The organism is Bradyrhizobium sp. SZCCHNS2022, from assembly GCF_032377575.1.
In the GTDB taxonomy this organism is placed as follows: Bacteria; Pseudomonadota; Alphaproteobacteria; order Rhizobiales; family Xanthobacteraceae; genus Bradyrhizobium; species Bradyrhizobium aeschynomenes.
Map to the genome: position 1 here is coordinate 5,308,968 of NZ_JAUHHZ010000001.1, position 113,130 is coordinate 5,422,097.

At 66.1% G+C, this 113,130-nt stretch carries 105 protein-coding genes, 1 tRNA gene and 2 riboswitches (2 of these 108 running past the window's edge); of the genes, 37 read left to right on the top strand and 69 right to left on the bottom strand.

Going from position 1 to position 113,130, the window contains the following annotated elements:
• From QXZ94_RS23710 to QXZ94_RS23735, 6 genes are all read right to left on the bottom strand, one after another.
• Nucleotides 1-426, bottom strand: a protein-coding gene (locus tag QXZ94_RS23710; RefSeq protein WP_315719298.1) for an IS5 family transposase whose coding sequence is annotated in 2 segments (ribosomal slippage) — nt 1-88 and nt 91-426 — 762 coding nt in all (it extends 338 nt beyond the left edge of the window). Because the reading frame shifts where the segments join, the coding sequence is not laid out codon by codon here.
• Nucleotides 427-500: 74 nt separating this feature from the next.
• Nucleotides 501-1,217 (bottom strand): cytochrome c biogenesis CcdA family protein, encoded by a 717-nt coding sequence (locus QXZ94_RS23715; RefSeq protein WP_315722432.1) that lies wholly within the window; start codon nt 1,215-1,217, stop codon nt 501-503.
• 6 nt (nt 1,218-1,223) lie between these two features.
• Complete coding sequence (locus tag QXZ94_RS23720; RefSeq protein WP_315722433.1) at nt 1,224-1,625, bottom strand: thioredoxin family protein; 402 nt, start codon at nt 1,623-1,625, stop codon at nt 1,224-1,226.
• A gap of 137 nt (nt 1,626-1,762) precedes the next feature.
• Nucleotides 1,763-2,425, bottom strand: coding sequence for a PAN domain-containing protein (locus QXZ94_RS23725; RefSeq protein WP_315726478.1), 663 nt, complete (start codon nt 2,423-2,425; stop codon nt 1,763-1,765).
• A gap of 240 nt (nt 2,426-2,665) precedes the next feature.
• A complete protein-coding gene (locus tag QXZ94_RS23730) occupies nt 2,666-4,036 on the bottom strand; it encodes a glutamate--cysteine ligase (protein ID WP_315722434.1) in 1,371 nt (456 codons plus the stop codon).
• A 96-nt stretch (nt 4,037-4,132) separates the two neighbouring features.
• The gene (locus QXZ94_RS23735; protein ID WP_315722435.1) at nt 4,133-4,621 is read right to left on the bottom strand and encodes a MarR family transcriptional regulator; all 489 of its coding nucleotides are present in this window, start codon (nt 4,619-4,621) and stop codon (nt 4,133-4,135) included.
• A gap of 147 nt (nt 4,622-4,768) precedes the next feature.
• Between QXZ94_RS23735 and gstA the strand changes: the two genes are divergently transcribed.
• Nucleotides 4,769-5,383, top strand: a complete 615-nt coding sequence (gene gstA / locus QXZ94_RS23740) for a glutathione transferase GstA (protein ID WP_315722436.1) — start codon at nt 4,769-4,771, stop codon at nt 5,381-5,383.
• Between the two features lie 216 nt (nt 5,384-5,599).
• On the opposite strand, the gene QXZ94_RS23745 is transcribed toward gstA, so the two are convergent.
• The 4 genes from QXZ94_RS23745 to QXZ94_RS23760 all read right to left on the bottom strand — a co-directional run bounded on the left by QXZ94_RS23745 (nt 5,600) and on the right by QXZ94_RS23760 (nt 11,607).
• The gene (locus tag QXZ94_RS23745; RefSeq protein WP_315722437.1) at nt 5,600-7,813 is read right to left on the bottom strand and encodes an FAD-dependent oxidoreductase; all 2,214 of its coding nucleotides are present in this window, start codon (nt 7,811-7,813) and stop codon (nt 5,600-5,602) included.
• A 183-nt stretch (nt 7,814-7,996) separates the two neighbouring features.
• On the bottom strand, nt 7,997-9,205 hold the full coding sequence (locus tag QXZ94_RS23750; RefSeq protein WP_315722438.1) for an acetyl-CoA C-acetyltransferase: 1,209 nt from the start codon (nt 9,203-9,205) through the stop codon (nt 7,997-7,999).
• An 83-nt stretch (nt 9,206-9,288) separates the two neighbouring features.
• Nucleotides 9,289-11,079: an acyl-CoA dehydrogenase C-terminal domain-containing protein gene (locus QXZ94_RS23755; RefSeq protein WP_315722439.1), complete on the bottom strand. Its 1,791-nt coding sequence runs from the start codon at nt 11,077-11,079 to the stop codon at nt 9,289-9,291.
• Between the two features lie 129 nt (nt 11,080-11,208).
• Complete coding sequence (locus QXZ94_RS23760; RefSeq protein WP_172110263.1) at nt 11,209-11,607, bottom strand: nuclear transport factor 2 family protein; 399 nt, start codon at nt 11,605-11,607, stop codon at nt 11,209-11,211.
• Between the two features lie 137 nt (nt 11,608-11,744).
• On the opposite strand from QXZ94_RS23760, the gene QXZ94_RS23765 reads away from it, so the two are divergent.
• The 5 genes from QXZ94_RS23765 (at nt 11,745) to QXZ94_RS23785 (ending at nt 18,950) form a co-directional block, all read left to right on the top strand.
• A complete protein-coding gene (locus QXZ94_RS23765; protein ID WP_315722440.1) occupies nt 11,745-12,332 on the top strand; it encodes a PadR family transcriptional regulator in 588 nt (195 codons plus the stop codon).
• A gap of 189 nt (nt 12,333-12,521) precedes the next feature.
• Complete coding sequence (locus QXZ94_RS23770) at nt 12,522-16,058, top strand: hypothetical protein (RefSeq protein WP_315722441.1); 3,537 nt, start codon at nt 12,522-12,524, stop codon at nt 16,056-16,058.
• Between the two features lie 193 nt (nt 16,059-16,251).
• Nucleotides 16,252-17,085, top strand: coding sequence for a hypothetical protein (locus tag QXZ94_RS23775; RefSeq protein WP_315722442.1), 834 nt, complete (start codon nt 16,252-16,254; stop codon nt 17,083-17,085).
• Nucleotides 17,086-17,241: 156 nt separating this feature from the next.
• The gene (locus QXZ94_RS23780) at nt 17,242-18,168 is read left to right on the top strand and encodes a sulfite exporter TauE/SafE family protein (RefSeq protein ID WP_315726480.1); all 927 of its coding nucleotides are present in this window, start codon (nt 17,242-17,244) and stop codon (nt 18,166-18,168) included.
• Nucleotides 18,165-18,950 (top strand): TIGR02186 family protein, encoded by a 786-nt coding sequence (locus QXZ94_RS23785; RefSeq protein WP_315722443.1) that lies wholly within the window; start codon nt 18,165-18,167, stop codon nt 18,948-18,950. The genes QXZ94_RS23780 and QXZ94_RS23785 overlap by 4 nt, the downstream gene beginning before the upstream one ends.
• Here the strand turns inward: QXZ94_RS23785 and QXZ94_RS23790 are convergent.
• Nucleotides 18,947-19,867, bottom strand: a complete 921-nt coding sequence (locus tag QXZ94_RS23790) for a DMT family transporter (RefSeq protein WP_315722444.1) — start codon at nt 19,865-19,867, stop codon at nt 18,947-18,949. The genes QXZ94_RS23785 and QXZ94_RS23790 overlap by 4 nt on opposite strands.
• Nucleotides 19,868-19,963: 96 nt before the next feature.
• On the opposite strand from QXZ94_RS23790, the gene QXZ94_RS23795 reads away from it, so the two are divergent.
• Nucleotides 19,964-20,830, top strand: a complete 867-nt coding sequence (locus tag QXZ94_RS23795) for a LysR family transcriptional regulator (protein ID WP_315726482.1) — start codon at nt 19,964-19,966, stop codon at nt 20,828-20,830.
• Between the two features lie 3 nt (nt 20,831-20,833).
• Here the strand turns inward: QXZ94_RS23795 and QXZ94_RS23800 are convergent, their stop codons facing one another.
• The 5 genes from QXZ94_RS23800 to QXZ94_RS23820 all read right to left on the bottom strand — a co-directional run bounded on the left by QXZ94_RS23800 (nt 20,834) and on the right by QXZ94_RS23820 (nt 27,088).
• The gene (locus QXZ94_RS23800; RefSeq protein WP_315722445.1) at nt 20,834-21,223 is read right to left on the bottom strand and encodes a hypothetical protein; all 390 of its coding nucleotides are present in this window, start codon (nt 21,221-21,223) and stop codon (nt 20,834-20,836) included.
• 18 nt (nt 21,224-21,241) lie between these two features.
• On the bottom strand, nt 21,242-21,895 hold the full coding sequence (gene pdeM, locus QXZ94_RS23805) for a ligase-associated DNA damage response endonuclease PdeM (protein ID WP_315726484.1): 654 nt from the start codon (nt 21,893-21,895) through the stop codon (nt 21,242-21,244).
• 48 nt (nt 21,896-21,943) lie between these two features.
• Nucleotides 21,944-24,481, bottom strand: a complete 2,538-nt coding sequence (locus QXZ94_RS23810) for a ligase-associated DNA damage response DEXH box helicase (protein ID WP_315722446.1) — start codon at nt 24,479-24,481, stop codon at nt 21,944-21,946.
• A 333-nt stretch (nt 24,482-24,814) separates the two neighbouring features.
• Nucleotides 24,815-26,044 carry an ABC transporter substrate-binding protein gene (locus tag QXZ94_RS23815; RefSeq protein ID WP_315722447.1) on the bottom strand — a complete coding sequence of 410 codons (1,230 nt, stop codon included), beginning with the start codon at nt 26,042-26,044 and terminating at the stop codon, nt 24,815-24,817.
• A 117-nt stretch (nt 26,045-26,161) separates the two neighbouring features.
• Nucleotides 26,162-27,088 (bottom strand): class I SAM-dependent DNA methyltransferase, encoded by a 927-nt coding sequence (locus QXZ94_RS23820; RefSeq protein WP_315722448.1) that lies wholly within the window; start codon nt 27,086-27,088, stop codon nt 26,162-26,164.
• Between the two features lie 113 nt (nt 27,089-27,201).
• Here QXZ94_RS23820 and QXZ94_RS23825 point away from each other — a divergent pair, with 113 nt between their 5' ends.
• The 5 genes from QXZ94_RS23825 (at nt 27,202) to QXZ94_RS23845 (ending at nt 32,901) form a co-directional block, all read left to right on the top strand.
• Nucleotides 27,202-28,248: a ligase-associated DNA damage response exonuclease gene (locus QXZ94_RS23825; RefSeq protein ID WP_315722449.1), complete on the top strand. Its 1,047-nt coding sequence runs from the start codon at nt 27,202-27,204 to the stop codon at nt 28,246-28,248.
• Nucleotides 28,245-30,119: an ATP-dependent DNA ligase gene (locus tag QXZ94_RS23830; protein ID WP_315722450.1), complete on the top strand. Its 1,875-nt coding sequence runs from the start codon at nt 28,245-28,247 to the stop codon at nt 30,117-30,119. The genes QXZ94_RS23825 and QXZ94_RS23830 overlap by 4 nt, the downstream gene beginning before the upstream one ends.
• A 277-nt stretch (nt 30,120-30,396) precedes the next feature.
• A complete protein-coding gene (locus QXZ94_RS23835) occupies nt 30,397-30,705 on the top strand; it encodes a DUF6460 domain-containing protein (RefSeq protein WP_172110273.1) in 309 nt (102 codons plus the stop codon).
• 13 nt (nt 30,706-30,718) lie between these two features.
• Nucleotides 30,719-31,453: an MBL fold metallo-hydrolase gene (locus QXZ94_RS23840; protein WP_315722451.1), complete on the top strand. Its 735-nt coding sequence runs from the start codon at nt 30,719-30,721 to the stop codon at nt 31,451-31,453.
• 143 nt (nt 31,454-31,596) lie between these two features.
• The gene (locus QXZ94_RS23845) at nt 31,597-32,901 is read left to right on the top strand and encodes an MATE family efflux transporter (protein WP_315726487.1); all 1,305 of its coding nucleotides are present in this window, start codon (nt 31,597-31,599) and stop codon (nt 32,899-32,901) included.
• A gap of 126 nt (nt 32,902-33,027) precedes the next feature.
• Here the strand turns inward: QXZ94_RS23845 and QXZ94_RS23850 are convergent, their stop codons facing one another.
• Together QXZ94_RS23850 and QXZ94_RS23855 are read right to left on the bottom strand one after the other, a co-directional pair.
• Nucleotides 33,028-34,122, bottom strand: coding sequence for a quinone-dependent dihydroorotate dehydrogenase (locus QXZ94_RS23850; RefSeq protein WP_315722452.1), 1,095 nt, complete (start codon nt 34,120-34,122; stop codon nt 33,028-33,030).
• Nucleotides 34,119-34,463, bottom strand: coding sequence for a DUF952 domain-containing protein (locus QXZ94_RS23855; RefSeq protein ID WP_315722453.1), 345 nt, complete (start codon nt 34,461-34,463; stop codon nt 34,119-34,121). Before QXZ94_RS23855 ends, QXZ94_RS23850 begins: the two co-directional genes overlap by 4 nt.
• A gap of 282 nt (nt 34,464-34,745) precedes the next feature.
• Here QXZ94_RS23855 and QXZ94_RS23860 point away from each other — a divergent pair, with 282 nt between their 5' ends.
• Nucleotides 34,746-35,507, top strand: coding sequence for a carbonic anhydrase family protein (locus QXZ94_RS23860; RefSeq protein WP_315722454.1), 762 nt, complete (start codon nt 34,746-34,748; stop codon nt 35,505-35,507).
• Nucleotides 35,508-35,706: 199 nt separating this feature from the next.
• Here the strand turns inward: QXZ94_RS23860 and QXZ94_RS23865 are convergent, their stop codons facing one another.
• The 6 genes from QXZ94_RS23865 to QXZ94_RS23890 form a co-directional block, all read right to left on the bottom strand.
• Nucleotides 35,707-37,353 carry a lysine--tRNA ligase gene (locus tag QXZ94_RS23865; protein ID WP_315722455.1) on the bottom strand — a complete coding sequence of 549 codons (1,647 nt, stop codon included), beginning with the start codon at nt 37,351-37,353 and terminating at the stop codon, nt 35,707-35,709.
• A gap of 137 nt (nt 37,354-37,490) precedes the next feature.
• On the bottom strand, nt 37,491-38,399 hold the full coding sequence (locus tag QXZ94_RS23870; RefSeq protein WP_315722456.1) for a transporter substrate-binding domain-containing protein: 909 nt from the start codon (nt 38,397-38,399) through the stop codon (nt 37,491-37,493).
• A 102-nt stretch (nt 38,400-38,501) separates the two neighbouring features.
• Nucleotides 38,502-39,098 (bottom strand): SCO family protein, encoded by a 597-nt coding sequence (locus QXZ94_RS23875; RefSeq protein WP_315722457.1) that lies wholly within the window; start codon nt 39,096-39,098, stop codon nt 38,502-38,504.
• A gap of 22 nt (nt 39,099-39,120) precedes the next feature.
• Nucleotides 39,121-39,309, bottom strand: a complete 189-nt coding sequence (locus QXZ94_RS23880; RefSeq protein WP_315722458.1) for a hypothetical protein — start codon at nt 39,307-39,309, stop codon at nt 39,121-39,123.
• A gap of 145 nt (nt 39,310-39,454) precedes the next feature.
• Nucleotides 39,455-39,979 (bottom strand): hypothetical protein, encoded by a 525-nt coding sequence (locus tag QXZ94_RS23885; RefSeq protein WP_172110282.1) that lies wholly within the window; start codon nt 39,977-39,979, stop codon nt 39,455-39,457.
• 619 nt (nt 39,980-40,598) lie between these two features.
• Nucleotides 40,599-40,958, bottom strand: coding sequence for a hypothetical protein (locus QXZ94_RS23890; protein WP_172110284.1), 360 nt, complete (start codon nt 40,956-40,958; stop codon nt 40,599-40,601).
• A gap of 167 nt (nt 40,959-41,125) precedes the next feature.
• Here QXZ94_RS23890 and QXZ94_RS23895 point away from each other — a divergent pair, with 167 nt between their 5' ends.
• The 5 genes from QXZ94_RS23895 to QXZ94_RS23915 all read left to right on the top strand — a co-directional run bounded on the left by QXZ94_RS23895 (nt 41,126) and on the right by QXZ94_RS23915 (nt 47,054).
• Nucleotides 41,126-41,491 (top strand): nuclear transport factor 2 family protein, encoded by a 366-nt coding sequence (locus tag QXZ94_RS23895; protein WP_315722459.1) that lies wholly within the window; start codon nt 41,126-41,128, stop codon nt 41,489-41,491.
• A gap of 174 nt (nt 41,492-41,665) precedes the next feature.
• A complete protein-coding gene (locus QXZ94_RS23900; protein WP_409998807.1) occupies nt 41,666-43,480 on the top strand; it encodes an AMP-dependent synthetase/ligase in 1,815 nt (604 codons plus the stop codon).
• A gap of 1,073 nt (nt 43,481-44,553) precedes the next feature.
• Nucleotides 44,554-45,552 (top strand): LacI family DNA-binding transcriptional regulator, encoded by a 999-nt coding sequence (locus QXZ94_RS23905; protein WP_315726489.1) that lies wholly within the window; start codon nt 44,554-44,556, stop codon nt 45,550-45,552.
• A 227-nt stretch (nt 45,553-45,779) separates the two neighbouring features.
• Nucleotides 45,780-46,118, top strand: coding sequence for a hypothetical protein (locus QXZ94_RS23910; RefSeq protein WP_315722461.1), 339 nt, complete (start codon nt 45,780-45,782; stop codon nt 46,116-46,118).
• Nucleotides 46,119-46,148: 30 nt separating this feature from the next.
• A complete protein-coding gene (locus QXZ94_RS23915) occupies nt 46,149-47,054 on the top strand; it encodes an SMP-30/gluconolactonase/LRE family protein (RefSeq protein ID WP_315722462.1) in 906 nt (301 codons plus the stop codon).
• Here QXZ94_RS23915 and QXZ94_RS23920 read toward each other — a convergent pair.
• From QXZ94_RS23920 to QXZ94_RS23930, 3 genes are all read right to left on the bottom strand, one after another.
• Nucleotides 47,047-47,337, bottom strand: a complete 291-nt coding sequence (locus tag QXZ94_RS23920; RefSeq protein ID WP_315722463.1) for a hypothetical protein — start codon at nt 47,335-47,337, stop codon at nt 47,047-47,049. The two genes, QXZ94_RS23915 and QXZ94_RS23920, sit on opposite strands and share 8 nt — an antisense overlap.
• Nucleotides 47,338-47,367: 30 nt before the next feature.
• Nucleotides 47,368-48,123: an SDR family oxidoreductase gene (locus QXZ94_RS23925; protein ID WP_315722464.1), complete on the bottom strand. Its 756-nt coding sequence runs from the start codon at nt 48,121-48,123 to the stop codon at nt 47,368-47,370.
• A gap of 190 nt (nt 48,124-48,313) precedes the next feature.
• A tRNA-Gly gene (locus tag QXZ94_RS23930) sits at nt 48,314-48,387 on the bottom strand.
• A 261-nt stretch (nt 48,388-48,648) separates the two neighbouring features.
• Here QXZ94_RS23930 and QXZ94_RS23935 point away from each other — a divergent pair.
• The 4 genes from QXZ94_RS23935 (at nt 48,649) to QXZ94_RS23950 (ending at nt 50,953) form a co-directional block, all read left to right on the top strand.
• Nucleotides 48,649-49,221 (top strand): methylated-DNA--[protein]-cysteine S-methyltransferase, encoded by a 573-nt coding sequence (locus QXZ94_RS23935; protein ID WP_315726491.1) that lies wholly within the window; start codon nt 48,649-48,651, stop codon nt 49,219-49,221.
• Nucleotides 49,222-49,289: 68 nt separating this feature from the next.
• Nucleotides 49,290-50,129, top strand: a complete 840-nt coding sequence (locus tag QXZ94_RS23940) for an AraC family transcriptional regulator (RefSeq protein ID WP_315722466.1) — start codon at nt 49,290-49,292, stop codon at nt 50,127-50,129.
• 52 nt (nt 50,130-50,181) lie between these two features.
• Nucleotides 50,182-50,541, top strand: a complete 360-nt coding sequence (locus tag QXZ94_RS23945) for a VOC family protein (RefSeq protein WP_315722468.1) — start codon at nt 50,182-50,184, stop codon at nt 50,539-50,541.
• Nucleotides 50,542-50,551: 10 nt separating this feature from the next.
• Nucleotides 50,552-50,953 carry an SRPBCC family protein gene (locus QXZ94_RS23950; protein ID WP_315722470.1) on the top strand — a complete coding sequence of 134 codons (402 nt, stop codon included), beginning with the start codon at nt 50,552-50,554 and terminating at the stop codon, nt 50,951-50,953.
• A gap of 4 nt (nt 50,954-50,957) precedes the next feature.
• On the opposite strand, the gene QXZ94_RS23955 is transcribed toward QXZ94_RS23950, so the two are convergent.
• Together QXZ94_RS23955 and QXZ94_RS23960 are read right to left on the bottom strand one after the other, a co-directional pair.
• On the bottom strand, nt 50,958-52,427 hold the full coding sequence (locus QXZ94_RS23955; RefSeq protein ID WP_315722472.1) for an MATE family efflux transporter: 1,470 nt from the start codon (nt 52,425-52,427) through the stop codon (nt 50,958-50,960).
• A gap of 124 nt (nt 52,428-52,551) precedes the next feature.
• Nucleotides 52,552-53,658: a 2'-deoxycytidine 5'-triphosphate deaminase gene (locus tag QXZ94_RS23960; protein ID WP_315722474.1), complete on the bottom strand. Its 1,107-nt coding sequence runs from the start codon at nt 53,656-53,658 to the stop codon at nt 52,552-52,554.
• A 112-nt stretch (nt 53,659-53,770) separates the two neighbouring features.
• A riboswitch (SAM riboswitch) is annotated at nt 53,771-53,850 on the top strand.
• Between the two features lie 76 nt (nt 53,851-53,926).
• Here QXZ94_RS23960 and QXZ94_RS23965 point away from each other — a divergent pair.
• Nucleotides 53,927-55,150: an O-succinylhomoserine sulfhydrylase gene (locus QXZ94_RS23965; RefSeq protein WP_315722476.1), complete on the top strand. Its 1,224-nt coding sequence runs from the start codon at nt 53,927-53,929 to the stop codon at nt 55,148-55,150.
• A gap of 92 nt (nt 55,151-55,242) precedes the next feature.
• Here the strand turns inward: QXZ94_RS23965 and QXZ94_RS23970 are convergent, their stop codons facing one another.
• Genes QXZ94_RS23970 through QXZ94_RS23980 form a run of 3 tightly spaced genes read right to left on the bottom strand, consistent with a single transcriptional unit; the run spans nt 55,243 to nt 58,546 of the window.
• Nucleotides 55,243-56,421, bottom strand: a complete 1,179-nt coding sequence (locus QXZ94_RS23970) for a GDSL-type esterase/lipase family protein (RefSeq protein ID WP_315722478.1) — start codon at nt 56,419-56,421, stop codon at nt 55,243-55,245.
• Nucleotides 56,422-56,435: 14 nt separating this feature from the next.
• Nucleotides 56,436-57,194 (bottom strand): SGNH/GDSL hydrolase family protein, encoded by a 759-nt coding sequence (locus QXZ94_RS23975; RefSeq protein ID WP_315722480.1) that lies wholly within the window; start codon nt 57,192-57,194, stop codon nt 56,436-56,438.
• Complete coding sequence (locus QXZ94_RS23980; protein ID WP_315722482.1) at nt 57,194-58,546, bottom strand: OpgC domain-containing protein; 1,353 nt, start codon at nt 58,544-58,546, stop codon at nt 57,194-57,196. Before QXZ94_RS23980 ends, QXZ94_RS23975 begins: the two co-directional genes overlap by 1 nt.
• Nucleotides 58,547-58,873: 327 nt before the next feature.
• Between QXZ94_RS23980 and apaG the strand changes: the two genes are divergently transcribed.
• Entirely contained in the window at nt 58,874-59,269 is a 396-nt protein-coding gene (gene apaG / locus QXZ94_RS23985) for a Co2+/Mg2+ efflux protein ApaG (protein ID WP_172110299.1), read from the top strand.
• A gap of 1,015 nt (nt 59,270-60,284) precedes the next feature.
• Here apaG and QXZ94_RS23990 read toward each other — a convergent pair.
• The 3 genes from QXZ94_RS23990 to QXZ94_RS24000 form a co-directional block, all read right to left on the bottom strand.
• Nucleotides 60,285-61,292, bottom strand: coding sequence for an Hsp33 family molecular chaperone (locus tag QXZ94_RS23990; RefSeq protein WP_315722485.1), 1,008 nt, complete (start codon nt 61,290-61,292; stop codon nt 60,285-60,287).
• Nucleotides 61,293-61,568: 276 nt separating this feature from the next.
• Nucleotides 61,569-62,495, bottom strand: coding sequence for an ornithine carbamoyltransferase (gene argF / locus QXZ94_RS23995; protein WP_315726493.1), 927 nt, complete (start codon nt 62,493-62,495; stop codon nt 61,569-61,571).
• Between the two features lie 8 nt (nt 62,496-62,503).
• Nucleotides 62,504-63,715: an aspartate aminotransferase family protein gene (locus QXZ94_RS24000; protein ID WP_315722487.1), complete on the bottom strand. Its 1,212-nt coding sequence runs from the start codon at nt 63,713-63,715 to the stop codon at nt 62,504-62,506.
• A gap of 472 nt (nt 63,716-64,187) precedes the next feature.
• Here QXZ94_RS24000 and QXZ94_RS24005 point away from each other — a divergent pair, with 472 nt between their 5' ends.
• Complete coding sequence (locus QXZ94_RS24005; protein WP_315722489.1) at nt 64,188-64,703, top strand: GcrA family cell cycle regulator; 516 nt, start codon at nt 64,188-64,190, stop codon at nt 64,701-64,703.
• 73 nt (nt 64,704-64,776) lie between these two features.
• Here the strand turns inward: QXZ94_RS24005 and QXZ94_RS24010 are convergent, their stop codons facing one another.
• From QXZ94_RS24010 to QXZ94_RS24025, 4 genes are all read right to left on the bottom strand, one after another.
• Nucleotides 64,777-66,084 (bottom strand): ATP-binding protein, encoded by a 1,308-nt coding sequence (locus QXZ94_RS24010; protein WP_315722491.1) that lies wholly within the window; start codon nt 66,082-66,084, stop codon nt 64,777-64,779.
• A 28-nt stretch (nt 66,085-66,112) separates the two neighbouring features.
• Nucleotides 66,113-67,168, bottom strand: a complete 1,056-nt coding sequence (locus QXZ94_RS24015; RefSeq protein WP_172110303.1) for a lysylphosphatidylglycerol synthase domain-containing protein — start codon at nt 67,166-67,168, stop codon at nt 66,113-66,115.
• Between the two features lie 453 nt (nt 67,169-67,621).
• Entirely contained in the window at nt 67,622-67,927 is a 306-nt protein-coding gene (locus QXZ94_RS24020; RefSeq protein ID WP_315722493.1) for a hypothetical protein, read from the bottom strand.
• A 4-nt stretch (nt 67,928-67,931) separates the two neighbouring features.
• Complete coding sequence (locus tag QXZ94_RS24025; protein ID WP_315722495.1) at nt 67,932-69,326, bottom strand: OmpA family protein; 1,395 nt, start codon at nt 69,324-69,326, stop codon at nt 67,932-67,934.
• A gap of 164 nt (nt 69,327-69,490) precedes the next feature.
• Here QXZ94_RS24025 and QXZ94_RS24030 point away from each other — a divergent pair, with 164 nt between their 5' ends.
• Nucleotides 69,491-70,549 carry a polysaccharide deacetylase family protein gene (locus QXZ94_RS24030; protein ID WP_315722496.1) on the top strand — a complete coding sequence of 353 codons (1,059 nt, stop codon included), beginning with the start codon at nt 69,491-69,493 and terminating at the stop codon, nt 70,547-70,549.
• Between the two features lie 119 nt (nt 70,550-70,668).
• Nucleotides 70,669-71,478, top strand: a complete 810-nt coding sequence (locus QXZ94_RS24035) for an SDR family oxidoreductase (protein ID WP_315722498.1) — start codon at nt 70,669-70,671, stop codon at nt 71,476-71,478.
• Nucleotides 71,479-71,561: 83 nt separating this feature from the next.
• Here QXZ94_RS24035 and boxB read toward each other — a convergent pair whose 3' ends face one another.
• From boxB to QXZ94_RS24055, 4 genes are all read right to left on the bottom strand, one after another.
• On the bottom strand, nt 71,562-73,013 hold the full coding sequence (boxB, locus tag QXZ94_RS24040; RefSeq protein WP_315722500.1) for a benzoyl-CoA 2,3-epoxidase subunit BoxB: 1,452 nt from the start codon (nt 73,011-73,013) through the stop codon (nt 71,562-71,564).
• Between the two features lie 112 nt (nt 73,014-73,125).
• Nucleotides 73,126-74,814: a 2,3-epoxybenzoyl-CoA dihydrolase gene (gene boxC, locus QXZ94_RS24045; protein WP_315722502.1), complete on the bottom strand. Its 1,689-nt coding sequence runs from the start codon at nt 74,812-74,814 to the stop codon at nt 73,126-73,128.
• A gap of 97 nt (nt 74,815-74,911) precedes the next feature.
• Nucleotides 74,912-75,715, bottom strand: a complete 804-nt coding sequence (locus QXZ94_RS24050; RefSeq protein WP_315722504.1) for an alpha/beta hydrolase — start codon at nt 75,713-75,715, stop codon at nt 74,912-74,914.
• Between the two features lie 178 nt (nt 75,716-75,893).
• Nucleotides 75,894-77,414 carry a benzoate-CoA ligase family protein gene (locus tag QXZ94_RS24055; protein ID WP_315726495.1) on the bottom strand — a complete coding sequence of 507 codons (1,521 nt, stop codon included), beginning with the start codon at nt 77,412-77,414 and terminating at the stop codon, nt 75,894-75,896.
• 128 nt (nt 77,415-77,542) lie between these two features.
• On the opposite strand from QXZ94_RS24055, the gene QXZ94_RS24060 reads away from it, so the two are divergent.
• Nucleotides 77,543-78,460, top strand: coding sequence for a helix-turn-helix transcriptional regulator (locus tag QXZ94_RS24060; RefSeq protein ID WP_315722506.1), 918 nt, complete (start codon nt 77,543-77,545; stop codon nt 78,458-78,460).
• 1 nt (nt 78,461) lies between these two features.
• Here QXZ94_RS24060 and QXZ94_RS24065 read toward each other — a convergent pair whose 3' ends face one another.
• From QXZ94_RS24065 to QXZ94_RS24090, 6 genes are all read right to left on the bottom strand, one after another.
• Nucleotides 78,462-78,878, bottom strand: coding sequence for a DUF4231 domain-containing protein (locus QXZ94_RS24065; RefSeq protein WP_315722508.1), 417 nt, complete (start codon nt 78,876-78,878; stop codon nt 78,462-78,464).
• Between the two features lie 106 nt (nt 78,879-78,984).
• A complete protein-coding gene (locus tag QXZ94_RS24070; protein ID WP_315726497.1) occupies nt 78,985-79,362 on the bottom strand; it encodes a hypothetical protein in 378 nt (125 codons plus the stop codon).
• Between the two features lie 134 nt (nt 79,363-79,496).
• On the bottom strand, nt 79,497-80,702 hold the full coding sequence (locus QXZ94_RS24075) for an agmatinase family protein (RefSeq protein ID WP_315722510.1): 1,206 nt from the start codon (nt 80,700-80,702) through the stop codon (nt 79,497-79,499).
• Between the two features lie 27 nt (nt 80,703-80,729).
• The gene (locus QXZ94_RS24080; RefSeq protein WP_315722512.1) at nt 80,730-81,503 is read right to left on the bottom strand and encodes an ABC transporter ATP-binding protein; all 774 of its coding nucleotides are present in this window, start codon (nt 81,501-81,503) and stop codon (nt 80,730-80,732) included.
• Complete coding sequence (locus tag QXZ94_RS24085; RefSeq protein WP_315722514.1) at nt 81,503-82,324, bottom strand: ABC transporter permease; 822 nt, start codon at nt 82,322-82,324, stop codon at nt 81,503-81,505. Before QXZ94_RS24085 ends, QXZ94_RS24080 begins: the two co-directional genes overlap by 1 nt.
• Before the next feature lie 148 nt (nt 82,325-82,472).
• Nucleotides 82,473-83,543 (bottom strand): putative urea ABC transporter substrate-binding protein, encoded by a 1,071-nt coding sequence (locus QXZ94_RS24090; RefSeq protein WP_315722516.1) that lies wholly within the window; start codon nt 83,541-83,543, stop codon nt 82,473-82,475.
• 75 nt (nt 83,544-83,618) lie between these two features.
• A riboswitch (guanidine-I (ykkC/yxkD leader) is annotated at nt 83,619-83,720 on the bottom strand.
• Nucleotides 83,721-83,937: 217 nt separating this feature from the next.
• Here QXZ94_RS24090 and QXZ94_RS24095 point away from each other — a divergent pair.
• The gene (locus QXZ94_RS24095) at nt 83,938-84,300 is read left to right on the top strand and encodes a hypothetical protein (RefSeq protein WP_315722517.1); all 363 of its coding nucleotides are present in this window, start codon (nt 83,938-83,940) and stop codon (nt 84,298-84,300) included.
• A gap of 25 nt (nt 84,301-84,325) precedes the next feature.
• Here QXZ94_RS24095 and QXZ94_RS24100 read toward each other — a convergent pair whose 3' ends face one another.
• The 9 genes from QXZ94_RS24100 to QXZ94_RS24140 form a co-directional block, all read right to left on the bottom strand.
• Nucleotides 84,326-84,436, bottom strand: coding sequence for a transporter (locus QXZ94_RS24100; RefSeq protein WP_315722519.1), 111 nt, complete (start codon nt 84,434-84,436; stop codon nt 84,326-84,328).
• Between the two features lie 229 nt (nt 84,437-84,665).
• Entirely contained in the window at nt 84,666-85,370 is a 705-nt protein-coding gene (locus tag QXZ94_RS24105) for an ABC transporter ATP-binding protein (protein ID WP_315726499.1), read from the bottom strand.
• A 16-nt stretch (nt 85,371-85,386) separates the two neighbouring features.
• On the bottom strand, nt 85,387-86,157 hold the full coding sequence (locus QXZ94_RS24110; RefSeq protein WP_315722521.1) for an ABC transporter ATP-binding protein: 771 nt from the start codon (nt 86,155-86,157) through the stop codon (nt 85,387-85,389).
• On the bottom strand, nt 86,150-87,097 hold the full coding sequence (locus QXZ94_RS24115) for a branched-chain amino acid ABC transporter permease (protein WP_315722523.1): 948 nt from the start codon (nt 87,095-87,097) through the stop codon (nt 86,150-86,152). The genes QXZ94_RS24110 and QXZ94_RS24115 overlap by 8 nt, the downstream gene beginning before the upstream one ends.
• Nucleotides 87,094-88,011, bottom strand: a complete 918-nt coding sequence (locus QXZ94_RS24120) for a branched-chain amino acid ABC transporter permease (protein ID WP_315722525.1) — start codon at nt 88,009-88,011, stop codon at nt 87,094-87,096. Before QXZ94_RS24120 ends, QXZ94_RS24115 begins: the two co-directional genes overlap by 4 nt.
• Nucleotides 88,012-88,153: 142 nt before the next feature.
• Nucleotides 88,154-89,323, bottom strand: coding sequence for an ABC transporter substrate-binding protein (locus tag QXZ94_RS24125; protein WP_315722527.1), 1,170 nt, complete (start codon nt 89,321-89,323; stop codon nt 88,154-88,156).
• Between the two features lie 458 nt (nt 89,324-89,781).
• On the bottom strand, nt 89,782-91,002 hold the full coding sequence (locus QXZ94_RS24130; RefSeq protein ID WP_315722529.1) for an ABC transporter substrate-binding protein: 1,221 nt from the start codon (nt 91,000-91,002) through the stop codon (nt 89,782-89,784).
• A 53-nt stretch (nt 91,003-91,055) separates the two neighbouring features.
• Complete coding sequence (locus tag QXZ94_RS24135; protein WP_172110590.1) at nt 91,056-91,379, bottom strand: 2Fe-2S iron-sulfur cluster-binding protein; 324 nt, start codon at nt 91,377-91,379, stop codon at nt 91,056-91,058.
• Nucleotides 91,380-91,401: 22 nt separating this feature from the next.
• Nucleotides 91,402-92,625 (bottom strand): cytochrome P450, encoded by a 1,224-nt coding sequence (locus QXZ94_RS24140; protein ID WP_315722531.1) that lies wholly within the window; start codon nt 92,623-92,625, stop codon nt 91,402-91,404.
• A gap of 77 nt (nt 92,626-92,702) precedes the next feature.
• Here QXZ94_RS24140 and QXZ94_RS24145 point away from each other — a divergent pair, with 77 nt between their 5' ends.
• From QXZ94_RS24145 to atzF, 3 genes are all read left to right on the top strand, one after another.
• A complete protein-coding gene (locus QXZ94_RS24145) occupies nt 92,703-93,209 on the top strand; it encodes a MarR family winged helix-turn-helix transcriptional regulator (protein ID WP_315722533.1) in 507 nt (168 codons plus the stop codon).
• Nucleotides 93,210-93,561: 352 nt separating this feature from the next.
• On the top strand, nt 93,562-94,104 hold the full coding sequence (locus QXZ94_RS24150) for a DUF805 domain-containing protein (protein WP_315722536.1): 543 nt from the start codon (nt 93,562-93,564) through the stop codon (nt 94,102-94,104).
• A 250-nt stretch (nt 94,105-94,354) separates the two neighbouring features.
• On the top strand, nt 94,355-96,160 hold the full coding sequence (gene atzF, locus QXZ94_RS24155) for an allophanate hydrolase (protein WP_315722538.1): 1,806 nt from the start codon (nt 94,355-94,357) through the stop codon (nt 96,158-96,160).
• Between the two features lie 69 nt (nt 96,161-96,229).
• On the opposite strand, the gene QXZ94_RS24160 is transcribed toward atzF, so the two are convergent.
• The 9 genes from QXZ94_RS24160 to QXZ94_RS24200 all read right to left on the bottom strand — a co-directional run bounded on the left by QXZ94_RS24160 (nt 96,230) and on the right by QXZ94_RS24200 (nt 106,306).
• The gene (locus QXZ94_RS24160; protein WP_315722540.1) at nt 96,230-96,961 is read right to left on the bottom strand and encodes a GntR family transcriptional regulator; all 732 of its coding nucleotides are present in this window, start codon (nt 96,959-96,961) and stop codon (nt 96,230-96,232) included.
• 3 nt (nt 96,962-96,964) lie between these two features.
• On the bottom strand, nt 96,965-97,357 hold the full coding sequence (gene hpxZ, locus QXZ94_RS24165) for an oxalurate catabolism protein HpxZ (protein WP_315722542.1): 393 nt from the start codon (nt 97,355-97,357) through the stop codon (nt 96,965-96,967).
• Complete coding sequence (locus QXZ94_RS24170) at nt 97,338-98,738, bottom strand: AtzE family amidohydrolase (RefSeq protein WP_315722544.1); 1,401 nt, start codon at nt 98,736-98,738, stop codon at nt 97,338-97,340. The genes hpxZ and QXZ94_RS24170 overlap by 20 nt, the downstream gene beginning before the upstream one ends.
• 7 nt (nt 98,739-98,745) lie before the next feature.
• Nucleotides 98,746-98,937: a DUF4089 domain-containing protein gene (locus QXZ94_RS24175; protein ID WP_315722546.1), complete on the bottom strand. Its 192-nt coding sequence runs from the start codon at nt 98,935-98,937 to the stop codon at nt 98,746-98,748.
• A 13-nt stretch (nt 98,938-98,950) separates the two neighbouring features.
• The gene (locus QXZ94_RS24180) at nt 98,951-100,759 is read right to left on the bottom strand and encodes an ABC transporter ATP-binding protein (protein ID WP_315722548.1); all 1,809 of its coding nucleotides are present in this window, start codon (nt 100,757-100,759) and stop codon (nt 98,951-98,953) included.
• Nucleotides 100,760-100,960: 201 nt separating this feature from the next.
• The gene (locus QXZ94_RS24185) at nt 100,961-101,860 is read right to left on the bottom strand and encodes an ABC transporter permease (RefSeq protein ID WP_315722550.1); all 900 of its coding nucleotides are present in this window, start codon (nt 101,858-101,860) and stop codon (nt 100,961-100,963) included.
• The gene (locus tag QXZ94_RS24190) at nt 101,857-102,870 is read right to left on the bottom strand and encodes an ABC transporter permease (RefSeq protein ID WP_315722552.1); all 1,014 of its coding nucleotides are present in this window, start codon (nt 102,868-102,870) and stop codon (nt 101,857-101,859) included. Before QXZ94_RS24190 ends, QXZ94_RS24185 begins: the two co-directional genes overlap by 4 nt.
• Before the next feature lie 196 nt (nt 102,871-103,066).
• A complete protein-coding gene (locus QXZ94_RS24195; RefSeq protein ID WP_315722554.1) occupies nt 103,067-104,689 on the bottom strand; it encodes an ABC transporter substrate-binding protein in 1,623 nt (540 codons plus the stop codon).
• 195 nt (nt 104,690-104,884) lie between these two features.
• Nucleotides 104,885-106,306 carry a caspase family protein gene (locus QXZ94_RS24200; protein ID WP_315722556.1) on the bottom strand — a complete coding sequence of 474 codons (1,422 nt, stop codon included), beginning with the start codon at nt 106,304-106,306 and terminating at the stop codon, nt 104,885-104,887.
• A 100-nt stretch (nt 106,307-106,406) separates the two neighbouring features.
• On the opposite strand from QXZ94_RS24200, the gene QXZ94_RS24205 reads away from it, so the two are divergent.
• From QXZ94_RS24205 to QXZ94_RS24215, 3 genes are read left to right on the top strand one after another with little or no spacing between them, the layout of a single operon-like run.
• Nucleotides 106,407-106,973, top strand: a complete 567-nt coding sequence (locus QXZ94_RS24205) for a hypothetical protein (protein WP_315722558.1) — start codon at nt 106,407-106,409, stop codon at nt 106,971-106,973.
• 19 nt (nt 106,974-106,992) lie between these two features.
• Entirely contained in the window at nt 106,993-107,478 is a 486-nt protein-coding gene (locus QXZ94_RS24210) for a hypothetical protein (RefSeq protein WP_315722559.1), read from the top strand.
• 54 nt (nt 107,479-107,532) lie between these two features.
• Nucleotides 107,533-107,973 (top strand): hypothetical protein, encoded by a 441-nt coding sequence (locus tag QXZ94_RS24215; RefSeq protein ID WP_315722561.1) that lies wholly within the window; start codon nt 107,533-107,535, stop codon nt 107,971-107,973.
• 10 nt (nt 107,974-107,983) lie between these two features.
• Here the strand turns inward: QXZ94_RS24215 and QXZ94_RS24220 are convergent, their stop codons facing one another.
• Nucleotides 107,984-108,937 (bottom strand): phosphotransferase family protein, encoded by a 954-nt coding sequence (locus tag QXZ94_RS24220; protein WP_315722563.1) that lies wholly within the window; start codon nt 108,935-108,937, stop codon nt 107,984-107,986.
• Nucleotides 108,937-110,262 carry a sn-glycerol-3-phosphate ABC transporter substrate-binding protein UgpB gene (gene ugpB / locus QXZ94_RS24225; RefSeq protein WP_315722565.1) on the bottom strand — a complete coding sequence of 442 codons (1,326 nt, stop codon included), beginning with the start codon at nt 110,260-110,262 and terminating at the stop codon, nt 108,937-108,939. Before ugpB ends, QXZ94_RS24220 begins: the two co-directional genes overlap by 1 nt.
• 581 nt (nt 110,263-110,843) lie before the next feature.
• Here ugpB and QXZ94_RS24230 point away from each other — a divergent pair.
• A complete protein-coding gene (locus QXZ94_RS24230) occupies nt 110,844-112,778 on the top strand; it encodes an ATP-binding protein (RefSeq protein WP_409998808.1) in 1,935 nt (644 codons plus the stop codon).
• Nucleotides 112,748-113,130, top strand: the 5' end (the start) of a protein-coding gene (locus QXZ94_RS24235; RefSeq protein WP_315722567.1) for a DUF3369 domain-containing protein. Its footprint extends 1,363 nt past the window's final position; the window shows 383 of its 1,746 coding nt (coding positions 1-383); it begins with the start codon at nt 112,748-112,750; the stop codon falls past the right edge of the window. Before QXZ94_RS24230 ends, QXZ94_RS24235 begins: the two co-directional genes overlap by 31 nt.

Sequence of the window (113,130 nt, forward strand, 5' to 3'; positions counted from 1 at the left end):
CCGGGGTTAGCATCAGCCGGACCGGCAGTCCGTTCTCGTCGACGACCGCATTGATCTTGGTGCTCAGTCCTCCACGAGAACGGCCAATGGCGTGATCCTCGCCCCCTTTTTACCCCCAGCGGCGTGCTGATGGGCGCGGACGATAGAACTGTCGATCAGCGCCATCGACTGCGGCGAGCGAGCTGCCAACACCTCGAAGATCTGGACCCAAACGCCTGCCTTGGCCCAGCGGTTAAAGCGGTTATAGACCGTCGTGTAAGGGCCATAGCGTTCCGGAAGATCTCGCCAGGGCGAGCCTGTCCGCAGCACATAGAAGATGCCGTTGAGAACCCGCCGGTCGTCGACCCGACCGACACCGCGCGGCTTATTCGGCAGCAAGGGCTTGATCAAAGCCCATTCTCGATCGCTCAGGTCAAACCGCGCCATTTCACCCCCCAAATCACCTAAGGGGAGTGAATCACCGTCCGTCAGCTAACGGAATCCATTTATGAGTACAGAACCTAGATCGACGTCGTCAGCTCAGTCAGCCACGCCGGGGAGTGCTCGACCAGCCAAGCTTCCAGCTGCTTGTCCGCGCCGCTGAGGATCGCCACCGCGACGACAACGAAGGCCGCTCCCATCAGCATCTTGCCGAGCTTGCCGGCGGACAGCAGCCGCGCCCGCAGGCGCGTCATGGTGGTCCGCGACACCAGCCCGAGCACGACCAGCGGCAGCCCCGCACCGAGCCCGAACGCCAGCATCGTCAGTGTCACGCGGACGAGGTCATGTCCCTGCGAGGCCAGCAGCGAGGCGGCTCCCAGAGTCGGCCCGACGCAGGGCGACCAGACCGCGCCGAGCAGCAGCCCGATGATGAACTGACCGCCCGCCCCGGAAGCCTCCAAGCCTTGCGAGTGCCGGTCGGCCCAGCGCTGCACCGGGCCGCCGGCGACGGCGAGCTGCGCCTGCCAGGACGGCACCAGCAGGACGATGCCGATCGCCAGCATCAGGACCGCCGCGACGAGGCGAAACACGCCGGCATCGAGCCCAAGGCTGCTACCGGCGAGCGCGATGAACAGGCCTATGCCGGTAAACGACAGCGCCAGTCCGCCCGCGAGCGCCAGCGCGCCACGCGAATGCGCTGAGGCCGCAGCGCCAAGCACGATCGGCACCAGCGGCAGCACGCAAGGCGACAGGATCGAGAGCAGGCCGGCCACGAAGGCCAGCGCCAGCGCGATCATGGCGCGTTACAGGCTCTTGTCGAGCAGCGCCGCGATCGAGGCTTCCTTGGTGTCGCCGACGGAGCGGCCGGTCTCGCTCGCGCCCTTGAAGACGATCAGGGTCGACTGCATCTGCGCGCCGAAGCCTTTCACGACCGGCTTCTGGTCGTCGAAATCGACACGGAAAATCTTGAGATCCTTGAATTTCGGCTCGGCCGCGAGCTTGTCGATGATCGGCTTCTGCGCCTTGCAGGTCGGACACCAGCCGGCATGAATCTCGATCAGGATCGGCTGGCCGGCGGTCTGCGCCGCCTTGAACGCCGCATCCGAATAGGGCGTGGCATCGACGGCGAATGCCGTCCCGAGCCCTGCGACGGCGAAAGTGGCCGCAACGGCTGCGGTGGCGAAGAACCTGCGCGAAAACGTCATGGCAAACCCCGATCTCTGCGTTGCGACAGGCAGCCGGCGGCGAGAGCCGCGGTGCCGTCGATCAGTTCGAGCTGGAGGAATGAAATGTTACGCGACCGCGATCAGAAATTTTCCGGCGCCTCGGAAGGCGAGTCGCGTCAGCGAACGACGCCTGACGTGAAGCCCGCCCGCCGGCGCGGCGGCTTGATTTCCTTCTTCAGGAAGCAGTGCGCTTCCTTGCCGGCGTAGCCGGGCCGCGCAAACGTCCAGGCGCGGCATTTGTTGTCACCGGTGCAAGCGGCCTTGCAGATGTCCTCGGCGTCGGCGGCCTTCTCTTCCTTCTTGTCGGCCGCCTTGTCGCCGCTGCTCTTGTCGCCCTTGTCGGCAGCCTTCTCGGCCTTGTCGCCACCCTTCAGATCCGTGGTCTTGATGTCGAAGCTGCGATAGTCGCCGCCGGGACGATCGATCGAGGTCTCGACGGCGTCGTTGCGGATCTCGACGACGCCAGCGCCGCGCACGCCGGACACACAGCAATTGTCGGGCACCCGCGCCGGCACGCTGTTCTTCAGCCAGCACACCGCGCCCGCCTCCATCACGGTCGGATAGTTGAAGCTCCAGGCGCGGCAGCGGCGGTCGTGCTCGCACAGCAGCGCGCAATCGGCCGGGTCGCCCGAGGCGATCGGCGCGCTCATGTAGTCGCCACCCGGGCGGTCGGAATAGGTCTGGGCCTCGGCGGGCGACAGGCGCAGAGCCGCGAGCAGGCACGCCAATGCCCACAGCCAAGCCCCGATCAAGCGCCCCGCGCGCCGCCGCTGAAACATCAGACCCATTGTAAACGTTCGAGTTTTCTTCAGTGTTCTTGAGCGGTCATTTGATCGCCACGAACCTGTATGGCGGATGAACGGTTCGGACCAGCCGACATGACTGGAGGCAAAGCGGCGGCACGCAGGCGCCAAACCGGCCCCGCAGACATAAATCGCAACAAAAAACAGCAGCCACCGGCCCCTTCATATGGAACAGGCGACGCGCCGAACCTGCGACGGGCGCAGGCTCAGCCCCGGTCAGAATGCATACTCGTCATAGGCCGGCTCGACCGAGCCGTGCCATGCGCCATTGAACTTCTCCAGCATCTCCTCGGCGGGCGAGCGGCCGCAATCGACGATGTGGTCGAGCGGTTCGAGATAGCGGCTCTCGTCCCGGCCGCTCTGGTCGACGCGATTGCGCCGGCGCAGGCCATGATGGGCGAGGGTCAGGCATTCCTTGGCGACCTCGAACACGTAGCGATTGCGGATGCGCGCCTTGAAGCCGAGCCGCGGAACATCATCGCGCAGGTTCTGCCGCTCGACCGCGGTCCAGTTCTTGACCAGGTCCCAGGCGGCGTCGAGGCTGACATCGTCATAGAGCAGGCCGACCCAGAACGCCGGCAGTGCCGGCAGCCGGCCCCACGGCACGCCGTCGGCGCCGCGCATTTCGAGATAGCGCTTCAGCCGCACCTCCGGGAAGATCGTCGAGAGATGATTGGCCCAGTCCGACAGGGTCGGCCGCTCGCCCGGCATCGCCGGATTCCTGCCTTCGAAGAAGGCGCGGAACGAGGTGCCGGAGACGTCGATATAGCTCTCCTCGCGCTTGACGAAATACATGGGAACGTCGAGCGCGTAGTCGACCCAGCGCTCGAAACCCATGCCGTCCTCGAACGCCCAGGGGATCATGCCCGCGCGCTGATTGTCGGTGTCGCGCCAGATCTCGGAGCGGAACGACAGGAAGCCGTTCGGCTTGCCTTCGGTGAACGGCGAATTGGCGAACAAGGCGGTCGCGATCGGCTGCAGCGCCACCGACACCCTGAGCTTCTTGACCATGTCGGCTTCGGAGGAGAAGTCGAGATTGGTCTGCACCGTGCAGGTCCGGTACATCATGTCCAACCCGTAGCGGCCGACCTTCGGCATGTAGTTGGTCATGATCTTGTAGCGGCCCTTGGGCATCACCGGGATGTCGGCGCGCGTCCAGGACGGCGTCATGCCGAGGCCAAGGAAGCCGATGCCGAGCGGGGTCGCAATCTCCCGGACCTGCGCCAGGTGCGCCATCAGCTCGGAATGCGTCTGGTGCACGGTCTCGACCGGCGCGCCGGACAATTCGAACTGGCCGCCGGGCTCGAGCGAGATCGCGCCGCCGCCGGTCACGTCATAGAGCCCGATGATGTTGCCGCGCTCCATGATCGGCTCCCAGCCGAGCAGGAGCTTCATGCCCTCGAGCAGCGCCCCGATGCCGCGCGCGCCCTCGTAAGGCACGGGGCGATGGCCCTCCAGCGTGAACGGCGTCTTCTCGTGCTCGGTCCCGATCCGGAAAGCGGATGCCGGCTTCACGCCGTCCGCCAGCCACGCCACGAGCTCGTCGCGCGACTGCAGCGGGGTCATATCGATCTGGTCACGCGCCATGGGAGTCTCGGTTCAGAAGCGCTTCGAGGGTCGCGCGTGGTGACAGGAAGGGCCGCGGACCCCTGGGGACCGCGGATGTGAATGGGAGCGGATGGGTCATCGCGGCGACGCGCCCTCTCCGGCAGACAATGGGGCGGACTGACCGCAGGAACAGCCAAGACGATCGAGCAGCGTGCAGAGCTTGGCGGCATCGGTATCCGACAGCTTGGAGCCGACATGTTTCTCGATCGCGGCCGAATAGGCCGACCACATCCGCTTCTGCAGATCGCGGCCCGCCTCGGTGATCTCCACGAACTGGCCGCGCTTGTCCATCTTGCATTCACGCCTGACGACCAGACCTTCGTCCACCAGACGGTCGATCAGGCGCGAGGTCGAATATTGCGGAATCAGCATCTGCCGCTCCAGCTCGACCGGGCGCAACTCGCCCGCCGGCGCCCGGGACAGTTCCAGCAGCGCGTCATACCAGGCGAGCGGCGGGAAGCCGGCCTTCTTCAGCTCCTGCTCGACACAGTCCAGCACCCGGCTCTGGACCCGCATCAGGCGAATCCAGGCGGCGGTCGCCTCGGTCGATGGTTTGCGTTTCATGGGCCGGCTCGTATCCTCGTCGGGGTGCTTTTAGCGCATTCGATGCAGCTGCATCAATCTTGACTATTCCATGCAAGTGCATTTAAGGGCGGTGCGTGATGCCCGCTCGGTTCCACGAAAGAAACGGTCTCACGGAGGGAATACAAGATGAAGCTTTATTATTCACCCGGCGCCTGCTCGCTCTCGCCCCATATCGCCCTGCTCGAGGCCGGCCTGCCCTACGACCTCGTGAGGGTCGATCTGCGCGCCAAGACCCTGGAGAATGGCGACGATTATCTCAAGGTCAATCCGAAGGGCCAGGTGCCGGCCTTGGGGCTGCCGAGCGGCGAAATCGTGACCGAAGGGCCGGTCATCGTCCAGATGATCGCCGACCAGGCGAAAGACAAGGGCCTGGCGCCGGCCCGCGACAGCGGCGAGCGCTACAAGCTCCTGGAGTGGCTGAACTTCATCACCTCGGAGCTGCACAAGAATTTCGGTCCGATGTTCTCACCGGTGCTGGCCGACGACGCCAAGGCGTTCTTCAAGGACCGCGTGATGAGCAAGTTCAAGTACCTCGACGGCCAGCTCGCCGGACGCGACTACCTGATGGGCAAGGATTTCACGGTCGCCGACGGCTACCTGTTCACGATCCTGACCTGGGCCGACCGGATGAAGTTCGATCTGTCGGCGATGCCGAACCTCGTCGCCTACAAGAACCGCGTCGCCGCGCGGCCGAAGGTACAGGAGGCGCTGACCAAGGAAGGGCTGATGAAGACGGGGTGAGGGACTGCCCGCTGATCTTCGGAATGTGAGGTTCGCAGCCTCAACACAACAGGCGTCATCCCGGCGAACGCCGGGATCCATAACCACAGGATCAAATGTGGCGCGAGATGGTCGTGACGTCTTTCGTGCCGCCAAACATCTGCTGCGGCGTGGATCCCGGATCGGCGCCCGGCAACGCTGACGCGTTGCCGAGCTTGTCCGGGACGACAGTCGGGCTTAAGCCGCCGCCTTCTTTGGCGGGAAGCGGCCGTAGAAGGTTTCGCCCTTGGCGGCCATCTCCTCCAGGAGCTTCGGCGGCGCGAAGCGCGAGCCGTATTTCGCCGTGAATTTGTGGCACAGCTCGACGAAGGTCTTCGTGCCCATGAAGTCGATGTAGGACAGCGTGCCGCCGGTGAACGGGGCGAAGCCGAAGCCGAGGATGGAGCCCACGTCCGCCTCGCGCACGTCGGTGATGACGTGATCCTCGACGGTGCGCGCGGCTTCCACCGCTTGCACCACCAGGAAGCGCTGTTTCAGCTCCTCGACATCGAGCGTATCGGGATCGAGATGCTTCGGCTGCAGCTTGGCGAGATCGGGCCACAAGCTCTTCTGACCCTTGCCCTTCTCGGGGTAGTCATAGAAGCCCTTGGCGTTCTTGCGACCAAAGCGGCCCTGCTTCTCGACCAGCTCGACCATCAACTTCTTGTGGTCCTGGTTGATCGCGTTGGGGCCGAGATCGTGCTCGGTCGCCTTCATGATCTTGAGGCCGAGATCGAGCGCGACCTCGTCGGACAGCGACAGCGGGCCGACCGGCATGCCGGCCATCTTGGCGGCGTTCTCGATCATCGCCGGCGGCACGCCTTCGAGGAACATCTCGTTGCCCTCGGCGATGTAGCGCATCACGCAACGATTGGCGAAGAAGCCGCGGGAGTCGTTCACGACGATCGGCGTCTTGCCGATGGTGCGGACATAGTCCAGCGCGGTTGCCAGCGCGACGTCGCCGGTATTCTTGCCCATGATGATCTCGACCAGCATCATCTTCTCGACCGGCGAGAAGAAGTGGATGCCGATGAAGCGGCCCTGATCCTTGAACTCCTCGGCCAGCGAGGTGATCGGCAGGGTCGAGGTGTTCGACGCGAAGATCGCGCCGTCCTTCAGATAGGCTTGCGCCTTGGCGTAGGTCTCGGCCTTGACCTTGCGGTCCTCGAACACGGCCTCGATGACGAGGTCGCAATCCTTCAACGCGGCGTAGTCGGCGGTCGCGGTGATGCGGCCCATGATCGCCTCGGCCTCGCCGGGCTTGGTGCGGCCCTTCTTGACCAGGCCGTCGACCACACCCTGCGCATGAGCCTTGCCCTTGTCGGCGCTCTCCTGGTCGCGGTCGATCAGCACGACCTCGAGGCCGCCACGCGCCGAGACGTAGCCGACGGATGCGCCCATGAAGCCGGCGCCGATCACGGCGATCTTCTTCAGCTTGGTGGCCGGCACGTCGGCCGGGCGGCGTGCGCCCTTGTTCAGCTCCTGCATCGACAGGAACAGGCTGCGGATCATCGCCGCGGCTTCCTTGGAACGCAGGATGTAGCTGAAATAGCGCGACTCGACGCGCAGCGCGGCATCGATCGGCAGCTGCAGGCCTTCATACACGCAGCTCATGATGGCCCGCGCGGCCGGGTAGTTGTCGTAGGTCTCGCGGCGATAGATGGCGTTGCCGGCCGGGAACATCATCATGCCGTTCTTGGAGAACACCGGGCCGCCGGGCAGCTTGAAGCCCTTTTCATCCCACGGCTGAACCGCTTTGCCGCCGGCCTTGATCCAGTCCTTGGCGGCCTTGATCAGGTCCGCGGCCGGCACGATCGCATCGACCAGCTTCATCGCCTTGGCCTTGTCGAGCGTCAGAGCCTCACCCTTCAAGAGCAGGTTCATCGCGTCCTGCGGCTGCACGATGCGCGGCACGCGCTGGGTGCCGCCGGCGCCGGGGAACAGGCCGACCTTGATCTCGGGCAGGCCGAGGCGGGTCTTGGGGTTTTCGGCCGCGACGCGATGATGGCAGGCGAGCGTCAGCTCGAAGCCGCCGCCGAGCGCGAGGCCGTTGATGGCGGCGACCCACGGCTTGCCGGAGGTTTCCATCGCCCGGTAGATCTGCGAAAAGCGCCGGCTGTTGTCGAACAGCATCTGGTTGGCGGCTTCCTCGCCCTTGCTCTTCAGGGTCTCGAGATAGATGCGGTTCATGCCCTCGAGCATCGACAGGTCGGCACCGGCGCAGAACGCCTCCTTGGCCGACGTGATGACGACACCCTTGATGGCGGCGTCGGCAGTCGTCTCCTTGACGAGCGTTTCGAGCTCGATCGCCGAGGTCTCGTCGAGCACGTTCATCGAACGGCCCGGGATGTCCCAGGTGATCAGCGCAATGCCGTCGGCATCGGTTTCGAGTTTGAAGTTCTTGAAGGCCATGTGGTGCTCCCTCGTGCCTGCAGCCGGTCGGCGCGGCGAAATTCTGCGATCTGTGGTTCTGCCGTCATTCCGGGGCAAGGCCGAAGGCCTTGAACCCGGAATCTCGACATTGGCTTGCTCTTTCCCTCACCTCGAGATTCCGGGTTCGATGCTGCGCATCGCCCCGGAATGACGGAGTGCCGATCACACCCGCTCGATGATGGTCGCGGTGCCCATGCCGCCGCCGATGCACAGCGTGACCAGAGCGGTGGCCTTGCCGGTGCGCTCGAGCTCGTCGAGCACGGTGCCCAGGATCATCGCGCCGGTGGCGCCCAAGGGATGGCCGAGCGCGATGGCGCCGCCATTGACGTTGATCTTGTCCTTGTCGATCTCGAACGCCTGCATGTAGCGCAGCACGACCGAGGCGAACGCCTCGTTGAGCTCGAACAGGTCGATGTCCGACTTCTTCATGCCGGAGCGCTCGAACAGCTTCTCGGTGACGTCGACCGGACCGGTCAGCATCATCGCCGGCTCCGAGCCGATATTGGCGAAGGCGCGGATTTTCGCGCGCGGCTTCATGCCGTACTTCGCGCCCGCCTCCTTGCTGCCGAGCAGCACCGCACCGGCGCCGTCGACGATGCCCGAGGAGTTGCCGGCGTGATGCACGTAGTTGACGCGCTCGATCTCCGGATGCGACTGGATCGCCACCGCGTCGAATCCGCCCATCTGCGCCATCTGCACGAAGGACGGCTGCAATTGCGCCAGCGACTGCATCGTCGTCGACGGGCGCATGTGCTCGTCCTTGGCGAGAATGGTCAGGCCGTTGATGTCCTTCACCGGCACGACCGATTTATTGAAGCGGCCCTCCTCCCAGGACTTGGCGGCGCGCTGCTGGCTCTGCACGGCATAGGCGTCGACGTCGTCGCGCGAGAAGCCGTATTTGGTCGCGATCAGATCGGCCGAGACACCCTGCGGCATGAAGTAGGACGGCACCGCCATCGACGGGTCCATCGGCCAGGCCCCGCCGGAGGCGCCGATGCCGACGCGGCTCATCGACTCCGCACCGCCGCCGATGACCAGCTCATGCTGGCCGCTCATGATCTGCGCGGCGGCGAAGTTCACGGCGTCCAGGCCCGAGGCGCAGAAGCGGCTGATCTGGATGCCGGGGACGGCCTCGCCGAGGCCGGCATTCAGCGCAGCGAAACGCGCGATGTCCGAGCCGGCCTCGCCGACGGGATCGACGACGCCGAGCACGACGTCATCCACGGCATCCTCGGGAATGTTGTTGCGGTCCTTGAGCGCCTTCAAGGGCACGGTGGCGAGCGCGAGCGCGGTCACCTCATGCAGGGCGCCATCGGACTTGCCGCGGCCGCGGGGAGTACGCACGTGGTCGTAGATAAAGGCCTCAGGCATCACGCCCTCCTCATCTGGTCCAATTTGTTGTTGTCAGCATGGGACGAAGGCCGGCACGTGGTGCGTACCGGCCTTCTCCGAATTCAGAACGCTTCCGCCGGCAGCTCCATCACGGTCGCGCAGCCGGCCTGCAGGCGGGCGAGATGCGCCGCCGTCTCCGGCAGCACGCGCTCCATGAAGAAGCGGCCGGTCACCAGCTTGGTGGTGAGATAGGTCGAGCTGTCGCCGGCCGCGATCTTGTCCTGCGCCACCTTGGCCATCTTCGCCCACATGTAGCCGAAGGTGACCAGCGCGAAGAGATGCATGTAGTCGGTCGCGGCCGCACCGGCATTGTCCGGCTTGGTCATCGCGTTCTGCATCAGCCAGGTCGTGGCCTGCTGCAGATGGCCGAGCGCCATCGACAGCGGCGTGATGAACGGCTTCATCGCGTCGTTGCCGCCGTGCTCCTTGGCGAACGAGCCGACCTCGCCGAAGAATGCCATCACAGCGCGGCCGCCGTCGCGCGGCAGCTTGCGGCCGACGAGATCCAGCGCCTGGATGCCGTTGGCGCCTTCATAGATCATGGCGATACGCGCATCGCGCACGAACTGCTCCATGCCCCACTCGGCGATGTAGCCGTGGCCGCCATACATCTGCTGCGCCTGCACCGCATTGGCGAAGCCCATGTCGGTCATGTAGCCCTTCATGACCGGGGTCATCAGGCCCATGTGGTCGTCGGCGGCCTGGCGGTCCTTCGGATCCTGCGAGCGGTGCGCGACGTCGCTCTTCAGCGAGGTCCACACCACCATCGCGCGCGCCGCCTCATTGAAGGCGCGGATCGACAGCAGCGTACGGCGCACGTCGGGATGCACGATGATCGGATCGGCGGCCTTGTCCGGCGCCTTCGGGCCCGTCAGCGAGCGGCCCTGGATGCGCTCGCGCGCATAGGCGACCGCGTTCTGATAGGCGACCTCGGACTGCGCGAGACCCTGCACGGCGACGCCGAGCCGGGCCTCGTTCATCATCACGAACATGCCCTGCATGCCCTTGTTCTCTTCGCCGATCAGCCATCCCGTGGCGTTGTCGTAGTTCATCACACAGGTCGAATTGCCGTGGATGCCCATCTTGTGCTCGATCGAGCCGCACATGACGCCGTTACGCGCGCCCACCGTGCCGTCCGGATTGACCATGAATTTCGGCACCACGAACAGCGACACGCCCTTGATGCCGGCCGGCGCGCCCTCGATGCGGGCGAGCACCAGATGGATGATGTTGTCGGCGAGGTCGTGCTCGCCGGCGGAGATGAAGATCTTGGTGCCCGAGATCTTGAAGCTGCCGTCGTCCTGGCGCACCGCCTTGGTGCGCAGCAGGCCGAGATCGGTGCCGCAATGCGGCTCGGTCAGGTTCATGGTGCCGGTCCATTCGCCGGCGACCATCTTCGGCACGTAGGTCTTCTTCTGCTCCTCATTGCCGTGCACGATCAGCGCGGCGGTCGCGCCCATGGTGAGGCCGCCATACATCGAGAACGCCATGTTGGCGGAGCACTGGAATTCGTTGACGGTCTGGCTGAGCGTCACCGGCAGGCCCTGGCCGCCATATTCGGTCGGCGCCGACAGGCCGAGCCAGCCACCTTCCTTGATCTGCTTGTAAGCTTCCTTGAAACCCTTCGGGGTGGTCACGCTGCCGTCGTCATGGCGCTTGCAGCCTTCGAGGTCGCCCACGCGATTCAGCGGGTGCAGCACCTCCTCGGCGAGCTTGGCGGCTTCGCCGAGGATCGCCTCGCGGACATCGGCCGAGGCATCGGAGAAGCCCGGCAGATTGTCGTAGCGGTCGATCTGGAACACGTCGTTGAGCAGGAAGGTGACATCTTCCACGGGGGCTTTGTAGATCGGCATCGGCGTCTCCGGCAGGAAGGCTGAAGTTTCAGACGGGGAATTCCACGGACGCGGCAGGCAATGCAGGCCGCGGACTTTAGCGATTTCTCGCAACTTGCGGCAGCCGTTTCATTGCGGCTGTCGGTCACGTCACGACGGCTTGGTCATGGCCGCCAGTTGCTCGCCCATCAGGCGGTGCAGCAAATTGATCGCCTTGAGCGGGCGCACCATGACCTTGAAATGCGTGATCAGGCCGGCGTCATCGAAGGTGATGATGTCGACGCCGTTGAGCTTGATGCCTTCGATCTCGTTCTCGAATTCGAGCACGGCGCCCGTGGCGTTACGCCACTCCCCGACATACTTGAATCCGGGACCGCCCAACACTTTCTCAGCACTCGCGAGATATTTGAAGGTGATGTCGCGGCCGCGCTGCGGCGTATGCACGACGGGACTTTCGAACACGGCGTCGGGATGCAGCAGCTCCCGCAAAGCGCCGAGATCGTGAGACCTCATATAGCCGTACCATCCATCGAGGCCGGTCATTGTCATTGGGCGTCTCCTCGGGGCGGAACAGGCCAGCACCACAACCACCCCATATGCACATTGACGCATATGCGCCGATGTGCATAATGTCAAGCGTGGAGCGGGGCAAGCAACGATCAGAAAAACGGGAGCAGTTTCCGGCCATGGCCCTCGGCGACGCCATCCTCGCCTGCCTCACTGAACATCCGATGACGGGCTACGAGCTCGCCAAGACGTTCGACTCCTCGATCGGCTTCTTCTGGAAGACGGACCATCAGCAGATCTACCGGGAGCTGTCGCGGCTGCGCGACCGCGGCTACATCCAGGGCCGCGAGGTGGTGCAGACCGGCAAGCCGAACAAGCTCGTCTACACGCTCACGCCAGAGGGCCGCGCTGCATTCCGGAGCTGGGCGGCACGTCCGAGCACGCCGGCTTCAACGAAGGACGATCTTCTCGTTCGGCTCTATGCGCTGGGCGCCGCCGACATCGCGCCGATCCGGGCCGACCTGATGGCGCGGCTCGAGCATCATCGCGATCGCGCCGAGCGCTATGACCGCATCCTCAAGAAGCACTATGCCGAAGGCAGCGTCGCGCCGGCCGACATGGGCAAGCTGCTCAATCTGCGCCTCGGGCTGCGCCACGAGCGGATGGTCGCGGAATGGTGCGAGGAGGCGATCACGGCCTTGTCGGCCATCTCCGGCAGCGGCAGCGTGCGGCCGCTCGATGCCTCGTCGCGGGAAAATGCCGGCTGATGCACGCCGTTCGCCAGGCGCAAAACTTCTGACCGCGCCGGCGGTAAACTTAACCCGTTATTTACCGTAAAAGTCAAAAGTCGGGATCAGTAGCAGGCGAACTGCGCGGATTCCGATCATGCTCGCTTCGGGACGCGTGGGGAGGCTGGAGGCGCTTGGTGGAGCGCTGGAAGCGGAACCGGACGAGACATGAATTCGCGCGTACCGTGGAGTAATGAAGGCATCGACCCGTCCGTCCGCGAGAGGGCCGAGGCCGCGGCGCAACGCGCCGGAATGACGCTGAACGACTGGATCAATTCCACGCTCGGCGCGTCCGCCCCGCCGGATTTCCGCGGCACTCCCGCGCCGCGCACGGCGCCGCCGGTCAACCGCGATGCGCGCGAAGTCGCCGACATTCATCAGCGGCTCGATTCCATCGCCCGCCAGATCGAGCACATGTCGCGGCCCGGAGCGCGCAAGGACGCGCCGCGCGACGAGCAGGGCGTCGCCCGCCAGCTCAATGACGCCATCTCCCGGCTCGACGCCCGCCTGTCGCAGATCTCGACGCCGCTGCCCAAGTCGGCTCCCGAGGAGCGCTATCGCGGTCCCGAAGGCATCGAGCGCGCCGCCGCCCAGCTCTACCGTCCCGCCGCGCCGCTCAGCGCCGGCTCCTTCGACGTCGCCGTCGCAGAGATCAGCGCCCGGCAGAGCGAGCTCGACAATGCCCGCGCGCTGCCGCCGCATCAGGCGCCGCCGACGGCGCCCACGATGGCGCCGGCCGCAGCGCCGTTGATGACACCATCCGGCGCGCCGCAGACCCCGCCGCCGGCTCCCGGCCCGGATTTCTCGCAGCTCGAGCGGCAGCTCCTCAAGATCACCAGCCAGATCGAGTCGCTGCATCGTCCCGACGACGGAATCGAGCAGTCGATCGCGGGCTTCCGCACCGAGCTTGCCGAGATCCGCCTCACCATCACGGAGGCGATGCCACGGCGCGCGATCGAATCGATCGAGAACGAGATCCGCTCGCTGTCCCGGCGCATCGACGAGAACCGCCAGAGCGGCGTCGACGGCCAGGTGCTGGCCGGCATCGAACGGGCGCTGACCGACATCCGCGAGGTGGTCGGCTCGCTGAAGCCTGCCGAGCAGCTCGCCGTCTATGACGAAGCCATTCGCAATCTCGGCGCCAAGCTGGATCTGATCCTGCGAACCAATGACGACCCCGGCACGGTTCAGCAGCTCGAAAATGCCATCACGGCGTTGCGGGCGATCGTGGCCAATGTCGCCTCCAACGATGCCCTGGAACGGCTATCGGACGATCTCAGGCAATTGTCGTCCAAGGTCGACCAGATCACGCAGGCGCGTGACACCCACGACTCGTTCCAGGATTCCTTCGCAGCCCTCGAACAGCGCATCGCCGCGCTGACCTCGACGCTAGAAAACCGCGAGCCGCCGGCGCCGGTGCCCGACAACACCGCCCAGATCGAGGACGCGCTGCGCGGCCTGTCCGACCGGATCGACCGCCTCCAGGTCGGCAATGACGGTTCGTCTGCCATCACCCATCTCGAGCAGCGGATCAGCTATCTGCTCGAGCGGCTGGAAGCCGCCAACGATCCGCGCGGCGGCAACATGTCCCGCGTCGAGGACGGGCTGCAAGATATCCTGCGCTATCTCGAGCGGCAGCAGGCGACGTTCGCCGCGCTGTCCGAGAGCCGGTCGCAGCGCGAGGCGACGCACGACACCGGCCTCGTCGACATGGTCAAGCGCGAGCTGTCCGACATCCGCTTCAGCCAGACCGAGACCGACCGCAACACCCAGGATTCGCTCGAGGCGGTCCACAACACGCTCGGCCACGTCGTCGACCGCCTCGCCATGATCGAGGGCGATCTGCGCAACGTGCGCGCGACGACGAGCCAGCCGGCCGTGCTGCCGCCTCTCGCCCCGCCGATCGAGCCGCCGATGCCGGCTGCCGCACGTGCGCCGGCACCGCAGCCTCCGCACGCCTATGCCGAACCGGTCAGGACGGAGCCTTCGTATCGGCCCGAGCTGCCGAACCCGGCAGCGGCGTCGATGGCGCCGCCGATCGCCCCTCAGGCGTCGGCTCAGCCCCTTGTCCAGCCGGCCTATGCGGCTGCCCCGCGCGACTTCCACGCCGCGGCTGCGCCCGCCGCCACGATCCCGCCGCCGATCCCGCCCAAGGCCATCGCCGACATTCTGGAGCCGCATGCCGCGCAGGCGGCGGCGCGCCCGGCCGCGATCGTCCCCGAGCTGCCGCCGGATCATCCGCTGGAGCCCGGCACGCGCCCGCCCGGCCGGACTGCATCGCCCGCAGAACGGATCGCAGCCTCGGAGGATGCGCTGAGCGAGCTGCCGGCCGGCAAGCGCGAGCCCGTCTCGACATCGAGCTTCATCGCGGCCGCCCGGCGCGCCGCACAGGCCGCCGCCGCCGCACAACCCGTCGACGCCAAGAAGGCGAAGAAGGAGAAGCCCAAGGAAAAGGCCAAGGAGCCGCCGAAGGAGATCGTCAAGGACGCTCCCAAGGAGCCGGCAAAGGCCAAGACCAAGGAGAAGCCGACCATCGCCCTGACCGCCGAAGGCGATGAGGAGGTCTCGACCATCGGCTCGAAGATCCGTTCGCTGCTGGTCGGCGCCAGCGTCGTCGTGATCGTGCTCGGCACCTTCAAATTCGCGATGTCGCTGCTCGACACCGGCAGCACGCCGCCGCCCGTCTCATCGATGGAAACCCAGGGCGATACGCCGCGTGCGCAGATGCCGTCGGCGGCGCCCAGCATGTCGCCGCGACCGACGACGCCGGACCAGAGCGTGCCGTCGCTGACCTCGCCCACCCCGATCGATCGCCAGTCCTACAACAGGGCGATGCCGACGGAGGCGGAGACGATCGCGATGCTCGCGATCCCGCAGGACATCGAGAAGCCGGCGACCGTTCCGGCAGCGACCACGACCGACATCACGGGTACGATTCCGACCGCCGCCAACGGCCAGCGGCTCGGCCTCGTCCAGGTGCCGGCCTCCGAGAAGCTGCCCGACGCGGTCGGCGGACTCACCCTGCGCAGTGCCGCCTTGAGGGGCGATCCGACCGCGGCCTATGAGGTCGGCGTCCGCTTCGCCGAAGGCAAGGGCATCGCGCCGAACTACGAGGAAGCCGCGAAATGGTATGACCGCGCGGCGCAGGCCGGGCTCATTCCGGCCGTGTTCCGTCTCGGCACCTTCTACGAGAAGGGCCTCGGCGTGAAGAAGGACGCCGATATCGCGCGCCGCTACTACGTGGTGGCCGCCGAGCGCGGCAACGCCAAGGCGATGCACAATCTGGCCGTGCTCGACGCCGATGGCGGCGGCAAGGGCGCGAACTACAAGAGCGCCTCGCAATGGTTCCGCAAGGCGGCCGAGCGCGGCGTCGCCGACAGCCAGTTCAATCTGGGCATCCTCTATGCACGGGGCATCGGCGTCGAGCAGAACCTCGCCGAGTCCTACAAATGGTTCACGCTGGCCGCGGCGCAGGGCGATGTCGACGCCGGACGCAAGCGCGACGACGTCGCCAAGCGGCTCGACGCGCAGTCGCTCGCCGCAGCCAGGCTCGCGATCCAGACCTTCACGGTCGAGCCGCAGCCGGACGACGCCGTGAACGTGCCGGCTCCGGCGGGCGGCTGGGACGGCAATCAGGCGATCGCCAAGGCCGCCGCGGCCAAGGCGGCACTGGCCAAGCGGGCGGCCTCGGCGGCACCCCGCTGATCCGACACTTCCGTTCAGGCCCGACCCGAGTGGATGGAGAGGGCGTCACGATCGTGGCGCCCTCTTTGCTGCGAGCCGCAACCGTCGGCGCAAAATCCCGGACGACGCGCGCCCTCACGCCATAGTGTGGCACCGCTGAACGTTATAGGTATCTCACCGGCGTCATTCGGATGCCGCGGAGGAGTGCAGTCGGGTGTCGGGCGCGAACGAGCAGCATGAGGGCATGGGCTTCCGGCACTCGCCGACCGGACCACGCGTGGCGCCCCGGCCGCAGCCAGGCTTCACCCCTGCCCCGCCGCCTCCGCAAGTGCATCGAGGAACTGGCGCGCCGCGGCCGGGATTTCGATGGGGCCGGCTGGGATCGGCCGTCTTCTTCACGATTCTGATGCTGAGCGCGGGCATCCGCGCCTATCGCGACCTGTCGGCACCCGACGCCTGGTCGTTCTGGAAGGACCAGTACGTCTCGCCGAGCCTGTCCTCCACGCTGGTGGCAAATGCGGCTGTTGGGGGTGACCGGGCCGTGCTCGCGGTCAGCGGCCGCATCGGGCCGGCCGCCGCGATCTGGCTGCGCGAGCGGATCAAGGAGTCGCAGCTGAAACCCGGCGACGTGGTTCTGTTGTCCTCCCCCGGCGGCAATCTCGAGCAGGGCTTGCTGATGGGCGAGATCATCCGGGCGCATGGCCTGTCCACCGCCGTCGGCGTGACCGACAAGGGCGGCCGGGTTCGGGCCGGCTTCTGCGCCAGCGCCTGCGTGTTCGCATTCGCGGGAGGCCAGACCCGCTACGGCCTCGACGGATCGGCGCTCGGCGTGCACCGGTTCACCTCGGAGGCGCAAGGCCAAGCTCTGGGGCAAGATGCCGTTGCCGACACCCAGCGCGTGACCGGCGCCATCCTCGGCTACATGACCCGCATGGGCGTATCGTCGCAGGTGATCGAAGCCATGTCGCAGACCCGCGACATCCGCTGGCTCGATCCGGGCGAGGCCGAGACGATGAAGCTGGTCACGACCTCCGTCAAAGCCCTCTGATTGGGCACTACAGGCTGCATGTCACGCCCGGCACGGCCGATGTGAGTTCGCGCGGGAATCGTTGGTCCCTTCGCCGCCGTTTTCGGTTATGCAGGACGAAGCAACCTGCTTCGCATGCGCGGGATGCTCCGGTTGAACGCTCGCAGGGCCGCGCGGATGCAGATCTACCTTCCCATCGCCGACATCCCGGTCAACATCTTCCTGCTGCTGGCGATGGGCGCAGCCGTCGGCTTCGTCTCCGGCATGTTCGGCATCGGCGGCGGCTTCCTGATGACGCCGCTCCTGATCTTCGTCGGCATCACGCCGGCGGTCGCCGTCGCCTCGGTCTCCAGCCACATCGCCGCGTCCTCGTTCTCCGGCGCGCTGTCCTATTGGCGGCGGCGGGCGATCGATCCCTCGCTGGCGCTGGTGCTGATGATCGGCGGCACGCTCGGCACCGCGCTCGGCGTCGCCACCTTCACGCTGCTGCGCTCGCTCGGCCAGCTCGACCTGATGATCGCACTGTCCTATGTCATCCTGCTGACGAGCGTCGGCGGCGTGATGTTCTGGGAAGGCCTGCGCGCGATCATGCGCGCACGGCAGGGCTCTCCACCCACGGTGCGCCGCCCCGGCAGCCATGTCTGGATCCATGGCCTGCCGCTGAAGATGCGCTTCAAGCGCTCCAAGATCTACGTCTCGGTCATCCCGGTGATCGGCATCGGCATCCTCATCGGCTTTCTCGGCGCCGTGATGGGCATCGGCGGCGGCTTCATCCTGGTGCCGCTGCTGATCTATCTGCTGCGGGTGCCGACCTCGACCGTGATCGGTACCTCGATGGTGCTGACGCTCGCCACCATGATGATCGCGACCATGCTGCACGCCATGAGCAACCATCTGGTCGACGCCGTGCTGGCGCTGATCCTGATGGTCGGCGGCGTCACCGGCGCGCAGTTCGGCGCCCGCGCCGGGCAGATGATCCGCGGCGAGCAGTTGCGGCTGCTGCTCGGCTTGCTGATCCTCGCGGTCGGCATCCGCTTCGCGATCGAGCTCGTGATTCGGCCCGAGGACCTGTTCACGATCCGCGAGACGGGAGGCAGTCAATGACCCCTTGCCGCCTCGCTGCCCTCACCCTGACGCTGCTGCTCACCGGCGCGGCCTCGGCGCATGCGGAGCGTCTGATCGTCTCGGTGTCCAATCACCGCGTCACGGTGACGCCGAATTATTCCGGCGAGGAGCTGGTGCTGTTCGGCTCGGTCGAGAAGGACGCACAGACGCCGGCGAGCCGGACCGCCGCCGCCTATGATCTCGTCGTCACCGTGCGCGGGCCGCGCGCCGATATGGTGACACGGCGCAAGGAGCGCAAATTCGGGATCTGGATCAACACCGACTCGCGCCAGTTCCTGAAAGTGCCGGGCTATCTCGCATTGTTCGCCAACCGGCCGTTCGACGCCATGGCCGCGTCCGAGGTGCAGCGCCGCCAGCAGCTCGGGCTCAACAACGTGCTGCTGACTCAGCGCGTCGGCCCTGACTATGCCGACGTGGTGCCGAACGACGCGTTCCGCAGCGCCTTCGTGCGACTGCAGTCGCAGCATGGCCTGTATCGCGAGGACACGTCCGCGGTGACGTTCCTGACGCCCACGCTGTTCCGCACCGGCATTCCCCTGCCCGCGGCGGTGCCGATCGGCACCTATGAGGTCGAGATCAAGCTGCTCGCGGATGGTACGCTCGTCACCAAGACGGAGACCGCGTTCGAAATCGTCAAGGTCGGCTTCGAGCAGTTCGTCGCCACGTCGGCGCGACAGAACGGCTTCGTCTACGGCCTCGTCACGGCCGCGATGGCGCTGATGACCGGATGGATGGCCTCGATCGTGTTCCGAAGGGACTAGGCCGCCGGTGTCCGTGCGGGCGCCCGCGTGACCAGATAGATGCCGATCGCGACCGGGATGACGCCGAGCAGATCCTGCAGCGCGACGTGCTCGCCGAGCACCAGGAAGGCGAAGATCATCGCCAGCGGCGGCATCACGAAATGATAGGCGCTGGCCGCGGTCGCGCCACACACCTTCAGCAGATGGAACCAGAGCACATAGGCCAGGATCGAGCCGCCGAGCACCAGGTAGGCAAAGGCGCCGATGAGCTGCGCATTCAGCACGATCTCGTCGTGAATGCTCAAGCTGCCGAGCGCGACCGGCCACAGCACGAGGCCGGCCGAGAGGTTCTGGATGCCGTTGCCGACCCACAGGCTGCCCTTCGGCGCAAGCTGCTTGAACAGGATGGTGCCGGTGACGATCGAGGCCAGCGCCGCCAGCGTGTAGAGGATGCCTTCGAGCTGGTCGGTGCCGACCGACATGCGGTGCCACACGATCATCGCGACGCCGAGGGTGCCGAGCGCGAGCCCTGCGACCTTGCGAAAGGTGAGCGGTTCGCCCAGCAGCAGCGCGGCGAACACCGCCGTGAACACCGGATTGGCCGAGACGATCAGGCCGCCGAGCCCGGCCGACACCGTCTGCAGCCCGGTGTAGCCGAGGCCGAGATAGAGCGCGTTATTGGCGATGCCGATGATCGCGAACACCGCGGCGTCGCGCCAGCTCATCCGCAGCTCGCCGCGGATCATCGGAATCACAAGGATCAGCACGCCGGCCAGCGAGAACCGCGCCGCGAGCAGCAGCAGCGGCGGACAATAAGTCACGCCGATCTTGCCGGCGACGAAGGCGAAGCTCCACAGCAGGCAGAACAGGCCGATTTCGAGCGGCAGCAGGCTGGACTTCATCGGACTCACGGCAGCCGGAGATGAAACGGACGACATCGGCGGTCTCCTTCACCGCCGATGTAGGGCTGTTCTTCCCCATCTGGAAATTAAATGATAGACTGATACTCAGTGGAATTTCGAATGGCGGCTCCGATGCTCGATCTGGACCTCTTGCGCAGCTTCGTCTCGGTGGTCGAGGCCGGCGGCTTCACCCGCGCCGGCGAGCGCGTCCACCGCACGCAATCGACCGTGAGCCAGCAGATCCGGCGGCTCGAGGAGGATCTCGGCCAGACGCTGCTCAACCGCGACGGCCGCGAGGTCCTCCCGACGGAGGCCGGCGAGCGGCTGTTGTCCTATGCCCGCCGCCTGCTGGCGCTTGCGGAAGAAGCCCGCGACGTGGTGGCCCGGCCGGGTCCGGCCGGCGCGGTGAAGCTCGGGATCCCCGAGGATTTTGCCGCCTACAGGCTCGCCAAGCTGCTCGCCGCGTTCTCGCGCGCTCATCCCGATCTGCGGCTCGACGTCCGTGCCGACCAGAGTCTCAACCTCAAGCGCGACATCGAGCGCGGCGATCTCGATCTCGCGCTGCTCAAGCGCGGGGTCGACGATGCACCCGCGGCGATCGCGGCCTGGCCGGAGCAGGTCCATTGGGTGACCAGCAGGAGCCATCCGGTCGACCTCGACGCCCGCTCGCTGCCGCTGATCGGCTTTCCGCTCGGCTGCCTCTATCGCACCCGCGCGATCCACGCGCTGGAGAGCAAGGGCCGCGCCTGGCACATGGCGTACACGTCGTCGAGCCTCGCCGCGGTCCAGGCTGCCATTGCGGCCGGGATGGGCCTGAGCATTCTCTCCGAGATGTCGGTGCAGTCGGAGCATCGCGTGCTGACGGCGCGCGAGGGCTTTGCGCCGATCGACCGCACCGAGGTCGCGCTGGTGGCATCGCCCGATGCGAGCCCGGCGACGTTGCGGCTGGCCGATCGGCTGGCGGAGTTCTGCGAGAAGGTGCAGGCGAAGGCGGCGTAGTTCTCATCCAGGCGTGACCTCGACGCCGCGTGCAAGGATCCAGCCGGAAAGGCCCAATGACGCGGAGAGCTCGAAGCCGCGGACGCCCTGCGCGGCAAGCACCTGAGCCGCAGTCGTCAAGTCTTCGGCCCACGCTCCCGGGGCGCCGGACAATCGATAGGCCTCGGCGATCTGCGCGCCATAGTCGCTCAGGACGACGTCGACAGCGACCTCTTGCAACGCGTAGATGATGTTGCCGAGAGCATCATGCTCGAAGTGATACCCCTCGACACCGGTGAAGACGACGGAATGCCACGCTTGTTCGGCCTCAGGACGAATGACCAGCTTGATCCGCCGCTCCTCGCAATTTACTTCGTAGGCAACCAGATGACCGTCGTGAAACGAACGCACCATGACGGGTTCACACCTTAACTAATAACACCTCGCCGCAGCGATGCTGTGCAGCCTCGTGTCGCCCAGCACATGCGCGATGAAGGCGCGCTTCGGAAACAGCTTGGCGAACGCCGCGTCGCGCACGCTGAGGCCACCGGCGTAGGCGCCGAACGCCGGCATCACCGCGCACGCGCCGTCGGAGACGAAGCAGCGGCGCTCCAGCGTGCGTGCGCGTGTCGCCACGCGGGCCTTGGGATGCAGATGGCCGGCGATCTCGCCGGGCGCGCCGGTCGGCTCATGGCGGAAGGTGACGGCGCCGAGCGTGATTTCATCGGCGAGCTCGCCGCCGACGCCGCGCGGCGCCGGATCGTGGTTGCCGGTGATCCAAATCCAGTCGCGGCCGACCTGCAGGTTAGCGATGCAGGCGCGGTCGTCGCCGGTCAGGCGGGTATGCGCGTCACGGTCATGAAAGCTGTCACCGAGCGCGATCACGGTGCGGGGATCGTAGTGCGCGATCACGGCTTCGAGCCGGCGCAGGGTCGCGACCGTGTCGAACGGCGGCAGCAGGGTGCCGCGCGACGCGTAACTCGAACCTTTTTCCAGATGCAGATCGGAGACGACGAGCAGACGCTGCTCGTCCCAGACGAGCGCACCGGAGAGATCGACGCGCAGCGCAGTGCCGGCGACGTCCATCATGCCCGATACGCAGACAGTCCCCCGCAAATCCGCCTCGCTTCTCGCCTACCCCATCGCTTCCTTGACGAGTTCCTCGGCGGCCTCCGCCAGGAGCTCGTCGGCGGCCTCGCCATAGACGGATTCGCGGCCGATTTCCAGCATCACCGGCACCGCCAGAGGCGAGACGCGATCGAGCGGGCGATGGGTGATTCGGCCCTCGATCCGCGCCAGCATATCACCGAGACGGCGCAGATCGAGCAGGCCGGTGGCGGCATCGGCGCGCGCGGCGCGCAACAGCATGTGATCGGGCTGATGCCGGCGCAGCACGTCGTAGACGAGATCGGTCGAGAACAGCACCTGCCTGCGGGTCTTCTCCTCTGTCGTCGAGCGCCGCGCGATCAGCCCGGAGATGATCGCGCAGGAGCGGAACGTGCGCTTCATCAGCGCGGATTCATCGAGCCAGGCCTCGAGATCGTCGCCCAGCATGTCCGGATCGAACAGCGCCGCGAGGTCGAGCCGGCCCTGCGAGGTCATCAGCGACATGTCGCCGAGCCCCCACACCGCCAGCGCATATTCGTTGGCGACGAAGCCGAGCGGACGGGCACGCGCCCGCTCCAGCCGCCGCGTCAGCAGCATGCCGAGCGTCTGGTGCGCGAGCCGGCCCTCGAACGGATAGCAGACGAGATAGTGCTTGTTGGAGCGCGGGAAGGTTTCCACCAGCAGCTCACGCTGCGCCGGAATGCGCGAGACGTCCTGCTGCAAGGCCAGCCAATCGCGCACCTGGTCGGGGAGTTGCGACCAGGCGCTGTTGTCGTCGAGCAGGCCGCGCACGCGCTCGGCGAGATAGGTCGAGAGTGGAAACTTGCCGCCCATGTAGGATGGGACTTTGGGATCGGCGTCATTGGCGCGCGACACATAGACCTGATCCTCGGCCAGCGCCTCGTAACGCACGATCTCGCCGCCGAACACGAACGTGTCGCCCTGCGTCAGGCCCTCGATGAAGTACTCCTCGATCTCACCCAGCAGCCGGCCGCCGCGCGCGATCGCGCCGGTGGTGCCCTTAGCCCCGCCCCGCGAGCGCACCAGCCGCACCTTCAGCATCGCCTCCTCGACGATGGTGCCGACGTTCAAGCGGTAGCTCTGCCGCACCTTGGGATTGGCGACGCGCCAGCGCCCTTTCGCATCCTGCTTGATGCGCGCGAAGCGCTCATAGGTCTTCAGCGCGTAGCCGCCCGACGCGACGAAATCGACGACATCGTCGAAATCGGCACGCGACAGCTGCGCATAGGGTGCAGCCGTGATCACCTCGGTGTAGAGCTCGTCGCTTGCGAACGGCTCGCCGCAGGCGCAGCCGAGCACGTGCTGCGCCAGCACGTCCAGCGCGCCGGTGCGCAACGGCGGCGTGTCCTGCGCATTGTCGGCGACGGCGTCGATCGCGACCGAGCATTCCAGCACCTCGAAGCGGTTGGCCGGCACCAGCACCGCGCGCGAGGCCTCGTCGAGCCGGTGATTGGCGCGGCCGATGCGCTGCATCAGCCGCGAGCAGCCTTTGGGCGCGCCGACATTGATGACGAGATCGACATCGCCCCAGTCGACGCCGAGATCGAGCGAAGAGGTGCAGACCACGCCGCGCAGCCTGCCCGCGGCCATCGCGTCCTCGACCTTGCGGCGCTGCGCGACGTCGAGCGAGCCGTGATGCAGGGCGATAGCGAGATTGTCGTCATTGATGCGCCAGAACTCCTGGAACAGCATCTCGGCCTGGCTGCGGGTGTTGACGAACACCAGCGTGGTCTTGTTGGCCTTGATCAGCTCGTACATCTCGGCCAGCGCATGACGCGCGGTGTGGCCGGCCCAGGGAAGGCGCTCGCGCGTGTCGAGCATCTCGACGACAGGCTGCGCGGCACCGCCGGCGATGACGACATCCGCGGCCGCCTCGGCATCAACTGGCTGCGGCACCAGGAAGCGCGCGAGCTGATCTGGCTCGGCCACCGTCGCCGACAGCCCGATCATGCGCATCTCCGGCGCGAGCCGCCACAGCCGCGCCAGCCCGAGCGACAGCAGGTCGCCGCGCTTCGAAGTGACCAGCGCATGCAGCTCGTCGAGCACGACGCGCTTCAGCGAGGAGAACAGAAACGGCGCATCGTCGGAGGCCAGCAGCAGCGCGAGCTGCTCGGGCGTCGTCAGCAGGATGTCCGGCGGGTAGCGGCGCTGGCGCTGCTTGCGCGATGCCGGCGTGTCGCCGGTGCGGGTCTCGACCTTGATCGGCAACCCCATCTCGGAGATCGGCGCGTCGAGGTTGCGGGCAATGTCGACGGCGAGCGCCTTCAGCGGCGAGATGTAGAGCGTGTGCAGGCCGGCGGGACGGGCGACGGATCGCGTCGCTGGCTTTCCGCCCAGTTCGACCAAGGTGGGCAGGAACCCGGCCAGCGTCTTGCCGGCGCCGGTCGGGGCAATCAGCAGCGCCGAGCGTTGCGCGCGCGCCTTGTCCAGCAGCGCCAGCTGATGGGTACGCGGCGCCCAGCCGCGCGCGGCGAACCATCGGGTGACATGGTCCGGCAGCGCGGTGCGGTCGTCGGGTGGGGCTGGTTGGATGCGGGGCGACACCGAGCGAAGGTAGGCAGTCGCTTGCGGTTCGTCGAGGGGCCCGGCCTTGCCATGGAGCGGGCCAGCATGGCGCGCACAAGCAGCGGCGCGCTGCCGATCAAGCCTGCCAAGCCGTCGCCCAACTTGCGGAGTGACGATGCAGCTCTCTCCGCCGGCATTCCGGGGCGTGCGAAGCACGAGCCCGGAATCCATGTCACGACAGAATGCGCGGCTCGATGGATTCCAGGCTCGCCCTGCGGGCGCCCCGGAATGACACCGATTTCGACGCGCCCGGCGCGAACCTCTCGACGGCAGACGCGCGAGCCTTCCACCGTCGCGGGAGGCGTCCGCCGATTACTCCGTCACCGGCTTGTCCGAGATATCCCAGTCCTTGCCGTTGAAGATCGAGATGTAGAGCGTCTTCATCGGCGTGTAGTCGTCCGGCGTGTAGCTGAAATTCACGCCGTCGAGGAAATAGGGGGAGTGGAAGCCGGCGAGCGTGGTGGCATGCTTGAGCACGTTCTCGCGCGTCAGCGTGTCGCCGCAGCGGCGCAGGATCTCCGCCATCGACGCCGCCTGGCCATAGCCGGCATAGGCGATGCTGTTGTCCGGATCGACATTCGGCAGGTACTTGGCGCGCAGGGCCTCGAACGCCTTGACGTCCGGATCGTCCTTCCAGCGCGGCACGCCGGCGTCCTTGGAGTAGCGGATGGCCACGATGTCCTTGGCGTTGTCGAAACCGGCAGCCGACAGGATCGAGCGGCCGGTCGAGCCCGCCGACAGCAATTGCAGCGGCTTCCAGCCGAGTTCGGCGGCCTTGCGGATCGACTGCGAGCTCGCCTTGCCGGTGGAGATGTTATAGAAGACGTCGGCGCCCGACTTCGACAGATTGATCAGCTGCGAGTCCACCGTCGGCTCGGTGAGATCATAGGTCTGCTCCATGATCACCTGCGCCTTGCCGCCGGCGTCGGCCAGCGTCTTCTTGAAGGGACCGAGGAAGTCGCGGCCGAAATCGTCGTTCTGATAGAGGATGCCGATCTTGGCCTCCGGCTTCACGCTCAGCACGTGCTTGGCGAGAATGCGCGCTTCGGTCGGATACAGCGGCAGGCCCGCCATGGTCCATTTGTAGTTCTTCGGGTCGTTCCATTTCGAGGCGCCGGTGTTGAGCATCAGCTGCGGCACGCCCTTGGAATTGAGGTATTTGTGCACGGCCGTCTGCGGCGCGGTGCCGAGCGAGCCGTACAGCGCCAGCACCTCGTCCTGCTCGACGAGGCGTCGCGTCGCCTCGACGCATTTCGGCGCGCTGTAGGCGTCGTCCATCGTCATGAACTTGATCTTGCGCCCGTTGATGCCGCCCTGCTCGTTCAGCATCTGGAAATAGGCCTCGCCGACGCGGCCGAGCACGCCGTACAGCGAGCCGGGGCCGGAATGCGGAATGGTCTGGCCGAGCTTGATCTCGGTGTCGCTGGCGCCGGCGTCGTACTTCTTCTCGGCCGCCCAGACGTAAGGCGAGGCGATGGTCGACGCCCCCAAGGTCGCAAGCGCGGTGGCGCAGAAATCGCGCCGGGTCAGATTCTTCTTCATTTGTTGTCTCTCCCTAGACTGTCCTATCTTTCTGGGATCGGGAGAGCCACGCAAGAGCCAAGTTGCGACCAACCGGCGCAGTGCAATGCGATGCGCGGCCGGTCCTAGCGTGTAGACTCAAGATTTGCCGGCAACGACGGCCAGCCCACGCACGGGCACCTGATCTTCGGTGCGCGGCGATGCCGGATCGAGATGCATCGGCTTCAAACGCGCGCCCGCGATGATACCGCGCAGATATTCCGCGGAATGGGCATAGCGCAGGCCCTTGCCCATGATCACGCCAGCGCCATCATGCGTCTCGACGGTAAAGGCCAGCAGTCCGCCGGGTCTGAGCACACGTTCGATCTCGCGCAGCACCGGCGCGAGATCGCCGACATAGACCATCGCATCGGCGGCGAGGACGAGATCCGCGGACGCGTCCGGCTGCCGCTGCAGGCCCGCCGTCATGTCGTCGACCTCGAGCTCGGCATAGAGACCGGTCGCGCGCGCCTCGGCGATCATGCCGGCGGACAGGTCGATGCCGACGAAGCCGTCGACGTTCTTGGCAAAGGCGGCGGCGCCGAGGCCCGTGCCGCAGCCGAGATCGATGGCGCGCTTGAAATAGGCCGGCTTGCTTTCGGCGGCGCGCACCGCGAGCACGGCCTTGAACAGGATGCTCGGCGCCCGGTAGTTGAGGCGCTCGATCAGCTCGGCTTCGAAGCGCGGCGCGTACTGATCGAACAGCGACTGCACATAGGCCTTCGGCATGTCGGCGAGTGGCGAGGCGCCGAGTTGCATCAGCCGCACGCCGGCACCGTGGCGGTCATCCGGATCGGCGGCAACGGCGTTCTGCAGGGCCGAGATCGCCTTGTCGGTTTCACCGAGTGCCATCCGCATCTTGCCCAGCTCGAACCAGGCCGAGGCGAAATTCGGCGCGACCTCGAGCGCCTGCTCCATCACCTCGGCAGCGGCGACCAGATCGCCCTTCAATTCGAGGTCGCGGGCGAACTCGTAGCGACGGTCGGCGATCAGATCGCCGGAGGACAGGAACAGGCGGTGAGGCATCGGGGAACCATGGTCTGGGCGGCGCTGTCATTCCAGGAGATGGATGCGCGGGTCAAGCCCGCGCATGACGGGCGGAGTGTCGGACCGGCTGAATTTTCCAACCCGAGACCTATATGACCACCATGCGCCCGCAAGACATCCTCCTGCCCGTTCCCTCCGGCCTGTGCTGCAAGGCCGGCGGCTTCCACATCGATCCCGTGCGCCCCGTCGAGCGGGCGCTGATCACGCACGGCCATTCCGACCACGCACGCGCCGGTCACGGCGCCGTGCTGGCGACGCAGGAGACGCTCGACATCATGCGGCTGCGCTATGGCGAGAACTTCGCCGGTGCCACGCAGGCGATCGGCTATGGCGAGGAGGTCCGGCTCGGCGACGTCACGGTCAGCTTTCATCCCGCGGGCCACGTGCTGGGCTCGGCACAGATCAAGGTGTCCTGCGGCGGCACCTGCATCGTCGCCTCCGGCGACTACAAGGATGCGCGCGATCCGACCTGCGCGCCGTTCGAGCTGCTGCAATGCGACGTGTTCATCACCGAGGCGACCTTCGGTCTTCCCGTGTTCCGCCATGGTGATGCAGCGAACGAGGTGAGCAAGCTGCTGGCCTCGGTGGCGCTGTTTCCCGAGCGCGCGCATCTCGTCGGCGCGTATTCGCTCGGCAAGGCGCAGCGCGTGATCGCACTGATCCGCGAGGCCGGCTACGATGCGCCGATCTATTTGCATGGCGCGATGGAGAAGATCACGCGCTACTACCAGGACAAGGGCATCGCGCTCGGCGAGCTCCGGCCGGTGAAGGGCGTCAGGAAGGCCGAGCTCGCGGGCACCATCACGCTCGCGCCGCCGAGCGCGACCTCCGATCTGTGGACGCGGCGTTTCCCCGATCCCGTCACCGCCTTCGCCTCGGGCTGGATGCGGGTGCGCGCCCGCGCCCGGCAGCGCGGCGTCGAACTGCCGCTGGTGATCTCGGACCATGCCGATTGGGATGGGCTGACCGCGACCATCGCGGCCACCGGCGCCGGCGAGGTCTGGGTGACGCATGGCCAGGAGGACGCGCTGGTGCATTGGTGCCGGAGCAAGGGGTTGGCGGCGCGGCCGCTCGATCTCGTCGGCTACGGCGACGAGGAAGAGAGCGAGGTGGCGGCCACGGAGGACGCCGAGGCATGAACCGCTTCGCCGAGCTGCTCGACCGCCTCGCTTACGAGCCCGGCCGCAACAACAAGCTGCGCCTGCTGACCTCGTATTTCCGCGAGGTCGAGGACCCCGACCGCGGCTACGCGCTGGCCGCGCTGACCGGCGCGCTCTCGTTCAAGCACGCCAAGCCGGCGCTGATCCGCGACCTCATCGCCGCGCGCACCGATCCGGTGCTGTTCGCGTTGTCGTATGATTATGTCGGGGATCTGTCCGAGACGGTCGCGCTGATGTGGTCGAAGGGTGGTGCGCATCAGCAGCAGCTCGTTTCCGGGTACCCGCCTCCCCAGCCCTCCCCCACAAGGGGGGAGGGAGCCGAGTTGCGCTTGGAGCTTGCAGCTCGGACGGCATCAAACAGCGACTCGGCAATCGATAACACAATCCCGAGCACCGCTCTCTCCGTTCCCTCCCCCCTTGTGGGGGAGGGTCAGGGAGGGGGGTCCCCCACGGGTGGTCCCTCGAACCAGCCCCCGCCCGGCCACAACAACCCGCCGCCGCCGACGCTCACCGAGGTCGTCACCACGCTCCGCACGCTCGGCAAGACCGAGATGCCGAAGCAGCTCGCGCAATGGCTGGACGAGCTCGACGAGACCGGGCGCTGGGCGCTGCTGAAGCTCGTCACCGGCGCGCTTCGCATCGGCATCTCCGCGCGCCTTGCCAAGACCGCGGCGGCCGCACTCGGCGACAAGGACCCTCATGAGGTCGAGCTGATCTGGCCGGGCCTCGCGCCGCCTTATCTCGATCTGTTTGCCTGGCTGGAGGGCCGCGGCGACAAGCCGGTCAATCGTGACCCCGCGCCGTTCCGGCCGGTGATGCTGGCGCATGCCGTCGAGGACGACGACTTCGCCGGCATGACCGCGGCCGATTACATCGCGGAGTGGAAATGGGACGGCATCCGGGTGCAGGCAGTCAGTGGCCGCGAGGCTGACGGCCGCATGGTCACACGGCTGTACTCGCGCAGCGGCGAGGACATCACCGCGAGCTTCCCTGATCTGCTGCCGTCGCTGCATCTGCCGGGCGCGCTCGACGGCGAGCTGCTGGTCGTGCGCGATCGGCGCGTGCAGAGCTTCAACGTGCTGCAGCAGCGGCTGAACCGCAAGACGGTGTCGCCGAAGCTGATGAAGGACTACCCGATCCACCTGCGCGCCTACGACCTGCTCGGCGACGAGGAGAATGATCTGCGCGAGCTGCCATTCGTCGAGCGCCGCGCGCGGCTGGACGCGTTCATCAAGCGTCTCGGCGATCCGCGCGTCGACCTTTCCCCGACGATCGCCTTTGCCAGCTGGGACGAGTTGAAGGCCGCGCGTGCCAATCCCGCCTCGGCCGGCGCGGGCGACGACGCCGAAGCGGTCGAAGGCGTGATGCTGAAGCGGCGCGACGCGCTGTATCTGCCGGGACGGCCGAAGGGGCAATGGTGGAAGTGGAAGCGCGATCCGCACATCATCGACGCGGTGCTGATGTATGCGCAGCGCGGCCACGGCAAGCGCTCGTCCTACTACTCCGACTACACGTTCGGTGTGTGGACGGCTGGTGAGGCCGGCGATCAGCTCGTGCCGGTCGGCAAGGCCTATTTCGGCTTCACCGACGAGGAGCTGCTGCAGATCGACCGCTTCGTCCGCCGCAATACGACCGAGAAGTTCGGCCCGGTCCGCCACGTGGTGCACGAGCCCGAGCAGGGCCTGGTGCTGGAGGTCGCATTCGAGGGCCTGCAGAAATCGCCGCGACACAAGTCCGGCGTCGCGATGCGCTTCCCCCGCATCAACCGCCTGCGCTGGGACAAGCCGCCGCGCGACGCCGACCGGCTGGAGACGCTGGAGCGCATGCTGAAGAGCGAGACGGCGGGGTAAGAATGCTCTCGGTTTTCGACACGAACGGGCGTGACAGTTTGTGGCTCGTCATGCCCGGGCTTGACCCGGGCATCCATCCCCCTCGAAAGACGGATGGCCGGGTCAAGCCCGGCCATGACGAAAATGGAGAGCGCGTGCACCAGCAAAAGTGAGCGCGTGCGCGGAACATTAAATGGCAGTAACCAGCTTGCGCCGCCGGCGCGGGTTCCCCACCTGCCCTGCCGTGCTTTATAATGTGCCCTTGCGAATCCGACGAACCCGCCTGGAGACGATGACAATGTCGAACGACATCAGGGACTATCCGGCCCGCGGCCGCAGCTCGGATGGCCTGTATCGCTTTCTCGGCGGCTCGCCGGTCGCCGTCGCGTTCCGGCTCGTGCTGCTGTCCATCCTGGTCGGTGTCGTGCTGTCGGCGATCGGCTTCGATCCGCTGAACATCCTGCACAGCATCCGGCTGCTGTTCATCCGGCTCTACGAGCTCGGCTTCGACGCCTTCAACTGGCTGTGGCGCTATTTCCTGCTCGGCGCCGTGATCGTGATTCCGATCTGGTTCCTGTCGCGGCTGTTCGCTCCGCGCGGCAGATGAAGGAGCACAGCCGATGCAGCTCCGCTTCGTCGGCTGCGGTGACGCGTTCGGCTCGGGCGGCAGATCCAACACCTGCTTCCATCTGACGGGCGCGCACACCAACCTGCTGATCGATTGCGGTGCCTCCTCGCTGCCGGCCTTGAAGCGGCTCGGCATCGCCTGCAACGATGTCGCGCTGATCCTGATCACGCATTTCCACGGCGATCATTTCGCAGGCCTTCCCTTCCTGCTGCTCGACGCGCAATTCTCACGGCGGACGCAGCCGCTGGTGATCGCAGGCCCCGCCGGCATCGCGACGCGGCTGACGCAGGTGATGGAGGCGATGTTCGAGCATTCCTCCAGCACGCCGCGCAAGTTCGAACTGTCGGTGGTCGAGCTCGCGCCCGAGCAGCCGGTGCGCTTCGGCGACGTCGGCGTGACGCCGTTTCCGGTCGTGCACGGCAATTCCGGCGGGCCGTTTCTCGGCTACCGCATCGAAGCCGAGGGTAAGGTGGTGGCCTACACCGCCGACACCGAATGGACGGACAGCCTGATCCCGCTCGGCCGCGAGGCCGACCTGCTCGTCACCGAAGCCTATACGTTCGACAAGCCCGTGAAGAACCATCTCAGCCTCGCGGCGCTGGAGGCCCATCTCGACGAGATCAGGCCGAGGCGGCTGGTGCTCACCCATATGAGCGACGACATGCTCCGGCGGCTGCCGAACCTGCCGCATGAGACAGCGCATGACGGTATGACGATTGATCTCTAGCATCATATCAGCGGTGCCGGCTATGGTAGGCCCGGACCGGGGCTGAGACCGCCGCAGCAGCGCGGCGGGTGACACGGGCCAGGCGAGCGAGCATTCCATTGCATTCACCGGGACCCAAGGGGGCGGCCGTCACGACTGCCCAGGTGTTCGACATCGCAGGTCCCGCGATGATCGCCAACCTGACCACGCCGCTGATCGGCATCGTCTCGACCACGGCGATCGGCCGGCTCGGCGAGGCCGCCATGCTCGGCGGCGTGGCGATGGCCTCGGTGATCTTCGACTGCCTGTTCTGGCTGTTCGCCTTCCTGCGGGCGAGCACGCTCGCCTTCACCGCGCAGTCGCTCGGCGCCGGGGAGGCCGACGAGATCCGGATGGTGCTGATCCGAGGGCTCGCGCTCGCTGCACTGATCGGCGTCGCCTTGATCGCCCTGCAGCTGCCGCTGGCTGCCATCATCTTCGAGCTCATGGGCGGCAGCGATGCCGTCCTCGGCGCCGCGCGAACCTATTTCACCGTGCGCATCTGGTCGGCGCCGCTCGCGCTCGCCAACTACGTGCTACTCGGCTGGCTCGTCGGGCTGGCGCGCGCCAAGCTGGCGCTCGCGGTCCAGGTCGCGATCAACCTGATCAACATGGCTGCGACCATCCTGCTGGTGCAGGTGCTGGAAACCGGCATTGCCGGCGCTGCGATCGCCGCGCTGATTGCGGAGGCCGTCGGCGTGGTGATCGGCCTCGCTCTGGCGCACCGGCTGGTCTCGACGACGCGCGGTCTCTCGCTGCCCTCGTTGTTCGACCGCGTCAAGCTGATGCACATGATGGCGGTGAACCGCGACATCATGATCCGCACCGCCGCGATGATCGCAGCCTTCCTGTTCTTCACCTCGCAGGGCGCGCGTGCCGGCGACACCACGCTCGCCGCCAACGCAGTGCTGAACAATTTCCTGCTGGTGGCGGCGTTCTTTCTCGACGGGCTTGCCAACGCCGCCGAGCAGCTCTGTGGCTACGCCTTTGGCGCGCGCAACAGGGGCGCCTTCGCCGGCGCGACGAGGCTGGTGCTGGTCTGGGGCTTCGGCTTCGCGCTCGTTGTCGCCGTGATCTTCGCGCTGTTCGGACCCGACCTGATCGACGTGATGACGGCAAGCCCCGGCGTTCGCAGCGCCGCGCGCGACTATCTGCCGTTCGTGATCGCCTCGCCGCTGCTGTCGGTGTTCGCCTTCGCATTCGACGGGGTCTATATCGGCGCCACCTGGGCGCGCGACATGCGCAATCTGATGATCGCGGCGCTGATCGTGTTTCTCGGCGCTTGGCTGGCGCTGCGCAGCTACGGCAACACCGGCCTGTGGATCGCCCTGCTCGGCTTCTACGCCGCCCGCGGCGGCTTCCAGGCCGCACGCTATCCGGCGCTGCTGAGGGCATCGTTCGGGAAAGGCCCGGCTCGGTCGACGGGGTAAGCTGTCATCGTCCGCGCAAGCGGATGATCCAGTACGCCGTGCCGTCTCGATTCAACAACAGCCGCCGCGGCGTACTGGATCCCCGCCTGCGCGGGGATGACGGTGGAGAATGACGGAGCAGCTGAACTAAACCGGCCAGTCCTCCGCCGTGATCGTCGCCGCATCGGCGCCGACGATTTCGGACAGCGATTCGCGTCCCGTGCGCAGCAAGGTCGAGGTCAAATCGGCCTTGATGCTGTCGACCAGGCCGAGACCCTTGTAGACGAGCGAGGAATACAGCTGGATCAGGCTGGCGCCGGCGCGGATCTTGGTCAGCGCGGCGCCGCCGGTGTCGATGCCGCCGACGCCGATCAGCGGGAACGCGCCCTCGACGCGCACGAAGGTCTCCGCGACCATGCGGGTCGATAGCCGGAACAGCGGCCGCCCGGACAGACCGCCCTGCTCCTTGGCACGCAGCTGCTCGCGCAGGCTGTTGGGCCGGGCCAGCGTCGTGTTCGAGACGATCATGCCGTCGACGCCGCGGGAGCGCGCGACATGGACGACGTCGTCGAGCTCGGCGAGGCTGAGATCAGGCGCGATCTTGAGCAGCACCGGAGTGTCGCCGGCCTTGCGTCTGATACGGTCGCGCGCCTCCAGCACCTTGGACAGCAGCTCGTCGAGCTGCGCGGCCTGCTGCAGGTTGCGCAGGCCCGGCGTATTCGGCGAGGAGATGTTGACGGTGAAATAGCTCGCCACCGGCGCGAAGGTCTCGATCAGCCGGACGTAGTCGGCGACGCGGTCGGCCGAATCCTTGTTGGCCCCGACATTGACGCCGACGATGCCGCCCTGATTGGCGCGACCGGCCAGCCGGCGCAGCACGGCCTCGGCGCCGTCATTGTTGAAGCCCATGCGGTTGATGACCGCCTCGTCGCGCTCCAGCCGGAACAGCCGCGGCCGCGGATTGCCGCTCTGCGGCCTCGGGGTCACCGAGCCGATCTCGACGAAGCCGAAGCCGAGCCGCAGCAGCGCGTCCGGCACCTCGGCATTCTTGTCGAAGCCGGCGGCCATGCCGACCGGGTTGGGGAAGTTGAGCCCGAAGGCGCGCACCGCGAGCTTGGCATCGTCGGGCCGCGGCTTGATCGCCGGCAGCAGCTTCAGGCCCTGGATGGCGAGCCGGTGCGCATCCTCGGCGTCCAGCCAGCGAAGCAGCGGCAGCGAAACGGTGTCGAAGGCCCGAATCACGGCGCAAGTCCCGGAATGTCGTGGCCGCCATCGGCCCGGCTGTGCATCTGGTGAACGGCCGCCACGGCACCGAGATCGAGCTCGCCATAGAGATGCGGGAACAGCTCGTCATTGCGCGAGCGTTCCCAGCGCAGCGCCTCGCCCAGCGCGTCCGCCTCGACTTCGACCAGGAACAGCGCGCTCTGCCCGAAGAAGTGCTTTCGGGCGGTCTCCGGAACCTGGGAAGCTGTCGAGAAATGGATGAATCCGTCGCGCAGATCGTCCGCGCTGCCGCGATAGACGCCCAGCCGCTCCGCCTCGCGCCAGGCCGAAGCTGAGCAGATTTTGTAGATTTTGGGCACCTTCGCGCGGTCCTGGCTTGAGCTTGAGTTTGCTGATGTTTTCGGGAGCGGCCGACCGTATCGGCAGGGGGCGGCGAACTCAAGCGTCGATTGTCCCGCGGCCGCTGCGCCATCGCCCGCACCAGTTGTCCCGGGCCATCACGGATTTTTCTGGATGCAGCCGGTTCCTCAGCAAGGATTAACCGAATTCGGCTCTCCTGGGCTTCGCGATTCGCCTCGGCGCCGCCGAGCGCTGACGGCCGCACCGATTGCCTGCATCACACTTGAGCTTTGGAGATTGCCATGGACCGCCGCAACGTCTTGAAGGCCCTAGCTGGGTTAGCTCTCTGCCCCGTCTGCGCCACGCCCGGCTTCGCCGCGGAAGGCACCCCGCATTGGAGCTATGAGGGGACGACGGGCCCCGCCAAATGGGGCGATCTCGACGCGGCCAACAAGGTCTGCGGCGTCGGCACCCAGCAGTCGCCGATCGACATCGAGCATCCGACGCGAGCCCAATTGCCCGACTTCAAGCTGAGCTGGGCGAGGACCGCCGACACCATCGTCAACAACGGCCATACCATCCAGCTGAACTTCGCCGACGGCAGCGGCACCCTGAAGCTCGGCGGCACCACCTACAAGCTGCTGCAAGTGCATTTCCATCGCCCGAGCGAGCACCAGATCGGCGGCAAGAACTATCCGATGGAGGCGCATTTCGTGCACCGCGCCGCCTCGGGCGGCCTCGCTGTGGTCGGCGTGCTCATGACCACCGGCCGCCCCAATGCCGCCTTCTCCCACATCGTGTCGACGATGCCGGAAAAGGAAGGCCCCGCGGTCAAGGCCGATCCGCGCATCAATCCCAACATGATGCTGCCGAACCGCCGCTCCTATTATCGCTATGCCGGCTCGCTGACGACGCCGCCCTGCTCCGAGGTGGTCGAGTGGCTGCTGCTGAGCGAGCCGGTCTCGGTCGCCGAAGCTGATGTGGCGAAGTTCGCCAAGCTGTATCCGATGAATGCCCGCCCGGTGCAGAAGCTCGACCGCCGCTTCGTGCTGCAGGGCGTGTAGCCCGCTCATCGCCGCCGCTTCGGGCGAAGGCGGCCGCCCAGCATTCCGCTGTCGTCCCGGCCTCGAGCCGGGACCCATACCGCGGAGTGCTGATTGGTTTGGACGGTGGCGGAGATCTTCCGTCAAACTCGAGCCGGTGGTTGATGGGTCCCGGCTCGAGGCCGGGACGACACCGTTTGCGGAGTGAAGAGCGTGGACCTCACGCGCTCCGCGCCAGCGCCCCGTCGATCATGCTGACGGCGTTGTTGATGCCGTAGACGGCGACGAAGGAGCCGAAGCGCGGGCCCTTCTCCTGGCCGAGCAGCACCTGATAGAGCATGTTGAACCAGTCGAGCGACACGCCCGGCCGGCCGTCCTTGCCCTTCTTGGCGTGGTCGAGGAACGGCTCGCGGCGGCCGATCTCGTAGACCACGTTCTGGATGTCCTCGGCCGCGGCCTCCTGCGGCAGGTTGGACAGCGCGTCGCGCAGATCCTGCAGCGCCACGCGCTCGATCTCGGTCGGCTCGCGGAACGTCTTGGTCGGCGCGACGAAGTCGCGATAGTAGTTGATGGCGTAGCCGACCATCGCGTCGAGCTTAGGATGCGTCTGCGGCGTCACGCCCGGACGGTAGCGGCCGATGAAGCCCCACAGCGTCTCGGCATTCTCGGCGTTCGACGACGACACCAGGGTCAGCAGCAGCTGGAAGGTCACCGGCATGTCGGCCTTGGGCGGCGTGCCGGAATGGATGTGCCAGACCGGATTGCCGAGCTGCTGCTTGGCATCCTGCTTCGGGAAGCCCTCGAGGAATTGCTGATAGTCGTCGACGTTGCGCGGGATGACGTCGAAATACAGCCGCTTCGCCGCCTTGGGCTCGCGATACATGAACAGCGACAGCGATTCCGGCGAGGCGTAGCGCAGCCATTCGTCGATGGTCAGGCCGTTGCCCTTCGACTTCGAGATCTTCTGGCCCTTCTCGTCCAGGAACAGCTCGTAGTTGAAGCCCTCCGGCGGCGTGCCGCCGAGCGCCGCGCAGATCTTCCCCGACAGCTTCACCGAATCGATCAGGTCCTTGCCGGCCATTTCATAGTCGACGCCGAGCGCGTGCCAGCGCATCGCCCAGTCCGGCTTCCATTGCAGCTTGCAGTGGCCGCCGGTGACCGGAACGGTCATGCGCTCGCGGGTCTCGGGATCGTCGTAGGAGATGGTGCCGGCCTTGGCGTCGTGCTCCACGATCGGCACGTACAGCACGAGGCCGGTGCGCGGGCAGATCGGCAGAAACGGCGAATAGCTTGCGGCGCGCTCCTCGCGCAGCGACGGCAGCATGATCGCCATCACCTTCTCGAGCCGCTCCAGCATGCGCAGCAGCGCCGCATCGAACCTGCCCGAGGTGTAGTAGTCGGTCGAGGAGGCGAACTCGTATTCGAAGCCGAACTTGTCGAGGAAGGCGCGCAGCCGCGCATTGTTGTGCGCGGCGAACGAGGGATACTCGTTGGAGAACGGATCGGGGATGCGCGACAGCGGCTTGCCCAGATGCGTCGCCAGCATCTCCTTGTTCGGCACGTTGTCCGGCACCTTGCGCAGGCCGTCCATGTCGTCGGAGAAGGCGATGAGCCGCGTCTTGATCCTGTCCTCGGTCAGCACGCGAAAGGCGTGGCGCACCATGGTGGTGCGCGCGACCTCGCCGAAGGTGCCGATATGCGGCAGGCCGGACGGGCCATAGCCGGTCTCGAACAGCACCTCGTCCTTCGGGGTCTTCTTCAGCCGGTTGACGATCGCTTTCGCCTGCTCGAACGGCCAGGCATTGGATTGTTCGGCGAGCGCGCGCAGGTCGCTCGGGCTGGGAAGGGCGAGATCGATCGTGGACATCTTGAAAAAGACTTCTCCGAAGGCGTGCAAAACAGCGGTCATGTTACCCGTCATTCCGGGGCGATGCGAAACATCGAACCCGGAATCTCGAGGTTCCGGGTTCGCGTCTTCGACGCGCCCCGGAACGACGGCAAGCGCTAGAACGGGCTGATCGAGAAATAGCGCAGCCACAGGTCGGTGTAGCGGCCCTTTTCCCAGACCCGGAACAGCGCCCAGTTCAGGGCCTGGCGCAGCAGGTCGTTGCCCTTGCGCACCCCGATCCCGACGCCCTCGCCGAAATAGCGGCTTTCGACGAAAGGTCCACCGGAAAAGGCGCAGCAATCGGCCGAATCAGTGCCGTTGACCCAGAACGCCAGCGAGATGCCGTCGCCGAAGATCAGGTCGACCTCGGCCCGGCGCAGCGCCTGCCGCAGCGCGTCCTCGTTCGGATAGGCCTTGATCTCGGCGTCGGTGAACATCGCCTTGAGATAGGCCTCGTGTGCGGTACCGGCGACCGCGCCGATCTTCTTGCCCTCGAGGAATTCGGGCCGGATCTCGGTCATGACCGCGTCGCGGCGCGACACGAAGCGCGCCGGCGCCCGGTAATAGGGATCGGAGAAATCCAGCCGCGCGCGCATCTGCGGCGTCACCGCCATCGAGGCGATGATGGCGTCGCCCCGGTTCGAGGACAGCGCGTCGATCAGGGTCTCGAAGCGGCGCATCTGGACGGTGCAGGTGACCTTGATCTCGTCGCAGATCGCCCTGGCGAGATCGACGTTGAAGCCGGCCGGATTGCCGTCGGGTCCGGTGAAATTGAAAGGCGGATAGTCGGTCTCGGTCAGGAAGCGGATCACCGTGAGGCGCGACAGATCGGGCCGCTCGGGGCGGCGCCGCGGGTCCCAGAAGCCGGGGACCGCCTGCGGCGCCGCTTCGACCGCCGGCCTCACCGGCGCCTGGGCGCGCGCATCCGGTCCGGCCCCGGCCAGGCCGAGACAGAGCAGCACGGCGGCGGTGATGGCGCGGGCCGGGCGGTTGGGCTTCCAGGGGCTTGAAACGACGGTCGGCATCAGCGGTCCCGATGGTCAGCGCGCCTTATAGACCATCCCGGCGCAAATTCGAGACGCGAATCGGCTCGGTGCCGGGCGCCGGGCGCGAGAGCGTTAACGCGCTCAGAGGTACTTCTTCAGGTCCGCCGCCGCCTCCTCGGGCGTGCGCTTCAGGTTGAACGGCGCGACGAAGCGGCCGTTGCGGTCCATCAGATAAATCAAGGCGGTGTGGTCCATGGTGTAATCACCGTCCTTCAGCGGGACCTTCTTGGCATAGACCCGGTACTCGGTGAGGACCTTGGCCAGCACCTCGGGATCGCCGGTCAGGCCCTTCAGGTGCGGATCGAAGCTCGAAAGGTAGTCCTTCATGGCCGCCGGGTTGTCGCGCTCGGGATCGACCGAGATGAAATAGGCGTTGACGCTGTCGGCGTCCTTGCCCATGGCGCGCAGCACCTCGGAGATCTCGAACAGCGAGGTCGGACAGACGTCCGGGCAATGGGTGAAGCCGAAGAAGATCAGGGTCGGCCGCCCCTGCAGGCTCTTTTCGGTGACGACCGCGCCGGTCTGGTCGGTGAGCTGGAACGGCCCGCCGATCGCGGCCGGTGCGGCGATGTTGCGGGCGCCGCCGCCCAGGACGACGAACATCAGCGTCAGCCCGACCACCAGGCTGGCAGCGAAGGCTCCGATGATCACCAGCGGACGGGTGGCATTGGACGGCATGCCGGGCTCCTCAATTTCGGTCTCAGAAGCAGGCGCTGAAGCCGGCGGCGATCATCTCGAAGAACACGGCGGTGCCGTACTGCGCCCAGAGAATGCCGGCGCCTGCGACCAGCCCGACGCCCAGGGCCGCGGCCGCCATCACCGGCGCAGAGGCCGCGCGGCGACCGGCAGAACCGGGCGATATCTCTTGCGGCGCTGAAAGGGGCTGCATGATGGCGTGCTCATCCGGCGGGTCACTGGCCCGAAATGGCACATGCGTCTGCCCGCCTCTCGACCTCTGAAATAGGCCGCGCTGGCGGGCGAGGCAAGCGCGGAGGGCGCCCGCCGCGGTCACAGGGTGCGGAGGAATGCCCCGGTCAGTGCGAGGCGGAGGCCTTGGCGGCCGCCGGCGAGATCGCCGGAGCATTGGGCGCGACCTGCGGCGAGGACGGCGAGGACGCCTGGGCGTCCATGTAGCAGGGCTTGTACATCGCCTGCAGCTCCTTGCCCTTCAGGAAGATCATCCGCGGCGTCAGCCCGCCGCGCTGCGAGATCCAGCGGCGGATCGGCGACGGATACATCGAGTACAGCATCTGGGTCGCCTCGGGATTGGTGACGGCGCGGCCGTTGGCGCCGAAATCCCAGGCGGCGTGGAAACCGAGATTGGCATGCGAGGTGACGCAGATCTTGTCGTGCGGAACGGCGCCCAGCACGATGGTGCAGGCCGACGCGCACAGGCCGTCGATGATCACATACTCGCCTGAGGATCGCAGGCCCTGGTACTTGTCGACATAGGTGCCGATCCGGCCGCCGCGGTCGTCGGCAATCCGGACCACGGCCTGGCTCGCGCCGACCCCCGACAGCAACAGAACAACTGCGAGCAACCCCGTCCAGAATTTCATGTCGAGCCCCAGTTCAACCCGGCGAAACCGATCTGACCGACTTTGATACGCTTCGTGTGATGCGTTGATTGTGATGCTTGGAACTGCGGCGGACCTTGCAATCACGAGCCCTCCCCAGAACCGGAACGCGAAAGCCAAATCCAAATCGCAAACGCAGCGTGTTGCGAGATCGTGTTTTTGTCCAGGACGGCGCGGCGGCCCGAACCAAATTCAGGGCAAGTGTTGCAAGGCCGCTGCACCACCCGGTTGCTACCGCGAAAATATCGCCTCACCCGGGCCCGACCATGGCAGTTGCGCCACGAGCTGGGCAGGAGCCCGGCATGATTCGTCTGGCGGCGCGGCTTCAACGTCACGGCAGCGCAAAACCCCGTGAAATTCCGGATGCGCGAAGGCGGCGTTGTGGAGGGCGCCAAGACTGGGAGGAACGGATTCCTGCGCCGGCCTTCGATACCGCTCAGGTTCCCGGCGCGCGGAACCTCGGCGGCGCCGATGCAGCCTCGATATCGGGTCGCATCCTCCCGGATCCGCTCCAGAGGGAAGCGGCATCGCGGCCGACTCGATCGCCCGGCTTTGCTGAGGAATGCGCCGGCAGCGGCGCCATGTGAGCAGCGGAGCCGAACTAATCGTCGGGAAGGCGCACGGTGGCGCCGAAGGTGACGAGCGGCGCGTCGGCGGACCCGAGCTCGATCTGCCGCGCCGGCACCTCCTGATAGCTGCCGTCTTCAGTCTTTCTCAACTCATATTGCCAGACCGTTAACGCCTCGCCGCGCGCCAGCGCGTTGCGGATGCGGCTTGCGCCGCGGCCCGGGAGCTTGAGCAGGTCGTCGCGCATCATGCCGATCATCGTCGGGCTGTCGCCCCGATGCAGCTCGAAGAACACCATGCGGTTGGGCTTGTCCTGCGGCTTGAGCACGGTATCGGCCGTGAACAGGACGAGACAGATCGCGACCGCGATCAACTTCCAAGTGTCGGACAACATGCGACGCAAATCCCCCGCACCGTCTCTGCGCGCTGGGTAGGCCCGGCGCGGAGAGGCGGCAACTTACAGTTTGGTCATGCCAAATGAGATGACGTCGGACGTAATCGATTCGATGCATGATCGGCGCGATCTTCGCCGCCTCATCGTTCACAACATGGAGAGCACCGATGACCGAGATCGCCGCGATCGCCGACGGCTACATTGCGCTGTGGAACGAGCGCGACGCCACGCAGCGCCGCACGCTGCTCGCGCGGCAATGGACCGACGATGCCAGCTATGTCGACCCGCTGATGTGCGGCAGCGGCTACGACGGCATCGACGCACTCGTGAACGGCGTGCAGCAGCGCTTCCCCGACTTCCGCTTCCGCCTGCGCGGCAGCGCCAACGGCCACGGCAACTACGTCCGCTTCGCCTGGACGCTCGGTCCGGCGGATGCAGACGGCCCGATCGAGGGCACGGACTTCGTCGAGCTCGCCGACGGCCGCATTCGCCGCGTCACCGGCTTTCTCGACAAGGTGCCGGAGGGCGCGTGACGGACATCGCCACCGCCGCACGCGAGGGGCTCCCATGTCGCGGCGCACGAGCAGACGTCCCGTGATTGCGCTACGTCAACGTCGGTCCTGATCCGCCGCTGCAAGACGCTCGCGACGAATACCGGATCGCCGGAGGCGGGCGTGCAGCAGTCTAATTCCATCGATGATCAGGCAATGGCGGCCGGCCCGCCGGCCGCCATTGCGACCCTGCCCGCGCTGTGGCGCTGGCGCGTCGACCGGAGCCCCGACGCCGAGGCCTATCGTCACTTCGATCCGGCCGGCAACGGCTGGAGCAGCCTGTCATGGCACCAGATCGATCGCGTCGTTGATCGCTGGCAGCGGGCGCTCGCCGCCGAAGGATTGAAGCAAGGCGAGCGCGTCGCGATCCTGATGCCGAACGGGCTGGCGCATCTCGCGATGGATCAGGCGGCGCTGGCGCGTGGGCTGGTCCCGGTGCCGATGCATGCGGTCGACAACGCCGACAGCATCGCCTACATCCTCGCCGATTCCGGCGCGCGGCTGCTGCTGGTCGATTCCGACCAGCATTGGAATGAGATCGCCGCCGTCGGTCAGGCCCTGCCCGACCTGAAGCGGATCGTGTGCGCCGAGCTGCAGGCGCCTCCCGACGCCGCCGATCCGCGCGTCGCCGCGCTGGATGCCTGGCTGAATGCGTCCGGAGCCGGCGCGGCTCTCGACGAGATCGCCATCGCGTCGCACGACCTCGCCGCGATCGTCTACACCTCGGGCACCACCGGCCGGCCGAAGGGCGTGATGCTGTCGCACGACAATGTCGTCGCAAACGTCAAGGCGATCCATCAGCGGCTCGCGGCCGACATCGACGACGTGTTCCTGTCGTTCCTGCCGCTGTCGCACACGTTCGAGCGAACTGCGGGCTATTACTACGCGATCGCGATCGGTGCCTGCGTCGCCTATGCGCGCTCGGTGAGGCAGCTGTCGGAGGATCTGCTGGAGGTCCGCCCGACCATCCTGGTCTCGGTGCCGCGCATCTATGAGCGGATCTATTCGCTCGTCATGCATCACCGCGGGATCGCCAACCCGTTGGAGCGCGCGCTGCTCGATCTGACGCTCGCGATCGGCGGCCGCCGCTTCGATGCACGGCATGGGCACGCCACGCAGCCGATGTTCGAGCGCACCGCATGGCCGCTGCTGCGTCGCCTCGTCGCCGAGAAGGTGCTGGCCCGGTTCGGGGGGCGGCTGCGCGTCGCGGTGAGCGGCGGTGCGCCGATCGCCGAGCCGGTGGTGCGGCTGTTCCTGGCGCTCGGGCTCGACGTGCTGCAGGGCTACGGCATGACCGAGACCTCGCCGGTGGTGAGCGTCAACACGCCCGACGACAACGATCCGCGCACCGTCGGCCGCGCCCTCCCCGGCGTCGAGGTCCGCATCGGCGACAATGACGAGCTGATGGTGCGCGGCCCCCACGTGATGCTCGGCTACTGGCACCGGCCGGAGGAGACCGCGCGCATCAAGGAGGCCGACGGCTGGCTGCACACCGGCGACCAGGCCCGGATCGACCAGGGACGCATCACCATCACCGGGCGGATCAAGGACATCCTGGTGACGTCGACCGGCGAGAAGATCGCCCCCGCCGACCTGGAGACCGCGATCCTCACCGACCCGCTGTTCGAGCAGGCGATCGTGATCGGGGAGAGCCGCCCGTTCCTCACGGCGATCGTCGTCCTCAACCTCAAGGGCTGGGCCGAGCAGCAGGCGCGGCTCGCCGCTCACGGTCAGCGCGGCCCCGAGGCCGAAGCCGCTTCCCTGCTGCGCCACATCGCGCGCAGCGTGAAGGCCTATCCGGCCTACGCCACGCCGAAGGCGGTGCATTGGACCTTGGAGCCATGGACCATCCAGGCCGGCCTGATCACGCCGACGCTGAAGAACAAGCGGCCGGCCATCGAGCGGACGTTCGCCAGGGAGATCGAGGCGATCTACGCGAAGCGGCCGGCGGCGTCGACGACGAAGCAATAGGGACATCGGGCGGAAATGCGTGGCGGCAGAATGTGGCCGCACATACCGCTGTCTTCCCGGCGAACGCCGGGACCCATACTGCGTGATGTGCGTTGGCGGAGAAGGTCTGGATCGTCGTCCTTCGCAAAGCCGACGGTGGCGTCTATGGGTCCCGGCGTTCGCCGGGACGACGGTGGAAGTCGGGGAGACGCCTCGGTCAACATTGTCATTGCGAGGGGTGGGACCCTGCACATCACCAGGTACTTATTGTGACGGACTCTGATTGGCCCTGGCCCATCCTTCCGTGAAAAAGAAATCTCTTTCATTTTTTCGGAAATCATGTATATCTCTCCGCATCCCGGCCCGCGAGAGGGGCGCTTCGCGATCGTCACGAGACGTGGGGCCGGCGATGCGGTGGCTGCGAGTGCGCTGCAGCGGGCCTCGTGCTCGCCGACGAACGGCAGACTTGCGGACGTGAAGACGCGTGGTCCTGGCGCCCCGAAGCTGGCGCCAAGTCGTCTGGTGATGATGATCCGGACGGCGACGGTGGCTAAAAAGCCGGACACCGGGGAGAGCGCGACATAAGCGTGAAAACCATCGCGCGGGGAATGCCGGGATGTCTCGGCTGAACCTGTGGTTCCTGCCGCCTGCATTTTTTTCCGCAGGCGGGCCATGGGTGCGGCCAGCGCCCGGCATTCCCCGCGCCCTCTCTCTTGCAGGGCGGGACGACCGGCACGACTCGGACGCAGCTGCGCCGCGAGAGGGCGATGACGCATGCCCACAGGGACGTTCTTTCAGGTGCTTCTCGCTCGTCATGACGTTCGGGAGCCGTTGCTGCATTCTCCGCCGTCGTCACGGCGAAGCCGGTGGCGTTGGGTCCCTTCGTCGCAGAGACGACCGCGGAATGTGACGAGGGATCGCCCTCTTCGTCGGCAGCTTATTCACCTGATTGTTATCGATATCATAAGCAGGGTATCCTTCTGCATCCGCCAGCTCCGGGCCGCCCGCCCCGGCGACGCGCAGCCAAGAGAAGACCGCATGAGATGAAGTCGACACGGCCGACCGCCCGAGCGCTGCCGAAGCGGCCCGCGACCATGGCGGAGGTGGCGGCGCGGGCCGGCGTGTCGGCGATGACCGTCTCCCGCGCCCTGAAGAGCGACGGCGCCGTCTCCGAGGAGACGCGGCGCAAGATCCTTTCGGCCGTCGACGAGCTCGGCTACGTGCTCGATCTTTCGGCGGGAGCGCTGTCCTCGAAACGTACCGGCTTCGTCGCCGTCCTGGTGCCTTCGATCAACAACTCCAACTTCTCCGACACCGCCCGCGGCATCACCGAGGTCATCGAAGGCCGGGGACTGCAGATGCTGCTCGGTTACACCGACTACGACATCGAGAAGGAGGAGCAACTCGTCCAGGCGATGCTGACCCGCCGTCCCGACGGGATCATCGTCACAGACGGGCGGCATACACCGAAGGCGCGGCGGATGCTGCGATCCGCCGGCATCCCCGTCGTGGAGACCTGGGATCTGCCGGCCGATCCGATCGATCACGTCGTCGGCTTCTCCAACGCCGAGGCCTCGCGTGCCCTGGTCCACCGGCTGTATCAGAAGGGCTATCGCAACATCGGCTTCATTGGTGGCGCCAGCCGGCGCGACACCCGCGGCGCCGACCGCCGGCTCGGCTACACCAGGGCGGTCGAGGAGCTCGGCCTGCCGGTCGGCCGCACCATCTCGTTCGGCAATCCGCCGATCTCGATGGAGCAAGGCGGCCAGGCGCTCGTGCACCTGATCCAGCAATGGCCCGATGTCGACGCCGCCGTCTGCGTCTCCGATCTCTCCGCCTTCGGCGCGATCATGGAGTGCCACCGCCGCGGCTGGGCCGTGCCCGGCCGGATCGCGATCGCCGGCTTCGGCGATTTCGAGGTGTCGCGCTGCGCCTGGCCACGCATCACCACCGTCGCCGTGGATTGCCGCAATATCGGGCGCGAGGCGGGTCGCATTCTGCTGGACGCACTCGACGCCGTGCAGCACGCGCACCCGCCGGCGCCGGCGACCCTGATCGTCCCGTTCGAGGTGATCGAGCGCGAAAGCACATGACGCCGCATCGCTTGACGGCTCGTCCTAGGAAGACTCGATGCTATCGACAACAAGATCGATGAGAGGAGCACCAACACCAAACCCTCCCGGTGAGGAGCGCCGCTGGCGGCGTGTCTCGAACCATGAAGCCCCGAACGAGGCGAAAGTGATCGCCGTGCTCTCACTCCCTCGCCGGCCCGCGAACGGCCGGCCACCGAGCCCTTTCTGACACTGAGGAGCGAATGCCGATGTACATCCGTTGCGCTTTCTTCAATGGCCGCGTGAAGCCCGGACGCGAAGCCGAGTTCACTGCCTATGTCCGCGAGAAGCTGGTGCCGCTATGGACGCGCTTTCCCGGCGCCCAGGAGGTCCGCGTGCTGCGCCAGGAGGAAAGCGATAGCGATGCCCAGCGCTATGAGATGGTGCTGGCGATCCGCTATCCTTCGCACGCGGCGATCGAGCAGGCGCTGGCGTCGCCGGTGCGCGCGGAGAGCCGCGAGGTGACGGGAGGGCTGATGGAGATGTTCGAGGGCTCGATCTTCCACACCGTCTTCAGGGCCGACGATTTTCCCCTGCCGACCGACTGACCGCATCCTCGCCGCCGGAGACCTTGCGCCATGACCACCTACGACATTCGCGACCCGCGCTTCAGCGCCCTGATCATCGGCCACGCCAAGCTGGAGAAGCTGTGGACCGGCTGCCGCTGGGCCGAGGGCCCGGTCTATGTTCCCGCGGCGAAATCGCTGCTGTGGTCTGACATCCCCAACGACCGCCTGATGCGATTCGACGAGACCGACGGCTCGGTCTCGGTATTCGAGACGCCTTGCGGCTATCACAATGGCCATACGCGCGACGCGCTCGGCCGCGTCATCGCCTGCGAGCATGGCGGTCGACGCATTTCGCGACTGGAGCACGACGGCACATGGGTCGGCTTGGTCGATCGTTTCGAGGGCAAGCGCTTCAACTCGCCGAACGACGCCGTGGTGAAGTCGGACGGCACGATCTGGTTCTCCGACCCGACCTACGGCATCGACAGCGCCTATGAGGGCCACGCGGCGCCGAGCGAGATCGGCGCGAGCCACGTCTATCGCTTCGATCCGGCCACCGGCGCAGCCGCAGCGGTCGTCACCGACATGGTGAAGCCGAACGGCCTTGCGTTCTCTGCCGACGAGCGCCTGCTCTACGTCGCCGACACCGGCGCGACCCACGTGCCGGATTGGCCCGCGGTCATCCGCGTCTACGCGGTCGCCGCGAGCGGAAGGACCGTCGGCGACGGCCGTGTGTTCGCCACCTCGCCCGCCGGCTTGTTTGACGGCTTCCGCATCGACCGCAGCGGAAACATCTGGACCTCGACCGGCGATGCCATTGCCATCTACGCACCCGATGGCACCTTGATCGGGCGCATCCCGGTGCCCGAGATCGCCTCCAACGTCACCTTCGGCGGGCCGAAGCGCAACCGGCTCTACATCACCGCGCAAACCTCACTCTACGCGATCTTCGTCAACGCCCATGGGATCAACTGAGACCACACGACCGCTCCGGCGCGCCGACCATGCACGTCAACTGACCGGTCGCAGCCTTAGGCGTGCCGACCGAAAGCGGACGATCAACCGAGCCCAGCACGGCAGCGGCGGCAGCACCTGCCGCCGACGTCGCGCCGAGCGCAACGAGCGACGCGACCTTGGCCGCATCGAGATCGAACGCGACGAGGCGGGTTGCGGTCCGAGCGGTCCGGGCACCAATCGCGCCGGCCATCGCGTCAGTGCCAATCGACGCGACGACACGACTCGCGTCGACACGCGGCAAGCGCTGCGCTGGATGGCGCGACGGCCGGCCTCAGAGCGAGGCGGTGATGCCGCCATCGACATAGAGCACGTGGCCATTGACGAAGGACGATGCCGGCGAGGCCAGGAAGATGCAGGCGCCGACGAGTTCTTCGACCTTGCCCCAGCGCCCCGCCGGGGTGCGCTTCTCGAGCCAGGCCGAGAAGGCCGGATCAGCAACCAGTGCAGCGTTGAGCGGCGTATCGAAATAGCCGGGCGCGATGGCGTTGACCTGCAGGCCGTGCTTGGCCCAGTCCGTCGCCATTCCCTTCGTGAGGTTTCCGACCGCGCCCTTGGTCGCCGTGTACGGTGCGATCGACGGACGCGCGAGCGACGTCTGCACCGAGGCGATGTTGATGATTTTGCCGCCGTGCCGTCCGATCATGTGGCGCGCACAGGCTTGGCCGACGTTGAACACCGAGGCGATGTTGGTCTGCAGCAGGCGCTGGAACGCCTCCTCGGGGAAATCCTCCAGCGGCGCCCGATGCTGCATGCCGGCATTGTTGACGAGAATGTCGATCGGGCCGACCTCGGCTTCGAAGCGATCGACCGCCGCCCGCACGGCGGCGTGATCGGTCACGTCGAAAGCGAGGATGCGTGCGCTTGGAATGTCGCGAGCAGCTGCGGCGAGCTTGGCTTCGTCGCGGCCATTGAGCACGATTTCGGCGCCGGCTTGAGCAAGACCGCGCGCGAGCGCAAGACCAATGCCTTGCGAAGATCCGGTCACCAGAGCGCGACGCCCCGCCAGATCGAACAAGTCGACCGCCACTCCGCTTTCTCCGCCTGCTACGTTGAACCCGCCGGGCAAGACTATGTTATCGATAACAAATCCTGTCAACGCCACGGCTTTGGCTTCATCCGCAACGCGACGAGGGTCGTCGCGTTGCTCGCAAGCGCACGCATCCATCTCCTCGAGATGGCGATCTGTGGTGATCGTTATGGGGGGATCGTTACGGGGCTGGAGCGGGCGAAGGGAATCGAACCCTCGTATGCAGCTTGGGAAGCTGCCGTTCTACCATTGAACTACGCCCGCATGGCTCAATGCTTAACCGAGCCGCAGCGTTTCGCCAAGCGGCTTGTCACTCTGCGGATCGTCGCGGAGCCTGCCGTCGGACCCGTCTCGCGTGCTGCACCGCATGGCGCCGCGCAGATCGCGAGACGGCGCTTGACAACCATGACCCAAATCAGGGCAAACCCCGCCCCGGTCGTGCCGCGCTGTTAACAAACTGTTAACAAAATTGATGCGGTCGACCGCGGCAGTGCTATGGTTGTGGTGTGGGGTTGGGGTGGCGTCATGGGGCGTGGGTATACGATCTTTGATACGGCCCTCGGCCGTTGCGGCATCACGTGGAGCGATGCCGGGATCACCGGCGTGCAGCTGCCGGAAGCACGGGAAATCGAAACCCGGCGGCGGTTGTTCCGCCAATTTCCGGAAGCACGGGAGCAGCGCCCGTGTTCGAACACTGAACTCGCCATTGAAGGCATTTCCGCCATGCTGCGCGGCCGGGATGTCGACTTCTCGGACGTAGCGCTCGATCTCAGCGGCGTACTGCCGTTCAACCAGCGCGTCTACGAACGCATCCGCGCCATTCCGCGCGGCGAGACGCGCAGCGCTGACGAGCTCGCAATCGAGCTTCACGTCGCCGGAGCGCTGAACTCGATTGCGCAGGCCCTGACGAAGAATACGTTCGTCCTGATCGTGCCGTGCCACCGCGTGCGCGACCTCGGCAGCAGCCACGACAAGCCGTCACCCAACAGCGGGGTCATCTCCAAGCGGCGGCTGCTGTCGCTCGAAGGCGCACGGCCGCTTGCGGGCCTGACCTTGTTCGACGCTCTGCTCACCGTCGACCGGGCCCGCGCCTCATGAGCGTCAAGTCCTCGAAATTTCTCACACCCAACCCTCGTCTTTCACGCGCGATGCCCTAGATTGCCAGGATGACCGCGACCATCCTGTTCGAAAGTCGAGACGTCACCGTATCTGAATTCCGCTGTGCGGCGGCTCCGGGTGAGCGTCCCTACGCCGAGCAATATGCCGGCTACTCGCTGTCCTACGTGCGCAAGGGCAGCTTCGGCTGCCATCACCGCGGCCGCTTCTTCGAGCTGGTCACCGGCTCATTGCTGGTCGGACATCCCGGCGACGAGTACATGTGCACGCATGACCACGTCTGCGGCGACGAGTGCCTGTCGTTCTTTTTCGATGAAGCCATCATTGACGAGATCGGCGGCGACAAGCGGACCTGGCAGACCGGCGCCACGCCGCCGCTCCCGGAGATGATGGTGCTCGGCGAGCTCGCCTTGGCTGGGGCCGACCGCGAGCGCACGCATGGACTTGACGAGATCGGTCATCTCATCGCCGGCCGCTTCGTAGCCACCGTCACCGGACGAGAGGAGCGGCCGCCACAACCGAGCCTGCGGGATCGCCGGCGCGCGGTCGAGAGCGCGTTGTGGATCGACGAGAATTCGGACCGCGACATCGACCTGGCGGATACGGCCCGCGAGGCCGGTGTCAGCCCGTTCCACTTCTTGCGACTGTTTGCGGCGACGATCGGCGTGACACCGCATCAATACCTGATCAGGTCGCGTTTGCGGCGCGCAGCCCGGCGTCTCAGCGAGGAGGACACGCCGGTCACCGACATTGCCTACGATACGGGCTTCGCCGACCTGTCGAACTTCACCCGCACCTTCACGCGCGCCGCCGGCGTGTCGCCATCGAAATTCCGCAAGGCTTCGCGCGGCGAGCGCAAGATTCTCCAAGAGCGGATCGGCCGCCACTGATGAGATGATCTCAGCGCGTGCAACAGCTGCATGCCCAGCATGGAGATCATCGATGTACGATCATATCGGCCTCAAGGTTGGCAATCTCGACGCCAGCATCCGCTTCTATACTGCCGCACTGGCGCCGCTCGGACACATCCTCTGTTCGAAGGACGAAGTCTCCGCAGGGATCGGCCCCAAGGGCGAGCCGATGCTCTGGCTCTATCTCGACAAGGCCGCGGCCAACGCTGCAGTACATGTCGCGTTCCGCGCTTCCGATCACGCTGCCGTTGCCAGATTCCACAGCGAGGGACTGAAAGCCGGCGGCCGCGACAACGGCGGTGCCGGGCCGCGCACGGACTATAGTCCGACCTACTACGCCGCATTCCTGATCGATCCCGACGGCAACAACATCGAAGCCGTGTGCCCTTGAGGTGATCGTCATGGCATCGATTCAGAAGGAGATCCCGATCGCAGCCCCGGCGGCTGCCGTGTGGGACGCCGTGCGCGATTTCGGCGCCGTTCATATCCGGCTGGCACCCGGTTTCGTGACCGATACCCGACTCGACGGCGACGTCCGCATCGTCAGCTTCGCCAATGGGAGCGTGGTGCGCGAGCAATTGGTCGACTGCAACGATGAGCGCCGGCGCCTGGTCTATGCCATCAAGAATCAGCGCATCACCCAGCACAGCGCGTCGTTTCAGATCTTCCCGGAAGGCGAGGAACGCTGCCGAATGATCTGGACGACGGACGTGCTGCCGCACGAGATCGCGCCCTATATCGAGCAGCAAATGGAGCTCGGCGCGCGTGCGATGCAGGACACCTTGGGCAGGCAGCGCGTGTAGCAGCTCAGCCGAGGCGCGGCGGCGGCTGAGAGCCAGAGTTGCGGACGGGCGCCAACGCGGCCGGGCGCAGCTCGATCGTGGCAGGCTTCGAACCCCAGCGGGTGAGCATCACGCTGGCGAGAGTCAGGCCGCCGAGGAGGACCATGGATGCCGCTGCCAGCAGGAAAAACTCGCCCTCGGTGGCGGCATGCTGCAGCAGATAGCTGCCGCCGGCGGCGATGAAGACGAGCCGCGCCGTCTGCGCCAGCACCGGCCCGATCACGCGCGCCGCGCCTTGCGAGGAGAAATACATCGAGATCGCCAAGCCGATGAAGGCATACATCGGCGCCGCGATCTGAAGATAATGCCGGCCGGCGCTGCGCGCGCTCTCATCCTGAGTGAAGATGTCGACCCAAACCTGCGGGAAGATCGCGATGCCGGTCGACAACACACCCATGGTGGTGAAGGAGACGAGACCCGCGGTCCAGGCAACGCGGCGGGCGCGCGCGATCTGCTCAGCACCGATTGCCATGCCCACCATCGGCACCGAGGCCATGCCGATCGAGAACCCGACGGTCGTCATCATGAATTCGAGGCGAGCGCCGATTCCGTAGCCGGCGAGCACGGCCGTGCCGAAGCCCGCGAGCATATGGGTGAAGATCGCGATCGACAGCACCGACTGCAGCGGCGAGAAGCAGGCGATCGCACCGACCTTGAGAATGTCGGCGAACATCGCACGGCTGATCTTGAGACCACGGAGCTTCGGCCTGACGCGAGCTCGCCCCGAGAACAGATACCAGCTCATGACCGAGATGCTGACGCTGAAGGCGAGCAGCGCGCCCGCCGCGACGCCGCGCATGCCGAGGCCAAGACCCAGGCTCAGCGTGCCACCCAGAACGATCTGCAACAGCGCCGAGCTGAGGATCATGAACGACGGCAGCTTCATGTTGCCGGTGCCGCGCAGGATGCCGGCCATGGAGTTCATCAGCCATGGCAGCACGGCGCCGCCGAAAAATATCTGCAGGTATGCGACGGCGTGGCTCAGCACCGCGCCGCGGCCGCCGAGCAGCTCCAGCAGAGCGGGACCGAACACCAGCATGCCGATCATGAAGGCTGCGCCGAAAAGCAGGGCGATCAGCAGCGCATGCGAGGCCAGCGTCGAAGCGCGCTCAGTATCGCCGGCGCCGAGTGCTCGCGCGATCGCGGAGGCCACGCCGCCGCCCATGGCGCCACCGGACATCGTCATGGTGAGGATTACCAGCGGAAACACCAGCGCCATGGCCGCGAGCGCCTCGATGCCGAGCCGGCCGATATAGGACGTCTCGGCGATGACGACGCAGGTGCCCGCCGTATTCGCGATGATGTTGGGCCATGCCAGCGACAGCAAGGTGCGCAGGATGGGGCCGTCGACCAGCGCATTCCGCATCGGCTTCACGGCGATCGGCAAGGAACGCCCTTCGTCGACCGGACTGTCGGCCAAGCCGATCTCGGACATTTCAGCTCCCCGCTCGGCCGCGCGCGTCGCAGCCCCATTGGCTTTCGTTGAAGCCTTCCTAGCACACTGCCGGGGTACGCCCTGTGCGGCGGGCGCATTGGGGGTGCGCGGCAGACGCAGCCGGCTAGAGCCGGAAATGCTTGGACAGCTTGAGGCCCTGGGCCTGGTAGTTGGAGCCGATGCGGCTGCCATACATCGCGTTCGGCCGGGCCAGCATCTTCTCATAGACGAGACGGCCGACGATCTGGCCGTGCTCGAGGATGAACGGCACCTCGCGCGAGCGCACCTCGAGCACGGCGCGCGAGCCCTGCCCGCCGGCGCCGGCATAGCCGAAGCCCGGATCGAAGAAACCGGCATAGTGGACGCGGAATTCGCCGACCAGCGGATCGAACGGCACCATCTCGGCGGCGTAGTCGGGCGGCACCTGCACGGCTTCCTTGGAGGCCAGGATGTAGAACTCGCCGGGATCGAGGATGAGGCTGCCGTCGGGACGCGCCTTGATCGGCTCCCAGAACTCCTCGACCGGATAGCCGGCCCGGCGGTCGACATCGACCACGCCCGTGTGGCGCTTGGCGCGATAGCCGACATAGCCGTTGGCGTTCGCCCCGGAGAGATCGACGGACAGCGCCACGCCGCCGGCGAGATCCGCATCGTCGCGATCGACCAGCCGCTCGGCTTCGTGCAGCGCGATCAGCTCATCCTCGGACAAAACCGCATCGCGGTAGCGGAAGCGGACTTGCGACAGGCGGGAGCCTTCGCGCAACAAGACGGGAAAGGTCTTCGGGCTGATCTCGGCATAGAGCGGGCCATGATAGCCGGCGCCGATCATGTCGAAGCGGCGGGTGCCGTCGGCGATCACGCGCGTGAACACGTCGAGCCGGCCGGTGGAGCTCTTGGGATTGGCGGCGGCGACGATGTCCTTCGGCAGCGCCAGGCTCTCCAGCAGCGGCACGATGTAGACGCAGTTGGTCTCCAGCACTGCGCCGTCGGCGAGCGCGAACTCGTGGAGCTTCAGCTCGTCGATGCGTTCGGCGACGGTCGAGCCGGGGCCGGGCAGAAAGCTCGCGCGCACGCGGTAGGCAACGTCGCCGAGGCGGAGGTCGAGGCTCGCCGGCTGGATCTGACTCTCGACGAAGTCGTATTCGGGAATGATCAGGCCGGCCTCCGCCATCGCCACGATCATGCGGTCGGGCAGGATGCCATGGACGTCGGCGGGAAGCGAGAACGGCAAGACCTGATCCTTTGCAGGCGCCGGAACGGCGGCTATGCGAGCCTATATAGGGTCTTTTGACCGGTTATCCGATGGCTGGCTTGACGGAAAGGCCGGGTGGGACTAAGAGCACGACTTATCCCGTGGTGATTTGAGCCGGCCGGCTTGCAGCCACGTTAAATAAGTCGCTAAACAGGCCGGGGACGATTGTGATCCCGGCCGTGAGGAGTTTTCCCAGGCCGGTTTTTTTGTGCCCATCGCCGACAGCGGTGGTCACGATGGAGGTCACATGTCCAATTCTCCTGCGTCGAAGTCCCCCGCGAAGGCCCCGGCGTCGTTCGCTCAGTATCGTCCCGAAACCCGGCTGGTGCATTCCGGCGGCCTGCGTTCCGAATTCGGCGAGACCGCCGAGGCGCTCTACCTCACCCAAGGTTTCGTCTACGCCACTGCCGAGGAGTGCGAGGCGCGCTTCAAGGGCGAGGACCCCGGTTTCATCTATTCGCGCTTCTCCAACCCGACCACGGCGATGTTCGAGCGCCGCATGATCGAGCTCGAAGGCGCCGAAGCCTGCCGCTCGGCCGCGACCGGCATGGCCGCCGTGACCACCGCGATCCTCGCGCCCTTGCGGGCCGGCGACCACGTCGTCGCGGCCAAGGCGCTGTTCGGCTCCTGTCGCTACGTCGTCGAGGACCTGCTGCCGCGCTACGGCATCGAGTCCACCCTCGTCGACGGGCTCGATCTCGACCAGTGGCAGAAGGCGGTCAGGCCGAACACCAAGTCGTTCTTCCTGGAGAGCCCGACCAATCCGACGCTCGACGTGATGGACATCCCGGCGATCGCCGAGATCGCGCATGCGCATGGCGCGCGGCTGATCGTCGACAACGTGTTCGCGACGCCGATCTGGCAGAGCCCGCTGGCGCTGGGCGCCGATGTCGTCGTCTACTCCGCGACTAAGCATATCGACGGCCAGGGCCGCTGCCTCGGCGGCGTGATCCTGTCGTCGGAGGCGTTCATCGCCGAGCACATCCACAATTTCATGCGCCAGACCGGCCCGTCGATCTCGCCGTTCAATGCCTGGGTCCTGCTCAAGGGCCTGGAGACCCTGGCGGTGCGCGTGCGCGCGCAGACCGAGACGGCGGGGAAGGTCGCTGACTTCCTCGCCGCGCATCCGAAGATTTCGCGGCTGATCTATCCGGGCCGCGAAGACCATCCGCAGGCAGCGACCGTGCGCAAGCAGATGCGCGCCGGATCGACGCTGGTCGGCTTCGAGGTCAAGGGCGGCAAGCCCGCGGCATTCCGCACGCTCAATGCGCTCAAGCTCGCACGGATCTCCAACAATCTCGGCGACTCCAAGACGCTGGTCACCCATCCCGCGACGACCACGCATCAACGGCTGACGCCGGAGGCGCGCGCCGAGCTCGGGATCAGCGAGGGCTTCATCCGCTTTTCGGCTGGGCTCGAGCATGCGGATGATCTGATCGAGGATCTGGATGCCGCCCTTCGGGCGGCATAGCGAATAGCGAATGGGGAGTGGCGAATAGGGATCGGGCGCGTTGATCGATCTGATCCCCCTATTCGCTACTCGCTATTCCCTACTCGCCCGCGTCACATCGGCCGATAGGTCAGCACTTCCGCCGGGGCGTTGATGCCGAGCTTCACCTGGCCGACGGAGCGGATGATGTCATCGCCGAGCAGCTGGGCGAAGCAGGCATAGCCCCAGTCGCTCATGTGCAGGCCGTCCGAGATCACGAACTCGTTGATCGGGATCGCCTGCCGCTCGTGCCAGTCGCGCATCACCTCGAAGCGCGGGAAGATGCCGGCGTGATGCAGCTCGGCGATGCGGCCGAGCAGCTTGTTCATGCGGCTGGCATTCTCCGAACGCTCGTTGACCCTGGGCGAATATTGCAGATCGACCAGCACGACGTCGGACGCCGCCGCCTGGATCTTGGCGACACCGTCCTCGACCAGCCTGGCGGTCTCGGTCGGATCGAGGTCGCGCAGCACGGCGTTGGTCCCGACCTGCCAGATCACGAGATCCGGATGACGGTCAATCACCGACGTCTCCAGCCGCTTCATCATTTCCGGCGCATCCTCGCCGCCGACGCCGGCATTGATGACGCTGATGTCGGCCATCGGATATTGCCGGCGCAGCTGTGCGGCGAGCCGGTTGGGATAATTGTATTCGGGCGCGCTCGAGCCATAGCCCTGGGTCGACGACGAGCCGAACGCGACGATCACGACCGGCAGTCCCGACGCGAGCTTGTTGGCGACATGCGGCAGCGAGATGAAGTTCTTCTTCGCGACGCCTTTCGGCGGCAGGCACGGCACGCGGTTGAAGATGTCGGTGGCGGACTTGGCGACCTGCTTGACCTTGTCGATCGCCCGCTCGGTGATGCTGCGCGACTGAGGTGTCGCGGCCGCGACGGGCTGGACGGCCCCCAACGTCGCATTTGGAGGCGTCGCAGTTGGAGCCGGCACGTTTGCCGCTGACGGCGCGGTCGGTGCTGCCTGTGATATCGCCGTCGGGGACTGACTGGCCGTGGTCGACGGATGCACGGCGGCGATCTGTCCGGTCCCCTGGCTGGCCGCCTGGGCGACCGTGATGTGGCCGATGGTCGGCCGGAGCTCCTTGATGGTCGACGCCTCTGCCTCGGGCGATGCTGCTGACGCGACGCTCTGTGCGTACGCCAGATGCGGACCGATCGAGAGGGCAAGCACCACCGCAACAGCGGCGGACGGCATATTCCATGTCCCAGATACGCGGCGACGACAATTGTAGGTCATGAACACGACGGATCCTAGTTCTGCTGCGCCGGCCCGATATGCGCTGCGTCGATGATGAACTTCGACAGCGCCCGGCCGAGACAGTCGTGAACCTGCTTGGCCAACTCGATCCCGTGCGTTGGATTGAACAGGTCGAAATCGCCCTGCTCGTTCCATTGCCGCATGATGGCGAAGCGGTCGAACAGCGGAATGTCGCGCTGCTGCGCCACGACACGCATGTTGTCGATATAGGGCGGCACGGAGATCAGGGTCTCCGTCCGCGGGCTGTATTGCAGGTTCATCAAGATGACATCAGCCCCCGCGTTCTGCAGCGTCGCGACACCGTCATTGACCGCCTGACGAAACTCATCAGGATCGACGGACCGCATGGCGTCGACCGTGCCGGTTTGCCAGACGACCAAATTAGGCCTTTTTCCTTCCACCAGTTTAACAAGATTGCCAGCGGTTTCTTCGGCGGTCTTCTTCGGCTGCAGTTCGACGGCGAGGTTGACGGTGACCGCAGGGAGCTTGTCCTTCAGCGACGCCTGCAGCCGGGCGGGATAGGCATTGGCGTCGGAGGCGCTGAGGATCGCCGACGAGCGGCTTCCGACCACCAGAATGTTCAGCGTACGGCCGTTCTTGACGGCCTCTGCAACCTTCGGAAGCGGGCTCTCGGTGGTCAGCAGGTAGGCCGGCACCTCGCAGGTCTGCGGCGCATCTTCGGCGCGCGCCGCCGCCGCCAGCGAAACCGCCAGCGCTGCGATACCAAACCTTAACCACGAGACGGACTTCATCAGCCCCCTCCCGCCATGTCGGCGTTGCTGCGCGCACCCTTTCGCGCGGCACCCTTGTCGGCCTCACGCTTGTACCACGAAATCAGCGCTGCAACTCCCCACATGGCAAGGATGCCGCAGAGGCTGATCATGGCATGCATCATGGGGCCGCCGGACACTTCGGCAAGTACGAAGTGGCCTGCAAAGGCGAGAAATACGCCGAGACAGAAGATCTCCAGCGAGTGTTGCCCACAAACAATCAGCGGGCGCAGCCAGCGCGACTTCAGCAGCGGCCAATCCTTGCGCAGATAGTGCACCGTGAGTGCTGCAAGTGCGAGGAAATGAGCGAAACGCAACACGTCCAGGTCTGTCTTGTCGATCGGATACATCCATTGCTCGATTCGGCGCGGCATCAGGTGGCCGAGCTGCGGGATGTACCAGGTCAGCGTGACGCAGAACGCCGCGACCAGATAGGCGACGCAGAGGCCGAGCGTGATCGGTGAGTTGAGGATGCCCGACATGCGCCTGGCGCCGCCAAGCGCGCACCAGGCGCCGAATACGAACAGCAGCTGCCAGGCGAACGGATTGAAGGCCCAGAATCCGTTCGGATAGGCCGACAGATAGAGGTCGAACTCCCAGGTGACCGCGTAGAGAACGACCGACAGCGCGAGCGTCAGGTCGGGACGCCAGCGCATCAGCCACAGGATCAACGGCAGAAACAGCATCAGCACGATGTAGAGCGGCAGCACGTCCATGTTGACCGGGCGGAAGCGCAGGATCAGCGCCTGGACGATGGTCACGTCCGGCTGCTTCAGGAAATCCATGATCCCCATCTCTTCGGTGTAGAGCGGGTTCTCGAAGCTGGTCGCCACGTAGGAGATCTCGGCGAGGAAGATCGTGAACAGGAAGACGTGCGCGACGTAGATCTGCCAGACCCGGCGCAGGATGCGCGCGGTGGCCACGACGAAGCCGGCGTCCTGCATCGCCCGCCCGTAGACGAACGCGGCGGTGTAGCCGGAGATGAAGATGAAGATTTCGGTGGCGTCGGAGAAGCCGTAGTTGCGGATCGTGAACCAGGTCAGAATGTTCGGCGGCAGATGGTCGATGAAGATCAGCCACAGGGCCAGCCCGCGGAACAGATCGAGCCGCAACTCGCGCTCGCCGATCGCCGGGAAGGTGATCGCAGGCGCGGCCGTGGTGGCGGATGCAGCAGGCGCGGTGGGCGCGGCCGTGACGGCCGGCGTCGCGGCGATGGCCGATGCAGCCGCGACGTCCGGCGCAGGCGTGGTCGCGCCGGTCTCCGCAGCCGGCGCTGGCGCGGCTGTGGCTGCGGGGACGGATGGTCCGGCAAGGCGATCGGCAATCGACGTCATCAGTCACCACGTCAAGGCTGCCAGCCCGACAGGCCCGGCAGGAGAAATGTAGGGCTGCGCAGTTTTTGCGCAAGCGATGAAGGACTTATCAGCTGGGCCGTGCCCAGTTTTTCGACTTTGGCGGACGGCCAAGAACGACCGCGTGACGCATGACCGATCGAAAGCTGCCGAGGATGCTGCCAGCCGCAACCGCAAGCCGTCACACGGCGACCAGGGCGCGCAAGCGGATGGCAGAGTCCGCGATTCTGGTGCCATAATCCGGAACTGTGTTGAAAGCACGATGGCGTTACGATTGGTTCCGGGACAAGTTTCCGCTACAATACATCCATGTACCGCGCCGTGACTCGCCACATCGAAGTGACCGTCGAACCGAACTTCCTGCCGGAGAAGTCGTCGGTCGCCGATGGCCGTTGGTTCTGGTCGTATACGGTGGTGATCACCAATACCGGCGAGGAGACCGTGCAGCTGCGCAGCCGGCACTGGATCATCACAGACGGCGTCGGCCGGCAGCAGGAGGTCCGCGGCGAGGGCGTGGTCGGCGAGCAGCCGGTGCTCGCGCCCGGCGAGCGCTTCGAATACACCTCCGGCGTGCCGCTCACCACCGCCTCTGGCTTCATGTCCGGCTCCTATCAGATGGAAAGCGCCGGCGGCGAGCACTTCGACATCGCGGTGCCCGCGTTCTCGCTGGACAGCCCCGACGGTGGCAAGCGGGTGTTGAACTAGGTCGAGACCCGACCCCGCTCGACCCACCCAGCCTCCGACGCCCTGCACGGTTCCCGGTTTCACGCTCGTCTCAGCTCGCACGCAGCCGACGACTCCACTGCTGTCGTCCCGGGCAAGCGTCCGGCAACGCGTAGCGTTGGCGGACGCGCAGACCCGGGATCCATAACCACAGGATTCAGTTTGTCGACGGCTGGAGCGGCGTTCTCGTCTCACCACTCAGCCCTGTGGTTCTGGGTCCCGGCGCGAGGCCGGGACGACACCGTTGATGTCGAGCCAGGCTGCCTTACCCTTGGCAGGGCGCGTTAGCTGAGAGTCCACGATCACGCTAAACATCATCGTTCTCGCCACGCCTTCGCGCCCGAGCTGTGTCCATTCGTCCGCCCTCTCGATCAGAGGGCGCAGGGAAGGCCGGGCCTCGGCCGAGGCCCGTGGCCCGCCTGCGGAAAAAATGCAGGCGGCAGGTACCACAGGTTCAGCCGGAACGACCCGGCCCTCCCTGCGCGACGGTTTTAGCGGCTGCTTCGCGTTCTCCCTGGTGCGCCGGGCTTTCTGGCCACCATCCCCATGCGAAGCTGGGCTTCAGCATGAGTTGACATCAGCGTCGGGATGTCAGGACCGCGCGACTTGACCGTGCGTGCATCGCCGTTCGTCCGCGCAGACTGATCCACGCTGCGTCGACACACGCCCATCGCATCCCACTGCCAACGTCTCGTGACGGTCGCGACACGCCCCTCATGCGGCAGCAGGGACGCGCGGAAATGTGCCAGTGATTTGCCCGACGGCACAAGTTGTTTGTTGCTGCGGCAGAATAGCGCGACGGGCAAGGCCAGCGTCGTGAAAGATCCGCAGAGATTGCGAACTGATAATCGCAGCCCGTGAAGAGACCGACGCCATGCCGGTGACTGCGCTCTCTCCCCCAAGGCGAAGCGAAGCTTCGCCGGGGTGGGAGAGGGCGCTGTATCAAGCAGCGAAACCGCCGAGCTCGCTCCGCATGTCATGCCAGGACGCGCGAAGCTCAATTCTCCGTCACGCCCGCTTCGTGCGGCGTGAACTCATAGACCGAGGAGCAGAACTCGCAGGTGACGACGACCTTGTCGTCCTTGACCATGTCGGCGCGGTCCTGGGGCGAGAAGCTCTTCAGCATGTTGGCGACCGCATCGCGCGAGCAGGAGCAGCGCGCCTGCAGCGGCACGAGATCGAAGACGCGGACGCCGCGCTCGTGGAACAGACGATACAGCAGCCGTTCGCCCGACAGCGAGGGATCGATCAGCTCGACGTCCTCGACGGTCGCGACCAGCGACTGGCCCTCGACCCAGGCCTCGTCTTCTTCGACCGCGTGCAGCTCTGTGCCCTCGGGCGCGTCGCCGGGATGCAGGTCGGCCTGGCGCAGACGCTCCGGCGCCTGCGGCAGGAATTGCGTCAGCAGGCCGCCGGCGCGCCAGCGGTGCTTGCCGCCGCTCCACTCCTCGCCGACGGCGAGACGCACGCGGGTCGGGATCTGCTCGGAGCGCAGGAAGTATTCGTGCGCGGCCTCCTCCAGGCTGCCGCCGGTGAGCGCAACCAGGCCCTGGTAGCGGCTCATGTCGGGGCCCTGGTCGATGGTCATCGCCAGATGACCCTTGCCGAGCAGAGCGCCGGAATGACTTTGAGCATCCTTGGCCTCGCCGAGGCGCGCCTCGTCGTAGCGCGCATAGGCGCGCAGCCGGTCGGGCGCCTGGAAGTCGACCACCAGGAACGACACCGGACCGTCGGTCTGGGTCTGCAGGATGAAGCGGCCGTCGAACTTCAGCGAGGACCCGAGCAAGGTCGTCAGCACGATGGCCTCGCCGAGCAGCTTGCCGACCGGCGCCGGATAAGAGTGCTTGGTGAGGATGTCGTCGAGCGCGGGCCCCATGCGGGTGAGCCGCCCGCGCAGATCGAGCGCCGCGACCTCGAACGGCAGCACGGCGTCATCGACCGGCACGGCGGACGGCGCGCGGCTGGTGTCGAGGTTGATGTCGGTATCGGGGGGATTGGCTGTCATGGGGCGTATTTGGGGTTGATTGGGCCGAATGGAAGGGCATACGGGCATCCCTCGGCTGTCGTCCCGGCCTTGAGCCGGGACCCATACCGCGGATGCTATCGAGGGACGTCGGTGGTCGTCGCCCGTCTGATAGCCGACGCTAAGCCGCAATCGACGGACTAAGATCGCGGCAACGACGCAGAGCAACGGCCACTACTACAAATCAGTTAGATCACGCGGTATGGGTCTCGGCTCAAGGCCGGGACGACACCGGTGGTGGTGGGGCGCAGTCGAGACCTACGCCCGCTCGCCGAAACACCACGCCAGAATGCCCTTCTGGGCATGCAGGCGGTTTTCGGCTTCGTCGAACACCACCGACTGCGGGCCGTCGATCACCTCGTCGGTGACCTCCTCGCCGCGGTGGGCGGGCAGGCAGTGCATGAAGATCGCTTCCGGCTTCGCCAGCGACATCAGCTTGGAATTGACCTGATACGGCTTGAGCAGGTTGTGGCGATGCTCGCCGTCCTTGTCGCCCATCGACACCCAGGTGTCGGTGATGACGCAGTCGGCGTTCTTCACGGCGACGTCCGGATCATGGCCGAGATGGATGTCGGCCTTGGTGGCGCGGATGAAATCCTTCATCGGCTTGCCCGGCGACAGCTGCGGCGGGGTGGCGACGTTGAGGCGGAACTTGAAGCGCTCGGCGGCATGCGCCCAGGAGGCCAGCACGTTGTTGTCGTCGCCGGTCCAGGCCACGGTGCGGCCCTCGATCGATCCGCGATGCTCCTCGAAGGTCATGACGTCGGCCATCACCTGGCACGGATGCGAGCGCCGCGTCAGGCCGTTGATGACCGGCACGGTGGCATGCGCGGCGAGCTCGAGCAGCGCCTCGTGACTGAGGATGCGGATCATGATCGCGTCGACATAGCGCGACAGCACGCGCGCGGTGTCGGCAATGGTTTCGCCGCGGCCGAGCTGCATCTCGGCGCCGGTCAGCATGATCGCCTCGCCGCCGAGCTGGCGCATGCCGACGTCGAACGACACCCGCGTGCGGGTCGACGGCTTGTCGAAGATCATCGCCAGCACCTTGCCCTCGAGCGGCTTCTTCGCCGGCTCGTTGGCCTTCAGCGTCTGCTTCATCCGGCTGGACAGCGCCAGCATGTTGCGCAGCTCTTCGACCGGCATCTCGGTGAGATCGAGGAAGTGACGCGGCGTGTTGCCCATGGTCCTGCTCATGATGCGGCCGCCTGCCTGGCAGGACCGCCCGACAGCGCCGTGCAGGCGCGATCGAGCATGTCGACCGATTGTTCGATTTCGGATTCATTGACGATCAGCGGCGGCAGGAAGCGCACGACGTTGTCGCCGGCGCCGACGGTCAGCAGCTTCTGATCGCGCAACGCGGCAACAAGATCACCCGACGGCACCACCGCCTTGACGCCGATCAAAAGACCCTCGCCGCGAATTTCCGCGATGATGTCGGGATGACGGTCTTTCACCGCCGCGAGCTTCTGCTTCAACAGCAGCGACATCTTGCGGACGTGGTCGAAGAAGCCGGGCGCCAGCATCACGTCGAGCACCGCATTGGCCGCCGACACCGCCAGCGGATTGCCGCCGAAGGTCGAGCCGTGCGAGCCCGGCGTCATGCCCGAAGCCGCCTCGGCCGTCGCGAGCACCGCGCCGATCGGGAAGCCGCCGCCCAGCGCCTTGGCCAGCGACATCACGTCCGGCGTGACGCCGAGCCAGCGATGCGCGAACAGGTCGCCGGTCCGCCCCATCCCGGTTTGCACCTCGTCGATGACGAGCAACAAGCCGTTGTCGTCGCAGAGCTGGCGCAGCGCCTTGTAGAACGTGAGCGGCGCGGTGCGCACGCCGCCTTCGCCCTGCACCGGCTCGACCAGGATGCCGGCCGTGTGCGGACCGATCGCCTTCTTCACCGCCTCGATGTCGCCGAAAGGCACCTGATCGAAGCCGTCCATCGGCGGACCGAAACCTTCGAGATATTTGGCGGAACCGGTCGCCGCGAGCGTCGCCAAGGTGCGGCCATGGAACGCGCCTTCGAACGTAATGATACGGTAACGTTCAGGATGGCCTTTCGCCGCGTGATATTTGCGCGTGATCTTGATCGCGCCTTCCATCGCCTCGGCGCCGGAATTGGCGAAGAACACGTAGTCCGCGAAGCTCTGCTCGCACAGCCTGGCGGCGAGGCGCTCGCCGTCCGGGCTCTTGAACAGGTTCGACATGTGCCAGAGTTTCGTCGCCTGCTCCTGCAGCGCCTTGACGAGATGCGGATGCGCATGTCCCAGCGAGTTGACGGCGACGCCGGAGGTGAAGTCGAGATAGCGATCACCATTGGTCGCGATCAGCCACGCGCCTTCGCCGCGCTCGAACGACAGATCGACCCGGGCGAATACGGGGAGCAGATGCGTAGCAGCAACACTTGTCATGGCGATCACATGAGCTGACGGGTGGCCGAGACACGCGCCATGCGATGCCATCGCGCATCAGGGACCCCACCCTGGAAAACAAAATGTGCCGCCTTTTCAAGGCGGCACGTGCACCTATTGTATGCGGGCGGCGGTGGGAGTCAACTACGCGTAAGCTGATGGGCCGGCGCCGGTCCGTGAGATTGCGGGCGCATGACATAGCTCAAAACATGCCACACGGAACCGCGGAATGTGTGGACGGTGACCACCGACTCTTGCGCGAGAGTCACGCCATATTGTAGCGTTTTCAGCGTCGAGTACGACATCTCGTGCGGCAGTTCTGATCCCTCTAGGAGTTCTCTAGTTCGCGTAACGTCCGGGTGCTTCACGCGCTCCCGGCGAGGGATAAGGGATTCTGCCGGCAGGGGTTTTTGAGACAAATATCGCAGCGCCGTCCCAGAATTGGCCGGCGCAACGCGAAGGGAAAGGTTCGATGACGGTATTGACCTGGTCCGACGATCGCGTCGAGCAGCTGAAGAAACTCTGGGAGGCCGGACTGTCGGCCAGCCAGATCGCCGCGGAACTCGGAAACGTGACGCGCAACGCCGTGATCGGCAAGGTGCACCGGCTGGGCCTCTCCGGCCGCGCCAAGAGCCCGGCGACCGCAGCACCGCGCCAGCGCAAGGCGGCCCGTCCGGCGCAGCCGATGATGCGCGTGGCCCGTCCGGTGGCCCGCGGCAACACGGCGCTCGCACAGGTTTTCGAGGTCGAGGCAGAGCCCGATCCGGTTGCATTCGACAACGTCGTGCCGATGAACCAGCGGCTGTCGCTGCTGGAGCTCAATGAAGCGACCTGCCACTGGCCGGTCGGCGATCCCTCCAGCCCGGACTTCTTCTTCTGCGGCGGCAAGGCGCTTTCCGGCCTGCCCTATTGCGCGCAGCATTCGCGCGTCGCCTATCAGCCCGCGGCCGACCGGCGCCGCCAGCCGGCGAAGTCGACGACGCGCTGAGCGCGCGTGCCGCGCCAACTAACAAGCCATGAGGATGGCCCGGCTCGCGCCGGGCCTTTTGCATTCTGGACGGTCAGGATCCGCGTTGCGGCCGAGACTGCGGGAAGCACGCCGTGAAGGCCGCGCCGTTGCGCGGCACGCTCTCGATCAGCAGCCGGCCGCGATGCCGGTTGAGGATGTGCTTCACCAGCGACAGGCCGAGGCCCGTGCCGCCCTGGGCACGGCTGTCGCCGACATCGACGCGATAGAAGCGTTCGGTCAGCCGCGGCAGATGCTCCGGCGCGATGCCGGGGCCGAAATCACGCACCTTGACCCGGATCTCCGGCGCGTTCTCGGCCGAGACGGCCTGCTCCAGCGACACCACCACCCGGCCGCCGGAGGCGCCGTATTTCAGCGCGTTCTCGATCAGGTTCTCGAACACGCGCAGCAGCTCCTCGCGATCGCCCGCAATGGTGACCGGCGCCTCCGGCAGGCTGGTCTCGATCACCACCTGGCGCTCCCTGGCCAGCGGCTCGAGACCGTCGGTGACCTGGCGGATGATCGGAACGACGTCGACCAGCGTGTCGGGGCGGACATGCGCCGACAGCTCCACGCGCGACAGCGACAGCAGATCGTCGATCAGCCGCGCCATCCGCGTGGCCTGGGTATGCATGATGCCGAGGAAGCGCTCGCGCGCCTTGGGATCGTCCTTGGCCGGGCCCTGCAAGGTGTCGATGAAGCCGGACAGCGCGGCGAGCGGCGTGCGCAGCTCGTGGCTGGCATTGGCGACGAAATCGGCGCGCATCTCCTCGACCCGGCGCAGCGGGGTCAGGTCGCGGAATGTCATCAGCATGCACTTGTCGGTGCCGCCGAACGCGGTCGGCACCGGAACGGGGACGATGACCAGCTCCATCCAGCGGTCGACCGGCACGTGGTCGTGATAGCTCGCACGCCGGATCTCGGTGGTGGCGATCGCCTCGCGCAGCGCGGTGATGATCTCGGGCGAGCGCAGCGCGAACTGGGCGAGCTCGCCCTTGCGCAGAGCCGGCGCGAGCTGCGCCGCCGCCGCGTTGAGATGGATGACGCGGCCGGCGCGGTCGAGCAGCACGGCGGGATCGGGGATGCCGTCGACGACGGCGCTGACGGCCGGCGCTTCCACGGGATTGGCGTGGCGCTCCTCCTCGCGCTTGGCGACCGCGCTGTGCAGCCGCCACGGCACCAGCGCGGCGGCGGCGATGCAGAGAAACACCGCCAGCGCCCGGAGCGGCAGCAGCTCGTCGAGCAGCACCAGCCCCGCCAGCGCCAGCGCGGCGGCCAGCAGAATGATGGCCGAATGCCGCAGCCGGTCCGGCCACGGGGTGAAGATGGTCAGGTTGGAGTGGGAGGGAGCGTCGAGGGCCATCGCGTCCTAGTCTGCTCCACTTGTCGCGTCAGGCACCGGAATCGCTGCGCTTCCTCACATAAGCGGCCTCGGGCGGGGGGCCCGGATCGAGGCTGAGCGCCGCCTGGCGCAGCCGCTTCGACCTGGCGCTGATGATAACCTCCCGAAACGTCAGCAGGATTACAGAAATGAGGAACGGCGCCAAATAATACAGCATCCGGAACAGCAGCATTCCGGCGAGCAGCTCCTCGCGGTCCATCTGCCAGAGGCCGACGAGCATGGCGGCGTCGAACACGCCGAGCCCGCCCGGCGAGTGGCTGGCGAAGCCGAGCAGCGTCGCGGAGACGAAGATCACGGCGACCACGACGAAGCCGAGATTGGGCTCGTCCGGCACCAGCACGTACATCGCCAGCGCGCAGAAGCCGAGATCGACGATGCCGATCACGATCTGCAGGAGTGTCAGCGGCCCGCCCGGCAGCACCACGGTCCACGGCCCGCGGCCGACCACGCGCGGCTTGGTCCAGACCCAGGCGACATAGCCCATCAGCCCGACCAGGATGGCGATCGCCGCCATGCGGTTGACCCAGGGCGGCAGCTGGTCGATCGAGGCCGCGGCCTCCGGATGATAGCAGATGCCCATGCCGAGTACGGCGGCGTTGCCGAGCCAGAAGGTCAGGCCGGCGAGGAAGCAGATCTTGGCGACGTCGATCGCGTTCAGCCCATGGGCCGAATAGATGCGGTAGCGCACGGCGCCGCCGGTGAACACGCTGGCGCCGACATTGTGGCCGATCGAATAGCTGGTGAACGCAGCCAGCGCGTTGATGCGATACGGCACGTGGTCGTGGCCGATCGCGCGCACCGCGAACAGGTCGTAGAAGGTCAGCGTGAAATAGCCGGCGGCGACGAACAAGGCGGCGAGCGCGATCTGGTGCGGCTCCGTGCTCTTGATCGCCTCGAGAACCTCGTAGGTGTCGATGCCGCGCAGCATGTGGTAGAGGACGTAGCAGGCGACCGCGATGACGGCGATGCTGATGAGCACGCCGAGCTTGTGCAGGACTTGCTTCTCGCGCAGGAACGTGGCCGCTCCGCGTATGGCTTCAAGCATCTACACCTCTCACCGTGATCCGATCACGACGGCCGGGGACAGGGCGCCCTGGAGGTCGCCACGTCATGTGCGCATACAACGCCCTCGTAGCGCGTTTCGACGCATTGGGGAACAAGGGGCGTGTGAACAAAAGCGTACACATGGTTATACTTAGCAGGCTTTACGGAATTGCCATGCACCCTTTTGCCGCACATGGGGCAATGCGGCGGCACGGCACTGAGGCATGACGGACGGCAAGATCTCCGCACCGTCTCGTTCAACCTGCGCACCGCCGGTTAAACTTCGGTGAGGAGCGCCAATCTCCGGGCTTTTTCTGGAGGCTCCGGGCGGGCCCGACGCATGACCAGACGATAAGCGTCGGCTGCCGCTTTGACAGGCCAAGCTGTTGTCAAACCTTCGTGTCTCGCGGCCGCACGGGCTCGGCAGCAGGGGCTTACGCGGATCTCGCCCGCGTCAGGCCGCCGACCGCTGCCGCATGCTGCGGGTCACCACCAGCGCCCGCAGCCAGGTGCCGATCGCGCAGCCGAGCAGATAGGGCACGAACAGGATCAGCAGCAGATCGAGCCAGTAGCCGGCCCGGCCGGGAACGATGCAGGCGACGGTCGCCGCCACCAGTCCCGCTGCCAGCGCCGCCAGCAGCCAGGTCAGCCAGCCCGACACGCCGGGCGCCCGGTGAACCACCGCGACCCAGCCCATGGCCAGCCCGATGGCGAAGGCCCCGGTCAGCCAGCCCCAGTGGAAGGCAATCAGATAGGCCATGACGTCACCTCACCACGAATTCGATGCGCCGGTTCTGCGCCCGGCCGTCGCCGGTGTCGTTCGACGCGACCGGTTGAGTGCTGCCATAGCCGATCGCCGAGAAGCGGTCGGCCGGCAGCCCGGCCCTGGTCAGGTAGTCGACCACGGCCTGCGCGCGCTTCTGCGACAGCACCTGATTTGCAGCCGCATCGCCCTCGCCGTCGGTGTGGCCGATGATCTCGACATTGGCGGTGGGGCAGCGGAACGCGATCTCGACCATGCGGTCCAGCAGGCCGGTGGAATCCCGGTCGAGGTCGCTGCGGCCGGTCTCGAAGCGGATCTTGGCCTTGCCGAGCACGTTCGTGAACAGCTGCTGGCACACCGTCGGGTCGACCGGGGCTGCGGCCGGCTTGACCGTGATCTCCGCCTTGACCTGCCAGCCCTGCGGGACCTCCTTGGCGAGCCCCGTCCGGATCTGGGCGGCGGCGGCATCATAGAGCGCATCGCCGGAAATCTTGATGTCGCGATCCGAGACCACCAGCGTGCCGGTCGACAGCCGCGACAGCGCGCCGAGCGCCGGCACCACCGCGTTCACGAAATTCGTCGGCGCACCGATGCTGTTCTTGAGATTGTCGACGACCTTCTCGTTGAAGAACTTGCGTGAGGACGAGCCGACCACGACGGCATGGATGTTCTCGTCGGGCACGTTGCCGGCGAGCGTCACGGTGACCGCGACCGGATCCTTGTAGGCCTGGAAGATGTAGGGCGGCGCCTTGACCTCGTTATTGGCGACCTTGAAGCCGTCCGGCAGCTTGCCGAGCGCGGCGGCGATCGACTCGCGGCCGCCGAGCTCGCGCGCCATGCCGGTCAGCGTGACGTCGCCATCCGAGATCGTGAACCGGCCGTCCTTCAGCTTGCCGATCTGGCCGATCAGCAGCAGCGCGGCGTCCTCGAAGCGGGCCGGCGCGCCACGCGCCAGCCCCATCTGGTCCGCGACCTCGACGCCGGGCAGCGCCGCACGCGTCGCCTCCATCAGCCTGCCCTTGAGCGCCGGCAGCGGCGCGCTGCCGCCCAGGGTCACGCGGACGACGTCGCGCTCGGCCGACCACACGAAGGGCTTGGCCTCGGGCACCAGCCGGGTCTGGTCGTTGACGAGCCGCACGCCGGCGACGGCATCGACCGCAGACACGGCATCACGGCGTCCGGCCTCGGAAAACGCGTCGGCGCGGAGCGAGACGTCGCGGCCATCGACGGCGATGCTGGTCTTGTCGAGAACGGCCCCCTTGAGTGCGGCCGAACTGCGGCCCGCGAGATCATTTTCCAGCGGAACGGTGCTGGTCCAGGCGGCAAAGCCCCAAAGCACGATCAGCGGGATGACGCCGGGCCACCATTTGCCGCTCCACCTGAAAAGTCCGCGCATTCGTCATCCGTCGCATCGAGGAAGCAGAGAGAAAACAAACCCTTGCGGGCCTGTCAAACCGGAAATCATCGCGGCCCTCCGGTACGTTTCGACCGGAGGCTAAGGGTTTCTTCAATCATTCGTCGGTAACCTTGTCCCGACATCCACCGGGCCGCTTATTTCAGATGAGGCGATTTCGCAAAACCTTTATCCGCGCCGGCCTGGAAGCGCTGTATCTCAGCGGCGCGCATGTCTGGCTGCGACCGATCTTCTCAGGCGTCGGCGCGATCTATACGCTGCATCACGTGCGGCCGCGGCGCGACGCCGATTTCCAGCCCAATTGTCATCTGGAAGTCACCCCCGAATTCCTCCGCGAGATGCTGTCGCATCTGCGCGACCACGACATCGAGATCATCACGCTCGACGAGTTGCACCACCGGCTGGTGGAGCGCAATTTCGCGCGCCGCTTTGCCTGCTTCACCTTCGACGACGGCTATCGCGACAACCGCGACTATGCGCTGCCGGTCATGCGCGAGTTCGACGCGCCGTTCACGATCTATGTGACGAGCGACTTCGCGGAAGGCCGCGGACGGCTGTGGTGGGTGGCGCTCGAGCTCGTCGTCGCGAAGGCCGAGGCGATCGACATCGAGATCGGCGGCCTTGCGCTGCGGCTCGATGCATCGACGCCGGCAGCCAAATGCGTGACGTTCCAGCGCCTGCACGACTGGCTGCGGTCGTTGCCGGGGGACCACGACATCCAACGCGAGATCGGCGCGCTATGCGCCAGGAACGGCATCGACGACGCCTCGATCTGCCGCGAGCTCTGCATGTCCTGGGACGAGTTGAAGGCGCTGTCGGCCGAGCCGCTCGTCTCGATCGGCGCGCATTCGATCAGCCACTGCAATCTCGCCAAGCTGAGCGAGGAGACGGCGCGGATCGAGATTGCCGAAAGCCGGACGCGGATCGAGACCGAGTTGCAGCGATCCGTGCTGCACATGGCCTATCCCTACGGCGATCGCGCCGCCGCAGCGCAGCGGGAATTCGTGCTGGCCGCGGCGAGCGGCTACAAGACTGCGGTGACGACGCGGCCCGGCATGATCTTCGCCGAGAGCGCCGATCATCTCACCGCTCTGTCGCGCGTCTCGTTGAACGGACACTACCAGGATGCCCGCGTGCTGCCGGTGCTGACCTCCGGCGCGGCGACCGCGATGTGGAACGGCTTCCGCCGCATCGACGCGGCGTAAGGCCGCCCCACGCCCTCCTCCGACCAAATTTCGGCGCACGCATTCGCGCGACTGCGTCTCACTTGACAGTGCCGGCGCGTCCTGCCCACAAGCGCACGACATAAGGAAAGGGAGGCACCATGCTCAACAATCTGTTCTCGCTCGAAGGGCGCATCGCGCTCGTCACCGGCGGCTCGCGCGGCATCGGCAGGATGATCGCCTCCGGCCTGCTCGCGCATGGCGCGGCGCGGGTCTACATCACCGCGCGCAAGGCCGGTCCGTGCGAGGAGACTGCGAAGGCGCTGACGGCGGAATATGGCGGCGAATGCATCGCGCTGCCGATCGACATCTCGACCATGACCGGCATCGACATGCTCGCCGCCGAGATCAGGAAACGCGAGCCCAAGCTCGACATCCTCGTCAACAATGCCGGCGCTGCCTGGGGCGCGGAGTTCGACGAGTTTCCCGAGAGCGGCTGGGACAAGGTGATGAATCTGAACCTGAAGACGCCGTTCTTCCTCACCAAGGCGCTGGCGGCTCCCCTGCGCGCAGCAGCGAGCGCCGAGCGGCCGGCCAAGGTGATCAACATCGCCTCGATCGACGGCATCTTCGTCAATCCGCTGGAGACCTATTCCTATGCGGCGAGCAAGTCCGGCCTGATCCACCTGACGCGGCGCATGGCGGCGAAGCTGATCAAGGACCACATCGTGGTGACGGCGATCGCACCGGGCCCGTTCAAGTCCGACATGAACAAGGCGGCGCGCGACAATGCCGACGAGGTCGCCGCGCGCGTGCCGGCCGGCCGCATCGGCACCGATGAGGACATGGCGGGAACGGCGATCTTCCTGGCGTCGCGCGCCGGCGACTACGTGGTGGGCAATACGATCGCGGTGGACGGCGGCATCGTCTACGCGAACCCGGGCATTCCGGGCGCGGGCTGGGATAGCTGAGGCCGAATAGCGAATAGCGAATAGCGAATAGCGAATAGGCCAATATCCCTACTCGCTATTCGCCACTCCCTATTCGCTTCTCGTCAGGTCTCGATCTTCACGTACTCGAAATCGCCCGGCTTGTTGTCGATGCCGACCTTGGGCGGGGCGATCCAGGAGGCGTATTCGCCGATCTCGGTCACCGGCTTCATCAGCGAGGAGATGTAGGCGCCGTCGTCGGCCGAGGGCAGCCAGTCGCCCTTGCGCTTCTGCCAGGTGCCCGCGTCGATCAGGATGCCGTCGGGCGTCGCATGGACGTCCTTGAACTCGCCGATCGCGCGGTGGAAAGCGGTATGCGGCAGCTTCAGCTCGAAGTCGTAGCCGGCCGTGGTGATGATCTTGTTCCAGCGCAACAGACCCTTGATGCAGTCCTGCGAGTAGTCGTCGCGCAGGCGCATGTTGAGTGCAGTCAGCGCCGGCTCGTCGACGCGCTTGATCTCGCCATCGACCAGTTTGAGCACCGGATAGGTCGAGTTCTTGAGCTGGTGATCGTCCTGGATCTGGGTCTCGTGGTAGCGGCCCTTGATGCCGGCGTTGAAGGCGTTCGCCGCGTTGGTCGAGACCTCCGAGCCGAACAGATCGAGCGACAGCGTGTAGTGCAGGTTCAGCTTCTTCTGGATGGTCGGCAGGTCGATGACGCCGAGCGCGCGCACCTTGGCGATATCGGTGGGATCATCGATGCCGGCGGCGCGCATCGCATCGACGGTGCGCTGGATGACGCGGCCGACGCCGGTCTCGCCGACGAACATGTGGTGCGCTTCCTCGGTCAGCATGAAGCGGCAGGTGCGCGACAGCGGATCGAAGCCGGACTGCGCGAGCGAGTGCAGCTGCATCTTGCCGTCGCGGTCGGTGAAGTAGGTGAACATGAAGAACGACAGCCAATCCGGCGTCTTCTCGTTGAAGGCACCGAGCATGCGCGGAGAGTCCGCGTCGCCCGAGCGGCGGCGCAGCAGATCATCTGCCTCCTCGCGGCCGTCGCGGCCGAAATATTTCTGCAGCAGGTAGACCATCGCCCAGAGGTGACGGCCCTCCTCGACGTTGACCTGGAACAGGTTGCGCATGTCGTAGAGCGACGGCGCGGTCTTGCCGAGATGCCGCTGCTGCTCGACCGAGGCCGGCTCGGTGTCGCCCTGGATCACGATCAGGCGGCGCATCAGCGCGCGGTATTCGCCGGGGACCTCCTGCCAGGCCGGCTCGCCGTAATGCTCGCCGAACGGGATCTTGCGATCCTCTTCCTGCGGGGCCAGCAGGATGCCCCAGCGATAATCGGGCATCTTGACGTAGTCGAACTTGGCCCAGCCGCGCGGATCGACCGAATATGCCGTGCGCAGATACACCAGCGACTGCTGGAAGCCCTCGGGCCCCATGTCGTTCCACCAATCGACATAGCCGGGATGCCAGCCCTCAAGTGCCTTGAGGACCTGACGGTCCTCAGCAAGATTCACGTTGTTGGGGATCTTCGTGCTGTAGTCGACGTTCATGATATTCATATTCATCGCCGTGCTCCTTGGCCGGCGAATAGCGAATGGCGAGTAGCGAATGGAGCACCGCCCAATTCGCAACACCCCTATTCCCTATTCGCACCTCCCTATTCGCTCTTCTCTGCTCTCAGACTCTCGTCATGTCATACTGCGGCCGCTCGCCGGTGCCGTAGCGCCGGAGTGCGCCGTCCTCGCCGACCGCGTTGGGGCGCTGGAAGATCCAGTTCTGCCAGGCGGTCAGGCGGGCGAAGATCTTCGACTCCATCGTCTCGGGACCGGCGAAGCGCAGATTGGCTTCGAGACCGGTGAGGCTGTCGGGCGAGAAGCTGGCGCGCTCCTCGAGGAAGACGCGGATCTCGTCCTCCCAGTCGATGTCATCCAGCGCGAAGGTGACGAGCCCGAGCTCCTCGGCTTCATCGGCCTCCAGCGGCTTGCCGACGTGCTCGTGCACGCGCTCGAGCCCGTTGGGATCGTCGAGGAAGCGCGACTGCAGCCGGGTCAGGCCGTGGCTCATCGGGTAGGGGCCGAAATTCATCGCCGACAGTTCGATCGCCGGCGCCGGGCGGTTGTCGCCCTGGATGGTGCCGATCAGCATGTAGGAGCGGTCGGAGGCGAACACGAGCTCGGCCAAGGTGCCGGCGAAGCAGGAGCCGGGCTCGACCAGGGTCACCAGCGTGCGCGACGTGACGTCGATGCGCTTGAGCACGCGCTTCCAATAATGCCTGATCTCGTTGACCAGCCAGTGCGCCTTGTTGGCTTCGAGGAACGCATCGTGCGCAAGCACCTGGGCGCGGTCGCCATGCGACTTGAACACCAGCATGGCGATGCCGAGCTCGTTGATGCGCAGATGCAGGATGGCGTCGTCGAGCTCGCGCGCAACCTGCAGGGGCCAGAACGACGCGCCCTGCCCGATCATGCCGTCGATATCGGCCGGCGGCGCGGCCTCGGGCGCCGAGATCGTGATGGTGGCGATGCGAGCGGCACGGTCGATGTCGACATTGACGAAGCCGTAGCGCACGCTCGACGCATCGATCACGCGCTTGAGCGGGGTCAACTGAACGCCCTTGCCGCTGCCGTTGCGCTTGGAGGCGGCCGCGAACTCCTTGGCACGCTCGGCGACCTTGGCATCGACCTTGGAGTTCGGCGCGATCTCGTCGACCAGGCGCCACTGCACGGCGCGCTTGCCCTTGACGCCCTCTTCCGTGGTGCAGAACGCGTCCGCGCGGTCGCGGCGCACCTTGCGCTTGTCGACGACGCGGGTGAGACCGCCGGTGCCCGGCAGCACCGCGAGCAGCGGCACCTCGGGCAGCGACACCGAGGACGAGCCGTCATCGGCGAGGATGATGTGATCGGTGGCGAGCGCGAGCTCATAGCCGCCGCCGGCCGCGGTGCCGTTGACGACGGTGATGAAACGCTGCCCGGAATTCTCGGATGAATCCTCGAAGCCGTTGCGGGTCTCGTTGGTGAACTTGCAGAAGTTGACCTTGTGGGCGTGGGTGGCGCCCGCCAGCATGCGGATGTTGGCGCCGGCGCAGAACACGCGCGGCTTGGCCGAGCGCAGCACCACGACCTTCACCTCTGGATGTTCGAAGCGCAGCCGCTGCACGGCATCGGCGAGCTCGATGTCGACGCCGAGATCATAGGAATTGAGCTTGAGCTGGTAGCCCTCGAACAGGCCGCCATTCTCGTCGACGTCCATGGCGAGCGTCGCCACCTCGCCGTCGATCGACAGCTTCCAATGCTTGTAGCGGGAGGGATCGGTCTGGAAATCGATGAACGTCTTGCCTCCCGCGAGCACGCGGTCTTCCCCGGCCATGAGTCACCCTTACGTTGGAGTGCTTTATCGTTGAGATGTAAAATAATGCATGTTCTGGCTGACGTCTACGCCAAAAAGACTAAACATGCATTTTATTTCATGTTCGTGAGCCCGGCGCCGGCAAGGTGGCGGCCGCGAATTCGGCGATGACCCGCAAGGTCGCCTCGGGCGCCTCGCGATGCGGGGAATGGCCGGTCCTGGGCAGCATCGCGACCTCGACCGGGCAATAGCACTCCTCCTGGATGATCTCGACCTGGCGGACGGTGCCGTACTGATCGTCGACGCCCTGGATCACGGCCACGGGGACGCGGATGTAGGCGAGATCGCCGGTGATGTCCCAGGCGCGGAACGCCGGATCGAGCCAGGCGCCGTTCCAGCCATGAAACGCGTTGTCGACGTCCTTGTGCCAGCGCGCGAGCTTGGCGCGCAGCTCAGTGGTTTCGTAGGCCGTCTTGATCGCGGCGATGGACGCCACCGAGACGTCCTCGACGACGACATGGGGGGCGATCAGCACGATGCCGTCGAGGCGATGATCGGCGCGGCTGCCGGCATAGATTGCCGCGATCGACGCGCCATCGGAATGGCCGACGAGAAGGCCGCGCCGAAAGCCGATCGCATCGAGCAGCTTCGGCAGCACGTCGCGCGCCTCGCGCTGCATGTAGTCGAGCGGACGCGGCAGGCGCACGGCGCTGGAGGCGCCGTAGCCGGCGCGGGAATAGGCGAACACCGACGTGCCGGTGGCTTGCTGGAGCTTGTCGGGGAAATCGCCCCACAGGCCGACCGAGCCGAGGCCCTCGTGCAACAGCACGATGCACGGAGCATCGGACGGCTGCGGGCCGATCAAGCGATATTCGAGTGAGGCGCCGTCGATGGCGAGGAAGCCGTTAGCTTCGAGCGTCATGCGCTATTCTCTCCTTCGTCATGCCCGGGCTTGCCCCGCCTGCGCGGCCGAAGCCGCTTCGGCGCGGCGAAGGCCCGGGCATCCACGTCTTTCCTTCTCGCAGAGAGATGGATGGCCGGGTCAAGCCCGGCCATGACGACAACTAACAGCAGGGCCAACTCACGGGCAGGAAGACCAACTATTGACTCGCTCCCTCGCGCAGCTTGAAGCGTTGGATCTTGCCGGTGGCGGTTTTCGGTAAGGAGTCCACCACCTCGATCCAGCGCGGATATTTCCATGGGCCGATCTTCTGCTTGACGTGATCCTTCAGCGCCTCATGCAGCGTCTCGCGATCGACGCTCGGGCGCAGCACGACATAGGCCTTCGGCTTCAGCAGTCCTTCCCCATCGGCTTCCGGCACGACCGCGGCTTCCAGCACCGAGGGATGCGTGATCAGCGCGCTTTCGACCTCGAACGGCGATACCCAGATGCCGGAGACTTTGAACATGTCGTCGGAGCGGCCGCAGAAGGTGTAGCGACCCTCGGCGTCGCGGACGTATTTGTCGCCGGTGCGCGTCCAGTAGCCCTCGAAGGTCGAACGGGTCTTGTGGCGCTGATTCCAGTAGCCCTCGCCGGCCGAGGGCGCATGCACCAGCATCTCGCCGACCTCGCCGTCCGGCACGTCCTGCCCGGCCTCGTTGACGAGGCGGACCTGATAGCCCGGCACGGGGCGGCCGGAGGAACCGTATTTGATGTCGCCCGGCGCGTTCGACAGGAAGATGTGGAGCAATTCGGTGGAGCCGACGCCGTCGAGAATGTCGACGCCGAAGCGCGCCTTCCAGGCGTTGCCGACGGATTCCGGCAGCGCCTCGCCGGCCGAGGTGCAGATGCGCAAGGCGCTACCCGCCTTCTCGTGGCGCAGCGACTCGTCGTGCAGCATCGCCGCGAACAGCGTGGGCACGCCGTAGAAGATGGTCGGGTTGAAGCGGTTGAGCAGCTTGAACATCAAAGCCGGCGTCGGGCGCTCCGAGTTGAGGATCGTGGTGGCGCCGACCGACAGCGGGAATGTCAGCGCGTTGCCGAGGCCATAGGCAAAGAACAGCTTGGCGGCGGACAGGCAGACGTCGTTCTCGCGGATGCCGAGCACCTGGCTGGCGTAGGTCTCTGCCGTTGCGGCGAGATTGCCATGCAGATGGCGCACGCCCTTGGGCATGCCGGTCGAGCCGGACGAGTACAGCCAGAACGCCGGCTCGTCCTCGTGGGTGGCGACGGTGTCAAAATGATCGCTCTCGCGCGCGAGCTCTTCGGACAGCAGCTTGTGGCCGAACGCGTTGCTGCCGGAGACGACCACGCAGTTGAGGTCCGGCATCCGCCCGACGATGTCTTTGACCACAGGATACAGCGCCTCGGAGACGAACAGCACGCGGGCGCGGCAGTCGGCCAGCACATAGGCGTATTGCTCCGAGGTCAGCAGCGTGTTCAGCGGCACCGGCACGATGCCGGCGCGCATCGCGCCGAGAAAGACCGCGGGAAAATCCACCGTGTCGAGCATGATCATCGCCACGCGCTCCTCGCGGCGGACGCCGAGGCGGCGCAGCAGATTGGCGACGCGGCAGGACTGCTGCTGCAGGCCGCGATAGGTCAGCTCGGACACCGTGTCGGTGTAGGCGAGCTTGTCGCCGCGGCCGGCCTCGACATTGCGGTCAAGCAGCCACGACACCGCATTGTACGACTTCACGGCGTTCCTCCCCCGATTTTTGAATTATAATTCATAGAAGGCCACCAACATCGCTTGCTGTCAATCCTCCTCGGCATTATGTTTCCTAGTCAAAAGAGTACCTCAGGGATATGACGCCAGACAGCGACGCCCCGCGCGACGGCCAATCCGCAGCCGAGACCGATTTCCTCGACCAGCTGGGCCAGCGGGTGCGGCGGATGCGCGGCCTTGCCGGCATGTCGCGCAAGGTGCTGGCGGAGGTCTCCGGCATTTCCGAGCGCTACATCGCCCAGCTCGAAAGCGGCAAAGGCAACGTCTCGATCGTGCTGCTGCGCCGCATCGCAAACGCCATCAACGCACCGCTCGACGACATCATTCCCGGCGGCGAGCCGTTGCCGGACTGGCCGGTGATCCGCGATCTCCTGAAGAAGGCGAGCCCGAGCCAGATCGCGCAGGTCAAGGAGCTGCTCGCCGGCGGCGCCTCGGCGCCGCTGCGTCGGACGTTCTCCGGCATTGCGCTGATCGGGCTGCGCGGCGCCGGCAAGTCGACGCTGGGCCGGATGCTGGCGGAGCGGATCGGCTGGAGCTTCGTCGAGCTCAACAAGGAGATCGAGCGGCAGAATGGGCTCTCGGTCGCCGAGATCATCGCGCTCTACGGCCAGGAAGGCTTTCGCCGCATGGAGCAGGCGGCGCTGGTGCAGTTGCTCGCGCGGAAGGAGCTGATGGTGCTGGCGACCGGCGGCGGCATCGTCTCAGAGCCGGTGACCTTCGACCTGATCCTGAATGCGTTCTACACGATCTGGCTCAAGGCCGAGCCGGAGGAGCACATGGGGCGCGTGCGCAAGCAGGGCGACCTGCGGCCGATGGCCGACGACCGCTCCGCGATGGCCGAGCTGCGCAACATTCTCGCCAGCCGCGAGCCGCTGTATGCGCGGGCGAATGCGGTGGTGGATACGGCCGGGCTGACGGTGGATGCGGCCGCCGCGCGGCTCGGCGAGGCGGTGAAGCCGGTCATTGCCAACGAAGCCCGGATGTTCGCGCGGGGGTGAGCTACCCGCCGGTCGCGGCGATCGCGCGATCGTGGGCTTCGAGAATCGTCTTCAGCTTCTCCTTGGTGTCCTGCACGTCGGCGCCGGTCCTCTCGTCGAGCAGCAGGCGATTGAGCGCGCTGTGGGTCAGCCGGTTGGCGACCCATTTGCGCTCGAAGCCGAGCTTGGACTGCACGGTCGAGATGATCGTGACGCACAGCGACAGCACCGTCGCGACGGTCTTCGGGTCAAGGCCGGCAATGGCGCTGCTGGTCTGCGACAGCACCGCGGCGGTGGCGCTGAACACCACGACGCACACGGTGGAGCCGTGATTGGCGAAGCTCCATAGCTTCTGCCCCCGGCCGCTCCAGCGCAGCGCGTCGTTCAGCGTGTGCGCGACGAAATCCGCGCCACTCTCTTGCTCATGCCCGTTCGCCATCGTCTGCTCCCCCAGCCGGTTCGCCCACTGATTGAGAGACGATCCAACGACAACGGCCGGTCTCGCGCAAGCAAGACCGGCCGAATAGGAGAACGATGAGCGAGAATCAGCCCTGCCCTTCGATCCCCCGCAGCTCCGCATAGGTCAGCGGCGTCAGGCCTGCGCCATCAAAATAGATGAAGCGCAGGCGGCGGCGGCGGGAGATGAAGTTCGACGGCAGGGGATCGTAGCGGAAGGTGCTGCCGCCGAGATGCGGCGTCAGGCTGCCGACATCGGTCAGCGCGTCGATCTCGACGCGCAGCAGCTTCAGGCTCTCGCCCTCGCGCAGGATCTCGAACGGGATGCGCGCGAGCCGCAGGAAGCTGGTCGGATCGGGGGCCGCGATGAAGCCGTCGACGAAGGCGGCTTCGACCTTGTCGAGATCGGGCTCGACCACCGGCGCGGGCTTGGCGCCTTCCGGCTGATGCGGCGTCTGCCACTGCACCGGGGAGCGGTGGCCGTGCGGATGGTTGTGGCCGGGGCCGTGCGGCGGATGATCGTGATGATGGTCATGACCATGATCGTGGTGATGGTCATGATGATGGCCGTGATGGTGGTGATGATGGCGCATCGCGGACCTCAGAAGCTGACCGGCTTGTTGATGATATGCTTGTGGCTGCCGAGCTTGCCATGGGCGACCATCGAGCCGAGCGCCTCGACGACGACGCGGACGCCGATCAGCGCGGTGATGTCGGAGGTGTCGTAAGGCGGCGAGACTTCGACCACTTCGAGCCCGCACAGGCCCTCGGCGGCGACGAGGCCGAGCAGCTTCAGCGCCTCGCGCGGCAGGAAGCCGCCGGGCTCCGGCCAGCCGGTGCCGGGCACGAAGCCGCAATCGATGGAGTCGACGTCGAACGAGATGTAGACGGCGTCGGCATCCTTCCAGGCCAGCTCCAGCGCGATCTCCGCGGTCTTCTCCAGGCCGATCTTCTCGATGTCGGCGATGGTCAGCACGTTGGTGTTGCGCTTGCGCGCGACCTCGACGCCCTCGCGCGGCACCTGCCAGCCGCCGATGCCGAGCTGCACCAGATTGGTCGGGGACACGTTCGGCAGGTTGGTCGCCCAGTACCAGGGCGTGGTGTGCATGCGCTCGTCGAGATCCTTCTCCTGGATGTCGATGTGGCGGTCGAAATGGATGATGCCGATCTTCTTGTCGGTGCACTGCGCGATGCCGCGCACGCAAGGGAAGCCGATCGAATGGTCGCCGCCGAGCATGATCGGCAGCGCGCCGGACGAGGCCACATGCGCGACGCCGCGGCTGATCTGGTCGAAGCTCTTTTCCAGATTGGCGGGAATGGTGAAGACGTCGCCGGCATCGCACAGGGTCATCTGCTCACGCAGGTCGACGCCGAGCTCGTAGTTATAGGGCGTGTACAGCGCCGAGATGCGGCGGATGCCCTGCGGCCCGAAGCGGGTGCCGGGGCGATAGGTGGTGCCGGAATCGAAGGGAATGCCGATCACGGCGGCGTCGTATTTGCCGACGTCGCGGACGTTCTCGACATAGGGCGCCTTCATGAAGGTGTTGATCCCCGCGAAATGCGGCAGCTCACCGCGCGCAAACGTCGGGATGTCGCGATCGGTCAGCGTGTCGGCGCCCGGCAGGCCCATGTCGAGCGCCCATTGCCGCTCCTTGCGCCAGCCGTTCGTCGGCAGCTTGCCCTCGGCTTCCAGCGCCTGCCAGCCCTGCGTGGCCATCTTGTCGAAGTCCGGATGGTGCCGGCGCAAGGTCTGGCGCTGCGGCTGCAAGCCGGCACGGCGGGTGCGCCGCATGGCGGGGAATGACATGAAATTCTCCTTCGTTTCTTCTGGGTGTTATTGCGCCGCCTGGACGCTGGCGCGGATGAAGCCGAGCACGGGCACCGCGCTGTCGCGGGTGAGATCGAGGTCGTAGGTGATGCGCGCGCCGAAGCGTTCCGGGGCCTGCGGGTCCTTGCGCGGCCGATCGAGCGCGATCAGCCGCGTGGCGAGGCCGAACGCCTCCTTGATGTCGTGGGTGACCATCACGATGGTCATGTTGTGCTCGCGCCACAGCGGCTTGATCAGCGCATGCATCTGCGCGCGGGTGCCGGGATCGAGCGCACCGAAGGGCTCGTCGAGCAGCAATACGCGCGGCTGCTTGGCAAGCGCCTGCGCGATCGCAAGCCGCTGCTGCATGCCACCGGAGAGCGCGCTCGGATATTTGTCGGCGTGAGGCCCGAGGCCGACCGCCTCGATCAGCGCGCGGCTCTTCTCCACCGCGTCCTTGCGCGCCGCGCCGAACAGCCGCGCCGTGAGCGGGCTCGCCGCGAGCTCATAGCCGAGCAGGACGTTGCCGAGCACGGTGAGATGCGGGAACACCGAATAGCGCTGGAACACGATGCCGCGGTCCGGACCGGGCTCGGCCGGAAACGGCTGGCCGTCGAGCAGTACCGCGCCCTGGCTCGGTTTCTCCTGGCCGAGGATCAGCCGCAGGAACGTGCTCTTGCCGGCGCCGGACGGGCCGACGATCGAGAGGAAGGTGCCGGAGGCGAGCTCGAGATTAATGCGCTCGAGCACGACCTGGTTGCCGTATTCGACCCAGACGTTGCGGAAGGACAGCGTGCTCATCAGCGGCTCCCTTGCGCGTAGGCCCAAGGGAAGGCACGCCGGCCGAACCAGACCAGCGCGTAGTCGAAGACGTAGGCGAGCAGGGTGATCCAGACGACATAGGGCAGGATCACGTCCATCGACAGATAGCGGCGAACGAGGAAGATGCGATAGCCGAGGCCGACATCGGAGGCGATGGCCTCCGCCGAGATCAGGAACAGGAAGGCGGGGCCGATCATCAGCCGAAGGCCCTGGATCAGACGCGGCATGATCTGCGGCAGCACCACGCGGATCGCGACCTGCCATGTCGAGGCTCCCAGCGTCTGCGCCTTGATCAGCTGCTCGCGCGGCATGTTCTGCACTTCCAGCGAGAGATCACGCACCAGGGTGGGCGTCACGCCGATGACGATCAGCACCACCTTGGACAACTCGCCGAGGCCGAACACGATGAACAGCACCGGCAGCACCGCCATCGGCGGGATCATCGACAGCACCGCAACCAGCGTGCCGAAGCCGGCGCCGGCGATCGGCAGCAGGCCGATGGCGAGGCCGAGCGTGAGGCCGATCACGGCCGAGATGCCGAGCCCGAGCCCGAGCCGCTGCAGGCTCGCCGCCGTATCGGCCCACAACACATAGTCGCCGGAGCGCCGATCCGGCTCGGTGGCGAGCCGTTTCGAGGTCGCGACCATCTCGGAGACCGGCGGCAGCAGCTTGTCATCGGGATTGTCAGCCCGCCGCTGCGCCGAGCCGATCACGTAGATCAGCGCGATCAGCAGGAACGGCAGCAACGCCAGCAGCAGCCGGCTGCCGCGGTTCGGAACGACGTTCATGGCACGCGGCATGGATGGCTCCCTCACTCCTCATGGTGAGGAGGCGCGCCAGCGCCGTCTCGAACCATGAGGCCCCACCTGTGGCCTCACCCTTCGAGACGCTTGCTGACGCAAGCTCCTCAGGGTGAGGGGCGACACGGGTTGCTCGGCGGAAACGCGATCAGAGCTTTCCGTCGGCCGCCATCTTCATGTAGGTCGGATCGAAGCGCAGCTTCACGTTCGTCGTCGAGCCCAGCGCCTTCGACGGCGTGGAGATGCCGACCGCGTCCTTCGACTTCACGTTCTCGCCGAGCAGATTGTGATCGAAGCAGAAGGTGCGGACGTGATCCATGATCTTCGGCAGCTCCGGCCCGGTCATGAAGGCGAGCGCGTCCTTCGGCTCGTAGTACATGAAGGTGGTCTTGAGCTGGGTCTCGAAGCCCGCGAGATCGGTGCCGGAGAGCTTGGCCATCGCCTCACGTGCGGCCCTGCCCTTCTCGCTCTGATCCTTCATCAGCGCGATGGTCTCGTACCAGATGCCCGTCAGCGCCTTACCGAGCTCCGGATTGTCCTTCAGCGTCTGCGTATTCACCACCAGGAGATCCTCGATCTCGCCGGGAATCTTGCTGGAGTCGAACACCAGCGTCGCGCCGGGCTCCGCCTTGACTTCCAGGAGCTGCGGATTCCAGGTGACGACGGCGGTCGTGTCCGGCGACTTCGCGGCGGCGACGATGTCGGCATCCGACGTGTTGACCGTCTTGATGTCCTTTTCGGTCAGCTTGGCCGTCTCCAGGCCGCGCGCCAGCAGATAATGCGACACCGAGAGCTCGACGAGATTGACCTTCTGACCCTTGATATCGGCCATGGTCTTGCCCTTCTTGAGCACGACGCCGTCATTGCCGTTGGAGTAGTCGCCCATGATAATGGCCGAGGTGTCGACGCCGCCGGCGGCCGGGATCGTCAACGCATCCATGTTGGTGACGGTGACGCCGTCGAACTTGCCGGCGGTGTATTGGTTGATCGATTCGACGTAGTCGTTGATCTGGGTGACCTTGATCGAGATGCCGTATTTGTCGGCCCATTTCTTGACGATCCCGGACTCCGCGGCGTACGGCCACGGCATCCAGCCGACATAGATCGTCCAGGCGATGTTGAATTCTTTCTTCTTCTCGGCGAATGCGGGCGATAGCGAGGCGGTCGCCAGCGTCGATGCCGCGAGGAGTGCAACAAACAGTTTTCGCGCTTTGAACATGTCCAGTCCCTCATCGGTTTTTTGACCTGCGGACTGGCAAACACAACCTCGAGCCTGCCAAGCGCGGCCACTGAGGTCTCCCGGGTTTTTATCCCGCCGTGCACCAGGGCTCTCCCCTGGCGGCTGCTCTCGGACCAGCGTTCTCGATCGAGAACCGGAACCCTAGCTGCCAACTCTGACGATCGAGGTCAGCAAGCCGCGTGCCAGAGGAAAATGCTTGCGATTCAACAGAGCGCACGGCAGCCTGTGCTTAAAAAGCTGGCAGCCCGGATTCATCTTGGGCGATGAGGCGGCGGGGGCAGCGGCCATGCAAGGAGAGCATGAACCGATTGGCGCACGCGGGCGACCTCATCAGGCCGGCACATCCCCTGCCGTGGTTTGGAGTTTCGTCGTCATGTTCAAGTTGTCTGGGATCGCCGTGGCAAGCCTGCTGGCTCTGGGTCTGACGTCTGCAACGGCGCATGCGCAGAGCGCCCCCGCCGCAGACGCACCAGCCGCAACTCCCTCGCCGACACCGAATCCCTCTCCGGCGGCAGCAGCACCCGCCCCGGCCCCCGCGGCCGCGAGCGACAAGCCGGCCGAGACCAGGCCGGCCGAAACGAAGCCCGCCGCCGACGCGGCCGCGACGAAACCGAAGAAGCGGACGAAGACCACCCGGAAAGAGGTCGAGGACTCCCTACGCAGCGGCACGGTGCCCTCGCGCTACCGAAGCCGGGTGCCGAAGGAGTACCAGAAGTACATCCCGTTCGACCGCTGAACGCGGGTGCGGCGATCGGCGGCGCCTAGGCCGGCGGCGTTAGCTTGACGATGATTCCGACGATCAGCATGAAGGCGATGCACAGCGCCGTTTCGAGGTCGGCGTGATCGGACCAGAAGCCGCGCAGACCGGCCACGGCTTTTCTCGGTGCTTCCAATCGAAGATGAGGCGCACGCATTTGCTCAACCTTTGATAAAAGGCAAAACAAAACACTACCTGGAAGAATAGTCCCGTCCGCGCGGCGCCTCAATGCGAAAAATCAGCGCATGTCAGCACAGCTGTCGAAATCTACGCACCCGCGCGCGACATGATCTTGATGTGGGTCAATCCGCTCCCACGTCGTCGCGGCCGGCGGCGCGCCGCGGTCAAATCCCGAGATAACGGTGCTGCAGCTCCGGCTCGGCCATCAGCTGCTCCGACGTCCCGCTCCACACCGTTCGGCCGCGCTCGATGATGTAGTGGCGGTCGCAGATGCGGGTGAGATGCTCGACGTTCTTGTCGATCACCAGGATCGACTGTCCGCGTGACTTGAGCAGCGACAGGCAGCTCCAGATCTCCTCACGGATCAGCGGCGCCAGCCCTTCGGTCGCCTCGTCGAGGATCAGCAGCTTCGGATTGGTCATGAGCGCGCGGCCGATCGCCAGCATCTGCTGCTCGCCGCCGGAGAGCTGATTGCCCATGTTGCCGCCGCGCTCGGCGAGCCGCGGAAAAAGCCCGTGGATCTTGTCGAGCGTCCACGGATCGGCCGCGCCGAGCCGGTTGGTCGAGGCCGCCACCAGATTCTCTGTCACGGTGAGGTTCGGAAAAATCTGCCGCCCCTCAGGCACGAGCCCGATGCCGAGCTGCGCGATCCGATAGGACGGCAGCTTGCGCGTCTCCTGCCCGCTGAAGCGGATCAGGCCGGCGCGCGCCTGGGTCAGGCCCATGATCGAGCGGATCGTGGTGGTCTTGCCCATGCCATTGCGGCCCATCAGCGAGACCAACTCGCCCGGACGGATCGTGAGCGACAGGCCGAACAGGACCTGGCTGAGGCCATAGCAGGTCTCGATGCCGTTGACCTCGAGCAGCATGCCGTTGTCTTTCTGATCAACCATGGCCAACCACCACATGCTGATCGCCGAGATAGGCGCGCTTGACCTCCTCGTTCTGGCGAATCTCGTCCGGCTTACCCGAGGCGATGATGCGGCCGTAGACCAGGACCGAGATGCGGTCGGCGAGCGCGAACACCGCCTCCATGTCGTGCTCGACCAGCACGATCGAGACCTCGTTGCGCAGCTCTGCCAGCAGCTTCACCATCCGCTGCGACTCGGTGACACCGAGGCCGGCCATCGGCTCGTCGAGCAGCAGCAATTGCGGCTTGGTCGCGAGCGCGACTGCCAGCTCCAGCTCGCGCTGCTCGCCATGGCTGAGCCTGGAGACCAGCACGTCTGCGCGGTGGCCGAGGCCGACGCGCTCCAGCGCGGCACGCGCCGCATCGCGCAACGGCTTCTCCTTGCGCGCATTGGCGAAGAAGCGGAACGAATGCCTGCCGTCGTGAGCTTGCGCCGCCAGCGCGACATTGTCGGCCGCGGTGAAGTCGGTCAGCAGCGAGGTGATCTGGAACGAACGCGCAAGGCCGAGAGCGCTGCGCTTGTAGGCCGGGAAGGAGGAAATGTCCCGGCCGCCGAGGAAGATGCGGCCGGCATGCGGCGCGAGATGGCCAGTGAGCTGGCTGATCAGCGTGGTCTTGCCGGCGCCGTTCGGCCCGATGATGGCGTGGATCTCGCCCTTGGACACGTCCAGGCAGACGTGGTCGGTGGCGATGATGCCGCCGAAGCGGCGCACCAGATTGTCGACGCGAAGCAGCGGCTCAGCCACGGTTCAACCTCCCGAGCATGCCCATGATCCCGCCGCGGCCGAACAGCACGATCAGGAGCAGAAGCGGCCCCATGATCAGCGCCCAATACTCGGTGAGCTGCGACAGCACCTCTTCCAGCACCAGGAACACGACGGAGCCGACGACCGGCCCCATCAGGGTGCCCATGCCGCCGAGGATCACCATCACCATCAGATCGCCGGAACGGGTCCAGTACATCACGGCCGGGCTGACGAAATCGGTGTTGTTGGCGAGCAGCGCGCCCGATAGCCCGCACAGCATGCCGGCGATGACGAAGCAGGCGAGCTTGTAGCGCTTCGACGGGAAGCCAATCGCCTGCATGCGCTGCTCGTTGGAGCGCAGGCCCTGCAGCACGAGGCCGAAGCGCGAATTGACGATGCGCCAGACCAGCGCCACCACGGCAAGCAGGCAGAACAGGCAGAGATAATAGAACTGCACGCGATTGCCGAGATTGATCAGGCCGCCGAAATCGCTGCGCTTGTAGACGGTCAGGCCGTCATCGCCGCCATAGCGCGCGAGACCCGAGGCGACGTAATAGGCCATCTGCGCAAAGGCCAGCGTGATCATGATGAAGTAGACGCCGCGGGTGCGCAGGGAGAGCGCGCCGATCACCAGCGCATACAGCGCCGACACCGCGATCGCGACGGCGAACTGAGCCCAGCCGGAGCCGATGCCCTCCTGCGCCAGGATGCCGACGGCGTAGCCGCCGATGCCGAGATAGGCGGCATGGCCGAAGCTCATCATGCCGCCATAGCCCATGATCAGGTTCAGGCTGACGGCTGACAGGGCCAGGATCACGATCCGGGTGAACAGCGTAAGGATGAAGATGTTGCCGGTCAGGTTCGAATACACCGGCAGCAGCACCAGGCCGGCCACCACGAGGGCGGCGACGACGGATGAGACGTTGAGCTGTGATTTCATCTGCGGTTGGCCGGAAACAGACCTTCGGGCCGCGCCACCAGCACGATCGCCATCAGGAGATAGATCAGCATCGAGGACAGCGCCGGCGCCGCCGTGGACGCCGAGGCCGAGTTCAGCACCTGGCGCAGCAGATTGGGCAGGAAGGCGCGGCCCATCGTATCGATCAGGCCGATCATGATCGCGGCGATGAACGCGCCGCGGATCGAGCCGATGCCGCCGATCACGATCACGACGAAGGCCAGGATCAGGATGTTCTCGCCCATGCCGATCTGCACGGTGAGGATCGGCGCCTGCATCAGGCCGGCGAGGCCGGCCAGCGCGGCGCCGAGCCCGAACACCAGCGTATAGAGCAGCTTGATGTTGATGCCGAGCGCGCCGATCATCTCGCGGTTGGAAGCGCCGGCGCGGATCAGCATGCCGATCCGCGTCTGCATGACGCCGAGATAGAGCAGCAGCGCCACCAGCAGCGCCACGACGATGATGGCCAGGCGATAGGCCGGATATTGGATGCCGGGCAGGATCGTGACGGGGAAGGCGAGCCAGGACGGCAGCGGCAGAGCGAGGCCCGCCGGTCCCCAGATCAGCCGGACGGCCTCGTTGAAGAACAGGATCAGGCCGAAGGTCGCGAGCACGTGGTCGAGGTGGTCGCGCCCATAGAGATGGCGCAGTGCCGTGAATTCGAGCACGATGCCGAGCAGAAGCGTGGCACCGAGCGCCATCACGCCGCCGAGCACGAAGCTGCCGGTCCAGGCCACGAAGGTCGCCGCGAAATAGGCGCCCATCATGTAGAGCGATCCGTGGGCGAGGTTGACGAGGTCCATGATGCCGAACACCAGCGTCAGGCCGGCAGCCAGCAGGAACAGCAGCAGTCCGAACTGCAGCCCGTTCAGGAATTGTTCGACGACGAGAAGCATGCCCCTCACTTCACGCTCAAGAAAACGGCGGCAGAACCGTTGCAGGCGCTGCCGCCATGTCCGTCCCTGATCTTAGGACGAAGATGTTTTAAGCTTCAAGCAAATTCCAGGCCGGTCTTGACCCGACCTGGGATTTTTCAGCTCATTTCATCGGACACTTGTCGTGGAAGCGGTCCTGATCGTTCTCGACGATGGTCGCCACGGTCTTCAGCGACAGCTGGCCGTCGGCGTCCTTGACCACGTCCTGGAGATAGAAGCTCTGGATCGGAATGTGGTTGTTGCCGAACTTGAAGGCGCCGCGCAGCGACTTGAAGTTGGCCTTTTCCATCTCCGCCTTCATCGCATCCTTCTTGGACGTGTCGCCCTTGACCGCAACTACCGCGCTGTTGACCAGCTGCGCCGCGTCATAGGCCTGAGCGCCGTAATAGGTCGGACGCAGGCCGGTGTACTTCTTGCGGTAGTCGGCGACGAATTTCTTGTTCTGCTCGTTGGGCAGGTCGTTGACCCACTCCTGGGCGCCGGGCACGCCGAGCGCATTGTCCTTCTGCAGCGGCAGCGACAATTCGTCGACCGTAAAGGCGGTGTAGAGCGGCATCTTCTCCTTGAGGCCGGCCTGCGCGTATTGATTGAGGAACTGCACGCCGGCCGCGCCGGGATAGAACACGAAGATCGATTCGGCACCCGAGGCGCGCGCCTTGGACAGCTCGGCAGAGAAGTCGAGCTGGCTCGGCCACACCGTATATTCCTCGCCGACGACCTGGCCCTTGAAGGTGCTCTTCACGCCCGCCAGCATGTCCTTGCCGGCCGCATAGTTCGGGCCGATCAGGAACACCGACTTGACGCCCTTCTGGTTCATGTAGAGGCCCATGGCCGCTGGCGTCTGGTCGTTCTGCCAGGAGGTCGAGAACACGTAAGGCGAGCACAGCTCGCCGGCGAGCTGCGACGGGCCGGCATTGGCCGAGATCAGGAAGGTCTGAGAGTCCACGGCGGTCTTGAGCGAGGCCAAGAGCACGTTCGACCAGATGTAGCCGACGATGAAGTCGACCTTGTCGGACTGCACCAGCTTCTCGGTCTTCTGCTTGCCGACGTCAGGCTTCTGCTGGTCGTCTTCATAGATCACCTCGACCGGCTTGCCGTCCATCTTGCGGCCGAGATGATCGAGCGCAAGCTCGAACGAGTTGCGCATGTCGTTGCCGATCACGGCGGCCGGGCCGCTGAACGTCGAGACGAAGCCGATCTTGATGGTGTCGCCGGCAAAGGCCGTGCTCGAAAACAGCAGCGCCGCGGCGCCCGCCAGCCAGAAGCTCTTCATGGTCTTCCCTCCCCTCGAACAAATCGTTCTTATCGTTGTTTCGTCACCGCCACGCAGCAGCACGTCGAGCGGCGGCGTTTCGCCGCAGCATCCGTCGCGCAGTGTTCATCCTGCCGCGATCGATCCATGCACCATAATTCCCAGAAACGGACAAAGGCAAGAACTATAGTGCTTGTTAAGGATACTGCAGCACAGCAGACGGCAGAGGCGGGAAGAAGGTCAGGAGAGAGGAAGTCGCCTTCCCACGCCGTCGTGCCCGGGCTTGTTCCGGCCATCCACGCGGCTCGACGGTCGCCGCTCGACGGGGATGCCCGGGCCTTCGCCGCGCCGAAGCGGCTTCGACCGCACAGGCGGGACAAGCCCGGGCACGACGGAGCAACTGAAGAGCAGCGGCTCTGGTGACATCTACTTCTAGATGTCACGTGCAGATATCACATGCTCCCGACCCTACGAGCGCATCACTTCACCAGTGCGCACCCGCCATCAGACATCGGCCGGAACGCCTGCTCGGCCGGGATCGTCGAGACCAGACGATAGTAGTCGTACGGATATTTCGACTCGTCCGGCTTCTTCACCTCGAACAGATACATCGGATGCACGACGCGGCCATCGGCGCGGATCGTGGTGTCACCGAACAGCTTGTCCTTGCCCTTCACCGTCTTCATCTGCGGGACGACGTCCTTGGCATCGTCGCTGCCGGTGGCGGCGACCGCATTGAGATAAGCGAGCGTCGATGCATAGACGCCGGCCTGGTTGCCGCTCGGCATCTTGCCGTTCATGCCGGGACGCGCCGCGAAGCGCTTGGCGAAGGCGCGGGTGTCGTCATCCATGTCCCAATAGAACGCCTCCAGCAACTGCAGGCCCTGCGCCGCCTTCAGGCCCATGCCGTGGATGTCGTTGATGAACAGCAGGAAGGCGACCAGCGACTGGCCGCTTTGCTGGATGCCGAACTCGGACGCCTGCTTGACCGCGTTGATGGTGTCGCCGCCGGCGTTCGCAAGCCCGATCACCTTGGCCTTCGAGCCCTGCGCCTGCAGCAGGAACGAGGCGAAATCCGTCGTGCCGAGGGGATGCTTGGCCGAGCCCAGCACCTTGCCACCATGCTTCTCGATATAGTTGGTCGCTTCCGCCTCGATGCCCTGGCCGAGCGCGTAGTTGACCGTGATGAAGTACCAGTCCTTGCCGCCGCGCCCCATCATCGCGGCCGCCGTGGTGTTGCCGGTCGCCCAGGCGTCGTTGACCCATTGGATGGTGTTCGGCGAGCAGGCCTTGCCGGTGAGATCGGAGCTTGCAGTGGACGAAGCCAGGAACGTCATGCGGCTGTTGCGCAAGAGTTCGTTGATCGTAAGGCCGACGGCCGAATTCGGCACGTCGACGACGGCGTCGACCTTGTCGACATCGAGCCATTTGCGCGTGATCGCCGAGCCGATATCTGCCTTGTTCTGGTGGTCGGCATAGACGATCTCGACCTTGATGCCCTTAGCCCCGCCGTTGAAATCCTCCGCGGCCATGCGCGCGGCCTCGACCGAGCCCATGCCGTTGGTGTCCTGGAAGATGCCGGAGATGTCGTTGAGCACGCCGACGCGCACGACGTTGTCCGATATCTCTCCGGCTGACGCCGTGGTGCCCAGGCCCAGTGCTGCGACCATCGCGAGCGTGCAGATATTCAGCTGCTTCATGGAATCCCTCCCCGTGTGTTGCTTGTTCTGATTTGTCGTCGTCAGCGGATGGTTCAGCTCTGCCGGTCCGGAATCCGGATGACGAGCCCGGCGAGCGCCGGCTGGATCTTGATCTGGCAAGACAGCCGGCTGTTCGGCCGCCGCTCGGCGGCCGTGCCGTCGAGCAGCGCATCCTCGTCGTCCGTCACGGGATCGAGCTTCGACGCCCAGGCCTCGTCGACATAGACGTGGCACGTCGCACAGACGGCATTGCCGCCGCACTCGGCGACAATCCCGTCGACGCCGTGGGACAGCGCGGCCATCATCAGGCTGTCACCGTCCGCGGCCTCCACTGTCTCACTGCGGTTGTCGGCATGAATGAAGGTGATCGTCGTCATGGCCATGGCTCAGTCTCTTGGCTCAGGCTGGAGTGAAGGTGACCGGCAGGCTGGCAAGCCCGCGCAGCGTGTTGTTGTAGCGTCGCACTGGCTCGGCGCTCATCGTGATGCTCCCCACCTTGCGGGCGAGCGCGGTCAGCACCGCCTCGCCTTCGAGCCGCGCGACGAGCTGGCCGACGCACATGTGGATGCCGGAGCCGAAACCGACATGGCCGGAGACCTTGCGGGTGATGTCGTACGCATCCGGCTGCTCCCAGCGGCGCGGATCGCGATTGGCGCTGCCCAGGAACATCAACACCTTCTCGCCTTCGGGGATGGTCACGCCGCCGAGCTCGACATCACGTGTGGTGGTGCGGAAGAAGGTCTGCACCGGGCTCTCGAAGCGCACCGCTTCCTCGAAGGCATTGCGGGCCAGCGAGGGATCCGCGCGCAGCCGCTGCCATTGATCGGGGAAGCGCGCGAGGCAATAGATTGCGGCGCCGATGCCATAGACCGTGGTGTCGAGCCCGGCCGACAGCAGCGAGCGCACCAGCAAAGGCGCCTCGGCCGGCGTGATCTCGCCGGTATCGCTGAAGGCATGGATGCAGGCGCCGAAGCCGCCGGGCGCGAGGTTGTCGCGCTGGCACTGTTCGGTGACATAGGCTTGGTGCGGCGCGGAGCGCTCGATCGCCTGCTGGCGCAGCTCGTTCGGCGGGCCGAACGCGTTGAAGACGAGGCTCGCATAGGGAATGAGGTGGTCACGGCCTTCTGCCTTGAGGCCGAGCGCATCGGGGAATACCGACAGCGGATAGGCTTCCGCGAGATCGGGAATGGCGTCGAACGAGCCGCGCGCCAGGAGCTCATCGATCTTGGCCTCTGACGCCGCCATGAAGCCGTCGCGCAGCCGCTTCATCACCGCGGGCGACAGCACCTTGCTCAGCACTGCGCGGGTGCGCGTATGCGCCGGCGGGTCGGCCTCGAGGATCAGGCTCGGCGGCCGCCACGGCTTCTCCTTGGCGAAGTCGCTAAGGCCCACGCCCCGGCTGGAGCAGAAGGTCTGGGGATCGTTGAAGACGGCATGGACCTCGGCATAGCGGGCGACGCCGTAGACCTTCCATGCGTCGAGATAGACCACGGGGCCGGCCTCCCGCATCTCTCGATGCGCCGGATAGGGGTCATCGAAGAACGCGTAAGAGAACGGATCGATCGGGAGATGCGGGATGGCCGGCGCCACGCCGGCATTGGGGGAAAGACCTGTTGGGTTCATGCTGACCTCCCGAAGATTGGCCTTGTCATGCGGCTTTTCGTATCCCTAAGAGTGGCGATGCATGGACGCTGGGGGTCATGAGCGAGAAATCCGGAACGCCGCGCAAGGCGCAGCCGCGCGTGCCTGAGGCGCAAGGCCTCACGCTCGATCTCGACCGCTATGTGCCGGCCTTCATCACCTTCATCGCCAACAAGCTGTCGAACAGCGCCACCGCGTTCTATCAGCGCAATTTCGGCGTCAACGTCACGGAATGGCGGATCATGTCGCTGCTGGCGATCGAGCCGGGCATTCCGGCCTCGCGCATCTGCAGCGTGATCGGCTTCGACAAGGGGCCGGTCAGCCGCACGCTCGCGCTGATGAAGGGACGCGGACTGATCGCGATCCGCAACGATCCGCAGGACGGCCGCAGCCATTCCATCTCGTTGACCGCCAAGGGCCGCGCGACCCATGACAAGGTGATCGTCGCCGCGCTGGAGCGGGAGCGGCGCCTGCTGGCGTGCCTCGACGAGAATGAGCAGGAAGTGCTGATCGAGCTGCTGCGCCGGATCCACGACAATCTCGACGCGGTCACCGGCGCGAGCTGAGCCGTTCCGACCCCGTCCATTGAGCCGCTGACCATTGCGGCCGGGCCCTCGTCTGGCGCGCACGCAAGCGGCCGCGCCTGCTTCGCGCAGGCTGCGCATGGCGTCTCCATCCCTCGTTCGAGGCGCGCGTGATCCCGCGCCTGCGTCGTTCACGGAGGCAATAGTTCCACAGATTAGTTGCTTTGGCAACCATAGAATCTTGGCCAGGCGACTTGCCGCAACGCGTAACGAGGTCAGTGCGGCGCGATGCCTCCAATTTTACGCATCCGCGAAGGCGCGCAGCAATTTCGCTCTGATATGCACAATCCCGAGGACGGCGCCGTCGCTGCGACGCGGCCTGCGGGAGAGGCGGATGTTGGGGTTCATCTTCGGGTTCAATGCGCGCCTTGGCCGGCTGCAGTATTTTCTAGCCACGCTCGGTCTCATCGTCGTCTCCATCATCCTGATCGTGGTTCTCGCGGTTGCGCTGGCTGCCGTGGCGCCGCACGGATCAGCGCCGACGTTGAGCTGGCCGATCATGGCAGCGATCGGGCTGGTGGTGCTGGCGAGTCTGATGCTGCAAGCAATGCGCATCCGCGACATCGGCTGGGACCCCGTCTGCGTGATCCCGGCCTGGATCGCGGTCATGGTGCTCGACTATGTCGTCGCCATGCGCTTCCCCGAATATGCGGCGACGTCGTCGCACCACGGCACCTGGGTCGGCGGGCTGATCAATCTCGGCCTCACCGTCGCGCTGCTGTTCTTCCCGAGCGGCGCAGACGACGCCGGAGTCTCGGGAGGGACCATGGTCAGCCGAACGCCGTCGCCCTCGTTCCGCAGCGCCCGCAGCACGGGCTCCACCTCAGAGGCAAGGCTGGCGCGCATCACCGGCGGTGACGCCGGTCGCCGCGGGTAACCGGTCGCGCCCCTGCATCCCTTTGCCTACAGATTAGGCACATCGCCCCGACATCCGAGGCGCAAGGCCCGGAAGACTTGGCGATCTCAGGACCAACCTACTGACAGCACGCGTTTTTCGTCGGAAGACGCGCTGTCACCCTCATGTACACAATGGCACATGGCTTGCTACGTTCGCGGCAGGATCGCGAAGCGGAGTGCAACGACATGGCAGGTCATCGATCGGGCTCAGACGCGACGCGGAGCGTCGCGTGACCGAAACCGTCGCCGAGATCGTCGCCGCTCACCGCGTCGGCCTGACGCTTCCCCGAGAGACGGTTGCGCGCTGCTACGCGCGGATCCGATCGCACGATGATGCCGCGATCTTCATCAGCCTTCGCGACGAGACGGATGCGCTCGCCGAGGCCGCGGCCCTCGAGGGCAGGGACGCCGCGGCGCTGCCGCTCTACGGCGTACCTGTCGCCGTGAAGGACAACATCGATGTCGCGGGACTGCCGACCACGGCAGCCTGCCCGGCCTTTGCCTATACGCCCGCGCGCGATTCCACTGCCGTGGCGCGGCTGCGCGCGGCCGGCGCCATCATCATCGGCAAGACCAATCTCGACCAGTTCGCGACCGGCCTCGTCGGCGTCCGCTCGCCCTATGGCATTCCGAAGAACCCCGTTCGAGCCGATCTGGTGCCGGGCGGATCGAGCTCCGGCTCGGCGGTCGCCGTCTCGGCCGGCCTCGTGCCACTGTCACTCGGCACGGACACCGCCGGCTCGGGCCGCGTGCCCGCGATGCTCAACAACATCGTCGGGCTGAAGCCGAGCCTCGGCATGATCTCGACGGCCGGGCTGGTGCCGGCCTGCCGTACGCTCGACTGCATCTCGGTGTTCTCACTGACGGTCGACGATGCCGTGACGGCGCTTTCGGTGATGGCAGCGCCCGATCCGCTCGATCCGTTCTCGCGCGACCGGCCGCTGGCTGCCGTGACCGCATTTCCGAACGGTGTGAAGCTCGGCATCCCCCGCCCAGGACAGTTGATCTTCTTCGGTGACAAGGCAGCCGAGGCCGCCTACGGCGCTGCAGCCGCCCGCTTCGTCAAGCTCGGCGCCGAACTCGTCGAGTTCGACCTCGAACCATTCTACGAGACGGCGCGGCTGCTCTATGAAGGCCCGTGGGTCGCCGAGCGCTATCTCGTGATCCGCGATCTCCTCGCCTCCGATCCCGACGCGATTCATCCGGTGACGCGCGAGATCACCATCGCCGGCACGCGCGTCAGCGCGGCCGACACGTTTGCGGCGCTGTATCGGCTGCAGGCGCTGCGCAAGGTCGCCGAGCGCACCTTCGCGGGCCTCGACGCGCTGCTGCTGCCGACGGCGCCGACCGCCTACACGACCGCGGACGTGCTGGCCGATCCGATCCTGCTCAACAGCCGACTCGGCACCTACACCAACTTCGTCAACCTGCTCGACATGTGCGGCCTGGCCGTGCCGGCCGCAATGCGCGGTGACGGCATTCCGTTCGGAATCACGCTGCTCGCACCGGCCGGGCGCGACGCCGCGCTCGCCAGCCTGGGCCGCGCCTTCCACGCCGACACGGCGCTGCCGGTCGGCGCCAAGAAGGTCCCGCAGCCGCCGCTGGCGCCCTTGCCGCCGTCGCTGCACGGCGACGAGGTCGCGCTCGTGGTCGTCGGCGCGCACCTTTCGGGCATGGCGCTCAATCACGAACTGACGGGTCTCGGGGGCCGGCTGCTGGAAGCGACGAAGACTGCGCCTGATTACAGGCTCTACGCGCTGCCCACGACACCGCCCAAGCCCGGCATGCTGCGGATCGAACAGGGTCAGGGTCGCGCGATGGATGTGGAGATCTGGGCGCTGTCGGCGGCGAGCTTCGGCACGTTCGTCAATCTCATCCCGCCGCCCCTGTCGATCGGCACCATCAGGCTTGCTGACGGCCAAACCGCGAAAGGCTTCCTGGTCGAGCCCGCGGCCCTCGGCGGCGCCCGTGACATCTCGGAGTTCGGCGGCTGGCGCGCGTACATGGCGCAAGCTTACACGGCGCAAAGGGATTGATCGTCCTCGTCCTTGCTTCGCTGCGCTGGCAAGAACGGAAACCCGATTGGCCGTGTCAGTGCAACTCACCTACACCGACACAGCGTAGATCTCGTACTCGCCGCGGACCAGCTCGATATGCGCTTTCATGGCGCTCGCCGCGCCGGCCTTGTCGCCGCGCAGGATGGCGATGACGACGCGGTCGTGCTCGGCATGCGACTTGGCGAGGCGGCCGAGATTGCGGAACTGGGCGCGGCGGAACGGCTGCACGCGCACCCGCGTCGCCAGCGTGATCTCGGCGATATAGGCGTTGTGCGCACCGGCATAGATCGCGTTGTGGAAGCGCTCGTTGACCTCGTGAAAGCGCTCGGGATTGCCGGCGTGGCTGAGATTGCGCAGCTCCTCGTGAATGGCTTCGAGCCGCTGCCGCTCGACCGGTGTCATGCGCTGCGCGGCGAGTCCGGCGCAGAGGCCTTCGAGCTCGGCCATCGCCTCGAACATGCCGGTCAGGCGGTCGACGGACGGCCGCGCCACGACGGCGCCGCGATGTGCGCGCGCCTCGATCAGGCCGGAGGCGGCGAGCTGCCGCAACGCCTCGCGCACTGGCGTACGTGATACATTGAAGCGCTTGGCAATCTCGGTCTCGTCGAGCGGCGCGCCGGGCGCCAGCGCGCCACGCACGATATCGTCGGCGAGTTGCAGACGCAGCTCCTCGGCGCGCGTGATCTTCGCGACGGCGGGCGGCGCACGTTCGCTGCGCGGCAGAACGGAGTCACGAACGAGCCGCTGACGCGTCCGCGGCGGGAGATCGTCCAGGCTCATGCCTCAGCCGCCTTTTGCTTCGTCGATGACGCTGACATGGGCGGCAACGATTCTCCAGCCCTCCGGAAACCGGATCCAGGTCTGCATCTGCCGCCCGACCTTGCCGGGCGCGCTGTCGCGATAGAACAGGGTCGAGGCGACCGCGCTGTCGCGGCCATAGGTGGTGATCACGGTGCGCGCGGTCCGCCGCATCAATCCGACCGGCGAGCGCGCCGAACGGAACGCCGCGATCTCGCCATAGCCGTAGAGGTTTTCGCCGATGCCGTAGCGCAGCGTGCGCGAGTCCTGGCGGAACAGCTCGTCGAGCACGGCGACATCGTTGCTGACCAGCGCCTGTTCGTAGCGCTGGAACTGCGCGGTCACCTCTGCGACGACGTCAGGCAGATCGACTTTCATTCTCCAGAACTCCTCTCGGGGCCGGCGCAGCGGCGACGCCAAGCTGTTGCAAGGCGTGGGCCACACGCAATGCGACATGTTCGCACCAGGGCGCGGCGATGATCTGCACGCCGATGGGCATCGGCTCGAGCGGAATCGGCACAGCGACGACGGGAAGTCCTATGAACGAGATCGGCTGCGTATGAATGCCGATATTCGCGCGCACCGGCAGCTCGACGCCGTCGAGCACGAAGGTCGCCTGCCCGAGCTTCGGCGCGATGCATGGCGTCGCCGGCGCGATCAGCACGTCGACCGACTTGAACAGCTCCAGCACGCGGGCGCGGTACCAGCGGCGAAACTTCTGCGCGCGGTCGACCATCGGCGCCGGAATCATCGCGCCCGCGATCAGGCGATCGCGCACCGCCGGATCGAAATCGCCGGGGCGCGTGCGCAGGCGATCGAGATGCAGCGAGGCACCTTCCGTCGTGCTGATGACATAGGCTGCCGCACGGGCGCGGGACGCCTCGGGCACATCGACAACGTTCGTTACCTTCAACGCCGTGGCCACGCGCGCCACGGCTTCCGCGGCTTCAGGAAACAGGTTGTTCTGGAAGTGGCCGCCAGCAAGCGCAATGCGCAGACCGTCGAGTCCTTGCGAGAGCGAGCCGGACACCGGCTCCGGCCCGCGCGTCGTACAGGCCGCGTCATCCGCATCAGCCCCCTGCATCACGTCGTAAGCGAGCGCGAGATCCTCCACCGAGCGCGCGAAGGGGCCGAGGTGATCGAGGCTCATCACGAACGGAAACGAGCGTGCGCGCGACAGCCGGCCGTAGGTCGGCTTCAGGCCGAAGATGCCGCAGAACGACGAGGGCACGCGGATCGAGCCGTTGGTATCCGAGCCGAGCGCGATCGGCACCAGGCCGCCGCCGACGGCACTGCCCGAGCCGCCCGACGAGCCGCCGCTCATCCGCGTCGGATCATGCGGATTGCGCGACGGGCCATCGTGGATATTCTCGCCGGTGAAGTCGTAGGCGTATTCACCCATGTTGAGCGCGCCGACGAGCACCGCGCCGGCAGCCTCCATGCGCGCGATCAGCGTCGCATCGCGTGCGGCCGGCGGACGATCGCGATTGATCTTGGAGCCGGCGCGGGTCGGCAGGCCCTCCACATCGAACAGGTTCTTCACCGCGAACGGCACGCCGGCGAGCGGGCCGACGGGCCTGCCTGCGGCGATATCGGCATCCACGGCGCGCGCCTTCGCGCGTGCGCGCTCCGCCGTCACGTCGGTGAAGGCGTTCAGCACGCCATCGCGCGCGGTGATCCTTGTCAATGCGGCTTCGGTGGCTTCCGCGGCGGAAAGCTGGCGGGCAGCGACCGCAGAAGCGATGGCGGTCGCGGTCATGTCGGGATCAAGCGGTGAAGACACTGGCAGGCTCAGCTTCGTCTGGCAGGGAAAACTCGTCGACCAGCTTCGCCATCTTCAGCGAGACCTCGAGATTGGCCCGGATTGCCGGACGCCACGCGTCCTCGATCGAGAGCCCCAGGGCGCGCCCGACCGCGTCGATGTAGTCGTCCCAAGCCTTGTCCAAAGGTTCGGCCATGCCGTCTCTCCTCTCAATGTGCCGGCAACGGCGGGTGAGGAATCGCCGTCAGTAGCTCACGCGTGTAGGCGTCCTGCGGATCGCCTAGCACACGTTCGGCGCTGCCCTGCTCGACGATTCGACCCGACCGCATCACGATCACACGATCGCACAACAGCCGCACCACATTCAAATCATGGGAGACGAACAGATAGCTCATGCCCAATTTCTGCTTGAGATCCTGCAGCAGATTGAGCACGACGGCCTGCACGGAGACATCGAGCGCCGCCGTCGGCTCGTCGAGAATCACCAGCTTCGGGTGCAGTGCAATCGCACGGGCGATGCCGACGCGGGCCTTCTGCCCGCCGGACAATTGGTGCGGAAAGCGGTCGAGCAAATTGAGCGGCAGGCCGACCATGGTCGCGAGCTCCTCGCAGCGCGTACGAAGCGCGTCGCGTCCCTTGATGTCACCGAGTTGCAGGATGGGATCGGCGATGGCGCGCGCCGCGGTGAAGCGCGGATTGAGGCTGTCGGTCGGATCCTGGAACACCATTTGGATGCGGCTGCGCAGCGGCAGACGGGCAAAGGTCTGCGGCAGGATGTTGCCGATCTCCTCGCCGTCGAAGCTGATGCGGCCAGAGGTCTGGTCGAGCAGCCGCATCACCATCATCGACGTGGTCGATTTGCCGCAGCCGGATTCGCCGACAAGGCCGACGCTCTCGCCATGACCGACCGTGAAGCTGATGCCGTCGACGGCGCGGAACACCTCCGGCTCGATCGCCGGCTTGCGGCCGAACAGCTTTGACAGCGTCGCCGAGGCGCCCTGGCGGGGATATTCCTTGACCAGCTTGTCGACGAGCAGGAGCGGCTTGGCGCTGCTCACGCTCCGCTCGCCCTCCTCACTCCGCTCGTCACCCCCGGGCTTGCCCCGGGGGTCCATCACCTCGAGCGAGTCTTCCGAAGCGGGATGGATCGCCGGGTCAAGCCCGGCGATGACGGCCGGTGTTTGGAGCGATGCCTCATCCTCCGGCAACAGCTCCCGCAGCGACACACCCAGCCGCGGCGTCGCGCGCATCAGCTTGCGCGTGTAGGGATGCTGCGGGTTGGCGAAGATGTCCGCAGCCTTGGCCGTCTCGACCACCCGGCCCTTCTCCATCACCACGACGCGGTCGCAATAGGCGGCGGCCAGACCCAGATCGTGCGTGATCAGGATCGTCGACATGCCCCGGCTCCTGGTGAGCTCGACGACGAGATCCATCACCGCCTTCTGCGTGGTGACGTCCAGGCCCGTCGTCGGCTCGTCCGCGATCAGGAGCTGCGGATTGCAGGCCAGCGCCAGCGCGATGACCACGCGCTGGCACATGCCACCGGACAATTCGAACGGATAGGCGTGATAGCGCTCGCGCGGACGGGCGATCTTGACCTGCTCGAGCGCGGCGATCGCCTTTTCGGCGCGGTCGCTTGCGGCCGCCTGCGCGTGCTGCTTCAGCACGTCCTCGATCTGCTGACCCACTTTCCGGATCGGGTTGAGCGCGGCGCGCGGGTTCTGGAAGATCATCGAGATCTCGCGCCCGCGCAGGTCGCGCATCGCACTCTCGTCGGCCGCCTTGACGTCGACGCCGGAGAACATCACCGAGCCCTCGGCGATTCGCCCGGCGCGGTCGAGGATGCGCATGACCGCGTAGGACGTCACCGACTTGCCCGAGCCGGATTCGCCGACGATCGCCAGTGTCTCGCCCTTGGCGACGGAGATGTCGACATGCTGCACCGCCTTGACGATGCCGCGGCGGGTGGAGAATTCGACGGTGAGATCGCGGACGTCGAGCAGCGGCTGGGCGGTCATGAGGGGCTCCACGTGTGCGGTGCGCTCCCTCTCCCCGTTCTTACGGGGAGAGGGTTGGGGTGAGGGGCAGCCGCGCGGGTAGTACTAATTGGTGAGACCTGTACCCCCTCACCCGGATTGCATCTTCGATGCAATCCGACCTCTCCCCGCAAGCGGGGAGAGGTTAAGGAAGATCCAGTCAAGCAACACACACTCATCGCCTCACGTCCTGCGCTGGGGATCGACGATGTCGCGCAGGCCGTCCCCGAGCAGGTTGAAGCAGAACACGGCGATCATCAGCGCAAGGCCGGGAAACAGCGCGATCCACCATTCGCCCGAGACCATGAAGGAGGCGCCCTCGGCGACCATGATGCCCCATTCCGCCGTCGGCGGCCGCACGCCAAGGCCGATGAAGGACAGGCCGGCGGCGTTGAGGATGGCGTAACCCATGGTCAGCGACATCTGCACGATCATGATCGGCATGATGTTGGGCAGGATGTGGCCGAGCAGGATGCGCATCTCGCTGTTGCCCGACAGACGTGCGGCCTGCACGAAGCCTGCGTTACGGCGGACATTGGCTTCCGCGCGCGCGACGCGGGCGTAGAGCGGGAAGTTCACGATCGCGGTCGCGATGATGATGTTCTGCACGGTGTTGCCGAGCGCGGCGACGATACCCATGGCCAGCACGAACAGCGGAAACGCCATGATCGTATCGGCGATGCGGCCGACGACGCGGTCGGTCCAGCCGCCGAAGAAGCCGGCGGCGACGCCGGCGAGGCCGCCCATGAAGAACACCAGCGCGACGGAGGCGACCGCGATGAAGGTGTCGAGCCGGGTCGCGACCACGACGCGGCTGAAGATGTCGCGGCCGAGCTGATCGGTGCCGAACCAGTGCGCCGCCGATGGCGGCTTCAGCGCGGAGGCGGTGTCGCTGGCGAGCGGATCATACGGCACGATCCAGGGTCCGAAGATCGCCGCGAACAGGATGATCACCAGCAGCCCGAAGGCAAAGCCGGTGACCTTGTTCTCGGCGAGCACATAGCGCGCATGCCCGATCAGGGCGACGAGTCCGGATGTGCGGGTGGAGACGGCAGGTTCCAGGGTCGGCGCGACAGTGCTCATCCTTCCAGCCTCACACGGGGATCGATGACGCCATACAGAATGTCGATGACGAGGTTGAGGATCACGTACATGACCGCCATCGTCAGCACGAAGCCTTGCACCGGCGCGAAGTCGGAAGCGATCAGCGCCTCGACTGCGTAGGAGCCGATGCCCGGCCAGGCGAAGACCTTCTCCACCAGCACGTTGGCGCCGAGCAGGAAGGAGAACACCATCGACAGCGTGGTGATCACCGGCAGCATCGCGTTGCGGAACGCATAGGTGACGGTGACGGTCGAGGGCGACAGGCCCGAGGCGCGCGCGGTGCGCACGAACTCCGACGACAGGATCGCCAGCATCGAGGCGCGCGTCATGCGCGCGATCGGCGCCAGCGAGAAGATCGCGAGCGTCGCGGCGGGCAGGATCAGCTGGCTCAGCGCCGAGCGGAACGCCTCGCCGTCACGGGCGATCAGCGTGTCGATCAGGTAGAAGCCGGTCACATTGTTCGGCGCGCTGTAGAACACGTCGAGCCGGCCGAGCGGCGCCGGCGACCAGCCGAGACGGAAGTAGAACACATAGACCAGCACCAGGCCGGTGAAGAACACCGGCAGCGAGACGCCGGCCGTGGTGACAACGCGGCAGGTGTGATCGATCCACGATCCCGGCCGCGTCGCGGCGAGCACGCCGAGCGGCAGCGCGATCGCGACGGATACCAACAAACCGAGCAGCGTGAGCTCCGCCGATGCGGGCAGGCGGTTGCGGATCTCGGTGGCGACCGGCTGTCCCGTCGTCAGCGAGCTGCCGAGATCGCCATGGGCGAGATCGACGGTGTAGCGGAAAAACTGTTCGACCAGCGGCTTGTCGAAGCCGAGCTTCTTGCGGATCTGCTCGACCGCTTCCTTGGTCGCGGCGGGACCGGCGAAGTAGGCGGCGGGATCACCCGGCAGCGCGCGGGTGAGCAGGAAAGTGACGATCACCACGCCGATCAGCGAGGGGATGGCGAAGGCAAGGCGCTTGGCGATCAGGCTCAGCATGGGCAAACATTCCCCATATCTGCGCTCGACGTCGCCCCACGGCGCAGTGCGCTCCCTCCCCCCTTGTGGGGGAGGGCTGGGGAGGGGGGTGAGTCGAGAAGGCGGTGCCCGTGGCTACCCCCCTCCCTGCCCCTCCCCCACAAGGGGGGAGGGAATGAGAGAGATCGGGCCGCCTCACTCGCCCCAATCACGATCCTCACCCCTTCACCAGCGCGCGATAATCCAGCCGGCGGTGGAACCAGTACTGATAGCCGGAGATGTTCTTCTGCATCGCGACGTTGACGAACGGCTGATACAACGGGATGCGCGGCACCTCGGCGAAAGCGAGATCGACGAAGCCCTTCACGTCGGCATCGTACGTCGCCTTGTCGCCGGTCGCGGCGGCGTCGCGGGCGCCGTTGATGAGCTTGTCCATCTCCGGCGACTTGTAGCTCATCGTGTTGAACACGGAATTGTTGCCGTGATAGCACCAGTAGAAGAAGTACTCGGGGTAATCGAGCCAGCCCGAGAAGATGTTGGTGAAGAGCGGCATCTCCTTCTTGTTCAGCTCGGTGCGCCAGTTGGCGCCGGGCACCTTGTTGATCGTCGTCTTGATGCCGAGTTGCGCCAGGCTCTCCTGCACCAGCACGCAGAGCGGCTCGTTGACCTGCGCGAAGTTGAGATCGAACGAGATTGTGGTCTCGAAGCCCTGGGCGTAGCCGGCCTCGGCCAGCAGCGCCTTCGCCTTCTCCATGTCGGTCGCGTACTTCGTCGGCTGCGGCCAGGCCACCTCGGTCGGCTTGTCGGCCGGCGCACCGAACATCGGATTGGCGAGGCCGAACATCACGGCGTCGATGATCTTCTGATACGGCATCGCATAGGCGAGCGCCTGGCGCACCTTGGGATTGTCGAACGGCGGCTTGGTGACGTTCATGCCGATGTACTGGATGCCGTTCGAAATCGGCAGCGAGATCACGGTGTGCTTGCCGTTCGACTTCATCTCCTGGAAGTCCTTGTTCGGCAGCTCATAGGAGATGTCGGCGTCGCCGCGCTCGAGCAGCGCCCGGCGGTTGCCGGCCTGCGGCACCATGCGCCAGATCACGCGCTTGATCTTGGGCAGCGGACCGCACACCCAGTCGTCATTGCGCTCCATGATGACTTCGGTGCCGGCGGTCCACTTCGTCACCTTGTAGGCGCCGGAGCCCGCGGTCTGCTGCTTGGTGTATTCGAGGCCCCACGGGTCCTTTTCGGTGGCGTTCTTCTTCACCAGCTCGGAATTGACCACGCAGGGCACGATGACCGCGAGATCGGGGATCGTCAGCCGGTCCTTCTTCAGGAAGTCGACCCTCACAGTGTGGTCGTCGACGATGACGAACTGCTCGGGCTTGGTCAGCGAGCCCGCGCTCATCTGGAAGGTCGGAAAGCCGCCGACGCTGACGGCGCGGTCGAGCGACCACTTCACATCCTTGGCCGTGACCGGCGTGCCGTCGTGGAATTTGGCGTTCTTGCGCAGCTTGAAGGTGGCGGACATGTCGCCGATGGTCATGTCCTCGGCAAGCTCGGGCTTGAACTTGTCGCGGTCGTAGTAGGGCACGCCGCCCGGGCCGCTCTTCATCTCGTGGCTGATCAGCCGGTCGTAGCAATTCCAGGAGACTTCATAGCCCGGCACGTTGGTGCCGATGCCGTGAATGTCGAGGTTGTTAGGACCGCCCTCGGACACGATCAGCAGCGTCTCGGACCGCGCGTCCGCTTTGGCGGAAGACATGACTGCCGGCGCCATCGGCAGCGCAGCCCCAGCAGCCAGGCCGGAAACGGACTTCAGAAAATCACGACGCTTCATCAAATGCTCCCACCAGAATACGACCGGCGGGGAACGGGATCGCAAGCTTCGTGCCAAGTCGACCGGACGGCCAACCGATTGAAGACGCGACGATTTTAAAAACAGGTCCAACGTGGCCAGCGCCTCGTTGCATACAGGCGATCAAAATTGACCAGAATATGTGCAGACTTCCCGCTGATGATCGATCACCGCGCCCTATTGGCAAAAGTCCTCGTTGTTGATGCGCAGGCAGCGCGGACTCGCCGCGACCTTCTGGCGCGAACAGCCGTCCCTGGCGTCGATCTTCTTCAGCGCCCGCAGCGCGGCCATTGTCGGGCGGTACCAAAGATAGTGCTCATCGGTGAGCTGCGAGGCACGCCGGAGGCCGCCGACCGTCGGCGCATCGAACATCCCGCTGGGCTGTCCGCCGAAGCAGGCGAGCCGAGCCAACTCGTCCTGAAGCCGGGAAATCAGCTCGCGCCCTTCAAAGGTCGGTCCGGCGCTGTCGAGCACCGCCGCCTCACGGAGCCGCGACGCTGCGGCGCGCGCCTCGGCTGCCTCGGGCGAGTCCGGGAATAGCGACGCCACGAGATCGAACGCATCGGGGGTGCGGACCTTGCGGGCCCTCGTCAGCACCTCGGCCGCGGTCGAGACATTGGCGGGCGCGCGATCGGCGGACGCTGCCCTGCGCTGCTGCAGAACGCTGCGCGCTCGTGCGGCCTCCTCGCTGCCCGGAAAGCGGTCGACGAGCAACTCGAACAGAGCGAGGTTGTCGGTTTCGATCGCTGCCGCAAGCAGTTGAGCTGAAGGGCTCGGCGGCGGTGCCGGCTGGACGAAGTAGAAGTCCGCCTCGATCGAGGTCGACTCCCAGGGGATCTGCTGCTCGGCAGTCGCCAGACGAACCTGGCGTCGGACGCTCTTGAAGACGTCTTCGAGCTTCTCGCCCGGCGCGCCGATCGCCTGCGCGAGCGCGAGCGTGTAGGGGCTGTGACCATTGTCACCGTCGAAAGCCGCTTTGCCGGAGCCCGTGGCCGACGCGATGAAGGCGCCGTAGACCGCGCCCATCGGCGCCAGCCCGAGCAGAGCATTGGCCGTCGCGGCGCCTTCCGGAAACGGATTGTCCCGGCACGCATCGAGGATCAGAATGTTCACCCGGTTACCGGCCGACGACAGCCGGTCGGCGATGCGCTTGACGCTGACGGCATGGCCGGCGATGTCGGCCTTGCGCTTGATCTCCGCGTCGACCGGCACGAGATAGTTGATCCCGTCGCTCTCCAGGCCGTGACCGGCATAGTAGAGCACCGACACGGCGTCGGGCCCGCGCTGCTTGATCGCCTGCACGAACGCCTCGACATCCTCGCTCATGGCTTTGAGCTCGCGGTTGGCCTTCAGCGTCACCTCGAAGCCGAGCTTGCGCAGCCTGTCCGCGATCAGGTCGGCGTCCTTGCTGGGATTTTCCAGCGGCCTCAGCCGGGCATACGCGGCATTGCCGATGACGAGCGCGACGCGCGGTGCCGAGGCCGGCACCGTCTTCCGCGGGGCTTCGGCAGCAAGGCCGGCCGCCAGACCTTGAAAGACGAGCAACAGCGTCAGAGACACCAGAGGCCAGACCGAGTGCCGGAAAAATGTTGTTCGCATGTCCGTAGTATATCGAAGCGCCGGCAGCCGGCCACCATCATCGAATTGACGTCAGACAGCGTCTATGGTCCGCTTTGCCTTTCCATTCCGCAGCGCCCTGATGCCGCGATTTTCATTCATATTGCTGATGAGCTGCTGTCTGTGGAGCGCCTCGGCCGCTGCCGAGGTACTGAGCGGCCGCGAATTCCAGAACCTGCTGGCGGGTGGGCCGGAGGGGACCACGATCGTCTTTCGCGGCGGCACGGACAAATTGTTCTTCTCCCCCACGTTGAAGAACAGACTGCGGGCGAGCCCCGAACTGGGTCCCGATTTCATCAGGCAGAAGATCCTGCGCAGCACCGTCGCCGAGGGCGTGTTCGTCAGCGCATCGATCGAGAACGGCAAGCCGCGCATGATCAGCGGCATTGCCGGGATCGCCGCCGACAGTGACAGCGGCCACGGCATCCTGACACTGCTGCAGACCTTTCCCGACGACACCAGCCTCAAGGCGTTCGAGAAGCGCGACCGGCTCTATGCCGTCGTCATCGTCGAGGACGCACCAGGCGGCGTTGTGTGCCGCAAATCACAGTGGGAGAAGCTGTTTGCGCTCAAGGGAGATCCGAAGATGACAACGGTGCCGTGCGAATTCCTGGTGGGCAACGCGATCACGCCGTCAGCGGCTCCGTGAGGACGACGAGGGGGACGATATGAGGAATGTTGGCGTTCGCAGCGCGCCGCTCGCGCGGGGTTCTCGACATTGGCAGCTGGTGGCGGCGCTGGCGCTGATCACACTGCTCGGATCGCTGCCGACAAGACCGGCGATGGCGGCAGCCATTCTGAACGCGGCAGCCACCACCGCCGTCGGCGGGCTCGGCATCTGCAGCAGCAAGCAGGGCAAGGACCTCTACAATTGCGTCGCCGATGTGCTCGACCGCATGGCCTCCAGCATCGGCGCCGCCAATGTCCCGGAGACGCAGCGTGCGTTGCAGACCGCGGCGGCCGGATTGCGCGCCGCCACATCCAAGTCCCAGGCGATCTCGGCGATCGCGCGCTGCCAGTCGGTGATCTCGGGAGCGCTCAAACAGGTGCGCGCGGCCGGCGGTCGCTACGTCCCGGGATGGGGCGACACCGGCCTGACCTCCATCTCCAGCGTGCTGTCACGCGCGATCCAGTTGATCCAGAGCAAGGGCTGACACAACGGAGAAATGAAAATGCCCGCTCAGCGACGAATGTCCGCCGTGCGTCTCTTGACGCCGATCCTGGCCTTGCTGGGGTTCAGCCTCCTCGCCGGCACGCCCGCGCGCGCGGATGCCGGCATGGCCGCGGCAGCGGTGTCAGCGAATGGAGGTCTTGCGGCCTGCTCCGCCAATACGGGCAAGGCGCTGTATGATTGCATCGCCAATGTCCTGGACAGGCTGAGCAGCGACATCACGGCGCCGGGCGTCCCGGAGACGCGCCGGGCGCTCAGCAATGCGGCAGCGAAGCTGCGGGCCGCCACGACCAAGGCGCAGGCCTTGTCCGCCGTCACGCAGTGCCGGGCGCTGATTTCAGGGGCGCTCGCGAAGGTCCGCGCGCTGGGCGGCGGCTATGTCGCCGGCTGGGGCGGCGGCGCCGGAGGGGGTTCGGGGCTGGCCGCGGTCGCCGATGTGCTCGCGCGCGCGGCGAAACTGATACAGACCAAAGGCTGAGCCGTGCGTGTCAGCCCGGCCAGACCAGTTCCTGCAGCTCATCGAAGCTTTGGACCTTGGCCGGCCAGTCCGGTATGCAGATGTGCCGGACGGGATCGCTGGCCTGATGCAGCAGCATCAAAGCGAGCAGCCGGCGCTTCAGCGTCCAGGTGAGGTCCGCCGGCGTGAGGCCATAGCCCTCGAACAACGCACGCACGCGTCCCGCATGTCCGGCCGCCATGAACGCGCTCGGCCCGAGCAGGTCGTATTCACCGAACCCGGTGAAGACATCGCCGAAATCGAACAGGCCGCTCACGCGCCAGCCGTCACCGTCGCGCGCGATGAGGAAATTCTCCGGGATGTATTCGCCGGTCAGAATGACTGACGGCGGATCTCGCGGCAACAGGGCGGCCGCCTGCTGCAGCAGAACATCAAGTCCGTCGAGAAGCCGTTCCGGCAAGCCCAGCCGCGTGTGGCGCGCACGGCATCCGGCCATTTGCGCCTGCAGGACATCCGGCCAGCGCGGTTCGAGCGCAAGCAGTTCGCCGGGCGGGATACGCTGCACGTCTGCGATCAGGCGACCGAGTTGCCGAAGCAAATTTTGCTTGTCGGCCTCTGCCAGCTGCGGCCAGACCTCTGCAGCGGCGATGCCGTGGAGCCGCGTCATGATCAGGTAGGACCAGCCGTCGCGCTCTCCCTCATGCAGCAGTTCGGGCGTCGCAACGGCGGCAAGGCGCTTGAACACCACCCGCAGCGTGGCTCGCTCCGACAGGAATTGCCTGCGATGGATGGATGGGAAGATCTTCAGAATTGCATCGCCGCCGAGTGCTGCGACGAGATTGGTGCCTGCCGTAAAGGGCACGAGGCGCGCGCCGCCATACCCATGGCCGTTGACGATGTCCCTCGCGGCCGGCGGCCACTGCCCTCCATCGGCACGCAGGCGCCTGAGCTCGGCCGCATCGGTCACCCGTGGCAACGCCGTCATCAGCGATCCGGACTGGCGCGCTCGAATTGCCGCAGCAGCCGGTTGCCGCGCTCAACGGCCGCATCGAGCGCGGCCTGCGCCGGCTTGCGGCCGCCGAAGGCCTGCTCCATCTCGTCCTCGATCGCATCGCGGATCAGCACGAAGGAGCCGAGCCGCAGCCCTCTGGAATTTTCTGTCGGCGGATGCAGCGTCACCTGCTCGATGGAGATCGCCGTCCCGGGATTACGGTCGTAGAAGCCCTGTGCGCGCGTCAGATCGAACGCGGCCCGCGTGATCGGCAGATAACCCGTGTTCTGGTGCCAGGCCGCCTGGATGTCAGGGCGCGACAGATAGGCGAAGAATTTGGCGACGCCCTTGTACTCGGCGCCGGGACGATCGCGCAGCACCCACAAGGTCGCACCGCCGATGATCGAATTCTGCGGCGCGCCCGCAATGTCGGGCCAGTACGGCATCATGCCGTAGCCGACCTCGAACTTCGAATTGGCCTTGATGTCGGCGCGGGTGGCGGAAGAGCCGATGAAGATACCGCACTCGCCTTTCTGGAAGCGCGGCTCCGCAGCCTGACCACGTCCGGCATAGTCGAAGACCTTGCTCTTCTGCCATTCGGCGAGCTGCGCGATGTGACGGCTGACCTGCGGATTGTTGAAGGTCAGGACGGCGTCGAGGCCGGCAAAGCCATTGGCTCGCGTCGCGATCGGCAGATTGTGGAAAGCAGAAAAATTCTCGATGTTGATCCAGGCCGGCCAGGAGGTCGTGAAGCCGCAGGCCATGCCGTGCTGACGCAGCCGCTTGGCGGCTTGTCCGAGCTCGGTCCATGTTCTTGGCGGCACCGCAGGATCGAGACCGGCTGCACGAAACTGATCCTTGTTGTAGTAGAGAATCGGTGTCGATGCATTGAACGGGAAGGACAGCATGTTACCGTCGGCATCGGAGTAGTAGCCGGCGACAGCCGGCAGATAGGCCGATGGCGAGAAGCTCTCCTGCTCGTCGCGCATCAGATCGAACACGGGATAGATCGCGCCCTTGGCCGCCGTCATGGTGGCGGTCGCGATCTCGTTGACCTGCACGATGGCAGGCTGCGTGCGCGAGCGGAACGCGAAGATCGCGGCCGTCACCGTTTCGGTGTAGCTCCCCTTGTAGCTCGGCACGATCCGATATTCGGACTGGGAGACATTGAAGCCGTCCGCCAACCTGTCGACCTGCCGGCCGAGCTCTCCCGACATCGCGTGCCACCACACGATCTCGGTGGCGGCATGGGCCGTGGCGGCGCAGAACGCCGTGCAGAAAAGAATTGCAATGGAAACAGAGCGAAAGAAGACCGTCACCGGAGGCCAGCTCCAAATTCGATGAATGAACGCGCGTGAACTGAAAATCGCAATCGGACCAAGTTTAAAGTTCGGCAACCGACGGCTGCAACAAGTTTCAGGCAAACCATTGACGCGTAGCGCTTTGGCGTCAGAATGGCCTTATAGCACCTGCCAAGGACCGACATTGAACCTTTTCGTTTTCAGGCCGACCTCATCATCAAGGGGAAAGTGTTGCCTGTGTACCGCGCCCGCCTTTCGTTGATCTCGAGAGTGGACGCCTCGCCGGTGCTGACGCAGGCTGTGGCGGGCGCGCGACGCTGCCTGCCGCTTTCGGAGTTCCCATGCCTTGCCGCGCGGCCTGGGACGAGGCCGGTTGCGTCGCAACAGGAGAGCCTCGCTGCGCAAGACGGATCCCGCGCAAGCCGGTTCCCGGCAAGCCCGAGGTAGCGATCGTGGCACGCTTCAAGCAGCGGGGATCCGTCGAGCGACCGCTCAGCCTGGCGGTGCTCGGCCGTGCGCGGATCGTGCGCGTGCTCAGGGCGGTGCCGATCCGCTGGCGCATCCTGTCCATCGCGGCCCTCAACTCGGCGGTCGTGATCGTGCTCGCGGCGCTGATCTGGAACGGCGCGCAGGTGTTGGGAACCGCCTGGGACGACGTCCGCCAGGTGCGCGAGTCCGACAAGGTGCTGGCGCTGCTGGAAAGCGAGACCAGCCGGCTGCAGAACCTCATCCATCGCTACATCAATCAGCCGAGCCCGGAGCTGTTCGCCGAAATCCTGCTGCTGCGCGAAGCCGTGCTGGGCACGCTGACGACCCGTGCTTCGACGGACCCGATGCTGTCGGGATCTGTCGAGGAGCTGGAGCGGGTCACGGTTCGCTTCCTGGACGGCTTCGGCGAGCTGCGCGGCCTGCAGGCCACGATCTCCAAGACCTATGAGGACGAGGTGCTCGGTCCCGCCCGCGACATCGCCGGACTTTATTCGGTGATCGAAGGCGCGACCGGCCACCGCGACGCACAGATCTGGCCCTCGCTCGGCAAGTCGCGCGAGGCGTTCACCGCGATGCTGGTGGCCGCGAACTCCTATTATCTGTCGCTCGCCCCCGCTTCCGCCGATGATGCCCGCCGCAACATCGAGACGATCGAGAAGACCATTCCCGTCATGTCGGGCCTTGCCGACAATGACCTGCAGCGCCTCGCTCTGCAGCGGCTGTCGGCGCGGACCGCGGCGCTGCGCGCCGGGTTTTCCAAGCTGACCGACCAACTGAGCAATCGCACCGAGCTCCTGCGCAACACCATCGATGCGAGCCAGGCCGAGACCATCGCCGCCATCGACGGCCTCTCGGTGAAGATGCGCCAGCACGAGCAGAAGGCGCAGGCGACATTCGACAAGACGCTGCGCGACATCTCCCGCCGCGTGCTGTCGATCGCGGTGGTCTTCCTCGGCATCATCCTGTCCGCCGGCGTCCTGATCGCGCTCTCCATCCGCCTTCCTCTGCAGCAGATCATGGCGTCGATGCGCGCGATCACGCTGGGCGACTACGATCGCAAGGTCCAGGGCACCGACGCCCGCGACGAAGTCGGCGCGATGGCGCGCGCCGTCGAGATCTTCCGCGAGAATGCGATCGCCAAGCGTGAGACCGAGGACGAGCTGCGGACCTCCAAGGAGAAGGCCGAGAGCGCGCTGCTCGAGCTCAATGCCGCGCAGCGCAATTTGATCGATGCAGAGCGGCTGGCTGCGCTGGGCGGGCTCGTCGCCGGCGTCGCGCATGAGGTCAACAATCCGATCGGCATCAGCCTGACGGTGGCGTCGAGCTTCGCGCGCCGCGTCGAGATGTTCGAGGCGGCCCTGCGCTCGCCCGAAGGCGGCCTGCGCCGGTCGCAGCTCGAGGAGTTCGTGCGTTCCTCGCGCGATGCGTCCGAGCAGCTGGTCGCCAATCTGCAGCGCGCCGGCGAGCTGATCCAGTCGTTCAAGCAGGTCGCCGTCGACCGCTCGCATGCGGAGCGGCGGACCTTCGTGCTGAGCGAGGCGACCGACCAGATCATCACCAGCCTGAAGCCGGTCCTCAAGCGCGCGCCGATCACGCTCTCCGTCGACGTCCCGGAGGGCCTCTTCATCGATGGCTATCCCGGGTTCTACGGCCAGATCCTCACCAACCTGTTCCTCAACGCCGTCAACCATGCCTTTGCCGACGGCCGCGCGGGGACGATCTCGATCACCGCGCGGCCGCGCGGCGCGGATGACATCGAGATCATTTTCGCCGATAACGGTGCCGGCATGACCCCCGACGTGCAGCGCCAGGCCTTCGATCCGTTCTTCACGACGCGCCGCAACGAGGGCGGGACGGGATTGGGGCTGCATATCGTCTACAATCTCGTGACGCAGCAGCTCGGCGGCCGCATGATGCTGGAATCCCGCGAGGGACAAGGCACGACTTTTCGGATTATCATGCCCCGGGTCGCCAAGGGCGGCGCCGAGACAGCAATAGGTGACGGAACGACGCAATGGCCGAACAGGACGATGTCCTCCACCTGATCGACGATACCGGCTTCGACGAGGACGCCCAACCGGCCCGGAAATGGAAGATCGCCGTCATCGACGATGACCATGCCGTGCACGAGGGTACGCGCTTTGCGTTGTCGGACTACAGCCTGAACGGACAGGGGCTGGAAATCCTCTCGGCCTATTCGGCCGCCGAGGGCCGCACTCTGATGCGCGAGCATGGCGACATCGCCGCGGTGCTGCTCGACGTCATCATGGAGACCGACGTCGCCGGCCTCGAGCTCGTCGAATACATCCGCAACGAGATCAAGAACGAGACCGTCCGCATCATCCTGCGCACCGGACAGCCCGGCCAGGCGCCGGAGCGGCGCGTCATCGTCCAGTA

Excerpts from the sequence above, each read along its gene's own strand:
- QXZ94_RS23715 (WP_315722432.1), bottom strand. The coding sequence starts at position 1,217 with ATGATCGCGCTGGCGCTGGCCTTCGTGGCCGGCCTGCTCTCGATCCTG.
- QXZ94_RS23720 (WP_315722433.1), bottom strand. The coding sequence starts at position 1,625 with ATGACGTTTTCGCGCAGGTTCTTCGCCACCGCAGCCGTTGCGGCCACT.
- QXZ94_RS23725 (WP_315726478.1), bottom strand. The coding sequence starts at position 2,425 with ATGTTTCAGCGGCGGCGCGCGGGGCGCTTGATCGGGGCTTGGCTGTGG.
- QXZ94_RS23730 (WP_315722434.1), bottom strand. The coding sequence starts at position 4,036 with ATGGCGCGTGACCAGATCGATATGACCCCGCTGCAGTCGCGCGACGAG.
- QXZ94_RS23735 (WP_315722435.1), bottom strand. The coding sequence starts at position 4,621 with ATGAAACGCAAACCATCGACCGAGGCGACCGCCGCCTGGATTCGCCTG.
- gstA (WP_315722436.1), top strand. The coding sequence starts at position 4,769 with ATGAAGCTTTATTATTCACCCGGCGCCTGCTCGCTCTCGCCCCATATC.
- QXZ94_RS23745 (WP_315722437.1), bottom strand. The coding sequence starts at position 7,813 with ATGGCCTTCAAGAACTTCAAACTCGAAACCGATGCCGACGGCATTGCG.
- QXZ94_RS23750 (WP_315722438.1), bottom strand. The coding sequence starts at position 9,205 with ATGCCTGAGGCCTTTATCTACGACCACGTGCGTACTCCCCGCGGCCGC.
- QXZ94_RS23755 (WP_315722439.1), bottom strand. The coding sequence starts at position 11,079 with ATGCCGATCTACAAAGCCCCCGTGGAAGATGTCACCTTCCTGCTCAAC.
- QXZ94_RS23760 (WP_172110263.1), bottom strand. The coding sequence starts at position 11,607 with ATGACAATGACCGGCCTCGATGGATGGTACGGCTATATGAGGTCTCAC.
- QXZ94_RS23765 (WP_315722440.1), top strand. The coding sequence starts at position 11,745 with ATGGCCCTCGGCGACGCCATCCTCGCCTGCCTCACTGAACATCCGATG.
- QXZ94_RS23770 (WP_315722441.1), top strand. The coding sequence starts at position 12,522 with ATGAATTCGCGCGTACCGTGGAGTAATGAAGGCATCGACCCGTCCGTC.
- QXZ94_RS23780 (WP_315726480.1), top strand. The coding sequence starts at position 17,242 with ATGCAGATCTACCTTCCCATCGCCGACATCCCGGTCAACATCTTCCTG.
- QXZ94_RS23785 (WP_315722443.1), top strand. The coding sequence starts at position 18,165 with ATGACCCCTTGCCGCCTCGCTGCCCTCACCCTGACGCTGCTGCTCACC.
- QXZ94_RS23790 (WP_315722444.1), bottom strand. The coding sequence starts at position 19,867 with ATGTCGTCCGTTTCATCTCCGGCTGCCGTGAGTCCGATGAAGTCCAGC.
- QXZ94_RS23795 (WP_315726482.1), top strand. The coding sequence starts at position 19,964 with ATGCTCGATCTGGACCTCTTGCGCAGCTTCGTCTCGGTGGTCGAGGCC.
- QXZ94_RS23800 (WP_315722445.1), bottom strand. The coding sequence starts at position 21,223 with ATGGTGCGTTCGTTTCACGACGGTCATCTGGTTGCCTACGAAGTAAAT.
- pdeM (WP_315726484.1), bottom strand. The coding sequence starts at position 21,895 with ATGGACGTCGCCGGCACTGCGCTGCGCGTCGATCTCTCCGGTGCGCTC.
- QXZ94_RS23815 (WP_315722447.1), bottom strand. The coding sequence starts at position 26,044 with ATGAAGAAGAATCTGACCCGGCGCGATTTCTGCGCCACCGCGCTTGCG.
- QXZ94_RS23820 (WP_315722448.1), bottom strand. The coding sequence starts at position 27,088 with ATGCCTCACCGCCTGTTCCTGTCCTCCGGCGATCTGATCGCCGACCGT.
- QXZ94_RS23825 (WP_315722449.1), top strand. The coding sequence starts at position 27,202 with ATGACCACCATGCGCCCGCAAGACATCCTCCTGCCCGTTCCCTCCGGC.
- QXZ94_RS23830 (WP_315722450.1), top strand. The coding sequence starts at position 28,245 with ATGAACCGCTTCGCCGAGCTGCTCGACCGCCTCGCTTACGAGCCCGGC.
- QXZ94_RS23835 (WP_172110273.1), top strand. The coding sequence starts at position 30,397 with ATGTCGAACGACATCAGGGACTATCCGGCCCGCGGCCGCAGCTCGGAT.
- QXZ94_RS23840 (WP_315722451.1), top strand. The coding sequence starts at position 30,719 with ATGCAGCTCCGCTTCGTCGGCTGCGGTGACGCGTTCGGCTCGGGCGGC.
- QXZ94_RS23860 (WP_315722454.1), top strand. The coding sequence starts at position 34,746 with ATGGACCGCCGCAACGTCTTGAAGGCCCTAGCTGGGTTAGCTCTCTGC.
- QXZ94_RS23865 (WP_315722455.1), bottom strand. The coding sequence starts at position 37,353 with ATGTCCACGATCGATCTCGCCCTTCCCAGCCCGAGCGACCTGCGCGCG.
- QXZ94_RS23870 (WP_315722456.1), bottom strand. The coding sequence starts at position 38,399 with ATGCCGACCGTCGTTTCAAGCCCCTGGAAGCCCAACCGCCCGGCCCGC.
- QXZ94_RS23875 (WP_315722457.1), bottom strand. The coding sequence starts at position 39,098 with ATGCCGTCCAATGCCACCCGTCCGCTGGTGATCATCGGAGCCTTCGCT.
- QXZ94_RS23880 (WP_315722458.1), bottom strand. The coding sequence starts at position 39,309 with ATGCAGCCCCTTTCAGCGCCGCAAGAGATATCGCCCGGTTCTGCCGGT.
- QXZ94_RS23885 (WP_172110282.1), bottom strand. The coding sequence starts at position 39,979 with ATGAAATTCTGGACGGGGTTGCTCGCAGTTGTTCTGTTGCTGTCGGGG.
- QXZ94_RS23890 (WP_172110284.1), bottom strand. The coding sequence starts at position 40,958 with ATGTTGTCCGACACTTGGAAGTTGATCGCGGTCGCGATCTGTCTCGTC.
- QXZ94_RS23895 (WP_315722459.1), top strand. The coding sequence starts at position 41,126 with ATGACCGAGATCGCCGCGATCGCCGACGGCTACATTGCGCTGTGGAAC.
- QXZ94_RS23900 (WP_409998807.1), top strand. The coding sequence starts at position 41,666 with ATGGCGGCCGGCCCGCCGGCCGCCATTGCGACCCTGCCCGCGCTGTGG.
- QXZ94_RS23905 (WP_315726489.1), top strand. The coding sequence starts at position 44,554 with ATGGCGGAGGTGGCGGCGCGGGCCGGCGTGTCGGCGATGACCGTCTCC.
- QXZ94_RS23910 (WP_315722461.1), top strand. The coding sequence starts at position 45,780 with ATGTACATCCGTTGCGCTTTCTTCAATGGCCGCGTGAAGCCCGGACGC.
- QXZ94_RS23915 (WP_315722462.1), top strand. The coding sequence starts at position 46,149 with ATGACCACCTACGACATTCGCGACCCGCGCTTCAGCGCCCTGATCATC.
- QXZ94_RS23935 (WP_315726491.1), top strand. The coding sequence starts at position 48,649 with ATGGGGCGTGGGTATACGATCTTTGATACGGCCCTCGGCCGTTGCGGC.
- QXZ94_RS23940 (WP_315722466.1), top strand. The coding sequence starts at position 49,290 with ATGACCGCGACCATCCTGTTCGAAAGTCGAGACGTCACCGTATCTGAA.
- QXZ94_RS23945 (WP_315722468.1), top strand. The coding sequence starts at position 50,182 with ATGTACGATCATATCGGCCTCAAGGTTGGCAATCTCGACGCCAGCATC.
- QXZ94_RS23950 (WP_315722470.1), top strand. The coding sequence starts at position 50,552 with ATGGCATCGATTCAGAAGGAGATCCCGATCGCAGCCCCGGCGGCTGCC.
- QXZ94_RS23955 (WP_315722472.1), bottom strand. The coding sequence starts at position 52,427 with ATGTCCGAGATCGGCTTGGCCGACAGTCCGGTCGACGAAGGGCGTTCC.
- QXZ94_RS23965 (WP_315722476.1), top strand. The coding sequence starts at position 53,927 with ATGTCCAATTCTCCTGCGTCGAAGTCCCCCGCGAAGGCCCCGGCGTCG.
- QXZ94_RS23970 (WP_315722478.1), bottom strand. The coding sequence starts at position 56,421 with ATGACCTACAATTGTCGTCGCCGCGTATCTGGGACATGGAATATGCCG.
- QXZ94_RS23975 (WP_315722480.1), bottom strand. The coding sequence starts at position 57,194 with ATGAAGTCCGTCTCGTGGTTAAGGTTTGGTATCGCAGCGCTGGCGGTT.
- QXZ94_RS23980 (WP_315722482.1), bottom strand. The coding sequence starts at position 58,546 with ATGACGTCGATTGCCGATCGCCTTGCCGGACCATCCGTCCCCGCAGCC.
- apaG (WP_172110299.1), top strand. The coding sequence starts at position 58,874 with ATGTACCGCGCCGTGACTCGCCACATCGAAGTGACCGTCGAACCGAAC.
- QXZ94_RS23990 (WP_315722485.1), bottom strand. The coding sequence starts at position 61,292 with ATGACAGCCAATCCCCCCGATACCGACATCAACCTCGACACCAGCCGC.
- argF (WP_315726493.1), bottom strand. The coding sequence starts at position 62,495 with ATGGGCAACACGCCGCGTCACTTCCTCGATCTCACCGAGATGCCGGTC.
- QXZ94_RS24000 (WP_315722487.1), bottom strand. The coding sequence starts at position 63,715 with ATGACAAGTGTTGCTGCTACGCATCTGCTCCCCGTATTCGCCCGGGTC.
- QXZ94_RS24005 (WP_315722489.1), top strand. The coding sequence starts at position 64,188 with ATGACGGTATTGACCTGGTCCGACGATCGCGTCGAGCAGCTGAAGAAA.
- QXZ94_RS24010 (WP_315722491.1), bottom strand. The coding sequence starts at position 66,084 with ATGGCCCTCGACGCTCCCTCCCACTCCAACCTGACCATCTTCACCCCG.
- QXZ94_RS24015 (WP_172110303.1), bottom strand. The coding sequence starts at position 67,168 with ATGCTTGAAGCCATACGCGGAGCGGCCACGTTCCTGCGCGAGAAGCAA.
- QXZ94_RS24020 (WP_315722493.1), bottom strand. The coding sequence starts at position 67,927 with ATGGCCTATCTGATTGCCTTCCACTGGGGCTGGCTGACCGGGGCCTTC.
- QXZ94_RS24025 (WP_315722495.1), bottom strand. The coding sequence starts at position 69,326 with ATGCGCGGACTTTTCAGGTGGAGCGGCAAATGGTGGCCCGGCGTCATC.
- QXZ94_RS24030 (WP_315722496.1), top strand. The coding sequence starts at position 69,491 with ATGAGGCGATTTCGCAAAACCTTTATCCGCGCCGGCCTGGAAGCGCTG.
- QXZ94_RS24035 (WP_315722498.1), top strand. The coding sequence starts at position 70,669 with ATGCTCAACAATCTGTTCTCGCTCGAAGGGCGCATCGCGCTCGTCACC.
- boxB (WP_315722500.1), bottom strand. The coding sequence starts at position 73,013 with ATGAATATGAATATCATGAACGTCGACTACAGCACGAAGATCCCCAAC.
- boxC (WP_315722502.1), bottom strand. The coding sequence starts at position 74,814 with ATGGCCGGGGAAGACCGCGTGCTCGCGGGAGGCAAGACGTTCATCGAT.
- QXZ94_RS24050 (WP_315722504.1), bottom strand. The coding sequence starts at position 75,715 with ATGACGCTCGAAGCTAACGGCTTCCTCGCCATCGACGGCGCCTCACTC.
- QXZ94_RS24060 (WP_315722506.1), top strand. The coding sequence starts at position 77,543 with ATGACGCCAGACAGCGACGCCCCGCGCGACGGCCAATCCGCAGCCGAG.
- QXZ94_RS24065 (WP_315722508.1), bottom strand. The coding sequence starts at position 78,878 with ATGGCGAACGGGCATGAGCAAGAGAGTGGCGCGGATTTCGTCGCGCAC.
- QXZ94_RS24075 (WP_315722510.1), bottom strand. The coding sequence starts at position 80,702 with ATGTCATTCCCCGCCATGCGGCGCACCCGCCGTGCCGGCTTGCAGCCG.
- QXZ94_RS24080 (WP_315722512.1), bottom strand. The coding sequence starts at position 81,503 with ATGAGCACGCTGTCCTTCCGCAACGTCTGGGTCGAATACGGCAACCAG.
- QXZ94_RS24085 (WP_315722514.1), bottom strand. The coding sequence starts at position 82,324 with ATGCCGCGTGCCATGAACGTCGTTCCGAACCGCGGCAGCCGGCTGCTG.
- QXZ94_RS24090 (WP_315722516.1), bottom strand. The coding sequence starts at position 83,543 with ATGTTCAAAGCGCGAAAACTGTTTGTTGCACTCCTCGCGGCATCGACG.
- QXZ94_RS24095 (WP_315722517.1), top strand. The coding sequence starts at position 83,938 with ATGTTCAAGTTGTCTGGGATCGCCGTGGCAAGCCTGCTGGCTCTGGGT.
- QXZ94_RS24105 (WP_315726499.1), bottom strand. The coding sequence starts at position 85,370 with ATGCTGCTCGAGGTCAACGGCATCGAGACCTGCTATGGCCTCAGCCAG.
- QXZ94_RS24115 (WP_315722523.1), bottom strand. The coding sequence starts at position 87,097 with ATGAAATCACAGCTCAACGTCTCATCCGTCGTCGCCGCCCTCGTGGTG.
- QXZ94_RS24120 (WP_315722525.1), bottom strand. The coding sequence starts at position 88,011 with ATGCTTCTCGTCGTCGAACAATTCCTGAACGGGCTGCAGTTCGGACTG.
- QXZ94_RS24125 (WP_315722527.1), bottom strand. The coding sequence starts at position 89,323 with ATGAAGAGCTTCTGGCTGGCGGGCGCCGCGGCGCTGCTGTTTTCGAGC.
- QXZ94_RS24130 (WP_315722529.1), bottom strand. The coding sequence starts at position 91,002 with ATGAAGCAGCTGAATATCTGCACGCTCGCGATGGTCGCAGCACTGGGC.
- QXZ94_RS24135 (WP_172110590.1), bottom strand. The coding sequence starts at position 91,379 with ATGACGACGATCACCTTCATTCATGCCGACAACCGCAGTGAGACAGTG.
- QXZ94_RS24140 (WP_315722531.1), bottom strand. The coding sequence starts at position 92,625 with ATGAACCCAACAGGTCTTTCCCCCAATGCCGGCGTGGCGCCGGCCATC.
- QXZ94_RS24145 (WP_315722533.1), top strand. The coding sequence starts at position 92,703 with ATGAGCGAGAAATCCGGAACGCCGCGCAAGGCGCAGCCGCGCGTGCCT.
- QXZ94_RS24150 (WP_315722536.1), top strand. The coding sequence starts at position 93,562 with ATGTTGGGGTTCATCTTCGGGTTCAATGCGCGCCTTGGCCGGCTGCAG.
- QXZ94_RS24160 (WP_315722540.1), bottom strand. The coding sequence starts at position 96,961 with ATGAGCCTGGACGATCTCCCGCCGCGGACGCGTCAGCGGCTCGTTCGT.
- hpxZ (WP_315722542.1), bottom strand. The coding sequence starts at position 97,357 with ATGAAAGTCGATCTGCCTGACGTCGTCGCAGAGGTGACCGCGCAGTTC.
- QXZ94_RS24170 (WP_315722544.1), bottom strand. The coding sequence starts at position 98,738 with ATGACCGCGACCGCCATCGCTTCTGCGGTCGCTGCCCGCCAGCTTTCC.
- QXZ94_RS24175 (WP_315722546.1), bottom strand. The coding sequence starts at position 98,937 with ATGGCCGAACCTTTGGACAAGGCTTGGGACGACTACATCGACGCGGTC.
- QXZ94_RS24180 (WP_315722548.1), bottom strand. The coding sequence starts at position 100,759 with ATGACCGCCCAGCCGCTGCTCGACGTCCGCGATCTCACCGTCGAATTC.
- QXZ94_RS24185 (WP_315722550.1), bottom strand. The coding sequence starts at position 101,860 with ATGAGCACTGTCGCGCCGACCCTGGAACCTGCCGTCTCCACCCGCACA.
- QXZ94_RS24190 (WP_315722552.1), bottom strand. The coding sequence starts at position 102,870 with ATGCTGAGCCTGATCGCCAAGCGCCTTGCCTTCGCCATCCCCTCGCTG.
- QXZ94_RS24195 (WP_315722554.1), bottom strand. The coding sequence starts at position 104,689 with ATGAAGCGTCGTGATTTTCTGAAGTCCGTTTCCGGCCTGGCTGCTGGG.
- QXZ94_RS24200 (WP_315722556.1), bottom strand. The coding sequence starts at position 106,306 with ATGCGAACAACATTTTTCCGGCACTCGGTCTGGCCTCTGGTGTCTCTG.
- QXZ94_RS24205 (WP_315722558.1), top strand. The coding sequence starts at position 106,407 with ATGCCGCGATTTTCATTCATATTGCTGATGAGCTGCTGTCTGTGGAGC.
- QXZ94_RS24210 (WP_315722559.1), top strand. The coding sequence starts at position 106,993 with ATGAGGAATGTTGGCGTTCGCAGCGCGCCGCTCGCGCGGGGTTCTCGA.
- QXZ94_RS24220 (WP_315722563.1), bottom strand. The coding sequence starts at position 108,937 with ATGACGGCGTTGCCACGGGTGACCGATGCGGCCGAGCTCAGGCGCCTG.